This is a genomic window from Pseudomonas sp. F8002, from assembly GCF_013385495.1.
GTDB lineage: Bacteria > Pseudomonadota > Gammaproteobacteria > Pseudomonadales > Pseudomonadaceae > Aquipseudomonas.
This window is the reverse complement of record NZ_JACAPW010000046.1, coordinates 57,175-142,246: the sequence shown is the minus strand read 5'-3', so window position 1 is coordinate 142,246 and position 85,072 is coordinate 57,175. Positions and strand designations below refer to the sequence as shown.

The window sequence follows — 85,072 nt, the reverse complement described above, 5'->3', positions numbered from 1 at the left end:
ATACCAGTCGAAAGCGGTTTTGAGGGCTTCCCCCCAACCATAGAATCTCCCACAGTTGGAATGCATTTCTCTGCCCCAACTCGATCAAGTGTGGGAGCCGGGCTTGCCCGCGGTGGCGCCGGTCCAGGCGAAACCTTCCTCAAGCCCTACCCAAATCCACCAATACCACTATCGCCACGTTTTGCCTTTCTGCCACAAGAGGGACGCATTGCCTGCCTAGGATGACCTTCATCAGTTTGATGAGGTGCCTCCATGAACACAGCCATGACCAATCCCGGCGCGCCAATGAAGGTGCGCGGTGTACAGAAACGCTTCGGCGCCTTCACCGCGCTGGATAATGTGTCCCTGGACGTCGCCGCTGGCGAACTGGTGTGCCTGCTGGGCCCGTCGGGCTGCGGCAAGACCACCTTGCTACGCTGCATCGCCGGCCTGGAGCGCCAGGACAGCGGCGAGTTGTACCTCGGCGACCGCGATGTTTCCCTACTGGCACCCCAGGCTCGGGACTACGGCATTCTGTTCCAGTCCTATGCGCTGTTTCCCAATCTCACCGTGGAAGCGAACATCGGCTACGGCCTCACCGGCAGTGGCCGTGATGAAGTGCGCAAGCGTGTCGGGCAGATGCTCGAACTGGTGGGTTTGGTGGGCAGCGAAAAGAAATACCCCGGCCAACTTTCCGGCGGCCAACAACAGCGTGTGGCACTGGCTCGCGCCCTGGCGCCGGCGCCGTCCTTGCTGCTGCTGGACGAACCCATGTCGGCCCTCGACGCCCGGGTGCGCGAGCATCTGTGCACCGAGCTGCGCCAATTGCAGCGCCGCTTGGGCATCACCACCCTGATGGTCACCCACAACCAGGACGAGGCCATGCTGATGGCCGACCGCATCGCTGTGATGAACAACGGCAAGGTCGAGCAGTACGCCACGCCCCAGGAAATCTACGACCGCCCGGCCACGCCGTTTGTGGCCGAGTTTGTCGGCCAGGGCAACTGGCTGCCGTTCAGTCGCAACAGCGCCAGCCATGCACAGGTAGGCGGCATGAACATGCGCCTGGCGGACAACGCAGGCGTCGCGAAATCGGGCCGTCTGTTCTGCCGCCCGGAAGCCATCAGCGTCAACCCGCCGGTGCATGAAGAAAACCTGTTCCCGGCCAAGGTCCGCGAGATCACTTTCCTCGGCAACCGCTGCCGCATGAGCTTCGAGCTGGACCAACTGCCCGGCCATCCGCTGCTGGCCGAATTGGCCCCGGAAGCCATGCCGCGCCTCGGCGCCCAGGACATCTGGGTCGCGCTGCCCCCGCGCAGCCTGCAGGTGTTTGCCTGAGATGGCCCGCGATATGACTCTGCCGATACCCGATAACGTGGCTCGTCAGGTTTCCCGTGCCGAACTCGGCGACCGTATTTTTGTAGTCGGCGGCAAGCTGCTCTGGCTGTGCCTGCTGGGCGTCGCGGTGCTGATGCCGCTGCTGGCGATCTTCTGGCGCGGCTTCAGCAGTGAAGCCGGGCAGGGCGGTGGCCTGGTGGCGGCGCGGGAGTTGGTCACCAGCGATAACTTCCACTGGTTGCTCGGTAACAGCCTGAAGGTTTCCGGCAGCGTTGCCGCCATCGTCGTACCACTGGCTTATCTGTTTGCCTACGCTTTGCAACGCACGCTTATTCCGGGCAAGGCGATCTGGCGCGGCATGTCGCTGCTGCCGTTGATGGCGCCGTCGATGTTGCCCGGGATTGCGCTGGTCTACCTGTTCGGCAACCAGGGCATGTTGCGCGGGCTGCTGTCGGACAACATCTATGGCTTCTGGGGCATCGTCCTCGGCGAAGTGATCTACACCTTTCCCCATGCCTTGATGATCCTGTTGTCGGCGCTTTCCCTGGCGGATGCACGTTTGTTCGATGCCGCATCGAGCATGGGCGCGAGTCCCGCCCGGGCGTTTCGCAGCATCACCTGGCCGGCGACGCGCCAGGCCGTGTTTGCCGCGTTTTGCCTGGTGTTCACTCTGACCATCACTGACTTTGGCGTGCCCGTGGTAGTCGGTGGCGACTATCAAGTACTGGCGCTGGAAGCCTACAAAGCTGTGGTCGGCCAGCAGCAATTCGGCCGCGGTGCCTTGATCGGCATGGTCCTGCTGCTGCCGGCACTGTTCAGCTTCGGTGTCGACGCCTGGCTACGCCGTCGTCACGGCGACTCCATGAGCGGCCGCGCCAAGGTGTTCCAGCCGGCACCGTCGAAGCTGCGGGACGGCTGCTACCTGGCCATCGTCCTGCTGATCTGCGCGATCCTGCTGCTGGTGTTCGGCATGGCGGTCTACTCATCCCTGGTGAAATTCTGGCCCTACAACCTGTCGCTGTCCCTGGCCCACTACCAGTTCGAAGACACGGCCGGCGGCGGCTGGCTGGCCTACCGCAACAGCATCACCATGGCCCTGTGCACCGCGTTGATCGGCAGCGTGCTGATCTTCACCGGCGCCTACCTGATGGAAAAGACCAGGGGCCAGAAGGGCCTGAACCTGGCGCTGCGCATGCTCAGCTTCGTGCCGATGGCGGTGCCGGGGTTGGTGCTGGGCCTGGGCTACGTGTTCTTTTTCAACCTCAACGGCAACCCGCTGCATGTGCTCTACGGCACCATGACGTTGCTGGTGGTGTGCACCATTGCTCACTATTTGACCACCGCCCAAATGACCGCCACCACGGCCCTGCGCCAACTGGACGCGGAATTCGAAGCCGCCGCGCTGTCGCTGAAGGCGCCGCTGTACCGCCATTACCTGCGGGTCACCGTGCCGATCTGCCTGCCGGCGCTGCTGGACATCGTGCGCTACCTGTTCGTCTCGGCGATGACCACCGTTTCCGCCGCGATCTTCCTTTACAGCCCCGACACCATCCTCGCCGCCGTCGCCGTGCTGAACATGGACGACGCCGGCAACGTCGGCGGTGCGGCGGCCATGTCGACCCTGATCCTGTTCACCTCGGCGGGCGTGTCCTTGCTGCTGGCGTGGGCCTCACGCGGCTTGTTGCGCCGCTCCCAGGCCTGGCGCCAAACCGCGCCCGGTCAATAAATCATCCATAAAGGAACTGCACCATGTTCAAGCCCCTGGCGTTAGCCGCTGCTGTGCTCACTGCGTTCAGCCTGAATGCCTTCGCCGCCAAAACCGAGTTGACCGTGTACACGGCCCTCGAAGCCGAGCAATTGAAGACTTACAAACAAGCCTTCGAAAAGGCTAACCCGGACATCGATATCAAATGGGTGCGCGATTCCACTGGCATCATCACCGCCAAGCTGCTGGCCGAAAAAGCCCGCCCGCAGGCTGACGTGGTCTGGGGCCTGGCGGCTTCCAGCCTGGCGATCCTCGACCAGCAGGGCATGCTGCAAAACTACGCACCGGCAGATTTGAGCAAGATCGGTGCGAACTACCGCGACGCCGCCAATCCTCCGGCCTGGGTCGGCATGGACGTATGGGCTGCGACCATCTGCTTCAACACTGTCGAAGCCGAAAAGCAGGGCCTGAGCAAGCCGGTGAGCTGGCAGGACCTGACCAAGCCTGAGTACAAGGGCAAGATCGTGATGCCCAACCCGGCCTCGTCCGGCACCGGTTTCCTGGATGTGAGTGCCTGGTTGCAGACCTTCGGCGAGAAGCAGGGCTGGCAGTACATGGACGACCTGCACCAGAACATCGGCCAGTACGTTCACTCCGGTTCCAAACCCTGCAAGCTGGCGGCCTCGGGTGAATTCCCGATCGGCATTTCCTTCGAATACCCGGCCGTTCAGCTGAAGCGCCAGGGCGCACCGCTGGACATCATCCTGCCGAAAGAAGGCCTGGGCTGGGATATCGAAGCCACTGCCGTGATCAAGGGCACTGCCCACGCAGACGCGGCACAGAAACTCGCCGACTTCTCCGCCAGCCCCGCGGCGATGGAGCTGTACAAGGAAAACTTCGCGGTACTGGCCCAGCCGGGCATCGCCAAGCCGCAGACCGAATTGCCGGCTGACTACGAGCAGCGGTTGATCAAGAATGACTTTGCCTGGGCGTCGAAAAACCGCGACAGCATCCTGACCGAATGGCGCAAGCGCTATGACGGCAAGTCGGAAAAACAATAACCACCGATCGTTCCCACGCTCTGCGTGGGAACGCGGCTCTGGACGCTCTGCGTCCGCTTTTGTAGTCGTGACGCGGAGCGTCACAGGATGCATTCCCACGCGGAGCGTGGGAACGAGAGGTCTTCATGACACAACTGCTGATCATCGGCGCCGGCATCCTCGGCCTGTCCCATGCCTATGCCGCTGCCAAACGCGGCCTCAAGGTCAAGGTCTTCGAGCGCAGCGCCACACCGCTGGGTGCTTCCGTGCGCAACTTCGGCCAGGCACTGGTCACCGGCCAGCCGCCCGGGCCAATGCTCGACCTGGCGCGGGAAAGCCGCGAGATCTGGGGCCAGTGGGCGCAACTCGCCGGCATCCAGCTCAAGCGCAACGGCTCCTATCTGTTCGCCCGCACCGAAGCCGAAGAGCACTTGCTTGAAGCCTTCTGCGCCGGTCGCGCGCAAGAACACGGTTATCGCGTCAAGTTGCTGCAAGGCGCCGCCCTGCACGAGCTGTACGGTGGCCAGTTCGCCCATCACCGCGCTGCGCTTCACGGCCTGGATGATCAACAACTGTATTCCCGCGAAGCCATCCCGGCGCTGATCAACTACCTGAGCCGCGAACTGAACGTGGAGTTTCATTTCTCTACCCTGGTCCGCGACATCGAGCCCGGCCAGGTACACACCACGGCCGGTTCCTTTCACGGCGAGCAGATCATTGTCTGCTCCGGCCACGACTACCAGACGCTGCTGGCCGAGCAGATCGGCGAACTCAACCCGCAAATCTGCCGCCTGCAAATGCTGCGCGCCCGGCCAGTGGTGGAGTTGAACCTGCAACACGCGCTGCTGACCGGCCTCAGCTGCGTGCACTACGGCGCCTTCGCCGACTTGCCGGAAGCCGCGCCGGTACAGGCCGAAATTCTGCGGGATGTACCGCACCTGCATGAAAACGGTATTCACCTGCTGATCAGCCCGACACCCTATGGCGAACTGATCATCGGGGATTCCCACCATTACGGCAGCGATCCTTCCCCGTTCAACGCCGAACAGGTGGACAACTGGATGATCGAACTGGCCGAACATACCCTGGGCTGCAAGATCCAGGTCGTGGAGCGCTGGCAGGGCGTCTATGGTTCCCGTGGGCCGGGGCCGTTTTCGTTCCTGCGGGCGGCGCCGGGGGTGAGCGCGGCGTTGATGCACACCGGCGTGGGCATGAGCGTCGGGCCGGCGATGGCCGAGCGCAATATCAATGAGCTGTGGGGGAGTGCGTGATGAAAGCAGAGCAGGCAATCGCCGAGGTCTTCGGCCTGTACGAACAACACGGCACCGCCGATTACATTGGCGAGCCGGTCTCGCAGATCGAGCACATGTCCCAGGCTGCGCAGTTGGCCATGGCTGAAGGCTTCGATGATGAAGTGGTGCTGGCAGCGTTCTTCCACGATATCGGGCATATCTGCGGCCAAGGTGGCGAGAACATGGGCGGTTATGGTGTGGTCAGCCATGAACGGCTGGGCGCCGATTATCTGCGCCGCGCAGGCTTCAGCGAGCGCCTGGCAAAACTGGTGGAATACCACGTGCAGGCCAAGCGTTACCTGACCTTCAGCCAGCCGGACTACTACGCGCGGTTGAGCGAGGCCAGCCGCCGCACCCTGGGTTATCAGGGCGGCGTGATGACCGCCGAGGAAGCCCGGGCGTTTGAGCAGGACCCGTTGTGCGCCGTCAGCCTGCGCATGCGTCACTGGGATGAACAGGCCAAGGAAATGCACGTGCCGGTGCTGGACCTTGAAGTGCTGAAATCCAAGGCCCGGCAGTTGTTGGCGGCTTAGGTCTCGTCCAGGCGCTGGGCCAGGGCTTCGACCTGTTCCTGGCGTTCGGCCTGGCTCAATTTGGGGTGCGGGTTGAGGGACGACCATTGCGGATGAGCCCGGGCCTTGTTCAGGGCTTCGGGTAATTTGCCTTCGCGCCAGGTCTTGTCCTGTGGCGTGTCGACCTTGATGCTGTGGATCGCCGCATGGCCCCGCAGGTTCAGGGCCTTGAGCAGTTGCCGCTGGCGCAGGGCCAACAGGCGCAGCACGCTGTCGTCGACGGTCAGCTCGCGCTGGCCCTTGATCTTGCCCAGCAGGCGGCTGCCATAACTGCGGGCAGTTTGCAGCGCGCCTCCCGCGATGGCTCCGGCGAGGGCGGCGGCGCCGAGGGTCAGGCCGCCTACGAGTAGATCCACACCCGCACCGGCCGCCGCGCCGGCCGCGATACCGCCACCGACCCGCACGCCCAGTTGCTTGAGGGTCTCGGGGTTGAACAGGTCATCGCCCCAGCGCCCGTCCAGCAGCGGTAAATCGCTGGCGGCGGCGTCCTGCGGGCGGAAGCCGAACAGCTTGAGCAAGGCTTCCACGCAACGCTGTTCGCGCTGGCGCACGGCTTTGCGCAGTTCGCTGATGGCTTGCTGTTCTACCTCGGCTTCGCTGACCACGCTGCGGCGGCAGGCGGCGCAGTCGATCAGCAGTTCGGCGATCAGCCGCGCCGCACTTTGCTGGCGAGCCTGGCGCTGGGCTTCCTGATCAAGGATCAGCCGTTCCAGTTGCCCACGGGAGTTTTCCAGCAGCAGGGCGAGGCTTTCATAGAGTCGGCGCTCGCCGTCTTCCGGCGGCGCGACGCTGTCGAAACGCACCAGCGCGTGCAGGCCGAGGCGGGCGAGGGCTTCGCGCCAGTCCGGCTCGCGGTGGTCGGCGCTGCTGACAAAATTGAGCACTGGCAGCAACGGTTTGCCGCAACTGGCGAGCACTTGCAGCTCATCGCGGTACTTGGCCAGCACCGGCTCCCTTGCATCAATCACATACAAGCCCGCATCCGAGGCGAGCAGTTGGCGCAGCACCTTGGCTTCCTGTTCGAAGCGTTGCCGGGCCTCGCTGCCTTCCAGAAAACGCGCCAGCCGTGCCGGGCCGTCGAGGCGTTCGCCGGGGCGGTCCAGGCGTTCGAGGTAATCGAGCAGGGCGATGGCATCTTCCAGGCCCGGCGTGTCGTACAGCTCCAGCAAGGCTTCGCCGTCCACCGACAAGCGCGCACCTTCGACATGCCGGGTGGTGCTGGGCCGATGGGAGACTTCACCAAAGCCGACGTCTCGCGTGAGCGTGCGCAGCAACGAGGTCTTGCCGACGTTGGTGTGGCCGACCACCGCAAGTTTCAGGGGCTTAGTCATGACCGGTCTCCAGCCAGGTGAGCGGCGCGCAATCGGCGAACGGTATCTCCAGTTGTTGCAAGGCCGTGTGCCAATCACCCAGGCGCTCAGCATCCAGGGCGTGGCCGGCGGGCGCTTGCAGCAGCCAGACCCGAGTGGCGGTAGCGCTGCGGGCCAGTTCGGCAATCAGCGCAAGGCTGCCGCGATCCGGCGAGCGGCGTGGGTCGCAGGCGATGGCCAGGCGCGCGGGCGGGAAGCGGGTGAGTTGCTCCAGCAGCTTGTTGCGGGATTCACGGCTGTCGAGAATGCCGGCGTCCTTGACACTGGCCGGGAGCTTCGGCGGCCATGGGCGCTGGTCGTCCAGCTCGATGGCCACCAGCAGGGCGCCGTTGCTTTCCAGTTCACTGACGCCGCCGGTTACGTGGTGCAATTGTTCGGGCGCCGCATCGTTGACCCCAAGCCGTTCGCTGCTGGGCATCAACCGTTCACGCAGTTGGCTGTAGCCGGGCAGGTTAAGGTCGAGGCTCAAGGCGGCGCGCCCACGTTTCCAACGCCACAGGCACAGCAACGCAAGGATCAGCCGTGGCAGGATGCCGTACACCAGCAGCACGCCCACCAGCCAGGCGGCCCAGGCCTGGCGGGCGCTTTCGATATTCAAGGCGGCATCGCCACTGGCGCGGATCATTTCGACAGTGGGCACGTTGAAGCCGAGCAAGGCGGGCAGGGCGCCGAGGGTTTGGGTCACGGCGACAAAGGTGTCCGCCCGCAGGATAGTGGTTTCCCACACAAAGCCGTAGCGCCGGGTGGCCAACAGCGTCAGCAGGATCACCAGGGCGCTGAGCAGGGCCAGCAGCCACAGGCTGTTGACCAGCACACCGACGGCCCAGCGATTGAGCTTGCGCCGTTGCAGCAACAGCAGCAGGGCGGGCGCCAGTTGCGCGGCCTTGGCGTCGCGGGCGAGTTTTTCGCTGAGCCATAACCACAGGCGGCCAAGACTGGCGCCGTGTTCGCCGGCAAACAGCAGGCCCAGGGCCCAGCTCAACAACAGGATCAGGTTCAAGCCCAGCAAGCTGCCCAGGGCCCAGAACACATTGACCGGCACCAAGCCGTTGCCCAGCGCGGCAAACGCCAGGCCGGCGCCGCTGATAATGGCGACTGCCGCCAGCAGGATCAGCGCCAGGCGCGCGCCTTGCAGCCAGCGGGTCAGGGCGGCGGTCAGGCCATCGCGTTCGGCCAGCCACAGCGCGCGGTTTTGAATGCGCGTGGGCAAATCGCCGCCGGCGCTGCGGGCCAGGCGATTGGCTTCCTGGTCTTCCAGGGCGCCCGCGTGTTCCTCGCGCAGGCGCACGGTTTCGGTCAGCCAGAGTGTTTGCAGGGGGGTCAGAGCTGTCACGCGCCGTCCTGTTGAGCCAGTGAGTCTGGAGCATAACCGCTGGAACGCCGGTTGGGGTATGCCGCGCGCGGCTCTGGTATTCTCGTCGCCATGAAAAAAACTCTCCCTTTAAGCCTGATCGCAGCCCTCGGTGAAAACCGTGTGATCGGCGTCGACAACAGCATGCCCTGGCATTTGCCGGGGGATTTCAAATATTTCAAGGCCACCACTTTGGGCAAGCCGATCATCATGGGGCGCAAGACCTGGGATTCCCTGGGGCGACCGTTGCCGGGCCGGTTGAACATTGTGGTCAGCCGTCAGACCGACTTGGCGCTGGAAGGTGCGGAAGTTTTTCCGTCACTGGACGCGGCCGTGGAGCGGGCTGAGGAATGGGCCAAGGCGCAGGGCGTGGATGAGCTGATGCTGATCGGCGGCGCGCAGTTGTATGCCCAGGGGCTGGAGCAGGCGGATCGCCTGTATTTGACGCGGGTGGCGTTGAGCCCGGACGGCGATGCGTGGTTTCCCGAGTTTGATTTGAACCAGTGGAAGCTGGTGTCGAATGTCGAGAATCCGGCTGAGGGTGACAAGCCGGCGTACAACTTCGAAGTCTGGGAAAAAGCCTAAGAGCATCGCAGGCAAGCCAGCTCCCACAGTTGACCGAGTATTACTGAAAAAACCGGTTCAATGTGGGAGCTGGCTTGCCTGCGATAGCGGTCTGTCAGGCCTGCGCCAGCTCCGCATGCTCATCCGCATTCAACAGCTCTTTATCCGTCTGCTGCATGATCTGGCTGGTAATCGCCCCCGCCGTCATCGAACCGTTCACGTTCAATGCCGTACGGCCCATGTCGATCAGCGGCTCAACCGAAATCAGCAGCGCCACCAGTGATACCGGCAAGCCCATCGCCGGCAGCACGATCAGCGCGGCAAACGTCGCACCGCCGCCCACGCCCGCCACACCGGCCGAACTCAAGGTCACAATCGCCACCAGTGTTGCGATCCACAGCGGGTCCAGCGGGTTGATACCCACGGTCGGCGCAACCATCACCGCCAGCATCGCCGGATAAAGGCCGGCACAACCGTTCTGGCCAATTGTTGCGCCAAACGAGGCGGCAAAACCGGCGATGGACTGCGGAATCCCCAAGCGACGGGTCTGCGCTTCAATGCTCAGCGGGATGCTCGCGGCGCTGGAGCGGCTGGTGAAGGCAAACGTCAGTACCGGCCAGACCTTGCGGAAGAACCTCAGCGGGTTGATCCCGGCCAGGGACAGCAGCAGGCCGTGCACCACAAACATCAGGCCCAGGGCCAGGTACGACACCACCACAAAACTGCCGAGCTTGATGATGTCTTGCAGGTTGGAACTGGCGACCACTTTGGTCATCAGCGCCAATACGCCGTACGGGGTCAGCTTCATCACCAGGCGCACCAGACGCATCACCCAGGCTTGCAGGGTGTCGATGGCGTTGAGGACTTTCTGGCCTTTTTCCACGTCATCCTTGAGCAGTTGCAGCGCGGCAACCCCAAGGAATGCAGCGAAGATCACCACACTGATGATCGACGTCGGCTTGGCCCGGGCCAGGTCGGCGAACGGGTTCTGCGGGATGAACGACAGCAGCAGTTGCGGGATATTCAGGTCGGCGACCTTGCCCGCGTAATCACTCTGGATCACTTGCAGGCGGGCCATTTCCTGGGTGCCGGCCACCAGGCCTTCGGCGGTGAGGCCGAACAGGTTGGTCAGGCCGATACCGATCAGCGCCGCGATTGCCGTGGTGAACAGCAGCGTGCCGATGGTCAGGAAGCTGATCTTGCCCAGGGACGAGGCGTTATGCAGACGGGCCACGGCGCTGAGGATCGAGGCGAACACCAGTGGGATCACGATCATTTGCAGCAACTGCACGTAACCGTTGCCGACCAGGTCGAACCAGCCGATCGAGGCCTTGAGCACCGGGTTGCCGGCACCGTAGATCGCGTGCAGCACCACACCGAAGATCACGCCGAGTACCAACGCAAACAACACCTTCTTGGCGAGGCTCCAGTTGGTTCGGCGGGTTTGTGCCAGGCCCAGCAGCAAGGCCACGAACACCAGTAAGTTGAGAATCAGGGGCAGATTCATTGAAGCTCCGTTGAGAAGGCAGCCAATCGCAGGAGCCTGCGATTGCGAACCGGCAAGCCTAACAGCTTGAAATATATTGATTTAATAACGTTATCGCATGGTGACTGTCGTTTTTGGAATAAGCGAATGACGCGCAGGCGTATGGCATTGGCGCGATCACGACGAAAGCGGTCGCGCTCGGGCGATAACTGTCACACAGATTTGTTAGCGTCGATGTCTTTCACTCAGGGAGAAAACGCACATGAAGCTAGCGCCGAAACTGTTTGCCGCCGCGCTGTGCCTGGGCCTTGCGAGCCAGGCCTTTGCCGCCACCGAGTTGAAACACTGGCCGGCGGCTGCCGCCAAGCAACTGGACACGATGATTGCTGCCAATGCCAACAAGGGCAACTTCGCGGTGTTCGACATGGACAACACCAGTTACCGCTACGACCTTGAAGAGTCATTGCTGCCGTACCTGGAAAACAAGGGCCTGATCACCCGCGACACCATGGACCCTTCCCTGAAGCTGATCCCGTTCAAAGACACCGCCGACCACAAGGAAAGCCTCTTCAGCTACTACTACCGCCTCTGCGAAGTCGACGACATGGTCTGCTACCCGTGGGTCGCGCAGATTTTCTCCGGCTTCACCCTCAAGGAACTCAAGGGCTACGTCGACGAGATGATGGCGTCGGGCAAGCCGGTGCCGGTCACCTATTACGAAGGTGACGTGGTCAAGAACATGGAAGTGCAGCCGCCGAAGGTCTTCACCGGCCAGGCTGAGCTGTTCAACAAGCTGATGGAAAACGGCATTGAGGTCTACGTGATGACCGCCGCGTCGGAGGAACTGGTGCGCATGGTCGCGGCTGATCCGAAGTACGGCTACAACGTCAAACCCGAGAACGTCATCGGCGTGACCACCTTGCTCAAGGACCGCAAGACCGGCGAGCTGACCACCGCCCGCAAGCAGATTGCCGCCGGCAAGTATGACGAGAAGGCCAACCTCGGCCTGGAGCTGACCCCGTACCTGTGGACCCCTGCCACCTGGATGGCCGGCAAGCACGCGGCGATCCTGACCTACATCGACGAGTGGAAAAAACCGGTGATCGTCGGTGGCGACACGCCGACCAGTGACGGCTACATGCTGTTCCATGACGTGGACGTGGCCAAGGGCGGCATCCACCTGTGGATCAACCGTAAAGACAAATACATGACCCAGCTCAACGGCATGATGGCCAAGCACGCTGCGGCCCAGGCCAAGGAAGGGTTGCCGGTGACGGCGGATAAAAACTGGGTGATCGTCAAGCCGGACGAGATTCAGTAAGTACGGCTGGACTCGGTCAAAAATGTGGGAGCGGGCTTGCTCGCGAAGGCGGTGGATCAGCCAGCTTATTCAGTAACTGGCACACCGCAATTCGCGAGCAAGCCCGCTCCCACAGTTGATCTTCTTTGTTTGGGGAATTATCTCCAGGCAAAAAAATGCCCCGCACATGGCGGGGCATTTTTATGGGCGAGGTTTACAGACCGTCAAGCATCGCCTTGTTACGCACAGCACCCTTGTCGGCACTGGTGGCCAGCAGGGCGTAAGCCTTCAAGGCGGTGGTGACTTTGCGCGGACGCTTCTCCACCGGCTTCCAGCCTTTCTTGTCCTGCTCGACCCGGCGTGCCGCCAGTTCTTCATCGCTGATCAACAGGTTGATCGAGCGGTTCGGAATGTCGATCAGCACCTTGTCACCATCCTGCACCAGGCCGATGGCGCCGCCCGCAGCAGCTTCCGGCGAAGCGTGGCCGATGGACAGGCCCGAAGTACCGCCGGAGAAACGGCCGTCGGTGAGCAAGGCGCAGGCTTTGCCCAGGCCCTTGGATTTCAGGTACGACGTCGGGTACAGCATCTCTTGCATGCCCGGGCCGCCTTTCGGGCCTTCGTAACGGATGATGACGATGTCGCCTTCCTTCACTTCGTCAGCGAGGATGCCGCGTACCGAGCTGTCCTGGCTTTCGTAGATCTTGGCGCGGCCTTCGAACACGTGGATCGACTCGTCGACACCGGCAGTTTTCACCACGCAGCCATCCAGCGCGATGTTGCCGTACAGCACGGCCAGGCCGCCCTCTTTCGAATAGGCATGCTCGACACTGCGGATGCAGCCGTTTTCACGGTCGTCGTCGAGGGTTTCCCAACGGGTCGACTGGCTGAACGCGGTCTGCGTCGGGATGCCGGCCGGGCCGGCCTTGAAGAAGTGATGCACGGCTTCGTCAGTGGTCTGGGTGATGTCCCACTTGGCGATGCCTTCGGCGATGGATTTGCTGTGCACGGTCGGCAGGTCGGTGTGCAACAGGCCGCCACGGGCCAGGGAACCGAGGATCGAGAAGATCCCGCCGGCGCGGTGCACGTCTTCCATGTGGTACTTCTGGATGTTCGGCGCGACCTTGCACAGTTGCGGCACGTGGCGGGACAGACGGTCGATGTCCCGCAGGTCGAAGTCGATCTCGGCTTCCTGGGCGGCGGCCAGCAAGTGCAGGATGGTGTTGGTGGAACCGCCCATGGCGATGTCCAGGGTCATGGCGTTTTCGAACGCCTTGAAGTTGGCGATGTTGCGCGGCAACACCGACTCATCGTTCTCGGTGTAGTAACGCTTGCACAGCTCGACGATGGTGCGGCCGGCCTGCAGGAACAGCTGCTCGCGGTCGCTGTGGGTGGCCAGTGTGGAGCCGTTGCCCGGCAACGCCAGGCCCAGGGCTTCCACCAGGCAGTTCATCGAGTTGGCGGTGAACATGCCGGAGCACGAACCGCAGGTAGGGCAGGCGCTGCGCTCGTATTCCGCAACCTTCTCGTCAGAAGCGCTGGAATCGGCGGCGATGACCATGGCGTCCACCAGGTCGAGGCCGTGGGAGGCGAGCTTGGTCTTGCCGGCTTCCATCGGGCCGCCGGAGACGAAGATCACCGGGATGTTCAGGCGCAGGGCGGCCATCAGCATGCCGGGGGTGATCTTGTCGCAGTTGGAGATGCACACGATGGCGTCGGCGCAGTGGGCGTTGACCATGTATTCCACGGAGTCGGCGATGATCTCGCGGCTCGGCAGGGAATACAGCATGCCGTCATGGCCCATGGCGATGCCGTCATCCACGGCGATGGTGTTGAATTCTTTCGCTACACCGCCGGCGCGTTCGATCTCGCGGGCGACCAGTTGGCCCAGGTCCTTGAGGTGGACGTGGCCGGGTACGAACTGGGTGAACGAGTTGGCAATCGCGATGATCGGCTTCTTGAAGTCGTCATCTTTCATCCCCGTGGCGCGCCACAGTGCGCGGGCGCCGGCCATGTTGCGGCCGTGGGTGGATGTTTTCGAGCGGTAATCAGGCATTGGAGCACTCCGGGCGGCTAATCAAGTACTAAAGGGGAGTGAGCTTCTAATTGACGACTGGAACACCCGAAAAATGGCCGTGTGTCCGGAAGTTGCCACTCGCGTCGCGGGATCGCCGCTTGCTTGGGCCTCGAGCTCATAAACCCGCCGGGGGATGACTGGCGATGAATAGGTCCGATTCTACACCGCTGGCGGCCGGAGGGAATGGCCGCCAGCGTGTAGATAGCGCTTACGAGACGTGTGGGTGTGCAAGTTTCATGGTCAGCGACCGACCCGGGCGTTCGTCACCACGCCCCAAACGCTGAACACGATGAAGCTGATGGCGATGGTCATCAGCAGGTTGGCCCCCGCTTGGGCGAGGGCGGCGCTGCTGACGGCGGCGGTGATGAACATGATGCTGTTGCCGGCCGACGCGGCGGTGCCGGCGCTGCTGGAGAACAGCAACATGGCCGCGGAAATCGCGGCGGGGCGTACCAGGGTCACGGCCAGGGCGCTGATCAGCATCGGGATCAGCAGGGTGATGGTGGTGATAGCTCCAAGACCGACGATCAGCATCAGAAGCACGCCTGCGACAAGCAGCAATCCAAGGCCGATGTTGATTTGCCGGGACAGCGAGATGCGTTTTTGAAGATACGACGCCGCCAAGCCACCGAGCAGATAGGCCACGCCATACACCATGAGTACCAGTGCGTACTGGTATTCGGAGAGTTTCAGCGAGTCCATGAAAATCAACGGTGTCACGCTGATCAAGGCGAAGTAGCAGGCGAACACCAACGCGGCGATCCACCAGTAACGCAGGAAGTCGCGATTGGTTGCGACATCTTTCAGCGTGCCGATGATCGACACCTGCGTGCGGTGCGGGCTGGCGGACTTGGAGGGCAGTATGCAGAACGCATGGATCAACATGCCCGACGCCATCAGTGCGAACCCATAGAAACTGCCTTGCCAGTCGAAGGTGGTTTGCAACCAGGAGCCGATCAGCGGTGACAAGGCGACGAACGACCCGCTCAGGGTCATGTAGTAGAGGCGCACACGGGCGCGATCCTGTTCTTCGAACAGGTCCTCCACTAACGCGTGGCCCAGTACGAAGAAGCCGCAACCCATGGCCTGGACCGAGCGAAACAGCAGGAAGCTCAGGTAGTCCGTCGATAATGCGCAACCTATCGCACCCAGGATCGACAGCGTGATGCAACCGAGCAGGACTTCCTTGCGGCCCCATTTATCCGACAGCGGTCCGGCGACCAGTTGGGAAATCGAAAAAACCAACGTGAACAGGCTGATGGACAGCGCCACATCGGCGGTGGGTGTATCGAACCTTTCAGCCAAGGCGGGGAAGGAGGGCAGCAGGATGTTGATCGGGAAGAAGCTGATAAGTGAGATGCAAGTGATGAGGATGAAGCGTGAGAATTGGTGGCGTTTTATCTCGCTGCCGAGTAAGGGCGAGCAGGAAGACTCAGACATTGTTTTTATTTCCGGTGGGGTGCCAAAAACCGATATTAGCCTTGGGTGGCGAGAATTCAATCAATAAAGGTGGAGCCATTCTCTTCCAAAGGCATGCTGTAAAAGGCTGCATCGCCAAGGCCTCAATCAGTCGTCAAAAGCTTTTCGAATTCATCGCTGAAAACCTGACCGTCGCTGTAACCGGCGCCTACGAAAAGTACCAACTGCTCTTTAAGGTCCTGTATGCCAAGGGCTTTCTCGATCTTGGTGTCGTTGAGAGCGGAGGAAATCCAAGTATTAAGCCCCATGGCGGTTGAAATGAGCTGAGCTGTTTGTGAGATGTGTCCGGCCTCTATCAGGGCAACTCGGTAGGCTCTGGAGTGTGGGTACTTCCACCACAGTTTGTCGAATCGTGATGTAATGAAAATACCAAACGGAAGATTGTCGATGAAGTGCTGGCCGTTAAGGTAGTTTCCAAGAGGCTCTTGTAGTCGACGAATCAGCCTGAGTGCGTGTAACTCCGGGTGGTAATAATAAAGTCCGGGATTTACGCCTCTTATGTTGTACGCATACACATAACCTTCGCTGGAGCTTAATCCACCACCTGACGGGCTGCTTCGTCTAGCGCGGAAAGAGGGGGGCGTTAAATGCGAGGTGTCTTGCAGGCGTTCTTTCAAGTGCCCTAGAGACAGGTAGAGCAGCGTACTCAGGTCTTCTAAAGAAATGCTTTTGTTTAAATAGGTGCGGCAGGTTTTTCGCTTAATTAACGTGTGTTGCAGTAACGGGTATGTTCTGAGAGATTCGTTTGGTGAGGGTTGCGGCAGACTGATAAAGTCTTCTGATTGGAGATGGGCGAACCGATTCGAGTCAGGAGGACTCTTGCGCATTACGCCCTGGCAGTGGGCCAAATAATGAGCTGCCCAACTGACGCTGTCTGTAGGTTGATCAGCGTCTGATAAGTCTTTTGTACCGATGTGGAATATCCTCGACAAGTCATCCCACCCCCACTGGTTATCTAACGTTGGCGCACCTTGTTGAATAATTGCATGGTGAGTGAACGTCGAGTCGATCTCAAACTCAGGGTTATAAAGCGAAAGGTCGTATATTAGTTCTAGCAGTCGCTGCGAGTGCGCGCGATCTAATTCAAATTGCTCATGAGTTTTGTAGTTCCAGATGATCAGATGTTGTGATTTGGTTAAGAAAAATAAGTTGGGATTTATGTGCATTGTTTTCTTCCCGTTCTTAGGGCTGGGTTGGCGTACAACCCAGCTTGTCATCAACGACTTATTTAGGCATTCCAATCAATGCGAATGCTGCCAGTGCTTTTGACTCAAGAACGATTGCCTTCATATCAGCTCTCCATTTCATTAAGTTAAATGGCTGTCACACAAAATGATTGTGACAGAAACTAGGCTAGGCGCTGGTTTTAGATTTATCTAGTCAGGAGGCGTAGGAGGATTCTGCTGGCGTTGTAGTATGTTTTTGCTGTAACGATGAAGCTATATGTGGTTTTTGACGTTGTACAAGAAATTAAAAAGTTTGCTTTTATTTGAAGGCGCGGCTTTGTGAATTGATGCTGCCCGGAGCCAGTCGGGCAGCATCGCGGGAATAACTTAGCTATTCGGCAACAACCGGCAAGTAATGCTCTTGATATACCGGGTCTCGGCAATCGCCGGGTGCACCGGGTGGTCCGGGCCCTGGCCGCCGCGTTCCAGCATCTGGATGTTGCGATCCAGGTGACGGGCGCTGGTCAGCAGGATGTTTTGCAGGTCGTCTTCCGGCAAGTGCATCGAGCACGAAGCGCTGACCAGGATGCCGTCCTTGCTGAGCAGGCGCATGGCTTGCTCGTTCAGGCGGCGGTAGGCGCCTTCGCCGTTCTTCATGTCTTTCTTGCGCTTGATGAAGGCAGGCGGGTCGGCGACGATCACGTCGAAACGCTCTTCGCTGGCTTTCAGCTCTTTGAGGGCTTCGAACACGTCGCCTTCGATGCAGGTCATTTTCTCGGCAACGCCGTTCAGTGCCGCGTTGCGCTCCACGCCGTCGAGGGCGAAGGCGGAGGCGTCGACGCAGAACACTTCACTGGCACCGAAGGCGGCCGCTTGCACGCCCCAGCCGCCGATGTAGCTGTACAGGTCGAGTACGCGTTTGCCTTTGGCATACGGGGCCAGGCGGGCGCGGTTCATGCGGTGGTCGTAGAACCAGCCGGTCTTCTGGCCCTGGATCACCGGCGCTTCGAACTTCACGCCGTTTTCTTCCAGTGCCACCCACTCCGGCACCAGGCCGAACACGGTTTCGACGTAGCGGTTGAGGCCTTCGGCATCACGCGCGGCGGAGTCGTTCTTGAACAGGATGCCGCTTGGCTTGAGCACTTGGGTCAGTGCGGCAATCACGTCTTCCTTGTGGGCTTCCATGGTCGCCGAAGCGATCTGCACCACCAGGATGTCGCCGAAACGGTCGACCACCAGGCCTGGCAACAAGTCGGAATCGCCGTACACCAGGCGGTAGAACGGCTTGTCGAACAGGCGGTCACGCAGGGACAGGGCGACGTTGATGCGGTGCACCAGCAGCGACTTGTCCAGCGGCAACTTGATGTCGCGGGACAGCAGGCGGGCGCAGATCAGGTTGTTCGGGCTCATGGCCACGATGCCGAGGGTCTTGCCGCCGGCTGCTTCCAGGATCGCCTGGTCGCCTGCCTGGAAGCCGTGAAGAGGTGTGGCGGCCACATCGATTTCGTTGCTGTAGACCCACAGGTGGCCGTTGCGCAAACGACGATCGGCGTTGGCTTTGAGACGCAGGCTTGGCAGGGACATGACGTCGCTCCGGAAAAAAGAGCGGGAGTATACCGTGTTGTGCAGTACTTGGCGGTGCCGCCGGACATGTGGGTTGTGATGTCCCTGTGGGAGCTGGCTTGCCTGCGATAGCATCACCTCGGTTATCTGAAAGACCGAGCCGTCTGCATCGCAGGCAAGCCAGCTCCCACATTCGGTCCGGTTTCAGTTCGGGTTTTTGAGGTGTCAGCCCGGTTGCCATAAAGGTTAGAATCGCCGCCTAGTCCAGAGTGTGCCCCCTATGTCCCAAGAGCTATCCGCCGAACAGATCCAACAGAGCCTCCAAGGCATCAGTGTGCCGCCTCAACCGCAAATCATGGTGGATTTGCAGATGGAGCAGTACATGCCCGATCCGGACCTGGAAGTGATCGCCCGGTTGATCGCCCAGGACCCGGGCCTCTCCGGCTCGCTGCTGAAGATCGTCAATTCGCCGTATTACGGTCTGAGCAACAAGATCGTCTCGATCCAGCGCGCGGTGAACCTGCTGGGCAGCCGCTCCATCGTCAACCTGATCAACGCGCAGTCGATCAAGGGCGAGATGAGCGACGACACCATCGTCACCCTCAACCGTTTCTGGGACACCGCCCAGGACGTGGCCATGACCTGCCTGGCCCTGGCCAAGCGCACCGGCAGCCAGGCGGTCGATGAAGCCTACGCATTGGGGCTGTTCCACGATTGTGGCGTGCCGTTGATGCTCAAGCGTTTCCCGAACTACATGAGTGTGCTGGAAGAGGCCTATGCCAACGCCGGCCCGGAGTGCCGTGTGGTCGACACCGAGAACCAGGCGTTCAACACCAACCATGCCGTGGTGGGTTACTACACCGCCAAATCCTGGCGCCTGCCGGAACATGTGACCGATGCCATCGCCAATCACCACAATGCCCTGGCGATTTTCAGCGACGAGTCCAACCAGAAGCCGCAGCTGAAAAACCTGCTGGCGATCCTGAAAATGGCCGAGCACATTTGTGCGTCGTACCGCGTGCTGGGCAACCAGGTGGATGACCATGAGTGGAACGCCATCGGCCCGCTGGTGCTGGACCATATCGGCCTGTCGGACTACGACTTCGAGAGTTTGAAGTTGTCGATCCGCGAGCTGGGCGCGCACTAACCCTTTTTCCAAGAGGTACACATGCCCGAGTTACCGGAAGTCGAAACCACCCGGCGCGGAATTGCGCCGCACCTGGAAGGCCAGCGGGTCAGCCGTGTGGTGGTGCGTGAGCGGCGCCTGCGCTGGCCGATCCCGGAAGACCTGGATGTGCGGCTGTCCGGGCAACGCATCGTGCTGGTGGAGCGGCGGGCCAAGTATTTGTTGATCAATGCCGAGGTCGGCACGCTGATCAGCCACTTGGGCATGTCGGGCAATTTGCGCCTGGTGGAAGCCGGCAGCCCGGCGGCCAAGCATGAGCATGTGGATATAGAACTGGAGTCGGGCCTGGCCCTGCGCTACACCGACCCGCGACGCTTTGGCGCGATGCTCTGGAGCCTCGACCCGCTGAACCACGAGCTGCTGATCCGCCTGGGGCCGGAGCCGTTGACCGACCTGTTCGACGGCGAGCGGCTATTCCAGCTGTCCCGTGGACGCTCGATGGCGGTGAAGCCGTTCATCATGGACAACGCGGTGGTGGTGGGCGTGGGCAATATCTATGCGACGGAAGCGCTGTTTGCCGCCGGGATTGATCCGCGTCGGGAAGCCAAGGGCATTTCCCGTGGGCGTTACCTGAAGCTGGCGATCGAGATCAAGCGCATCCTGGCGGCGGCCATCGAGCGCGGCGGCACCACGCTGCGGGACTTTATCGGCGGCGACGGGCAGCCGGGGTATTTCCAGCAGGAATTGTTCGTCTATGGCCGTGGTGGCGAGGCGTGCAAGGTCTGTGGGACCGAATTGCGCAACGTGATGCTGGGGCAGCGGGCGAGTGTGTTTTGCCCGAAGTGTCAGAGCTGACAATTTGTGGTGCTGCTGATGGCCTATTCGCGAGCAAGCCCGCTCCCACATTCGACTGCATTCCAAAGGTGGAACTCGGTCGAATGTGGGAGCGGGCTTGCTCGCGAAGGGGCTTAATGAAGCGCCAAGGGACTTAGGCCTTCCCGGTAATCAACCGGTACTTCTCCATCAGTTGCTCTTCCGTTTCCGGATGAGCCTCGTCCAGCGGAATGCAATCCACCGGGCAAACCTGCTGGCACTGGGGTTCGTCGTAGTGGCCGACACACTGGGTGCACAGGTTGGGGTCGATCACATAGATCTCTTCACCCTGGGAAATGGCAGCGTTCGGGCACTCGGGTTCGCAGACGTCGCAGTTGATGCAATCGTCGGTGATGATCAGGGACATGGAAACTCCTGCCAGGGCTGTCAGCCAAGGCATCTGAAAACTAATGCGCGCAATTGTGCCGCATTGGCGCCCGCAGTGCGAGTCACAGCGATGGACAGTAGGAGCCGGCTTGCCGGCGATGGCGATGGGGCAGTTGCACCGTGGCGCCTGGATCGCTGGCAAGCCAGCTCCTACTGTCCGGGATTATTTCTTGAATCGCAGGGTGAGAGCATCCGCCACAGCCGGGTGCACGAACTTGGTGATATCCCCGCCCAACGCCGCGATTTCCCGGACCAACGTCGAGGAAATGAACGAATAACGTTCCGAAGGCGTAAGAAACAGGCTTTCCACGTCCGGCGCCAGTTGGCGGTTCATGTTGGCCAGCTGGAATTCGTATTCGAAGTCCGACACCGCCCGCAGGCCGCGCAGGAACACATTGGCGTTCTGTTCCTTGGCGAAGTGCGCCAGCAGCGTCGAGAAGCCGACCACTTCAACGTTGGGCAGATGCTTGGTGACCTCACGGGCCAGCTCCACGCGCTGTTCCAGGGGAAACAGCGGGTTTTTCTTGGGGCTGGCAGCGACCGCGATAATCACATGGTCGAACAAGCGCGAGGCGCGTTCGACCAGATCGCCATGGCCCTTGGTGATTGGGTCGAAGGTACCTGGGTACAACACTCGGTTCATCGCGTCGTCCTGGCGGAGTCCGTTGGGGAACCGGATGGTATCGCAGCCATCCCGGTCGGCCAAGTCAACTTATTCAGAAGAAAGCACTATAGACACCGCGAATACCCGGTTTTTTCAGGCCGTTTTCAGACGTTCGGCCAATGCCGTCGCCAGTTGCGCCGTCAATCCATACACCGATAACTGCGGGTTAGCGCCAATGCTGGTGGGGAATAGCGAGCCATCGTGGATCGACAAGTTGCGCAGTTGATGATGGCGCCCCAGGCTGTCGGCCACGGCGTTTTTCGGTTCTTCCCCCATCGCGCAACCGCCCATTACATGAGCGCTGCCGAGCCGGGTTCGGTGTAATTCGAGGTTCAACCCGTCGATCATGCTGCGGGCTTCAGCCAAGGTGTTCACGTAGCGCGCATCGCCGTGCAGCGGCATCACCGACTTGGCGCCGCCGGCAAACTGAATCTCCGCCATGCTGTGGAATGCCCGGCGCAGGCCGTCCCAGGCGTAGGGCGAAACCTGATAATCGAGCACCGGTGTGCCATCGCCGCGTAATTCGACTGTGCCACCCGGGCTGTCGGGGTGGAAGCCGTCCCGCAGCAGCGCAAGCATGGCGTGGGTTTTCGGCAGTTGACCCATGTCCAGCGCGTTCTGCGTGCCGTACCCGCCGAGCAAGGTGCTGGCCAGGCCCGGATGCAGTGGCGGTACTTCGAGCTTGTAGGACATTTTGCCGGTAGTGCCGTCCTGCCATTGGAAGTGATCGGAATAAATCGACTGCGGCGCGCCGTAGAACGGGTTGATCACCTCGTCGAACAACCCGGCGGAAAAATTCACCAGGTGTAAAAAGGTTCGCTTGCCCAGGCGCGAGTGGGGATCGGGCGCGTCCGAGCGCAGCAGCAGCGCCGGGCTGTTGATGCCGCCGCCGGCCAGTACGTAATGCTTGGCTTTGACTGTGATCTTGCGGCCGGTGGGTGCCACGCAATACTGATCCATGGCCACGCATTCGAGGCTGGTGATGGTGTCGCCGCTGAACTTCAGGCGTTCGGCACGGGCCAGGTACAGCAACTCGCCGCCTTTCTCCAGGGTGGACGGAATGGTGGTCACCAGCATTGATTGCTTGGCGTTGACCGGGCAACCCATGCCGCAATACCCCAGGTTGAAACAGCCGCGCACATTGCGCGGGATCACGTGCCAGCTGTAGCCAAGCTTTTCGCAGCCCTTGCGGATCACGTCATTGTTGGCATTCGGTGGCATGGCCCAAGGCGCGATGCCCAGGCGTTGTTCCATTTTTTCGAACCAGGGCGCCATTTCGGCGCTGCTGTGGCCCTTGACCGCGTACTCGCTGGCCCAGTGGGCGAGGGTCGGGTCCGGGGTGCGGAAGCTTGAGGTCCAGTTGATCAGCGTGGTGCCGCCGACCGCGCGGCCCTGCAGGATGGTGATAGCGCCGTCCTTGCTCATGCGGCCGATGCCTTCCTGGTAGAGGCTGGCGTAGGCCTCGTCTTCCAGCAGCTTGAAGTCGTTGCTGGTTTTCAGCGGGCCTTCTTCGATCAGCAGCACCTTGTAGCCGGCGGCGCTGAGGATTTCAGCGGTGGTGCCGCCGCCGGCGCCGCTGCCGATGATCGCGACGTCGGCTTCCAGGGTCAGGTCCTGGTCGAGGGCGGCGCCATTGTGGGTCTTCCAGCCGCGGGCCATGCCATCGCGGAACAGATCAGGTACGGGCATCAGGGTCGTCTCTTGTTTTTATCGGGATGCAGATCAGATTTTCGGTGGGCCGGGGTAGCCGCAATGCGCCCAGGACTCGGGGCGGAAATACCAGGCCATGATCACCAGCTTGAGCAACGAGCCCTGGCCCATGCGCAGCAGGTTCAGGTAGCTGTTTTCCCAACGGTGCAGGAAGTTGCGGATCTGTTCGCCGCTGGCGTTTTCCCAGCTGCCCCACACGCCGGTCAGGGGCCCACGGGTGATGGCCATGCCCAAGACGTCGAACAGTTGCTGGGTCAGCTTGAACATCTCGGGCGACAGGTGTTGCAGGCTGAAGTCGAGCTTTTTCAGGGTGTCGTCGATGCCGGCCACCACTATCTCGGCGCTGGCCACGCCCTCCAGCAGCACCGGAATCACTGCCCGCAAAAACGGCAGGTCACTGCTGCGCAACATCGCAAAGCCGCTGGCCGGGGTGCTGCTGGAGCAGCCGCTGAGGCTGGCGCCCAGCCCGGCGGTGGCCAGGAAAGCACTGGCGCACAGGCCGAGTTTCAAGACGCCGCGCCGTGACAGCGCGGGTGATTCAGTCAGGCTAGGGTTCATTCTTATTGTTATCCCGGTGATGGGTTTGTTAGCGGACGAACAGCTTCTGGATCAACTTCTGGATGGATTTGCCGTAGGGCGGGTAAATCAGCTTGGCCGCGTTCAGGCGTTGCTTGATCAGCACGCCCTTGGCCTTGCTGAAGGTCAGGAAACCTTCATGACCGTGGTAATGGCCCATGCCCGACGGGCCGATGCCGCCGAAGGGCATGTCGTCCTGGGCTACGTGCAGCAACGTGTCGTTCAGGCACACGCCGCCGGAATGGGTTTCGTGCAGTACGCGGTTCTGTTCCGCCTTGTCGTAGCCGAAGTAATACAGCGCCAGTGGGCGAGGGCGCTGATTGATGTAGGCGAAGGCTTGGTCGAGGCCGCGATACGGCACGATCGGCAGCACCGGGCCGAAGATTTCGTCCTGCATCACGGTCATCTCGTCGCTGACATTCAGCAGCAGGCTGTGGGCCATGCGGCGGTCCTGGCCCTGGTCGTACAGTGGGACCAGGGTGGCACCCTTGTCGGTGGCGTCTTTCACGTAGCCGTTGAGCCGGGCCAACTGTCGTTCGTTGATGATGGCGGTGTAGTCCGGGTTGTCGGCCAGGGTCGGATAGAACCCGCGGACCGCCTTGCTGTAGGCCTCGACGAAGCCGTCTACACGGTCTTCCGGCACCAGCACATAGTCCGGCGCCACGCAGGTTTGCCCGGCATTCAGCGCCTTGCCGAAGGCGATGCGTTCGGCGGCGTCCTTGAGCGGCACGTCGGCGGAAACAATCGCCGGTGATTTGCCGCCCAGTTCCAGGGTGACCGGCGTCAGGTGTTCGGCCGCCGCGCGCATCACGTGCTTGCCGATGCTGGTGGCGCCGGTGAACAGCAGGTGGTCAAAGCGCAGCTTGGAAAACGCCATGCCCACTTCAGCCTCGCCGAGCACCACGCACACCAGGTCCTCGGGGAAGATCTTCGCCAGCAGCGCCTTGAGCAACTGGCCGGTGGCGGGGGTGGATTCGCTGAGCTTGAGCATCACCCGGTTGCCGGCCGCCAATGCACCCACCAGCGGGCCGATGGCCAGGTACAACGGGTAGTTCCAGGGCACGATCACCCCGACCACACCCAGGGGTTGATAGATGACCTTGGCGGACGCGGGCTGGAAGGCAATGCCTACAGCGCGGCGGGAAGGTTTCATCCAGCCCTTGAGGTGTTTGCTGGCGTAGTGAATGCCATGCAGGCTGGGCATCAGTTCGGCGAACAGGGTTTCGTCGGCGCTGCGGTGGCTGAAATCACTGCTGATGGCGTTGATCAGCGCCTGGCGCTCGTCACTCAACAGCTCGCGCAAGGCCTTGAGCCATTGCTGGCGCTGGGCGGCCGGCGGCATCGGGTTGGCGGCGTAGGCTTGGCGCTGGGCGTCGAACAGTTCCTGGAGCTGGTCCAGCGCCTGGGAATCTTGCAGGTAGGCAACGTTGGCAGACATGGCGAAGTTCCCGATTGTTATTGGAATGCTTCAGTTTTTAGAGTCATTGCTCTAAATTGTCAAATAACATTGCACAACGTGCCGATTTATCCGGACAAGGATAGTCCGTAAGATGCCGCCATCACGGGTCTAGAAGTTGATTTCCCATGGCACCACGAGTAAAGACCAGCGAGCGTATTGTGCAAACCAGCCTGGAGCTGTTTAACCAGCAGGGCGAGCGCAGTGTCAGCACCAACCATATCGCCGCCCATATGGAAATTTCCCCGGGCAACCTGTACTACCACTTCCCCAACAAGCAGGCGATTATCGCAGTGCTGTTTCGTGAGTACGAAGCGTTGGTGGACAGCTTCCTGCGCCCGCCCCAGGGCCGTGCGGTGACCGTGGAAGACAAGCGCTTCTACCTGCAGGCGGTGCTGGCCGGCATGTGGCGCTACCGCTTCCTGCACCGTGACCTCGAACACCTGCTGGAAAGCGACCCGGAGCTGGCCACCGGCTATCGGCGGTTCTCCCAGCGTTGCCTGATCCAGGGCGCAGCCATCTACCAGGGGTTTGTCGATGCCGGCATCCTGAACATGGACCCGGTGCAAACCGAAGCCCTGACCCTCAACGCCTGGATCATCCTCACCTCGTGGGTGCGTTTCCTGTGCACCACCAATGAAAAGTCCACGCACCTGAGCGCTGAGGCCATCAAGCGCGGTGTGTACCAGGTGCTGGTGCTGGAAGCCGGGTTTATCACCCCCAAGGCCAAGGACGCGGTGGATGCACTGTTCAAAGAGTTTTACGTGCCGTTGAATCAGGCGCTGGAAGAAGTGAAGTAGGATGTTTCCCGAACGCTAACCTAGCCACAGGAGTCAGTCATGCCGCTTGCCCAACTGATCAGCCCCCAGCAACTGGCCGAGCGCCAGAAGTCCGGCGGGCTGGTGATCCTCGATTGCCGCTTTGCCCTGGAAGACCCGGACTACGGCCTGTGCAGCTACGCCGAAGGGCATATCGAAGGGGCGCAGTATGCCGACCTGGAGCGCCACCTCAGCGGGCCGATAATCAAGGGCGTGACCGGTCGCCATCCGTTGCCGGCGCCGGATGCGTTTATCCGGCAACTGCGGGCATGGGGCGTTAACGCCGACAGCGATATCGTTTTGTATGACGACGGCCCGGGTGCCTATGCCGCCCGTGCCTGGTGGCTGCTGGCCTGGCTGGGCAAGCGCGACGGCGTGTTCATCCTCGATGGCGGCCTGAAAGCCTGGCACGCGGCGGGCTTCCCGCTGAGCCTGGATGCGCCGGTGATCGAGCCCGGCACCTTCAGCGGCACGCCGGACAACCACTTGCAACTGGACGCCGAACACCTGCAGAAACGCCTTGGCCAGCCCGGCCTGACCCTGATCGACGCCCGCGCCCAGCCGCGTTTTCGTGGTGAAGTAGAGCCGATCGACCCGGTTGCCGGGCATATCCCCGGCGCGCAATGTGCCGCATTCAATGAAAACCTGGGCAGCGACGGCCGTTTCCTGCCGGCGGACCAGCTCAAGCAACGCTTCGCCGCCAAGCTGCAAGACCGCTCGCCGGATGACCTGGTGGCCTACTGCGGCTCGGGCGTGACTGCCTGCCACAACCTGTTTGCGCTGTGCCTGGCGGGTTACCCGTTGGGCAAGTTGTACGCGGGGTCGTGGAGCGAGTGGATCACTGATCCAAAGCGGGAAGTTGCAACAGGCGACTGAGGTCTGCCTGACCCGGTCTGAGCCAAAATGTGGGAGCTCCCACATTTTTATCGGCGTTGTGTCAGTAGCCACTCCGGGATTCTTCGTTCCAGGTAGTAAGTTGGCTGTTTCAGCGAGCCATCCACAAACCCGACATGCCCGCCCTTGGCCAGCAGTTCGAACTCGGTGCAATCCGACAGTTCGCTGGCCTCGGGCAGGCTGTGGGCGAACACGAAGGGATCGTCTGCTGCCTGGATGATCAGCGTCGGCGTGCGAATCGACCCGAGGTAGTAGCGGCTGGAGGCGCGGCGGTAGTAGTCCTCGGCACTGAGGAACCCGTGCAGCGGCGCGGTGACGCGGCCGTCAAAGTCCCAGAACGTGCGCATCTTCTCCAGCGAGCCCAGGTCGGCGAGGGTTTTCAGGCCTGCCTCGCGGCCATCCTTGAGAAACCGGCTTTGTTTGACGCGGATATAGGCCAGCATTTCGCGCATGAAATGCTTCTGATAAACCCGAGAAAAGCCCAGGCCAATGCGATCGGCGCACTGATCCAGGCGAAACGGTACCGACACGGCTGCCGCACCTTGCAGCCCGCAGGCTTCGCCGGTTTCGCCCAAGTACTTGAGCAGCACATTCCCGCCCAGTGAATACCCCACCGCATACAGCGGCGCCAACGGGCGCTTGGCCCGCAGGTGAGCGATGGTTTCGGCCAGGTCTTCACTGGCGCCGGAATGGTAGCTGCGGGCAAGCAGGTTGGGTTCGCCGGAGCAGCCACGCCAGTTCAGCGCGACGCTGGCCCAGCCTTGGGTTGCGAGGGCTTTTTGCAGGCCGGCTACATAGGGCGAGTTGGACGAGCCGGTCAGCCCGTGCAGTACCAGCACCAGCGGGGTGGTTGCGTCATGCGGCCCATGCCAGTCGAGGTCGAGAAAGTCGCCGTCTGCCAGCCACAGCCGTTCGCGCTGGCGTTCGATGTGCGTGGTTTTGCGCCACAGCGGTCCCCACAACGTTTGCAGGTGCGGGTTGCCGAGGCCGAAGGCGGGGGTAAAGCGGTCGGGCGTTTTTGACACGATGGTTCTCGCGGCAGGTGGCAGAGCGGATGAGCAACCTGTGGAGAGGGAGCTTGCTGTGGCGAGGGAGCTTGCTCCCGCTGGGCCGCGAAGCGGCCCTAAAACCGCCCCCTCAATCTCTCAGAAAACTCGGTCGCCTGCTTTGGGGCTGCTGCGCAGCCCAGCGGGAGCAAGCTCCCTCGCCACAGCAAGCTCCCTCGCCACAGGGTTAGCTTTGTGTCGTACGTTGCCACAACGCGTAATACACCCGCCCGGATTTCTGCTCGCGGTGCAGGCGCCACGTGCCCGGCAGGCCGAGTGTGGACGGTGCGGTTTCGCTTTCCGTGTAGATCCAGGCATCCGGCGCCAACCACTGACGCTCTTCCAGCAGCGCACATACAGTCGGCAGCAGGTTCTGGTTGAACGGCGGATCAAGAAACACCACATCAAACTCACGGGCTTCCTGGGTTTCCAGGTAGCGCAACGCATCAGCCGTCTGCACTTGCCCGGTGGTGCAACGCAGCGTGCCCAGGTGTTCCTTGAGGCTGGCGACCGCCACATTGCTGGCATCCAGCGCCTGGCCCAGCGCCGCGCCACGGGACAGCGACTCCAGGAACAACGCGCCGCTACCCGCGAACGGGTCCAGCACCTTGGCCCCGGCGATGTACGGCGCGAGCCAGTTGAACAGGGTTTCACGCACGCGGTCTGGCGTCGGGCGCAGGCCCACGACATCAGGGAAGCTCAGCTTACGGCTGCCCCACTCTCCGCCGATGATGCGCAGTTGGCCCACACCGTTGTGAACGTTGTGGACAGGTTTTTTGGGACGGGATGGACGGGCCATTAATGCTCCGGAACCCCGAGCGGTTGCTCGGCGGGTTTATCAGTGGGGGGCGGTAGTGGCTTTTGCGCAATCGTCGGGCCGGCGGTCACGATGACCATCTTGTCGGCACTCAAATGTTTGTTCAAAGCAGCTTTGACCTGGTCAACGGTCAGCGCCTGGGATTGTTTCATGAAATCTTCCAGGTAGCTCAGCGGCAGGTTGTAGAAACCCATGGCGCCCAGCTGCCCGACGATATCGGCGTTGCTCGCGGTGGACAGCGGGAAGCTGCCGGCCAGTTCGCGCTTGGCGTCATCGAGTTCTTTCTGTGTCGGGCCGGTCTTGAGGTAGTCGGCGAGTACGTCCTGCACCAATCGCAGCGTGCCGGCGCTCATTTCGGCGCGGGTTTGCAGGTTGATCATGAACGGGCCGCGTACCTGCATCGGCGAGAAGCCGGAGTATACGCCGTAGGTCAGGCCGCGTTTCTCGCGCACTTCGCTCATCAAACGGGTGCCGAAGCCACCGCCGCCGAGAATCTGGTTACCCAGGGACAGCGCGGCGTAATCCGGGTCGGCACGGTCGATACCCAGTTGCGCCAGCAGCAGGGTTGTCTGCTTGGACGGGAACTCGATGTGCGTGGTGCCAGCCTTGGGCTCGACCGGTTGGGCGATTTTCGCCAGCGCCGGGCCTTTTGGCAGGGACGCGGAAACCTTGGCGGTCATGGCTTCGGCTTCGGCGCGGGTCAGATCGCCGACTACGGAAATCACTGCGTTGCCGGCGGCGTAGGCCTTGGCGTGGAAGTCCTTCAATTGCGCAAGAGTCACCTTCGGCACACTCTCGGCGTTGCCTTCGCTCGGGTGCGCGTAAGGGTGGTCGCCATAGAGCTGCTTGAACAGCTCGATGCTCGCCAGTTTGCCGGGATTCTGTTTCTGGTACTCGAAGCCCGCCAGCAGCTGGTTCTTGATCCGCGCCAGGGAGTCTGCCGGGAAGGTCGGCTTGCCGATCACGTCGTCAAACAGTGACAGGGCGGCGTCACGCTTGTCGCTGGCGCTCAGGCTGCGCAGGGAAACCAGCGCCATGTCGCGGTAGGCGCCATTGCTGAAATCAGCCCCCAGGCCGTCGAAACCGGCGGCAATCTGGCTGACGTCCTTGCCCGGCACGCCTTCGTTGAGCATTGCGTTGGTCAACAGCGCCAGGCCTGGTGTTGCGCCGTCCTGGCTGCTGCCGGCGGCGAACAGGATGCGCATGTCGAACATCGGCAGTTCATGGGCTTCGACGAACAGCACCTTGGCGCCTTCGGCGGTGGTCCAGGTTTGCACGTCGAGCTTGCGGTTGGTCGGCGCCTTGTCGTCCAGCTCGGCCAGGGATTGCAGCTTGTTGGCGGACTTGGCCTGCTCCAGCGCCTGGCTGGCGACGGATTCGCTGGGGCGCAGCAAGTACACCGCGCAGGCCGCAGCCAAAGTCACCACGATCAGGCCGGGCAGCACCAGGCGGTTGTTTTTACGTTCACTCATGAGCGGTCTCCTCAGGCAAGACATGGGCGACGCTGAGACGTTCGCGGGTGAAATAGGTGCGTGCAGCTTTCTGGATATCTTCGGCGGTGACGCTTTGCAGCTCGGCCAGCTCGGTGTCCATGAGTTTCCAGGACAGGCCCACCGTCTCCAGGGAGCCGATGGCAGTGGCCTGGCTGGTGATCGAGTCGCGCTGGTAAACCACGCCGGCGATGACCTGGGCGCGGATACGCTCCAGTTCTTCAGCGCTCGGTGGCTTGGCCTTCAGCTCATCCAGCAGGCGCCACAGGCCGGCTTCAGCCTGGGCCACGGTCTTTTTCTTTTGCAGGTTCGGTGTGGCAGTCAGGGTGAACAGGCTGTCACCGCGGGTGTAGGCGTCGTAGCTCGACGAGCCGCCGGACACCAGCTCTTCGCCGCGCTCCAGTTGTGTCGAGATGCGCGCGCTGTAGCCGCCGTCCAGCAGGGCCGAGATCAGGCGCAGGGCGTTGACCGAGCGTTTGTCTTCAGCGGTGGCCAGGCTCGGCACGTTGAAACCAAGGATCACGCTCGGCAGTTTGGTCTGTACATGCATAGTCAGCAGGCGTTCACCGGGCTCGGCCAGTTCCAGCGGGATTTTCGCCGGGGGGACGTCGCGCTTGGGGATCGGGCCGAAATAGCGCTGGGCCAGGGTTTTGACTTCATCCGGGGTTACGTCGCCCACCACTACCAGGGTGGCGTTGTTCGGCACGTACCAGGATTGGTACCAGTGGCGCAGCTCTTCAACCTTCATGCGGTCCAGGTCGGCCATCCAGCCGATGGTCGGCGTGTGGTAGCCGCTGGCCGGGTAGGCCATGGCCTTGAAGCGCTCATAGGCCTTGGACATCGGGTTGTCGTCGGTGCGCATCCGGCGCTCTTCCTTGATCACCTCGATCTCGCGGCTGAACTCGTCGGCCGGCAAGCGCAGGCTGGCCATGCGGTCGGCTTCCAGCTCGAAGGCGACGCCCAGGCGGTCACGGGCCAGCACTTGGTAGTAGGCGGTGTAGTCGTCGCTGGTGAAGGCGTTTTCTTCGGCGCCCAGGTCACGCAGGATCAACGAAGCCTCGCCGGGGCCGACCTTGGCGCTGCCCTTGAACATCATGTGTTCCAGGGCGTGGGACAAACCGGTCTGGCCCGGGGTTTCGTAGCTGGAGCCAACCTTGTACCAGACCTGGGAAACCACCACCGGGGCGCGATGGTCTTCGCGCACGACGACCTTGAGGCCGTTGTCCAGGGTGAATTCATGGGTGGGTTGTGGGTCGGCAGCCAAAGCTGAAAGGGGCAGACAAACTGTGCTGAGCAGCAGGCCTGCGGCGCGGCGGGCTAGAGCATTCATTCGTTTTTAAACCTGTTGGGCTGCCCGCTTGGTCTTAGCGTCGGCGGGCGAGGAGGTGCTAGGATACTGGTCCGACCTAGGGACGGCCACTATGGCTGTCTTGTTAAGGCTCTATTTAGGCCTTACAAAATGTTGCGCATGAACGAGCTGGCTAAAAAACAGTCTGTTACGCATCGAATTTTATTTACCGGCACGCCCCCTGGCGCGTCGCTACCTTGAGATAGCCGTCTCCATGTTTGGTTCCAACGACGACAAGAAGACCCCAGCTGCGGCTGGCGAGAAAAAAGGCCTGTTCGGATGGCTGCGCAAAAAGCCGCAGGAAACCGTCGTCGAACAGCCGCAGGTTCAAGCTGAACCGATCCCCGAATCCATAGTAGAAGCCGAACCGGTTGCCGAAACACCGGCCCCGGTGGTGTTGCCGATGGCCGAGCCGGTGTTGCAGCCGGTGGTTGAGCCAGAACCTGCGCCAGAGCCAGAGCCAGAGCCAGTGCACAAGCCATGGCTGGTGTTGCCGGTGGCAGAAGAGCCTGTAGCACTGGTTGAAGACGAGCTGGCCGCGCATGTGACGCCGCCGATTCCGGCCCTCGTGGAGCCTGCGCCCGTTGTGGTCCAGGCGCCGCCAGTGGTTGAGGTGCCTGCACCGATGGTTGCCGAACCTGTTCCGGTCTCCGTCGCCGCGCCAGCAGTCATCGAAGAGCCTGCTGTTCCTGCCGAAACCGGCAAGACCGGTTTCTTTGCCCGCCTCAAGCAAGGCCTGAGCAAGACCAGCGCCAGCATCGGCGAAGGCATGGCCAGCCTGTTCCTCGGCAAAAAGACCATCGATGACGAGCTGCTGGAGGACATCGAAACCCGCCTGCTGACCGCCGACGTGGGCGTCGAAGCCACCGCCGTGATCATCCAGAGCCTGACCCAGAAGGTCGCGCGCAAGCAGCTGACCGACGCCGATGCGCTCTACAAGTCGCTGCAGGCCGAGCTGGCCAACATGCTCAAGCCGGTGGAAGCGCCGCTGATCATCGACACGCAGAAAAAGCCGTTTGTGATCCTGGTGGTTGGCGTCAACGGCGCCGGCAAGACCACCACCATCGGCAAGTTGGCGAAGAAGCTGCAACTGGAAGGCAAGAAAGTCATGCTCGCCGCCGGTGACACCTTCCGTGCCGCCGCCGTGGAGCAATTGCAGGTCTGGGGCGAGCGCAACAAGATCCCGGTCATCGCCCAGCACACCGGCGCCGATTCGGCCTCGGTGATCTTCGATGCGGTGCAGGCCGCCAAGGCGCGCAACATTGATGTGCTGATCGCCGATACCGCCGGTCGCCTGCACACCAAAGACAACCTGATGGAAGAGCTGAAGAAAGTTCGCCGCGTCATCGGCAAGCTCGATGCCGACGCGCCCCACGAGGTATTGCTGGTGCTGGACGCCGGTACCGGCCAGAACGCCATCAGCCAGGCCAAACAATTCCACCAGACGGTCCAGCTGACCGGCCTGGCATTGACTAAGCTCGACGGCACGGCCAAGGGCGGTGTGATCTTCGCCCTGGCCAAGCAGTTCGGGTTGCCGATTCGTTACATCGGCGTCGGTGAAGGCATCGACGACCTGCGCACTTTTGAAGCCGAACCCTTTGTACAGGCACTGTTTGCCGAGCGGGAGCGTTCATGATTCGTTTCGAACAGGTCGGTAAACGCTACGCCAACGGGCATGTCGGCTTGCATGAGCTGAGTTTCCGGGTGCGTCGCGGCGAATTCTTGTTTGTGACCGGCCATTCGGGTGCCGGTAAAAGTACCTTGTTGCGTCTGCTGCTGGCCATGGAGCGCCCAACCACCGGCAAACTGCTGCTGGCGGGCCAGGACCTGGCAACCATCAGCAACGCACAGATTCCATTCCTGCGTCGCCAGATCGGCGTGGTGTTCCAGAACCACCAGTTGCTGTTCGATCGCACGGTGTTCAACAACATCGCCTTGCCGTTGCAGATTCTCGGTCTGTCCAAGGCCGAAATCGTCAAGCGCGTGGATTCGGCCCTGGAGCGCGTGGCGCTGTCGGACAAGACCGACCTGTACCCAGGCGACCTGTCCACCGGCCAGCAACAGCGCGTCGGCATCGCCCGCGCCATCGTCCATCGCCCGGCCTTGCTGCTGGCGGACGAACCCACCGGTAACCTCGACCCGCGCCTGGCCGCAGAAATCATGGGCGTGTTCGAAGACATCAACCGCCTGGGCACCAGCGTGCTGATCGCCAGTCACGACCTGGCGCTGATCGCCCGCATGCGCCACCGCATGCTGACCCTGCAACGCGGCCGCCTGATCGGTGACGGGGAGGCTGGGGTATGAGTGCAACACGCAGCCCGAAGGTTTCCGAGCGCGTCGCGCCAAAGGCGGCCGACCCGCAGCCACAGAAGAAAAAACGCGACGAAGACGATGGCCCGGATTTCGGCACCCTGGTGCATGCCTGGATCGAAAGCCACCGTGCCAGCCTGGTAGACAGCCTGCGCCGCCTCGGCAAGCAGCCGATCGGCAGCTTTTTTACCTGCCTGGTCATGGCCGTGGCCTTGAGCCTGCCCATGGGCTTGTCATTGCTGCTGAACAATGTCGAGCGCCTTGGCGGTTCGTGGCAGCGGGCGGCGCAGATTTCCCTGTACCTGAACCTGGATGCCAGCGCCCAGGACGGTGAGTCCCTGCGCGACCAGATCAAGGGCATTCCGGGTGTGGCCGAGGCTGAGTACATCAGCCGCGATCAAGCCCTGGAAGAGTTCCAGCAACAGTCCGGCCTGGGCGAGGCGCTCAAGGAGTTGCCGCAAAACCCGCTGCCGGGCGTGGTGCTGGTCACCCCGAACGAGGTCGACAAGACCACCCTGGAAGCCCTGCGACAAAAACTCGCAGAGCTGCCGAAGGTCCAACAGGCACAACTTGATCTAGTCTGGGTAGAGCGGTTGGCCGCGATTCTCAAGCTGGGCGACCGGTTTGTGTTCGGCCTGACGGTGTTGCTGGTGTCTGCATTACTTTTGGTGATAGGCAATACCATTCGTCTTCATATTGAAAACCGCCGCACCGAGATAGAAGTGATTAAACTCGTCGGCGGTACGGACAGCTATGTGCGTCGGCCTTTTCTGTACATGGGTGCGCTTTATGGCTTCGGTGCGGGAATTTTGTCCTGGGGCGTACTGGCTTTTGGCCTGAACTGGCTGAACGATGCGGTGGTGGGGCTTGCCGGTTTGTACGGCAGCGATTTTGCCCTGGCCGGCGTGCCGGCAGCCGATGGTCTGTCATTGTTGCTTGGGGCAGTGCTCTTGGGGTATATCGGTGCTTGGATTGCGGTCGCACGGCATTTACGTGAGCTGGCACCGAAGTAGTTAATGTCAGGGTAATGTGGTTTCGTTTGTATTGACCGTATCAGTGGTTTAGGGAACTTGTCCTACGGTTCCCGGTCAATTTTCGCAGTGCTGAACTGCACGAGTTATGTGAGTCGGAGGTTTTTTCGTATGACCACTTCTTTGCAACCTGCTTATGCTCTGGTCCCGGGTGCGAACCTGGAGGCCTATGTGCACACGGTCAACAGCATTCCATTGCTGACGCCCGAGCAGGAGCGTGAACTGGCCGAGAGTCTCTACTATGAGCAGGATTTGGGGGCGGCTCGGCAGATGGTGCTCGCCCACCTGCGTTTTGTCGTACATATCGCCCGTAGCTATAGCGGCTACGGCCTGGCCCAGGCTGACCTGATTCAGGAAGGCAACGTTGGCCTGATGAAAGCTGTGAAGCGCTTCAACCCGGAAATGGGTGTGCGCCTGGTGTCGTTTGCTGTGCACTGGATCAAGGCGGAAATTCACGAATTCATCCTGCGCAACTGGCGCATCGTGAAAGTCGCGACCACCAAGGCCCAGCGCAAACTGTTCTTCAACCTGCGCAGCCAGAAGAAACGCCTGGCGTGGCTGAACAACGAAGAAGTGCATCGCGTGGCCGAAAGCCTCGGCGTAGAGCCACGTGAAGTGCGCGAGATGGAAAGTCGCCTGACCGGCCATGACATGGCCTTCGACCCGGCCGCCGAAGCGGACGACGACAGCGCCTTCCAATCGCCGGCCAACTACCTGGAAGACCACCGGTACGACCCGGCGCGTCAGCTGGAAGATGCCGACTGGAGCGACAACTCCAATCACAACCTGCACGAAGCGCTGGAAGTGCTGGACGACCGCAGCCGTGACATTCTCTACCAGCGCTGGTTGGCAGAAGAAAAAGCCACGCTGCACGACCTGGCGCAGAAGTACAACGTGTCGGCCGAGCGGATTCGTCAGCTCGAGAAGAGTGCGATGAACAAGCTGAAACTGTCGATCGCCGCCTGACACAGGTAGCTAGGACAGCGCGATCGAAATGTGGGAGCGGGCTTGCTCGCGAAAGCGGTGGATCAGTCACCTAAGGTATTGACTGGCACACCGCTTTCGCGAGCAAGCCCGCTCCCACTTTTGTTTTGTGGTGGGTCAGTCAGCCCAGAGCGCCTTGCGCGAGTTGTTCAGCTCATTCAAATAGCTGTCGCCACCCAACTGACTCATCTGCTGCCGAATCCACGCCGCCCGTCGCGCGACATACGACGTTGGATGGCTGGCACTCCACACCCGCGGATTAGGCAACACCGCCGCCAGGTAGCTGGCCTGCTGGCGGGTCAGCGCCTTGGCGCTCACGCCAAAGTGATGCCGCGCCGCCGCTTCGGCGCCGAACACGCCTTCATCCCATTCCACGCTGTTGAGGTACACCTCAAGAATTCGCTGCTTGGGCCAGAGAATTTCGATCAGCCCGGTAAACCAGGCTTCCAGCCCCTTGCGGAAATAGCTGCGGCCGGTCCACAGGAACAGATTCTTCGACACCTGCTGGCTCAAGGTGCTGGCGCCACGAATCGAACCGCCGCGCTCGTTATGCTGCAATGCCGCCTGGATCGCGCCGAAATCAAAACCCCAATGTTGCGGGAAGCGCTGGTCTTCGCCCGCCATCACCGCCACTTTCAGTTCGTCGGAGATCTGATCCCACGGCACCCACGTGCGCTGTACGTCAATCGGCTCGCCGTCGACCCAGGACTCGACCTTGCGCTCAACCATCAACGCAGTGCCCGGTGGCGGCACGAAACGGAACAGCAGCACCAGCAGCACGCTGCCGATGGCAAACCACTTGAGGGCTTTGAGAAAACGCTTGAAGAGGAGACGCAGCATAGAGATGGCTTGGCCGAACCCGTTGAGCGGGCCATTATACAGACCCTGCCCCCTGAGTCTGACTGGAGTTCCTCATGTTGCGTGGCTTTCTGATGCTGGCTGCCTTTTTCGGTTTCACCGGCGTCGCCCTGGGCGCGTTTGCCGCCCACGGCCTGAAAAACCGCCTGAGCGCCGAGTACCTGGCGATTTTCCACACCGGCGTGACCTACCAGTTGGTGCACACCCTGGCGCTGTTCGGCGTGGCACTGTTGGCGGCGCACATCCCGGGCAGGCTGGTGACGTGGGCGGGTGTGTCTTTTGCCGTGGGCATCCTGCTGTTCTCCGGCAGCCTGTATGTGCTGACCATGACCGGCATCAGCAAGCTCGGCATCATCACCCCGTTTGGTGGCCTGGCGTTCCTGCTGGGCTGGTTCTTCCTCGGTTTGGCGGCGTGGCGTCTACAGGCTGCCTGACCAAGGGGCTTGGGCCAGCAACGTCAATCACGCTAGAATGCTGGCCCCTAAAAACGATGGCGGCCCGTGGCATGCGCATTCAGTTGAACGGCGAACCCTTTGAACTGCCCGACGGTGAAACCGTTGCGGCCCTGCTGACCCGTCTGGACTTGACCGGACGCCGCGTCGCAGTGGAGCTCAACCAGGATATCGTCCCGCGTAGCCAGCACGTCGAGACCGCGCTCACCGAGGGTGACCAGGTCGAAGTGGTCCACGCCATCGGCGGCGGCTAGCCGTCCGGCGCTCCAGGGCGCCAACCCGCATTCTGCAGAACCTCACCCCAACTCGAGGATTTCCCATGAGCATCGTTCGTAGCGACAAGCCTTTCGTCCTGGCCGGTCGTACCTTCCAGTCGCGTCTGCTGGTCGGCACCGGCAAGTACCGCGACATGGAAGAAACCCGCCTGGCCATCGAAGCCTCGGGCGCCGAGATCGTTACTTTCGCCGTGCGCCGCACCAACCTCGGCCAGATCGAGGGCGAGCCGAACCTGCTCGAAGTGCTGTCGCCGGATCGCTACACCTTCCTGCCGAACACCGCCGGTTGCTACGACGCCATCGAAGCCGTGCGCACCTGCCGCCTGGCCCGTGAGCTGCTCGACGGCCACAACCTGGTGAAGCTGGAAGTGCTGGCCGACCAGAAAACCCTGTTCCCCAACGTGATCGAAACCCTCAAGGCCGCCGAAACCCTGGTCAAGGAAGGCTTCGACGTGATGGTCTACACCAGTGATGACCCGATCATTGCCCGTCAATTGGCGGAAATCGGCTGCATCGCGGTGATGCCGCTGGCCGGCCTGATCGGTTCCGGCCTGGGCATCTGCAATCCGTACAACCTGCAGATCATCCTCGAGGAAGCCAGGATCCCGGTATTGGTGGATGCGGGCGTGGGCACTGCCTCCGACGCCACCATCGCCATGGAACTGGGTTGCGATGCGGTGCTGATGAACTCGGCGATCGCCCATGCGCAGCAGCCGGTCCTGATGGCTGAAGCCATGAACCACGCAATTGTCGCCGGCCGCCTGGCGTATCTCGCCGGGCGCATGCCGAAAAAACTTTACGCCAGCGCCTCCTCGCCGCTGGATGGTCTGATCAAGTAAGAGCCATTGATGACTGAATCAAACGAAACGCCGAACACCCTGGAAGAGGGCGACGAGTCCAAGCACCGCCGCATCAAGAGTTTTGTGATGCGCGCCGGTCGCATGACCGAGGGCCAGCAAAAGGGCCTGGAGCAGGGCACGCCGCTGTTCGTCCTGCCGCTGGCAGACGCGCCGGTGGATTACGACCAGGTGTTTGGCCGCTCGGCACCACGCTCCCTGGAGATCGGCTTCGGCATGGGCCATTCCCTGCTGGAAATGGCCGCGGCTTCGCCGGAGCAGGATTTTATCGGGGTTGAAGTACACCGTCCGGGTGTTGGTGCGCTGCTGAACGGCGTGCTGACTCAGGGCCTGACCAACCTGCGGGTCTACGACTGCGACGCGATCGAAGTGCTCAACCGCTGCATCGCCGACAACAGCCTCGACCGCCTGATGCTGTTCTTCCCGGACCCCTGGCACAAGAGCCGCCACCACAAGCGCCGCATCGTCCAGGCTTCCTTCGCGGAACTGGTGCGCAGCAAGCTGAAAGTGGGCGGCATCCTGCACATGGCCACCGACTGGGAACCGTATGCCGAGTACATGCTGGAAGTGATGAACGTCGCCCCTGGCTACCGCAACCTGGCGGAAGACGGCAAATGCGTCCCGCGCCCGGCCGAGCGGCCGATCACCAAGTTCGAACGTCGTGGCGAGCGACTCGGGCATGGGGTTTGGGATTTGAAGTTCGAGAAGCAGGCGTAGTTAGCTCGAAAGCTGAAATGCAATCAACTGTGGGAGCTGGCTTGCCTGCGATCGCATCACCTCGGTATCACTGATACACCGAGGTGTCTGCATCGCAGGCAAGCCAGCTCCCACATTTTGTTTTGTGTGGGGCTTGAGTCAGCGGCGATCCGCCACCACCCCAATCAACACCAGCACCACCAACAACACCGGCGCCAGGCTGTAGTTGTTGAACTGGCTCAACCCGCGAACAATCCACGGTGTGGCATAAATCAGCGCAGCACCGCTGCCGATCATGCACACCAGCGCCATCAGCGGCACGCGCAGCGCTCCCGCGATGCTGCCCAGCCGTGCTTCGACCCAGCCCTTGATGTCGGCGCCAAACAGCACCAGCAGGCAACCTACCAACGCCAGGGAGATTTCCGACAGGTTGCTACGGCTCCAGCGGGATACGGTGGCGAGCAGGTCGAGTACCAGATCCATTTGATTTCCTTAAGAGCAATCAGCTCAAAAACTTCTGCAGCAGGTCATTGAGAAAGAGTTGCCCGCGGTCGGTGGCCGCCAGGCGTGACGGTTCGACCTGCATCAGGCCACTTTGTTCTGCCTCGCGGCGAGCTTCATCGAGGCTGGCCAGTTCGAGGCCGGTACGCTCGGCGTAAAGCCTGGCTTCGACGCCGTCAGTGAGGCGCAGGGCGTTCATCAGGAACTCGAACGGTAACTCTTCGTTGGTCAGTTCTTTCGCGCCGGCCTGGTAGTTTTTCGCCGGGTTGAGGTAGTCCTTCGGTGCCCGGGTTTTCCAGGTGCGCACGATGCGCCCATCCGGATGGCTGAGCTTGCCGTGGGCACCGGCGCCGATACCGATAAAATCGCCAAAGCTCCAGTAGTTCAGGTTATGCCGCGCCGGCCGGCCCGGTTGGGCGTAGGCCGAGACTTCGTACTGGGCGTAACCGTGTTCGGCGAGCAACGCCTGGCCGGCTTCCTGGATGTCCCACAGGGTGTCGTCTTCCGGCAGCACGGGCGGCTGGTTCCAGAACACGGTGTTGGGTTCCAGGGTCAGTTGATACCAGGACAGATGCGTGGGCTTTAGGGCAATGGCCTGGCGCAGGTCGCCCAGGGCGTCCTCCAGGGACTGATCGGGCAAACCGTGCATCAAGTCCAGGTTGAAGTTGTCGAACCCGGCCTGGCGCGCCATGCCGGCGGCACGCACGGCTTCGTCACCGTTGTGGATGCGGCCCAGGGCTTCGAGTTTTTCCTGCTGGAAACTCTGGATGCCAATCGACAGCCGATTGATCCCCAGCTTGCGGTACGCCACGAACTTCTCTTGCTCGAAGGTACCGGGGTTGGCTTCCAGGGTGATCTCGATATCGCCGGCAAACGGGATGCGCGCTTCCACGCCCTTGAGCAACCGGCCCAGGGCAACGGCGCTGAACAGGCTTGGGGTGCCGCCGCCGAAAAAGATCGAACTCAGCTCACGGCCGTACACCGCGTGCAGGTCCTGATCGAGGTCGGCCAGCAACGCGTCGACGTACTCTTCCTCCGGCAGCACCTTGCTGGCGGTGTGGGAGTTGAAGTCGCAATAGGGGCATTTGCGCACGCACCACGGGATGTGGATATACAGCGCCAGGGGCGGCAGGTGAGGCAGGGCCGCCCGAGGTGTTTGCGCGCCACCGAGAATCAGTGGCTGCGCGGAGGTGTTCTGAGTCATTTCAGGCCCAGACGCTGGCGCAGCAAATCCATTGCGCGGGCGCGGTGGCTGATCTGGTTCTTGTCGGCCGGGCTCAGTTCGGCACTGGAGACATTGCGCTCCGGCACCCAGAACAACGGGTCATAACCGAAACCGTGCTCGCCGCTGGCCGCATGCAGGATGCGACCGTGCCACAAGCCTTCGCAGAGGATCGGCAATGGATCATCGGCGTGACGCACCAGGGCCAGCACGCAGACGAACTGCGCGCCGCGCATCGCGTCGGGCACGTCCTTGAGGGCGTCCAGCAGCTTGGCGTTGTTGGCCGCGTCGCCTTTACCGTCGGCGTAACGTGCCGAGTAGATGCCAGGCGCGCCGCCCAGGAAGTCCACGGCCAGGCCCGAATCGTCAGCCAGTGCCGGCAGGCCGGAAATACGCGCGGCGTTGCGGGCTTTGAGGATGGCGTTCTCGACAAACGACAGGCCGGTCTCTTCCGGCTCTACCTGGCTGAACTCGCCAATCGAGCGCAATTGCACCGAGTCGCCGAGCATGGCCTGGAGTTCTTTGAGCTTGCCGGCGTTATGGCTGGCCAGTACGAGTTGAGTAAGGTTCATCATTGCGCCGGAAACAGTTCCTGGTTGAATTGGAAGCTATGGGCTTTGCCGCCGGTTTCAACATTGATGGTAAACGTCTTGTATTCCCGCTGTGTCACAGAGTATGGCGCGAGGTAATTAATCCCGCCTTTCTCGTCGATTTGCTTGAACGTCAGGATCTCGCTCTTGCCGCCCAGGTCCTTGATAGTGCCTGTCACTTGCGCGGCCACCGGGGTTACGCCCTTGATCACGGTCACGTTGATCAAGCCCTTCTCCTTGCTGCGCACCACGCCAACTTTCTGGGCGGTTTCCGGCTGCAGGAAGCTGGAGGTGAAGGTGTTGTAATGAACGGTGATATCGCCGAATTCTTTCTGGCGATTACCGTCGATAACATCCGCCGCCATAGCGCTGACGCTCAGGCACGCGGTGAGTAGAAAAACAGCCAGGCGACTCATGATCGTCCTCCTTGAAAATGGTTAGACGGCAATCTGGTGGTCCGTCAGGCCCGGGCTGCTGACCCGGTAGATCCCGATCTCACCCAGCAGGTTGGGCCATAGCTTACTCGCCCAGCCGTGACGATGCTGTTGATCGACGGCAAGGCGGTTGATGACTTTGGCTTCGCGCTCGCCGCACAGCGCTTCGAAGTCTTCAAAGGTGCAGAAGTGGATGTTGGGCGTGTTGTACCAGGTGTACGGCAGGAAGTCCGACACCGGCATGCGGCCCTTGGTGGCCAGGTACCAGCGGCAGCGCCAGTGGCCGAAGTTGGGGAACGTGATGATGCACTGGCGGCCGACGCGCAACATTTCGTCGAGGATCCGGTCCGGGTAGTGCACAGCTTGCAGCGCCTGGGTCATGACCACGATGTCGAAGCTGTTGCTGGCAAAGTTGCCGAGGCCCTTGTCCAGGTCCTGCTCGATCACGTTGATGCCCTTGGCCACGCACTGGGCGATGTTGTCCGGGTCGTTTTCCAGGCCATAGCCGGTGACTTGCTTGTTGTCGCGCAGCCAGCTCAGCAGTTCGCCATCGCCGCAACCGAGGTCGAGCACGCGGCTGCCGGCGGGGATCCAGTCTTGGATGATTTCCAGGTCGGCTCTCATGGCGTTCTCACAGTGCTATTCGGTTCATGTAGTTGCCAAAGGCCTGCAGGTAGCGCGGGATCGGGATCAGGAAGGCGTCGTGGCCTTGCGGTGCGTCGATCTCCAGGTAGCAGACGTCTTTCTTGGCGGCCATCAGCGCATCCACCAATTCCCGCGAGCGGGCCGGGGAGAAGCGCCAGTCGGTGGTGAACGACATCACGCAGAACTTGGCGGTGGCCGCCTCGAAGGTGCGCGCCAGGTCATCGTCGAAATTCGCCGCCGGGTCGAAGTAGTCCAGGGCCTTGGTCATCAGCAGGTAGGTGTTGGCGTCGAAACGCCCGGAAAACTCCTCGCCCTGATAACGCAGGTAGCTCTCGACCTGGAATTCGACGCTGTGGAAGTCGTAGTTGAGCTTCTCGCTCTTGAGGCCACGGCCGAATTTCTCGCCCATGGAGTCATCCGACAGGTAGGTGATGTGCCCGACCATGCGCGCGAGCATCAGCCCGCGCTTGGGGATCACGCCCGCTTCCTGGAACGAACCGCCGTGGAACTCGGGGTCGGTCAGGATCGCCTGGCGCGCCACTTCGTTGAAGGCGATGTTCTGCGCCGACAGCTTGGGGGCCGAGGCGATGGCCAGGCAATGGCGCACGCGGTCCGGGTAGGTGATGGTCCATTGCAGGGCCTGCATGCCGCCCAGGCTGCCGCCGATCACGGCAGCCCATTGGGCGATGCCCAGTACGTCGGCCAGGCGCGCCTGGCTGTGCACCCAGTCTTCCACGGTCAGCACCGGGAAATCGGCGCCAAACGGCTTGCCGGTTTCCGGGTTGAGGCTGCTGGGGCCGGTGGAGCCGTTGCAGCCGCCGAGGTTGTTCAGGCTGACCACGAAGAACTTGTTGGTGTCGATGGGCTTGCCGGGGCCGATGCAGCTGTCCCACCAGCCGGGCTTGCGCTCGTCCATGCTGTGGAAACCCGCAGCGTGGTGGTGGCCGGACAGGGCGTGGCAGATCAGCACGGCATTGCTGGCCTTGGCGTTCAGTTGGCCGTAGGTTTCATAGATCAGGTCGTAGGCGGGCAGCGAACGGCCGCAGGCCAGGGCCAGCGGTTCGCTGAAGTGCGCCACTTGGGGCACGACCAGTCCAACAGAATCGGGGGGGAAGGCAGTTGGCATCGACCCTGCTCTCGTTTAAATGAGGCGTAAGTCTAAAGACCGCTGCACCCAGCGGCAAGCAAAGGCCTGCGGCTGGTGTTTTTAAGGCTTTTTGTGGCGAGGAAGCTTGCTCCCGCTGGAGCGCGAAGCGGTCCCGGTCCGGTTGCCGCGATTTTGCATATGCAACGCGGTCGGCCGTTTTGGGGCTGCTGCGCAGCCCAGCGGGAGCAAGCTCCCTCGCCACATTGTCGTCAGATCAGACCGAACAGTTCTTTGGGCATGAATGCATAGAACGCCAAACGTGGAATCACCCAGCTTTGCAGCAACTGGATCGCGATAAACGCGAAGATCGGCGAGATGTCCAGGCCACCCAGGTTAGGTACCAGGCGACGGAACGGTGCCAGCACCGGCTCAGTGATCTGTGCCACCAGTTCGGCACCCGGGCTGCGGCTGCCCGGAGCGACCCAGGACAGGATCACGCTGATGATCATCGACCAGAAAATGATCTTCAGGAACAGCGAGAAGATCCCGATCAAGGCCCACGGCAGCAACAGCAGCGTGGTGGCCTGATAGCCATTGAGCAGCAGGATGACCGCGAACAGCAGGATCTGCAGCAGCAGCGCCAATACCAGCGACGACATGTCCAGGCCGAACAGGCTCGGGATCACCCGGCGCAGAGGCTTGAGCAGCGGCTGCGTGGCCTTTACCACGAACTGGCACAGCGGGTTGTAGAAGTTCGCCCGCACCAGTTGCAGGATAAAACGCATCAGCACGATCAGCAGGTACAGGCTGCCCAGGGTCTGGATGATGAAAATGGCAGCGTCATTGATTCCGAGCATGTTTGATTCCTATGTGGGGGACGACTATTTGCCCAGCTGCTCGGCCATTTCGGCCGAACGATGTGCTGCGGCACCCAGTGCTTTTTCCACCAGGGCTTCAAAGCCCCCGGCCTGGAACGATTCGATTGCCGCCTGGGTCGTGCCGCCGGGCGAGGTCACGCGACGGCGCAACTCGGCCGCGTCGACATCGCTGGTCACGGCCATCTGCGCGGCGCCCAGTGCGGTCTGCTCGGCCAGTTGCTCGGCGACTTCCTGCGGCAGGCCGAGTTTCACGCCAGCGGCGGTCATGGCCTCGATCAGCAGGAAGAAATACGCCGGGCCACTGCCGGAGACGGCGGTGACGGCGTCCAGTTGCTGCTCTTGTTCCAGCCACACGGCGAGACCTACGGCGGACAACAGCTCTTGTGCCTGGTCGCGCTGTTGGGCAGTGACTTCGGATGTGGCGTACAAGCCGCTCACGCCCTTGCGCAGCAGCGCCGGGGTGTTGGGCATGCAACGCACAATCGGCTGGGCGCCGAGCCAGTGGTTCATGCTGGCGCAAGTGATGCCGGCGGCGATGGACACCACCAGTTGATGGGGCTTGAGGCTAGGCCGCAGGCTTTCGCACACGGCTTTCATGGCCTGCGGCTTGACCGCCAGCACTACCACGTCCACGCCTTCGATCGCTTGTGCGTTGTCGGCGAAGGTGTCGATGCCGTGCTCGGCGCTGACGCGGGAGCGGGTGTCGGCGCCCGGGTCGCTGGCGCGAATCTGTTGTGCTTCCAGGCCCTTGGCCCGCAGGCCGCCGATCAGGCTGGCCGCCATGTTGCCGGCGCCGATAAAGGCAATACGCGTGTTGCTCATGACAGGTCCTTACTCAGATGGAAGTCAGCCATTTCAAGGCTGGCCATAGTCGCGGGCACCAAACAGGGCGGTACCGATCCGCACCCAGGTGGCCCCTTGGGCGATGGCCGACTCAAGGTCATGGCTCATGCCCATGGAAAGTGTGTCGAGCCCCAGGTCGAGGCTCGCTTGCAGGTCGCGCACGGTGGCGAAGGCTGCGTCTTGCTCTGCACGGTCGTCGGTCGGCTCGGGAATCGCCATCAGGCCGCGCAGCTTCAGGCGCGGCAGGGCGCTGATGGCTTCGGCCAGGGCGGGCAGGTCGGCGGGTGTACAGCCGGACTTGCTGGCTTCGCCACTGACGTTGACCTGGATGCAGATATTCAGCGGCGGCAGGTCAGCCGGGCGTTGTTCGGACAGGCGTTGTGCGATTTTCAGGCGGTCCACGGAATGCACCCAGGCGAAGTTCTCGGCGATCGCACGAGTCTTGTTCGATTGAATGGGGCCGATGAAGTGCCAACTCAAGGGCAGGTCGGTTAATTCGGCCTGTTTGCCCAGGGCTTCCTGCAGATAGTTCTCGCCAAAGTCACGCATCCCGGCGGCATAGGCTTCGCGCACGGCCTGTGCGGGTTTGGTCTTGCTCACGGCCAGCAGGTGCACGCTGCCTGCGTCGCGCTGCGCGGCCTCGGCGGCTGCCCGGATCCGCTCGGAAACCAGGCCGATGTTGTCTGCTATGGTCGACATTCAAGTTGCGCCCGTGGATATGGAGTCCGCGGCATTCTACTGGAAATGGAAAGCCCTATGGATATCACTGAACTGCTGGCCGCCGGCGTACGCCTGCGGGCCTCGGACCTGCATCTGTCGGCCGGGTTGGCGCCGATGCTGCGAGTGGATGGCGAGGTCTGGCCACTCGATTGGCCTGTACTTGCGCCGGTGCAAGTGGCGTCGTTACTCAGCCCTTTGCTGAACAATCACCAGCAAAAGGATTTCGAAACATCTCTTGAAACGGATTTTGCCTTCGAGTTGCCCGAGGTGGCGCGGTTTCGGGTGAATGTGTTCCAGCAGCACCGGGGCATGGGCGCGGTGTTTCGTACCATCCCCTCAACGGTGCAGAGCCTGGAACACCTGGGGTTGGGCGAGGTGTTCCGGCGCATCGCAGACTTGCCCCGGGGGCTGGTGCTGGTCACCGGGCCGACCGGTTCCGGCAAGTCCACGACCCTGGCGGCGATGATTGATTACCTCAACACCCATCGCCGTCAGCACATCCTCACCCTTGAAGACCCGATCGAGTTTATCCACCACCCGAAAAATGCCCTGATCAACCAGCGACAGGTGCATCGCGATACCCACAGCTTCTCGGCTGCCCTGCGTTCGGCATTGCGGGAGGACCCGGATGTGATCCTGGTGGGCGAATTGCGGGACCTGGAAACCATTCGGCTCGCACTGACGGCGGCGGAAACCGGGCACCTGGTGTTTGGCACGTTGCACACCACGTCGGCGGCTAAAACCGTGGACCGGGTGGTGGATGTGTTTCCGGCGGGGGAAAAGACCATGGTCCGCTCGATGCTCTCGGAGTCATTGCAGGCGGTGGTGTCCCAGGTGCTGGTGAAGAAGGTCGGCGGCGGGCGGGTGGCGGCTCACGAAATCATGCTCGGCACACCGGCGATTCGTAATTTGATCCGCGAGGACAAGGTGGCGCAGATGTATTCGGCGATTCAGACCGGCGGGGCGTTGGGGATGACGACGCTGGACATGAGTTTGAAGGCGTTGGTCAGCCAGGGGCTGATCAGCCGGGAGCATGCCCGGGAGAAGGCGAGGGCGCCTGGGGATATTTAAGATCATGATCGTTCCCACGCTCCGCGTGGGAACGCAGCCCGTGACGCTCTGCGTCACAAGAGCGGACGCGGAGCGTCCAGTGAGGCATTCCCACGCAGAGCGTGGGAACGATCAAGCGTGGGAACGATCAATCAGCGCTGCACAATCCGCAGGTTGTTCTGCTCTTTAGGCAGAACACGCTTGGCAATCACGTAGTTCTTGTCCCAGAACGGCTTCTTCAGCGTATCGATGCTCACGGACTTGCCACGACGCGGTGCGTGGATGAAACGGTCGTTGCCCAGGTAGATGGCAACGTGGTTCACCTGGCGGCTCTTCAGTTTGAAGAACAGCAGGTCACCCGGTTTCAAATCCTTGCGCTCAACCTTCAGCCCGTGGCCGGCGGCCATGGCGTTGGAAGTGCGCGGCAAATCCACGGCTTTTACGTCGTTAAACGCATATTTCACCAAGCCGCTGCAGTCGAACCCTTTACTTGGGCTGCTGCCGCCCCAACGATAAGGAGTACCGAGCACGTTGACGGCACGGCTGAGGACGTTGCTGCTTTGCTTGGTGTTGACGGCCATCAGCCCTGGCGCTGCATTACCGTGGGCCTTGCTCAGTTGAGTCGGGCGCTTCACGGTCAGCTTTACCGATTTGGCGGAGCTGGTGGTGGCGTGAACTTTAGGGGTGAAACCGTTAACGTTGGGAAGTCGTTGCTCACGATTGGTGGCGTGGGCGGCCAGTGGCATTAATAGGCAAATGGTTAGCCATGTCTTGAAAAATGGTCGCATTAGGCGTGGCTCTTTTTGGTTTGCGCGCAACTTTATAACAGCTTTTTGTGTCGTGCTAAGGCCGTTTGTCGACTGAACCCTGGGGTCAAATTCAGGAAAACCGTGACGAATTGCCGCGATTGTCCTACACAAGTCAGGCGGTATAAGGCTTTGAGGGAAGCGAAGATACCATTTGCCGCATGTCGGGCGCCCGTAAAAAAGTCACAAAGAAACCAGAAATATTTATCTATCGAGGCTAAAGAGGTACTCCATGAACACCTATCGACAGGATGTTTCGCAACAAGACACCCACAGCAAGGTGATCGGCTACCTGCTTTGGATTTTCGGTTTTACCGGTGCTCACCGCTTTTATTACGGCAAGCCGGTGACCGGGACGATCTGGTTTTTCACCTTCGGTTTGTTCGGGATTGGCTGGTTGATCGACTTGTTCCTGATTCCGGCAATGGACCGCGAAGCGGACCTGCGATTTACCGCCGGGCCGATCGAGTACAACGTGGCCTGGATTCTGTTGGCGTTCCTGGGTGTGTTCGGTTTGCACCGCATGTATCAGGGCAAATGGATCAGCGGGATCATTTACCTGCTGACCGGGGGCTTGTTCCTGATCGGGGTGCTGTATGACTTCTGGACGCTGAATACGCAGATTTCGATCCGCAATGCCGAGCGCAACGGCGGCCGTTAAGCACTCGAACCCAATGCGGGCACGGTCAAATGTGGGAGCCGGGCTTGCCCGCGATAGCATCGCCTCGGTGCATCAGATACACCGAGGTGCCCGCATCGCAGGCAAGCCAGCTCCCACACTGACTGTGCCCACTCCGGATTGGATTCAAGCCTGGTAGCTGATCCGCCCATCCACCAGCGTGTACCGCACAGTCGCCGGCAGGCTATGGCCGATGAATGGGCAGTTTTCACCCTTGGACAGCCAGTGTTCCCCGGCAATCGTGGAGCTGGCCGGATCAAACAGCACCAGGTCCGCCGCCGAGCCCACCGCCAGCTTGCCCGCCGGCAGGCGAAGCGCCTCGGCAGGGCCCGCACTGAGACGCGCCAGCAGGGTCGGCAGGTCCAGCAAACCATCTTCCACCAACGTCATTGCCAGCGGCAGCAACAGCTCGACGCTGCTGATGCCTGGCTCCGTCGCGCCGAACGGCGCCAGCTTGGCATCCCGCTCGTGGGGCTGGTGATGGCTGGAGATCGCCGAAACCACCCCGGACTTCACTGCCGCCCGCAAACCGTCACGGTCAGCGCGGGTACGCAGTGGCGGCTGCACGTGATACAGGCTGGAGAAGTCGATCAGCGCCTCATCCGTCAGAATCAGCTGATACAGCGCCACATCCGCCGTCACCGGCAATCCGCGGGCCTGGGCCTGAGCGATCAGGGCCACGCCGCGAGCGCTGGTCAGCTGGCTGAAGTGCGCGCGTACGCCGCTTTGTTCCACCAGCAGCAGGTCGCGGGCCAGGGCCACGGTCTCGGCGGTTTCCGGGATGCCCGGCAGGCCGAGGAAGCTCGCGGTGGCGCCTTCGTGGGCCAGGCCGCCTTCGGCCAGGTCACGGTCCTGGGAGTGGAAAATCACGGTCAGGTCGAAAGTCGCCGCATATTCCAGCGCACGGCACAGGGTGCGGGTGCTGCGAAAGCTCTCCAGGCCGTTGCCGAAGGCCACGCAGCCTGCGTCGCGCAGGGCGATCAGTTCGGCCAGTTGTTCGCCGTCCAGGCCTTTGCTCAGGGCGCCGATGGGGAACACTTTGCAGTTGCCGGCTTCGCGGGCGCGGTCGAGGATCAGTTCGGTCACCGCCGAGGTGTCCAGCACCGGTTTGGTGTGGGGCGGGCAGCACAGGCTGGTCACGCCACCGGCAGCGGCGGCGCGGGTTTCGCTGGTGATGTTGCCCTTGCGGCTGTAGCCCGGCTCACGCAGGGCGACGTTCAGGTCAACCAGGCCAGGCGCGGCGATCAGGCCTTTGGCGTCGATAGTTTCGCTGGCGCTGAAGCCTGCGGGTGCGGCGCCGATGGCAATGATCTTGCCGGCTTCCAGGTGTAGATCGGTGACTTGATCCAGGCCGCTGGCCGGATCGATGACTCGGGCGCCGAGAATGCTGAGCTTCACTGGGCGTTCTCCTGCTCGAATTGACGTTGCGCGGTTTGCCCGCTCATGGCCATGGATAACACCGCCATGCGGATGGCGATGCCGTACGTGACCTGGTTGAGAATCACCGACTGCGCGCCATCGGCCACCGCCGACTCAATCTCCACGCCACGGTTGATTGGCCCCGGGTGCATCACGATGGCGTCCGGCTTGGCGCCGGCCAGGCGTGCGGTGGTCAGGCCGAACAGGCGATAGAACTCGCCTTCGCTCGGCAGCAGGCCGCCCGCCATACGCTCGCGCTGCAGGCGCAGCATGATCACCACGTCCACATCCTTGAGGCCCTCGGCCATGTCGGTGTAGACCTTCACGCCGTACTGCTCGATGCCGATCGGCAGCAGGGTCTTGGGGGCGATCACGCGGATGTCCGGGCAACCCAGGGTTTTCAGGGCCAGCATGTTCGAGCGTGCAACCCGCGAGTGCAGGATGTCGCCGACGATGGCCACCGAGAGGTTTTCAAAGCTGCCCTTGTGCCGCCGGATGGTCAGCATGTCGAGCATGCCCTGGGTCGGGTGGGCGTGACGGCCGTCGCCGCCGTTGATGATCGCCACATTCGGGCACACGTGCTCGGCGATGAAGTGCGCAGCACCGGAATCGCCGTGGCGCACCACGAACATGTCGGCCGCCATGGCTTCCAGGTTGCGCAGGGTGTCGAGCAGGGTTTCGCCCTTGCTCGCCGACGAGGTGGACACGTTCAGCGTGATCACGTCAGCCGACAGGCGTTGGGCCGCCAGTTCAAAGGTGGTGCGGGTGCGGGTCGAGTTCTCGAAGAACACGTTGCAGATGGTCTTGCCGCGCAGCAACGGGACTTTCTTCACCGCCCGGCCGCCGACTTCGAGAAACGAGTCGGCCGTGTCGAGGATTTCGGTGAGCAGTTCGCGGGGCAAGCCGTCGAGGGACAGGAAGTGTTGCAGCTGGCCCTGAGCATTGAGCTGCAGCGGGCGCTTGGCATCTAGAGGCGTCATCGCGGGGACTCTTTACAAGGCGGTTTAAAGGGCAAGGTCTTGCAGTTCGAGTTCGAGCGGCGTGGGACCGGACAATTTTACCCGCTGGTGGGCTTCCAGGGACAGGGTGGCGCCGACCACGTCCGGGCTGATCGGCAATTCGCCGGCGTCCAGGTCCAGCAGGCAGACCAGGGTCACGCTGGCCGGGCGGCCGTAGTCGAACAGTTCGTTCATCGCGGCACGTATGGTGCGACCGCTCATCAGCACGTCATCGATCAGCACCAGGTGCTGGCCTTCGATCTCGAAGGGCAGGGCCGAGGGGCGCACTTGCGGGTGCAGGCCGTTCTGGCTGAAGTCGTCACGGTAGAAAGACACGTCCAGGGTGCCCAGGGGCGAGTCGCTGCCCAGTTCTTCCAGCAGCGCCTGGGCCACCCACACGCCACCGGTGCGGATGCCGATAAAGCGCGGCTCGCTGATGGCACGGTGTTCCAGGTGCGCCTTGAGGCGGATCGCCATCTGGCTGATCAGGTCGGCGGGATTGGGCAGGCTCATGGGTGCTCCTTCTAGGCCTCGCGCAGGCAAGGTCCGGGCTCAAACGTAAGAAGACGCGGCAAGCCGCGTCAGTCAGGATTCAAATAAAGCGGTGTTTTCATCCAGCCAGCCCTGCAACAGCAGGGCCGCGGCGATGGCATCCACCGGGTTGTCGCGGTAACTGCCTTTTTGCCCGCCACGGTCGCGACGCTCGCCCTTGGCTTCGAACGTGGTCAGGCGTTCGTCGTGGGTATAGAAGGGCAGGTTGTAGCGGCCGTTCAGGCGGCGGGCGAACTTTTCGGCCCGCAGGCACATCTCGCTCGGGGTGCCGTCCATGTTCAGCGGCAGGCCGACCACCACGGCGTCGGGCTTCCACTCCTTGATCAGGGCTTCGACCTGGTTCCAGTCCGGCACGCCGTTCTGGGCCTTCAGGGTGCACAGCTCGCGGGCCTGGCCGGTAATCACCTGGCCGACGGCGACGCCGATCTGTTTGGTGCCGTAGTCGAAACCGAGGATCAGACGCAAGGCCATCAGGCGTGCCCCGCCTGGCTGGTCAGCAGGCTGAGGTTGATCCGCAGCTTGGCGGCGGCCGCTTCCAGGCGCAGTTCGCTGGGGGTGTTGAACAGGATGTCGGCGTCGAACGGGCAGGTCAGCCAGGCATTGCTCGCCAGCTCCGCCTCCAGTTGCCCGGCTTCCCAGCCGGCGTAGCCGAGGGTGATCACACTTTGATCAGGCCCTACGCCGTCGGCAATCGCGAACAGGACGTCCTGGGACGTGGACAGGGACAACCCTTCAAGGTCCACGGTCGCCTGGAATTTCGGCCCGGTGGGGTGCAGCACAAAACCCCGGTCCGTCTGCACCGGCCCGCCGATGTAGATCGGTACGTGCTGGCAGCTGGCGGGTGGGTCGATGTCCGGGCGCAGTTGCTCGAGGATATCGGCCAGGTTCAGGTCTTGCGGGCGGTTGACCACCAACCCCATCGCACCATTGGCGGTGTGCTCGACGATGTAGGTCAAGGTCTGCGCAAAGTTCGGGTCGGCCATATGGGGCATGGCGATCAGGAATTGGTGCTTGAGGTAGGTCGGGCTGACATTTTTCATGTCCGCTAGTGTGGCGTTGGAGGGGCGAACTGACAAGCTGAGGATGCGCAGGAAATCACCGCCAGCATCAATTGCTCGACAGCCGATCACCCTTGGCAAAGCGCCAGGTGCGAATGATTTCCAGGCGATCGATGTCGTTCAGGTCTCCGGTAAACGGCGCAAAAGGCGCCGCCAGGCGCACGATGCGTTGCGCCGCCTGGTCCAGCAGCGGTTGGCCGGAGGACTCCAGCACCTGCACCTCGTACAAGGTGCCGTCGCGGTTGATCGACACCAGCAGTCGCAAATTGCCGTAGATCTGCTGGCGACGGGCTTCGTCCGGGTAGTTCAGGTTGCCGATGCGCTCGACCTTCTTGCGCCACTCATCCTTATACCAGGCGCCTTTGTCGCGCATGGTGGAGGCGGCGTTGAGGCGGTAGATCCGCGGGCGCTTGGCGTACAGCTGTTGTTCGTGGGCCAGTTCGGCTTCCAGGCTGGAGATCTCACTGGAGAGTTGCGAGCTGTCAAAAGTAGGGGCCGGCGGGGCAGGCGTGGGTTCGGTCTTGGCCTTTTCGCGCTGGGTCGGGGCTTTTTGCGGCTTGGGCGCCACGGTGGTGACCGCCGCCTTGGGTGCGGCCTGTTTCACCTCCGGCTTGGGCGCCGGCGGTGGCGTGACCTTATTGACCTTGTTGTCCTGGAATGGCGCGACTTCAGTGGTCTTGGGCACGGCCTTCTTGTCGAGGGTGCCGCTGCCTTGCTGATTGTCCTGGGCGAGAAAGTCGGCCTTTTCGGGCTTCTTTTCGCTTTTGAACGTGGCGAGGGTGATTTCCAGGGTCTTGGTGATCTGCTTGGGTTCGGCAAAGGTGAAGCCCAGGCCGAGGATCAGCGCCAGGTGAATCAACGCCGCCAGAAACAGGGTAAATCCGAGCCGATCAGCCGGGCGCACGCCGCTGTGGGAGAGTTCGGGGGGCAGATCGGACGGGAGCGTCATGACAAGAAAACCAACATCGCGCGTTTCACAGGTGGCGCATGATAACGCAATGTTGGTTTGTGTCCGGCTGTTCTATGTCACTTGGCTTGTAGCTTGGCGGCAATCGCAGCCATCAGCATTTCGCCGATGTTCGTGCCAAATGCGTTGTCGATCTCGCGAATACAGGTCGGGCTGGTGACGTTGATTTCGGTGAGGTTCTCGCCGATTACGTCCAGTCCTACGAACAGCAGGCCTTTTTCGCGCAGGGTCGGGCCGACTTGGGCTGCAATCCAGCGATCCTTGTCCGTCAGCGGGCGGGCTTCACCCCGGCCACCGGCGGCCAGGTTGCCGCGGGTCTCGCCGGCGGCCGGAATGCGCGCCAGGCAGTAAGGCACCGGCTCGCCGTCGATCATCAGGATGCGCTTGTCGCCGTCCTTGATCGCCGGAATGTAGGCCTGGCCCATGATCTGCTGGGTGCCCAGCGCAGTCAGGGTCTCCAGGATCACCGACAGGTTCGGGTCGCCGGCACGGTGGCGGAAGATCGAGGTACCGCCCATGCCGTCCAGCGGCTTGAGGATCACATCGCCGTGCTTGGCGGCGAATTCACGCAGCACATCGGCGCGGCGGCTGACCACGGTCGGCGGCGTGCACTGCGGGAACAGCGTGGCGAACAGCTTTTCATTGCAGTCGCGCAGGCTCTGGGGCTTGTTGACGATCAGCACGCCCGCGCGCTCGGCCTGCTCCAGCAGGTAGGTGGAGTAGACGAACTCCATGTCGAACGGCGGATCCTTGCGCATCAGGATCACGTCGAGGTCGCTCAGGGGGCTGTCGATTTCGTCTTGCAGCTCGAACCACTTCTCGGGGTTGGCAAACACCTGCAGGGGACGCATCCGCGCCCGCGCTTCACCGTCGCCCTGGTAAAGGTCCGGCTGCTCCATATAGAACAGGCTCCAGCCGCGGGCCTGGGCGGCCAGCAGCATGGCCAGCGAGCTGTCCTTTTTATAGGAAATGCTGGCGATAGGGTCCATGACAATGCCGACGCGAACGCTCATGGGGGATTTCCTCTAGCAAATAAGGGCGCATAAAAGTGGCGTCAGAGTGGCGCTGCGGCTGTTGTGGGTCAAGGAAAAACCACCACGCGGGTCGGCCGATAGATTGCGTTCTGAGACTGTGCTAAAAAGGCTGCCATGGCACATCAGCCCTTGAATTCCGAGGCTTTTGGCGCTCGTCCTGTGCAACATCAGGCAGTACACACCGAAAACCTATTCGCTGTGGCGATGGTAGAGCAGATATGGAACAGCATTCCAACGCCTTGAAAGTGATGGTGATCGACGATTCGAAAACGATTCGCCGCACGGCCGAAACACTGTTGAAGAACGTAGGGTGCGACGTCATCACGGCCATCGACGGTTTCGATGCCCTGGCCAAGATTGTTGACCATCACCCGCACATTATCTTTGTCGACATCATGATGCCGCGCCTGGATGGCTATCAGACCTGCGCGCTGGTGAAGAACAACCCGGCGTTCAAGTCGATCCCGGTAATCATGCTGTCCTCCAAGGATGGTCTGTTCGACAAGGCCAAGGGGCGCATCGTCGGCTCTGATCAGTTTTTGACCAAGCCTTTCAGCAAGGAAGAACTGCTGAGCGCGATCAAGGCCTATGTACCGGGCTTCGCCGCAGTAGAACAAGCACACTGACGGGGGCCCCACGAGGGCTTGCGTCTACTAGATAAGTGGGGAAAACCATGGCACGTGTTCTGATCGTCGACGATTCGCCGACTGAAATGTACAAACTGACCGAAATGCTCGAAAAGCACGGTCACACCGTCCTCAAGGCCCAGAACGGCGGCGATGGCGTTGCGCTGGCCCGTCAGGAAAAGCCGGATGCGGTGCTGATGGATATCGTGATGCCGGGCCTCAATGGCTTCCAGGCCACCCGTCAGTTGACCAAAGATGCCGAGACCAGCCACATCCCGGTGATCATCATCACCACCAAGGATCAGGAAACCGACAAGATCTGGGGCGAGCGCCAGGGCGCCAAGGATTACCTGACCAAGCCGGTGGACGAAGAAACCCTGATCGCCACCCTGAACAAGGTGCTGGCCGGCTGACGGCACGTTCCCATGACCGAGTCGCAAACCGCCTTCGAGCTGCTGCTGGACATCGACCGCCGCTGCCGCTTGCTGGCTGCCGACCTGCCGTCCCAGGAAACCCGGTTGCTCAGCTGGAGCGGGATCGGGTTTCGCCTGGGCGAACGCTGGTACGTGGCGCCCATGGGTGAGGTGGCGGAAGTGCTGCACGAACCGCGCTGTACCTTGATGCCCGGGGTCAAGCCGTGGATCAAGGGCGTGGCCAACCTGCGGGGGCGCTTGCTGCCGGTGATGGACCTGGGCGGTTTCCTTGGCCTTGAGCTGTCGGTGGCGCGCAAACAACGGCGGGTGCTGGTGGTGGAGTATCAGGACGTGTTTGTCGGCCTGTTGGTGGACGAGGTGGTGGGCATGCAGCATTTCGCACAAGACGCGTTGTCGACGAGCACCGCAGGCGGCGCGCCGTTTATCCAGGGCCAGTTCGACGGCGACCAGCTGTGGCAGGTCTTCAGCCCCTTCGCCCTGGCCCAGGCTCCAGGTTTCATGGATGTCGCCGCATGAGTACCGTCACCCCGGTCAAACCCCAGGAAGCCTCCCGCAGCCGCTCGCAGATCATCGTGCTGTTTATCGCGCTGATCGTGTTCATCATGCTGCTGTTCGCCAACTTCGCGTACCTCAACACCCAGTCTACCTACGACAAACAGTACATCGGCCACGCCGGTGAGCTGCGGGTGCTGTCCCAGCGCATCGCCAAGAACGCCACCGAGGCTGCCGCCGGCAAGGCGGCGGCGTTCAAGCTGCTGGGGGATGCACGCAACGATTTTGCCCAGCGCTGGGGTTACCTGAAAAAAGGCGACCCGGCCACCGGCCTGCCCGCTGCACCCACCGCCGTGCGTGCAGAAATGCGCGCCGTGCAGACCGACTGGGAAGCGCTGCTGAAAAACGCCGATGCGATTCTGGCCAGCGAGCAAACGGTGCTGTCGCTGCATCAAGTGGCCGCGACCCTGGCGGAAACCGTTCCGCAGTTGCAGATGGAGTCGGAAAAGGTTGTCGATATTCTGCTGCAACGCGGCGCACCGGCCAGCCAGGTAGCGTTGGCCCAGCGCCAGTCATTGCTGGCCGAACGCATCCTGGGGGCGGTAAACACCGTGCTGGCGGGGGACGAGACTGCCGTGCAGGCCGCCGATGCCTTTGGCCGCGATGCCAGCCGTTTCGGCGTGGTGCTCAGTGGCATGCTCAACGGCAATCCCGGGCTGCGCATCACCCAGGTTGAAGACCACGACGCCCGCGCCCGGTTGGCGGAGATTTCCGAGCTGTTCGAATTCGTCTCCGGTTCCGTGGACGAAATCCTCGAGACCTCGCCGCAGCTGTTCCAGGTGCGCGCCTCGGCGAGCAATATCTTCAACCTGTCGCAAACCCTGCTGGACGAAGCCTCGCACCTGGCCACCGGCTTTGAAAACCTGGCGGACGGGCGCACTTTCGACACCATCGGCGGCTACGTGCTGGGCTTGCTGGCGCTGGCCTCGATCATCCTGATCGGCCTGGTGATGGTCCGCGAGACCAACCGCCAGTTGCGGGAAACCGCCGAGAAGAACGAGCGCAACCAGAACGCGATCATGCGCCTGCTGGATGAGATTGAAGACCTGGCCGACGGCGACCTGACCGTCACCGCCTCGGTCACCGAAGACTTCACCGGCACCATTGCCGACTCCATCAACTATTCCGTGGACCAACTGCGCGACCTGGTGGCCACCATCAACCTCACTGCCGGCCAGGTGGCTGGTGCGGTGCAGGACACCCAGGCCACCGCCATGCACCTGGCCCAAGCGTCGGAGCATCAGGCACAGCAGATTGCCGAAGCGTCCACGGCGATCAACCAGATGGCCCAGTCCATCGACCAGGTGTCGGCCAACGCCGCCGAATCTTCGGCAGTGGCCGAGCGTTCGGTAGAGATTGCCAACAAGGGCAACGAGGTGGTGCACAACACCATCCACGGCATGGACAACATCCGCGAACAGATCCAGGACACCGCCAAGCGCATCAAGCGCCTGGGGGAATCGTCCCAGGAAATTGGCGACATCGTCAGCCTGATTGATGACATCGCCGAGCAGACCAACATCCTCGCGCTCAACGCCGCGATCCAGGCGAGCATGGCCGGTGATGCCGGGCGTGGTTTTGCGGTGGTGGCCGATGAGGTACAGCGCCTGGCTGAGCGCTCTTCGGCGGCGACCCGACAGATCGAAACCCTGGTGCGGGCGATCCAGACGGACACCAACGAAGCCGTGATTTCCATGGAGCAGACCACCACCGAAGTGGTGCGCGGTGCGCGGCTGGCCCAGGACGCCGGGGTGGCGCTGGAAGAGATCGAAGGCGTGTCGAAAACCCTGGCGGCGCTGATCCAGAGTATCTCCAACGCGGCGCAGCAGCAGACGTCGTCGGCGGGGCAGATTTCCCTGACGATGAACGTGATCCAGCAGATCACCACTCAGACTTCGTCAGGCTCTACGGCCACTGCCGAGAGCATCGGCAACCTGGCAAAAATGGCCAGTCAGTTGCGGCGGTCGGTGTCGGGGTTCACCTTGCCGGCGGCGAAGCGGGTGGATGAGTGAAATGCGCCCTCGAAAACACCGAAAAGCAAATGTGGGAGCGGGCTTGCTCGCGAATGCGGTGTGTCAGTCGCCGACGCTTTGTCTGACCCACCGCATTCGCGAGCAAGCCCGCTCCCACAGTTGATCTCCTTTGTTTTGAGATCGGTGTACGCATGACCCAGCACTACCAGCAACTCATGAATTCAGACGGGAGCGGTTATGGTTGATCGGCACGACTACGTGGCCCTCGAATGGGTCAAGGGCGAAATTGCCGAAACCCTGAAACAGGCCCGTTCGGCGCTGGACGCCTATGTTGAAGAAAGCAGCAGCGAGGCCATCGGCCAGTGCCTGGAATGCATCCATCAGGTGCATGGCAGCCTGTTGATGGTCGAGTTCTACGGCGCGGCCCTGTTCGCTGAAGAAATGGAACAACTGGCCCTCGCCCTGCAAGGCGCGCGCGTCAGCCAGCGCGACGAAGGCATTCGCCTGCTGCAACAGGGCCTTGGCCAACTGCCGCTGTACCTCGACCGCGTACACAGCGCCCGGCGCGACCTGCCCCTGGTGGTGCTGCCGCTGCTCAACGACCTGCGCAGCGTGCGCGGCGAAAGCCTGCTCTCGGAAACCAGCCTGTTCAGCCCGCAACTGCTGGTGATCCCGCCGCTGCCCGAAGACGCCCTGGCCCAGCGCACGCCAGAGGATTTCCCCGAACTGCTGCGCCAGTGGCGGCAGATGCTGCAACAGGCGCTGGTCGGTTTGCTGCGCGAAGACCACGGCCCCAGCAACCTGGAAGACATGGCGCGGGTCTTCGCCCGCCTCGAAGCCCTGTGCCATGGTGCGCCGCTGTTACCGTTGTGGCAGGTCACCTCGGCGCTGGTGGAAGGCATGCTCATTGGCGTGGTTGCCAACAGCCCGGCGTTGCGCAGTTTGCTCAAGGCCTGCGACAAGCAACTCAAGCGCCTGCTGATCCAGGGCATCAACGGCATCAACACCCCGGCCCCGGATGAGCTGCTCAAGAGCCTGTTGTTCTACGTCGCCAAAGTCACCCGACCGACTCCACGGATGCAAAGTTTGAAAGAACGATATGGCCTCGATGAAGCTTTGCCCGACAGCGCCGTGGTGGACGCCGAACGCGCCCGCCTGGCCGGCCCGGACCGCGACGCGATGGGCTCGGTGCTCGGCGCGTTGTGCGAGGAGCTGGTGCGGGTCAAGGAACGCCTGGACCTGTTCGTACGCAGCGACCGTCAGCACGCCTCGGACCTTGAGGCGTTGCTGGCGCCGCTGCGGCAGATCGCCGATACCCTCGCCGTATTGGGCTTCGGCCAGCCGCGCAAAGTGATCATCGACCAACTGGCGGTGGTACTCGGCCTGGCCCAGGGGCAGCGCGAACCCAACGATGCGGTATTGATGGACGTTGCCGGTGCGTTGCTCTACGTCGAGGCCACGCTGGCCGGGATGGTCGGCACTGTCGAGCCGGAGCGCCGCGAAGAAAGCCGCCTGCCTACCACCGACCTGACGCAGATCCACCGCCTGGTGATCCGCGAATCCTGCCAGTGCCTGACACAGGCCAAAGAGCTGGTGATCGACTGCATCGAGGCTCACTGGGACCGCCAGCGCCTGGAGTCGCTGCCCGAGTTGCTGACCCAGGTGCGCGGCGCGCTGGCGATGATTCCGCTGCCCCGTGCGGCGAGCCTGATGCGTGGCTGCAATGACTACGTCAACGAGCAACTGATGGTCGGCGACGCCGCGCCTTCCGAGGCGCAGCTTGAGCATTTTGCCGATGTGCTCACCAGCCTTGAGTACTACCTGGAACGCATGCTCCAGGACCACGACGCCCCGGGCGAACGGGTGCTGGAAGTCGCCGCTGAAGGCCTGGCCGCGCTGGGCTATTTGCCGGCCGAAAAACCCTGGCGCCAGGCACTGCTTGAGCAGGGTGATACGCCCACGGAGCAAACCCCGTTCCTCGCCGATGCGTTGGCCAGCCCCACCTCGCGCCTCAACCCGCCGGCACTCCAGCGTCCCGGCAGCCTGCTGCCGCCGCCCGCCGGTGAAGAAGCCATCGATGATGAACTGCGGGAAGTCTTCCTCGAAGAAACCGCCGAAGTTCTCGACGTGCTGCATCGCTATGTGCCTGCCGGCACCGCCAGCCTGGAAGACAAGGCCACCCTGAGCGAAATGCGCCGCGCCTTCCACACCTTGAAAGGCAGTGGCCGCATGGTGCGCGCCCTGGTGTTGGCAGAGCTGGCCTGGGCCGTGGAAAACCTGCTCAACCGCGTGCTGGAGCGCAGCGTCGCGCCGGGCCCGGATGTGCAAGCAGTGCTGGATGACGTGTTGGAATTGCTGCCGGAACTGATCACCGATTTTGCCGACGATGCCCAGCGCCAGCGCGATGACGTAGACGAACTGGCGGCGCGGGCGCACGCCCTGGCCAGCCGTGTCGAACCGTCGTCCACAGACCCGGCCGCCCTGGACCCGCAGTTGCTGGAAATCTTCCGCAACGAAGCCCAGAGCCACCTCGACAGCCTCAACCACTTCCTGCAACAGGCCACCGAGCACCTGCCGCTGCAAGTCAGTGATGAACTGCAACGCGCACTGCACACCCTCAAAGGCAGCGCCTATATGGCCGGTGTGTTGCCCATCGCCGAACTGGCGCGCCCGCTGGATCACCTGACCCGCGAATACAAGGCCCACCGCCTGCCGCTGGACCTGGATGAAATCGAATTGCTGCTGGAGGCCGAGGCGTTGTTCCAGCGCGGCGTGCGCCAGCTGGACAGTGACCCTCACGCGGCCATCAATGGTGCAGCAGGGCTGATCGAGCGCACGCAAAACCTGCTGAACAGCCAGCTTGAAGCCTTGCTGAATGCGCCCAACACCGGCCTGCGGATCAAGCGCGACCCGCAGTTGATCGCCAACTTCCTGGCCCAGGGCATGGACATCCTGCTGGACGCCGAAAGCCTGCTGCGCCGCTGGCAACAGCACCCCGGCGAACGCCAGGAACTGAGCGCGCTGCTGGACGAACTGACCACCCTCGGCGAAGGCGCGAACCTCGCCGACCTGCACCCGATGGACGAATTGTGCGAAGCCTTGCTCGACCTCTACGGCGCAGTGGAAGAAAGCAGCCTGGCGGTCAGCGAGCGCTTCTTCCACGAGGCCGAACAGGCCCACGAAGCCCTGATCAACATGCTCGACCAACTGGCCGCCGGCCAGGAAATCAGCGCGGCGCCGGCCCGGGTACGCGCCCTGCGCGAGCTGCTGGATGAAGGCCTCGACCCGTCCGCCACCGGCTTGATCAAGACCGATGGCAGCCGCGCGCTGAGCATCTCCGAGCTGGGCGCCGCTACGGCGAAGCTCGACCAGAGCTTCGCGGTGGATGACGAGATCGTCGAGATCTTCCTTGAGGAAGCGGTGGACATCCTCGACAGCGCCGGCCAGTCCTTGAAGCGTTGGCTGCTGGACCCGGATAACGCAGCGCCGCTGTCATCGTTGCAGCGGGATTTGCACACCCTCAAGGGTGGCGCGCGCATGGCTGAAATCGGCGCGGTGGGCGACCTGGCCCTTGAGCTGGAAAACCTTTACGAAGGTTTGGTGGACCGTCGCTACAGCTATTCCAGCGAGCTGGCCAATGTGTTGATGGCCAGTCATGAGCGGCTGGCGCTGTTGCTTGAGCAACTGCAACACCAGCAACCGTTGAGCGACTCCTCCGACCTGATCAGCCACTTGCGTGAGTTGCGCCAAGGCACCGGACAAGCGGCGCCCGCAGCGGCCGCCGAAGTCGAGACGCCGGGCAGTGATCCCGAGCTGCTGGATATCTTTCTCGAAGAGGCCGCCGACATCCTCGACAGCTCCGGCGCCGCGCTGTTGCGCTGGCAGGCCGAGCCGAAAAATCGCCAGGAAGTCGAGACACTGCTGCGCGACCTGCACACCCTCAAGGGCGGCGCTCGCATGGTCGAGATCGGCCCGATTGGCGACCTGGCCCATGAGCTGGAGTTTCTCTATGAGGGCTTGTCGGCAGGTTTGCTGGCGCCCTCGGCGGAGCTGTTCGCCTTGCTGCAAGGCTGCCACGACCGCCTGGCGCAGATGATCGATGCGGTGGCGGCGGGAATGCCGGTGGGCTCGGTGGACCTGCTGATCGAGCGCATCAAGAGCCTGGTGCGTCCGGCTGAAGTGACGGACGCACCGCTGGCGTTGACGGCAACCAAAACCGAGGCGGTGCCGGCCAGCGACCCGGCCGCCGACATGGTGAAGATCTCTGCCGACTTGCTGGATGACCTGGTCAACCTGGCGGGTGAAACTTCGATCTTCCGTGGGCGTATCGAGCAGCAGGTCAACGATGCGAGCATCGCCCTCAACGAGGTGGAAACCACCATCGAGCGTATGCGCGATCAACTGCGCCGCCTCGACACCGAGACCCAGGGCCGCATCCTCAGCCGCCAGCAGGCCGAGGCCGAACGCCTGGGCTACGAAGAATTCGACCCGCTGGAAATGGACCGCCATTCCCAGTTGCAACAACTGTCCCGGGCCCTGTTCGAATCGGCTTCCGACCTGCTCGACCTCAAGGAAACCCTCGACCGCCGCAACCAGGATGCCCACAACCTGCTGCAGCAACAGGCGCGCATCAACACCGAGTTGCAGGAAGGCCTGATGCGCACGCGCATGGTGCCCTTCGAACGCATGCTGCCACGGCTTAAACGCATCGTGCGGCAGGTGGCGGGCGAGCTGGGCAAGGACGTGGAATTTATCGTCGGCAATGCCGAAGGCGAGATGGACCGCAACGTGCTGGAGCGCATGGTCGCGCCGCTGGAACACATGCTGCGCAACGCCGTCGACCACGGCCTGGAATCCCGCGATGCACGATTGCTGGCCGGTAAACCCGAGAAAGGCCGCATCACCCTGGACCTGACCCACGAAGGCGGCGACATCGTTTTCGACATGCGCGACGACGGCGCCGGCGTGCCGCTTGAAGCCGTGCGGCGCAAGGCGATCAAGCGTGGCTTGCTCGACCCCAACCTGGAAATCAGCGACCGCGACGTGTTGCAGTTCATCCTGCAACCGGGGTTTTCCACTGCCGAAAAAATCACCCAGATTTCCGGGCGTGGCGTGGGCATGGACGTGGTGCATGAAGAAGTGCGCCAGCTGGGCGGCTCGATGGTCATCGACTCGACGCCGGGAGAGGGCGTGCACTTTCGCATTCGCCTGCCGTTCACCGTGTCGGTCAACCGGGCGATGATGGTGCAGTGTGCCGACGATCAATACGCGATCCCGCTGAACACCATCGAAGGGCTGGTGCGGGTCATGCCCCATGAGCTGGAAGGGCACTATCAGCAGGACCCGCCGCGCTACGAATACGCCGGCCAACGCTATGAACTGTTCTACCTCGGCGACCTGCTGCACACCGTCGGCCGCCCGAACCTGCTGGGCCAGTACCAGCCGCTGCCGGTGCTGCTGGTGCAATGCAACGAACGGCGCGTGGCGGTGCAAGTGGACGCCATGGCCGGCACCCGGGAGATCGTGGTCAAGGGCCTGGGGCCGCAGTTTGCCGGGGTGAAGGGGGTGTCTGGCGCAACCATCCTTGGCGATGGCCGCGTGGTGCTGATCATCGACCTGATGGCGCATATCCGCGCCCGGCCACCGGCGTTGCCGGCCCAGGCGGCGGACGCTCCGTTGATCCTCAACGACCCGCTGAAAAAGCGCCCGCTGCTGGTGCTGGTGGTGGACGACTCGGTCACCGTGCGCAAAGTCACCAGCCGCCTGCTGGAGCGCAACGGCATGAACGTGCTCACCGCCAAGGACGGCATCGACGCCATGGCCGTGCTGGAAGAGCACACCCCGGACCTGATGCTGCTCGACATCGAAATGCCGCGCATGGACGGCTTCGAAGTGGCCATCCAGGTGCGCGACGACCCGCGGCTGATGCGCATGCCCATCATCATGATCACCTCCCGCACCGGGCAAAAACACCGTGATCGTGCGATGGCGATTGGCGTCAACGACTACCTCGGCAAGCCTTATCAAGAGTCGGTGCTGCTGGAAAGCATCGCTTACTGGAGCAAGTCCCGTGCTTGATCACCGCGCAACTCAACTCACCGGCTTGCTGCTGCCATTGGCCGACCGTCACCTGTTGTTGCCCAACGTCGCCGTGGCCGAGCTGATCGACTTCCAGCGCGGCGAACCGGCCAGTGATGCGCCGCCGTGGTATTTGCGGCAGGTTACCTGGCGGGATCGGCAGTTGCCGTTGATCAGCTTTGAGGCCGCGTGTGGCGAGTCGGGCGTGGTGGGAGAGCGGGCGCGGATTGTGGTGTTGAACACCCTCGGAGGACGGCCGACGTTGAAGTTTATTGCGTTGGTGATCCAGGGGATTCCGCGTTCGTACAAGCTCGATAGCCAGTTGAGTTATGTGGACGTGCCGTTGTGCCCGCTGGAGTTGGCGGCGGTGCAGGTGGGGGAGCATGTGGCCAGGGTGCCGGACTTGATGGGATTGGAGGCGTTGTTGGTGGAGGCCGGATTGGCCTGAGCTACACATGTTGATGATCGTTCCCACGCTCCGCGTGGGAATGCAGCCTCGGACGCTCTGCGTCCAACTGGCGATGCAAGGCTCAAGTCTCGCGCTGTGGTGACGCGGAGCGTCACGGGATGCGTTCCCACGCAGAGCGTGGGAACGATCGTGCTGAGTTATGTGGACGTGCCGTTGTGCCCGCTGGAACTGGCGGCGTTGCTGGTGGGGGAGCATGTGGCGAAGGTGCCGGATTTGATGGGGTTGGAGGCGTTGCTGGTGGAGGCGGGGTTGGCCTGAGCTACCCATTTCCATAAGCAATAACATACGCTCAACTACGCACGAAAGCCTGATGGGGGCCGTAGTCATTTATGTCGGCGGCACGCAGTGCATGGATATATAACGTGCGTACTTCACTGGCTGCTATCAGGTTCGCGCTTCCCCAAGAGAACGGAGCGAGCCCTTGCTGCCTCAGGAGGCAGTCGGCCATCAGGCGTGAGTGTCGTCCGTTTCCATTGGGGAATGGGTGCAACGACACGAGTTGATGGTGGAAGCGCACAGCCACCTCTTCGGCAGGGAACACGTCGTGCTCCAGCCAGTAGCTCGTGTTATCGAGTAACTGGCGCAGGTTGACTGAGATTTTTGTCCAGTCGCAGCCAATATTTTTGTCGGACTTGCGAAACGTCCCGGCCCAGATCCAGGTATCGCTGAACATTTTGATGTGAAGTTGACGGCAGAAGTGTTCGTCCAGGACGTCCAACTTTTTTTGCCGCCCAAGCCAGCGCATGGCCTTGATGATGTTTGCCGCTTCCCATTCATCAAGTTCACCTTGAGTACCGATGTGCTTTGGCTTCAGGCCTGCGGCTTCATCAAGGTCTAACGGTGTTTGCCCAGGTTTGAGTTCAAGTTCTATCGCCATAGTCGAGCCCACGATCCGGAGAGCAGTTCTTTGCGTCGATCGTCTACCTGGCTTTCGATGAACGTATCTGAAGGCCGCTGATCTTCAAGGCTCATTGTGTGGGTGACACCCATAATCTCTTGCCTGGCCAGCCACTCGGCGCGGGCTTCAACCGTCTGGTGCAGTGGTTTTCGCGGCACCAGGGCGTAAACGAGTTCGCAGTCCAAACCCGCCGCCAACTTGCGTAATTGCGCGAGTGTGATCCGATCTTCGGCTTCGGCCCGTTCCGACTGTTGCAAGGTTGCGAAGGCTACGCCAACCAAGGCTGCTTGAGCCCGTAACGATCGGCCCAGTGCTTCCCTTATGGAGCGTAGCCAGCCGCCCGGCGGCGTGGGCTTGCCTCGTAGTGCTTCAAAGGGTTCGAGTGCCCGCTCCACTTGGGCAAGGCGCAATTTGGAGAGATCGGATGAGGCCATGGGATGCCACCTTTTTTAGCTTGGAAGTATTCGTATCCTGCCTATTGTATGCCCTTAAGCATACGTTTAAATATTTATTGATAGGCTATGAGCATACATAATTATATATTATGTATGTCCAAATGCGATCAATAGTGGATATATAGTATGGTTATAGGCAATCGGTGTGGATGAGTTCCTGTGATCCTTGTCGTGAGCGGGGTAAGCCCGCTCACGACAACTGCGCTTGGTCATTGGCGCTTTGCATTCGGCCGCTTTCAGCGGCTATACGATTTGGAAATGAAGGCTAGATGGGACGATTCCGAGCAACAACCCGAAAAGTTCGTAGGAACAATCGGTGCGTATTTGCCTTCGGATTTTTCCTGCAACCTCTCGCGCTATGCATGAACTTGTTGTGCCCTGCGATCGCGCCTAGTCTTCGTGCGTCGTCGCAAAAAACGGTGACACGGACGTGCAAGTCCGACGAAACTGTTTAGGCGTACAAACGCCCAGCCATCCAACGGGCGTTTTTTGTGCTCGCTGCTTTATGGCGGCTGCGCGCAGGAGGTCTTCGGACCTGCTGGGTGTCCTAAACAGGCCCGGTCTTGCACACCTGCGCACGGTCGCCACCCTCATTCGCGTGCAAGCGAACGGTGGCGCTCCTTACTCATCTGTTTAGGAGTTTCATCATGTTCAAACCTACCCCCAATCCGCCCCACAACGCCGAAATCGAACGCCGTAAACTCCAGGCCGCCGCCGAGCGTGCCATGGATCATTACTTTCCGACTTCCGCTTCATCGTCACTCTTTACCGTCACGCCCTCTCAATCCACCGAAGCCCTGCTGGCCAACGCTTCTGAAACCTTTGCCTCACTCAACGCCCTGACTTCCAACCTGGCCTTTGAATTGGAAGGTTCCCAGCGCGGCGTGGTGCTGGCCATTCAGCAGATGAGTGAGCTGGGGCAGTTACTGGTTGATCAAGCGTTGGAGCAGGTGAGCCCAACGGCGATGTGACGAAGTGGGAGCAGTCCCAAAAAGGGACTGATGATGATCGTTCCCATGCTCCGCGTGGGAATGCAGCCTCGGACGCTCTGCGTCCAACTGGCGATGCAAGGCTCAAGTCTCGCGCTGTGGTGACGCGGAGCGTCACGGGATGCATTCCCACGCAGAGCGTGGGAACGATCGCATCGGCGTGTGCTTTTTACAGTCGGATTTTTCCTGCAACCTCTCGCGCTGTGCATGAACTTGTTGTGCGCTGCGATCGCGCCTAGTCTTCGTGCGTCATCGCAAAAAACGGTGACACGGACGTGCAAGTCCGGTTACATGTCGGCGCACCAACGCCCATAGCCATTCAACGGGCGTTTTTTATGCCTGCTGTATTTCTTATGGCGGCTGTGCGTGGGAGATCCCTTGGGGTCTGCCGGGGTCCGATATGCCCGGTCTTGCACACCTGCGCACAGCTGCCACCTTATTCGCGTGCAAGCGGACGGTGTCAGCTTCCCTAATACATATCGGAGCTGCACATCATGTTCAAACCTACCCCCAATCCGCCCCACAACACCGAAATCGAACACCGCAAACTCCAGGCCGCCGCCGAGCGTGCCATGGATCATTACTTTCCGACTTCCGCTTCATCGTCACTCTTTACCGTCACGCCCTCTCAATCCACCGAAGCCCTGCTGGCCAACGCTTCTGAAACCTTTGCCTCACTCAACGCGCTGACCTCCAACCTGGCCTTTGAATTGGAAGGTTCCCAGCGCGGTGTGGTGCTGGCCATTCAGCAGATGAGTGAGCTGGGGCAGTTACTGGTTGATCAGGCGTTGGAGCAGGTGAGCCCAGCGGCGATGTGAAGAAGTGGGATCAGTCCAATTTTGGGACTCATGTGTACATTCTTAAGAACACAGCCGATCAAAATGTGGGAGCTGGCTTGCCTGCGATGCGGGCGACTCGGTGAGTCAGGCTCACCGCAGCGATGCCATCGCAGGCAAGCCAGCTCCCACATTTGATCTCTATCGGTTCCAACCCCGCGTTCATTGGAAAACCATTACTCCAATCGTAACGGTTCACCGCGCAGCTTGATTGATGCCCCCCCAATACCCTCCTAAGGTACAGCCCACGACAGCAAATCCCGTGGAGCGACCATGACAACAACAACTTCCCCCGACTCGCGCTGGACGCGGCGGCGCGATGAGAAGCAGCGCCGCCTCGCATTGGTGCGATCCTTCGCCGATGGCGCCGTGCTCCCCAGCGAGCGCATTGTCGAAGCCCTGGAAGCCCTGATCCTCCCCGGCGACCGCGTGGTGCTGGAAGGCAACAACCAGAAGCAGGCCGATTTCCTCTCGCGCTCCCTGGCCAAGGCCGACCCCGCCAAGCTCCACGACCTGCACATGATCATGCCCAGCGTCGGCCGTTCCGAGCACCTGGACCTGTTTGAAAAGGGCATCGCCCGCAAGCTGGATTTCTCCTTCGCCGGCACCCAGTCCCTGCGCATCAGCCAGTTGCTGGAAGACGGCCTGCTGGAAATTGGCGCGATTCATACCTACATCGAACTCTACGCGCGGCTGGTGGTGGACCTGATCCCCAACGTGGTCCTGTCGGCCGGCTTCATGGCCGACCGCGCCGGCAATATCTACACCGGCCCGAGCACCGAAGACACACCCGCGCTGATCGAGCCGGCCGCCTTCAGCGATGGCATCGTCATCGTCCAGGTCAACCAACTGGTGGATGACGTCACCGACCTGCCGCGCGTCGACATCCCCGCGAGCTGGGTCGATTTCGTGGTGGTCGCTGACAAGCCCTTCTACATCGAACCGCTGTTCACCCGCGACCCACGCCACATCAAGCCCGTGCATGTGTTGATGGCGATGATGGCGATCCGCGGCATCTATGAAAAACACAACGTTCAATCGCTGAACCACGGCATCGGTTTCAACACCGCCGCCATCGAATTGATCCTGCCGACCTACGGTGAATCCCTGGGCCTGAAGGGCAAGATCTGTCGCAACTGGACCCTCAACCCGCACCCAACCCTGATCCCGGCCATCGAAAGCGGCTGGGTCGAAAGCGTGCATTGCTTCGGCACCGAACTGGGCATGGAGAACTACATCGCCGCCCGGCCGGATGTGTTCTTCACGGGTCGCGACGGCTCGCTGCGCTCCAACCGAATGTTCTGCCAGCTGGCCGGCCAGTACGCGGTGGACCTGTTTATCGGCGCCACCTTGCAGGTCGATGGCGACGGGCATTCCTCCACCGTTACCCGTGGCCGCCTCGCCGGTTTTGGTGGTGCGCCGAACATGGGCCACGACCCGCGCGGTCGCCGCCATGGCACACCCGCCTGGCTCGACATGCGCCACGACGACGCTCCCGAGGCCTTGCTCGAACGCGGCAAAAAGCTCGTGGTGCAGATGGTCGAGACCTTCCAGGAAGGCGGCAAACCCACCTTTGTCGAAACCCTCGACGCGGTGGAAGTCGCCCGCAAAAGCGGCATGCCCCTGGCGCCGATCATGATCTACGGCGATGACGTCACGCACCTGCTCACCGAAGAAGGCATCGCCTACCTGTACAAGGCCCGTTCCCTGGAAGAGCGCCAGGCGATGATCGCTGCCGTCGCCGGGGTGACCGCCATCGGCATGCGCCACAACCCCAAGGACACCGCACGCATGCGTCGCGAAGGCCTGATCGCGCTGCCCGAAGACCTCGGCATCCGCCGCACCGACGCTACCCGCGAGTTGCTGGCCGCCAAGAGCGTGGCCGATCTGGTGGAGTGGTCCGGTGGCTTGTACAACCCGCCCGCCAAGTTCAGGAGCTGGTAAATGCACGCACTCAAACTGCACGACCTGACGCTGGCCGAACGCCTGGCCGACATGGCCGTCGACGCCTTGATCGATGAGGCGGACCTGTCGCCGAAACCCGCCCTGGTAGACCGTCGCGGCAACGGCGCCCATACCGATTTGCACCTCGGCTTGATGCACGCCTCGGCGCTGTCGCTGTGGCCGGCGTTCAAGGAAATGGCCGAGGCCGCGGTCGAATTTGGCGAAGTCGGTTTGCCCCTGCGTGAAGCCCTCGGGCGCATCGGTCGCGAAGGTGAGCAGGCGATGCTCGTCACCACCAGCGGCGTTAATACCCATCGTGGCGCGATCTGGGCGCTCGGCCTGTTAGTCGCCGCCGCCGCACTGCAACCGGAATCCTGCACTGCCAGCGCGGTGACGTTGCGCGCCGCCCGCCTGGCCTTGCTCAACGACCGTTACGCACCGCAACCGCTGAGCCACGGCGCCCAGGTCGCACAACGCTACGGCGCACGCGGTGCTCGCGAAGAAGCGCAACTGGGCTTCCCGTCGGTGCTGCAACGCGGCCTGCCCCAACTGAAGAAAAGCCGCCTGCAGCAATACGGCGAACAGAACGCGCGCCTCGACGCCTTGCTGGCGATCATGACCGACCTGGCCGACACCTGCGTGCTCTACCGCGCCGGCCCTGAAGGCTTGCAGGCCATGCAGCAGGGCGCCCAAGCGGTACTGGACGCCGGCGGCAGCGCAAGCCTCGCCGGCCGCCGCCAACTTCATGAGCTGGACCAGCAACTGCTGGCGCTGAATGCCTCCCCCGGTGGCGCCGCCGACCTGTTGGCCGCCTGCCTGTTTATCGACCGCCTCGACGGAGCGCTGTGATGGAAACCTTATCCTTTGAATTCCCCGCCGGGCAGCCCGCCAAGGGCCGCGCGCTGGTAGGCTGCGTCGGCTCCGGCGACCTCGAAGTGCTGCTGGAACCGGGCACCGCCGGCACCCTGACGATCCAGGTGCAGACCTCGGTGAACGGTGCGCAGCTGCGTTGGCAGCATCTGTTCGAACGGATCTTCCAGGAACAGACACCCCCCGCATTGAACATCGATATCCACGACTTCGGCGCCACACCCGGCGTGGTGCGCTTGCGCCTGGAGCAAGGCTTCGAGGAGATCGGTCATGACTGACTTGCTGAACAAACACAGCTTCGTCGAACTCGGCGCCCGGCAGCGGGCCAAGGCCTTGCTCGATGCGGGCAGCTATCGCGAATTGATCGATCCGTTCCAGCGCGTCATGTCGCCGTGGCTGAGCCGCCAGGGCGTGGTGCCGCAGGCAGATGACGGCGTGGTGATCGCCAAGGGCAGCATCGCCGGCTTGCCGGTGGTCATCGCGGCCATCGAAGGCAATTTCCAGGGCGGCAGTCTCGGTGAAGTCGGCGGCGCAAAGATGGCCGGTGCACTGGAGTTGGCTGCTGAAGACAACCGCAACGGCATCCCGACCCGCGCCATCCTGCTGCTGGAAACCGGCGGCGTGCGCTTGCAGGAAGCCAACCTGGGCCTGGCCGCGATTGCCGATATCCACGCGGCGATTGTCGACCTGCGCCAGTACCAGCCGGTAATCGGCGTGGTGGCCGGCAGCGTCGGTTGCTTTGGTGGCATGTCCATCGCGGCGGGCCTGTGCAGTTATCTGCTGGTGACCCGCGAGGCGCGCCTTGGCCTGAACGGCCCGCAGGTGATCGAACAGGAAGCCGGGCTTGAGGAATACGACTCCCGCGACCGGCCCTTCATCTGGAGCCTGACCGGCGGTGAGCAACGCTTTAACAGCGGCTTGGCCGACCGGTATGTGGCCGACGACGTGGCGCAGATTCAGCAGCAAATCACTGAGCTGCTGCAACAAGGCTTGCCGGAAAAACAGCGCAGCCGTCAGGTTGATCACTATCTGGAACGCCTGGCCGCACTGAACGCCGAACCGCAAATCGACCCGGCGACGGTTCGCGATCTGTATCAGGGAGAACGCTCATGAGAGGTTTGCAGTGGTTCAACGCATTGAGCGGCGACGCAGCGCCAGTGAGCGGTTTGCCGAACTCGCTGAAAGTTGCCGACGGTGTGCTCGGTGATCAGTCAGTGCGCTTTATCGCGGTGGTCACCGACCCACAAAACCGCTTCCCTCGCGCTCGCAACGGTGAAGTTGGTTTGCTGGAAGGCTGGGGCTTGGCCAAGGCGGTTGATGAAGCGATCGATACCGGCGACAAGCGTCCGCTGATTGCCATCGTGGATGTGCCGAGCCAGGCCTACGGTCGTCGCGAAGAGGCCTTGGGCATTCACCAGGCATTGGCCGCCGCTGCCGACAGCTACGCCCGTGCCCGCCTGGCCGGTCACCCGGTGATCGCGCTGCTGGTGGGCAAGGCGATGTCCGGCGCCTTCCTCGCCCATGGTTACCAGGCCAACCGCCTGATTGCCCTGCGCGACCCCGGCGTGATGGTGCATGCCATGGGCAAGGCTTCGGCGGCGCGGGTAACCCTGCGCAGTGTTGAAGAGCTGGAAACCCTGGCCGCCAGCGTGCCGCCGATGGCCTATGACATCGACAGTTATGCCAGCCTTGGCTTGCTCTGGGAGACCTTGTCGGTCAGCCAGATCGAGCAGCCCACCACCGAAGATGTGGCGCGTGTCAGCGAGTGCCTGGTGCAGGCGATCAAGGATGTGCAGGCCGGCGGTCGTGACCTGAGCGGTCGCCTGGGCGCCACTAACCGCGCGGCCTCCAGCCACGTGCGCCAACTGCTGCGGGAGCAATGGTGAACGCTCACGACTTGCTCTGGGGCATGACCCCGGCGCATGCGCCCGCTGATGCGCCGGCCTGGGTGCTGGAAGCATTGGCCGCTGGGCATCCGGTGGTGGTGCGCCGGGCGAACGCGTCGCCGGGCCAGGTAGCGGTGGGGGTACGCGGGCGCTTGCGCGAGCAGCGCTTCGCCGCCGTGATGCCGATGGCGGCGGTGCAGCGGCGCGTGGTGCCGGAAGACCTGCGCGGTGTGATCTCGCCAAGGGATTTGCCGGCGTTGCAGGCCCTCGCTCAGTTGCGACCGGTGCTGGCGGGAGAGAGTTGGGGCGTCACCGGCAGTGCGGGTTTCGAGTTGGCCAGCGGCGTCGAAGCGTTGCATGCCAAGAGCGATCTGGATTTGATTCTGCGCACGCCCGAGCGCCTTGAACGCAGCGATGCAGAGGACCTGCTGGCGATACTGGATACGGCGGTGTGCGCCGTGGACCTGCAACTGCAAACGCCTTTTGGCGCGGTCGCGTTGCGTGAATGGGCCGGTGGTTCGCGTCGCGTGCTGCTGAAAAATGCCGGTGGCGCGCAGTTGGTGCTCGACCCGTGGCAGGCCTTGGCATGAGCAGCCTCCTGGCATTCCCGGGGCAGGGCGCCCAGCGTCCCGGCATGCTCCAGCAACTGCCGCGTGCGGTGCTGGACGAAGCCAGTGCTGCCCTCAATGAGGATGTGCTTACCCTGGATTCTGCCGAAGCGCTGGCCTCGACCCGTGCCGTGCAGCTCTGCCTGTTGATTGCCGGTGTGGCCAGTGCGCGTTTGCTGGAACACACCCCCGATTACGTCGCCGGCCTGTCCATTGGTGCCTATCCGGCCGCCGTGATCGCCGGCTCGCTGGACTTTGCCGACGCGTTGAAACTCGTCAGCCTGCGCGGCGAATTGATGCAACACGCGTATCCCCACGGCTACGGCATGACCGCCTTTATCGGCCCGGACCTGTCCACCGTCGAAGCCTTGCTTGCTCAGGTCCACAGCCCGCAAGCCCCGGTTTACCTGGCCAATATCAATGCCGACAACCAGACGGTCATCGCCGGCAGCGATGAGGCCATGAAGGCGGTCGCCAATCTGGTGCGCGGCAACGGCGTCGCCAAACGCCTGGCCGTCAGCGTGCCGTCTCATTGCGTACTGCTGGAAAAACCCGCCGAGGCCCTGGCCGAAGCATTCGCCCAAGTGACACTGAAACCGCCGAGCATCACCTACCTGAGCAGCACCCGCGCCCGGCCGATCCACAACACCGAACACCTGCGCGACGACCTCGCCTTCAACATGTGCCGCATCGTCGACTGGCGCGGCACCGTGCAAAGCGCCTTCGAGCGCGGTGTGCGCCTGCATATCGAACTGCCTCCCGGTGCCGTGCTTACGGGCCTCGCGCGCCGGGTGTTCGAGCAAGGCACCGTCATCGCCTTCGAAGGCGCCCGCCTGGACACCTTGCAGGCCTTGCTGCGAGAGGAGGGAAACCATCACCGATAGAGCTCCACCAAGGCTGATGCTGGTCGGTCAAGAGATAGAGCGGGTCACCAATGACCTGTGGCGAGGGAGCGTGCTCCCGTTGGAGTGCGCAGCGCTCCGAGGATTTCAGGGCCGCTACGCAGCCCAACGGGAGCACGCTCCCTCGCCACAGGTACGGTATTCATCTTTATCGGATCGGCATTGCCGCCCAAGGCTTTCGAAGCACAAAAACAACAATTTCGATGAAGCACTTTGAGGACAACCATCATGATTATTTACGGTGTGGCGTTGCTGGCGATCTGCATGTTGGCCGGCGTGATTCTGGGCGACATGCTCGGCGTGTTGCTGGGAGTCAAATCCAACGTGGGCGGGGTGGGGATCGCGATGATCCTGCTGATCTGCGCACGGTTGTGGATGCACAAACACGGCGGCATGACCAAGGAATGCGAGATGGGTGTCGGCTTCTGGGGGGCCATGTACATCCCGGTAGTGGTGGCGATGGCGGCGCAACAGAACGTGGTCACCGCGCTGCACGGCGGCCCGGTGGCGGTGCTGGCGGCGATTGGTTCGGTGGTGGTGTGCGGTTGCACGATTGCCTTGATCAGCCGCACGCACAAGGGCGAACCGTTGCCCGATGAAGAGCCGCTGATTGCGGCTGCACCTGTCGCGGGAGGTCGCTGATATGTGGGAACTCATCGAGAAAGGCCTGGCAAATAACGGCTTGGTCACCGCCTTTGCATTTGTCGGCGTGGTGATGTGGATTTCGGTGGTGCTGTCCAAGCGCCTGACCTTCGGACGCATCCACGGCTCAGCCATCGCGATTGTGATCGGGCTGGTGCTGGCCTGGGTGGGCGGCACCTTGACCGGCGGGCAGAAAGGCCTGGCGGATGTGGCGCTGTTTTCCGGGATCGGCTTGATGGGCGGCGCCATGCTGCGGGACTTTGCCATCGTGGCCACGGCGTTTGAAGTACAGGCCACCGAGGCGCGCAAGGCCGGCTTGATTGGTGCGATTGCCTTGCTGCTGGGCACGGTGCTGCCGTTTATTGTGGGCGCGAGTATCGCCTGGGCGTTTGGTTATCGCGATGCGATCAGCATGACCACCATCGGCGCGGGCGCGGTGACGTACATCGTCGGGCCGGTGACCGGGGCGGCGTTGGGTGCAAGCTCGGATGTGGTGGCGCTGTCCATTGCGACTGGGTTGATCAAGGCGATCCTGGTGATGGTGGGCACGCCCATGGCGGCACGCTGGATGGGCCTGGATAACCCGCGCTCGGCGATGGTGTTTGGCGGCCTGGCCGGTACGGTGAGCGGCGTGACGGCAGGCCTGGCGGCGACGGACCGGCGGTTGGTGCCGTATGGCGCGTTGACCGCCACCTTTCACACCGGGCTTGGGTGCTTGCTGGGGCCGTCGGTGCTCTACTTCATCGTGCGCGGGATTGTTGGCTAACCTGAGATGTGTCGACCGCTTTTGTGGCGAGGGAGCTTGCTCCCGCTGGAGCGCGAAGCGGTCCCAATGCATTCTTCCTGAAACAACGCGGGCGCTGATTTTACGACTGCTGCGCAGCCGAGCGGGAGCAAGCTCCCTCGCCACAGGGGATCATTGTCAGGTTTGGCGGTTCGCATACATCCGGCACTCCGCCAACAGCGCGAGCAGGTTCGGGTCGCGCTCCTTGGCTTTCAGAAACACCACGCCAATGTGCTGCTGCAAACGGTAGCGCGGTTGCAGGGGAATCAGCTTCACCCGGTTCTCGTACACCGCCGCAATCCGTCCCGGCAGCAGCGCATAACCCACGCCCGAACTGACCATGCTCAGCAGGGTGAAGATGTCGTTGACCTGCATCGCCACCTTCGGCTCGAACCCCGCCTGCTTGAATACGCGGTTGCCGTCCTGGTGGGTGGCGAAGCCTTGGGTGAGGGTAATGAAGGTGGCGTCGCGCACATCCGCCAGGTCGATTTGCTGCTCGCGGTCCAAGGGTGAATCGGCCGGGGTGGCGAGGAAGATATCGTCGGAGAACAGGGCGATCTGCTCGCAGTCGGGATCGTTGGCGTGCTCGTCGAGGGAGATCAGGATCGCGTCGACTTCCATGTTCTTCAGCTTGTACAGCAGGTCGAAATTCGAGCCGAGGATCAGGTCGATATTCAGCTCGCTGCGACGAATCTTCAGCCCCATGATCAACTGCGGCACGGTCTTCACCGTCAGCGAATACAACGAGCCCAGCTTGAAACGCTCGGCGGAAAAGCCGGCGGCCTCGCGGGTCAGCCGCACACTGTCCACCACATCCTGCACCAGCTTCTGCGCGCGCTCTTCCAGCACATAGGCGCTTTCCAGCGGCGTGAGGTTGCGCCCTTCGTGCTTGAACAGCGGGCAGCGCAGGGCGTTTTCCAGGGAGTGGATCGCCCGGTGCACGCTGACGTTGCTGGTCTGCAATTCAGCCGCCGCCCGCGCCAGGTTGCCGGTGCGCATGAACGCCAGGAAGATTTCCAGCTTCTTGAGGGTGAACTCTTCGTCGATCAGCATGGGCGTGACTCTTGTTCGAATGCCGTCGATTGTGCCCCTAAAACCAGTTCACTCCCAGCCATGCACTGCACAGGCCCAACACTACGCCGAGGATGATCAGCCAGATCGCGTTGAGTCTTGTGTAATACACCACGGCAGCGCTGGCCAGGGTCAGTACCAGGCTGGTGGCGTTGTTTTCCAGGCTGTTCATCAGGATGTAGCTGGCGGCCAGGATCAGCCCGATGGAGATCGGCAGCAGGCTGCCTTTGACCCGCTGCACCCACGGGGTTTTGGTGTGTTTTTCCAGCCAGCCGGCGCCGAGGTAGGTGAGTACCGAGCAGGGCACCAGCTTGGCGGTCAGGGCCACCAGGGCGCCGGGCAACCCGGCGGCTTGCTGGCCGATAAATACCAGGAACATGCCATTGGGCCCCGGCAAGGCCTGGGACAAGGCGAAGAAGGCGACGAACTGGGCGTCGGTGATCCAGTTCATGTCGGTGACGGTGTAGCGGTGGATATCGCTCAGGGCCACGGTGTTACCGCCAATCGCCATCAGCGACCACAGCGCGCATTGGATCATCAGGTGAAACAGCACGCTCTGCATCAGCCAGCCACCTTCTGCTTGCCCATGAAACTCAAGGCCAACGAGCTGGGAATGCAGATCAGCAGGACCATCCACAACGGCAGCACCAGCACCGCCATCAACACGAAGGTCAGGACGAACGCGCTGTAATTCGCCAGGGTTCGCGGCATGGCCTTGAGCAGGCGCAGAGTGGTGCCGAGCATCAGCCCGGTGGCGATCGGCATCACCGCGCCGAAGATCTGCTGCACCACGTCATGGCTCCACCATTTGGCATAGGCGAAGCCGGCCAGCACGGTGATCAGCGAGGGGAACAGATACAAGCCGACCACGGTCACAACCGCACCCGGCAAACCGTGCAGGCGCCGACCGTAGATGATGCCGACGTTGGCGATATTCGGCCCGGGGAAAAATTGGCCGGTGGTCAGCAACTCGTTGAAGCCTTGTTCGCTGACCCACTGCCTGCGGTCGACCATCATCTGCCGCGCCCAGGGCATCACGCCGCCAAAGCCGAACAGGCCGACCATGGCGAAGTTGTAAAACAATTGCCACAGACTCGGGTGGGGCTGGGCAGGTTCGAGGTCGGGCATGGGCGTTACCGATGAGGGGCTTTTATGTAGGAGCTGGCTTGCCTGCGATAGCGGTGGGTCAGACATGCATCTGCTGCTGATAAACCGCTATCGCAGGCAAGCCAGCTCCCACAGGATGAAGCGAATCATCCATCGGCATGTGTATTTGGGCAAATGAAGAAAGGTTGTTACCTGATATTGGGTGGGTGACGTCAGAATGGTCGAGGTGATAACCGTTATTCGAGGTGAGTGACACATGTATCACGGGGAACGATTCAACGCCTGGAGCCACTTGCTCGGGGCGGTTGCGGCTTTTGTGGGTGCGGTATGGATGTTGGTGGTGGCCGGTATGGACGGCAGCCCCTGGAAGATTGTCAGCGTAGCGATCTACGGTTTCACATTGCTGGTGTTGTACAGCGCGTCCACCGTTTACCACAGCGTGCGCGGGCGCAAGAAAGCGATCATGCAGAAGGTCGATCACTTTTCGATCTACCTGCTGATTGCCGGCAGCTACACGCCGTTTTGCCTGGTGACGCTGCGCGGGCCGTGGGGCTGGACGCTGTTCGGGATTGTGTGGGGGCTGGCGGTGATCGGCATCCTGCAGGAGATCAAGCCACGTTCCGAGGCGCGGATCCTGTCGATCGTGATCTATGCGGTAATGGGCTGGATCGTGCTGGTGGCGGTCAAGCCGCTGATTGCTGCGCTGGGGCCTACCGGGTTTGCCTGGCTGGCGTCGGGCGGGGTGCTGTACACCGTGGGCATTATTTTCTTTGCCCTGGAGGACCGCTTGCGGCACTCCCACGGGATCTGGCATTTGTTCGTGATCGGCGGCAGCCTGCTGCATTTCGTAGCGATCATGGGGTACGTGTTATAGCCGGTCCAATTGCTCCTGGGCCCGGCTGCCGAAGATCTCCAACAGGCTCGCCAGCATATGCGGCGGCGGTTCGTCGGCGCGGGTCAGGGCGTACAAGGTGATTGGCAGCGGCGGTGCCAGCGGGCGAATGCAGGTGGTGGCCGGTGATGCGCCGAGGGCGGTGAACGGATCAATCACCGCCAGCCCGGCGCCGGATTCGACCATGGCCCTGGCCAGGGAATAGGTCTGCACTGCGATGCTGACCCGTGGCGGTGGATCGACCGCTTCCAGGTAGCTGTCCAGCTTCGCCGACAACGGGTCGGCGCTGGACAGGCCAATCAACGGCGCGCCCGCCAGGGCCATCAGCGGCAACGGTTTGCCCAGCTCGTTTTCCTTCCAGTAACCCTGCGGCGCCAGTGCCACCAGCACGCCGTGGGCCAACGGCTGGGCGTTCAGCCCTGGGTGATCGGGCGGTTGCAGGGTCAGCGCCACGTCGACCTCACGCATCAACAGGTTTTGCACCAGCTCGCGGCTGTGGGCGCTGGACAGCTCGCAGGCGATGTCCGGGTAGCGTTGGGTCCATTCGCGGATGGCCGGCGGCAGCAACGACAGGGCCAGCGCGGGTGTTGCGCCGATACGCAGGCTCTGGCCCGGCTCGCGGCGCAGGTTCTGCGCCAGGCGCCGCACGCCTTGCAGGCTTTCGGTGACCTTGTCGACTTCGCGCTCCAGCGCCAGCGCTTCCGGGGTTGGCTGCAGCTTGCCGCGTATACGCAGGAACAGCGGGAACCCCAACTGCAACTCGGCGTGCTGCAGCACCTTGCTCACCGCCGGCTGCGAGACATGCAGCAACTGGGCGGCGGCGCTGATGGAACCGGTCTGGCGGATGGCCTGGAAGATTTCGATATGACGCAAGCGCATGGGCAGTCCATAACCTTTGTTTATGGGTGACCCATCTTTATTCATTGTCCCGCCGCTGTCACCTGCCTCTAACCTTCAAGCCTGACATCGCACGGTTAAGGGACGCACATGGCTCAGCAGGTTTGCATCATCGGTGGCGGGGTTATCGGCCTGGCGAGTGCCTACGCGCTGGTGCGTGCCGGCATGCAGGTGACGGTGGTCGAAGCTCGGGAAACCCTGGGCAGCGAGACCAGCTTCGCCAACGGCGGGCAGTTGTCCTACCGCTATGTCGCACCGCTGGCCGACAAGGGCGTACCCCTGCAAGCCATCGGCTGGATGCTGCGCGGTGACTCGCCGCTGAAGCTGCGCCCGCGCATGGACCCGGCGCAGTGGCGCTGGATGGCCTCGTTCCTGGGCGCCTGCCGTGGCTCGGTGAACCAGCGCAATGCGGCCCACCTGCTGCGCCTGGCGTCCTTGAGCCAGGGCACCCTGCAACGCTGGCGTGAAGAAGACCAACTGGGCGGTTTCCACTGGCGGCGCAACGGCAAGCTGGTGACCTTTCGCAGCCTCGACAGCTATGAACGCGCCTTGAATAAAGTGACCGACCCGCTGCAACAGCAAGTGCTCTCGGCGGCGGACTGCGCACGGCTGGAACCGACCCTGGACAGCGCCAGTTTTGCCGGCGGCATCTATACGCCCAATGAAGAGGTCGGCGACTGCCATGGGTTCTGCCAGCAACTGGCGGCGCGCCTTGAAGCGTCGGGGCGTTGCACGTTCCTGTTGGGGCGCAAGGTGACGGCGATTCGTCACAGCGCAGGCGCCGTGCAGGCTATCGAAATGGGCAGTGAAGTCTTGCCGGTGCAGCACCTGGTGCTGGCCGCCGGGCACCGTAGCCCCGAGCTGGCCTTGCCGGGTATGTCACTGCCGCTGTATCCCCTCAAGGGTTACAGCCTGAGCGTGCCGATTGGCGCGCAGCATCAGGCGCCGAACATCAGCATCACCGATTACGACCGCAAGATCGTCTACGCGCGCATCGGTGAGCAACTGCGGGTGGCGGCGATGGTGGATATTGTCGGCTTCGACACCCGCCTGGAACCCAAGCGCCTGGCGCTGATTAAGCGCCAGGCACTTGAGACGTTCCCGCTGGCCGGTGACTACCAGCACGCGGTCGAATGGGCCGGTATGCGCCCGGCCACGCCGACCGGCGTGCCGTTGATTGGTGCCAGCGCCTACAGCAACCTGTGGCTTAACCTCGGCCACGGCGCCCTCGGGTTTACCCTGGCTTGCGGCAGCGGCCAGGTACTGGCCGAGTTGATTGGCCGGCACACCACTTCCATTGATATGCAGGGCTTCGCGCCCCGTGCCGCTTGAGGATATTTCGATGACCATCACCCGAATCAACAGCAACAGCCGCTTGTCTGGCGCCGTGGTTTTTCAGAATTTGGTGTTCCTGTCCGGCCAGGTGCCGGGCGAAGGCCGTGATGTGAAGACCCAGACCGAACAGGTGCTGGCCAGGATTGATGCGCTGCTGGCCGAGGCCGGCAGCGACAAGGATCATCTGCTGAATGCGACCATCTACCTGAACAATATCCAGGAGGGTTTTGCGCCGATGAATGAAGTCTGGTCCGCCTGGCTATCGCCGGGGCAGGCACCGACGCGTACCACGTTGCAGGCGCAGTTGGCGCGACCGGACGTGCTGGTCGAGATCAGTGTCATTGCAGTGCGCCGTACCTGAACCTTTAACCACCAACGGAGAATAACAATGCAAAAAATCACGTTGATCGGCTGCACCCTGGGACTGTTGTTGGGGGCTCAGGCCCATGCCACCGAGGCCCCCTTGGACGGCACGCTGAGCAAGATCGCCAACGCCAGGAGCATCACCCTCGGCTACCGCGATGCCTCGGTGCCGTTTTCCTATGTGGGGGATCACAGCGGCAAGCCCATGGGCTATTCGGTGGAGCTGGCGAACAAGATCGTCGAGCGTATCCAGCAGAAAACCGGTGTGCCGAAGCTCAACGTGAAGTACAACCTGGTGACTTCCCAGACCCGCATAGCCCTGGTGCAAAACGGCACCGTGGACCTGGAATGCGGTTCCACCGGCGTGACCGCCGAGCGGCAGAAGCAGGTAGCGTTTTCCTACGGGTTTATCTACGTGAAGGGCCAGTTGCTGACCGCCAACGACAGCGGCATCAAAAGCTTCGCCGACCTGCAAGGCAAGAACGTGGTAACCACCGCCGGTACCACCAACGAGCGGTTCCTCAAGAGCTACAACGTCGATCACAAACTGAACATGTCGGTGATCAGCGCCAAGGACCACGGCGAAGCCTTCCAGATGCTGCAATCCGGCCGGGCGGCGGCGTTCTACATGGATGACGCGTTGCTCTACGGGGAGCGCGCCAAGGCCAGGGACCCGCACAAGTGGGTGGTGGTCGGGGAAGAACAGTCGCGGGAAATCTACAGCTGCATGGTGCGCAAGGACGACCCGCAGTTTCTCGCGGTGGTCAACGAGACCCTGGCCGGGCTGTACAGCTCGGGGGAGATCAACGGGATTTACCAGCGCTGGTTTGAGCAGCCGATTCCGCCCAAGGGCCTGAACCTGGAATTCCCGATGACCAGTGAGCTGAAGGCGATTATTGCGACGCCTGTGAGTGACCCGGTGGAGTAACGGAGTGCAAACCCGATCCAAATGTGAGAGCTGGCTTGCCTGCGATAGCGGTGTATCAGCAACAGATGTGTAGCTGACCCACCGCTATCGCAGGCAAGCCAGCTCCCACATTTGATGGGATTTGCAAAGCGGGTTTAGAAGTCGCCCCAGAGTTGTTGAGCCACCGCCAGCGCCACGACTGGCGCAGTTTCGGTACGCAGCACCCGTGGGCCCAACCGTGCGGCATGAAACCCCGCACCTTGTGCCGTCTCGACTTCGCCATCAGTCAATCCACCCTCCGGCCCGATCAGGAAGGCCAGGCTCCCAGGCTTGGCGTGGCTCACCAGGGGCTCGGCCACCGGGTGCAGCACCAGCTTCAAATCCGCTTCGGCCTGTTTCAACCAATCCGCCAGCAACAGCGGTGGGTGAATCACCGGCACTCGCGAGCGACCGCACTGCTCGCACGCGCTGATCGCCACCTGGCGCCAGTGCTGCAGGCGTTTGTCGGCGCGTTCGTCCTTGAGGCGCACTTCGCAGCGGTCGCTGAAGATCGGGGTGATTTCATTCACCCCAAGCTCGGTGGCTTTCTGGATCGCCCAGTCCATTCGCTCGCCACGGGACAGGCCCTGGCCGAGGTGAATCTGCAGCGGCGACTCGACCTGCCCGGCGAAGGTTTCGGTGACTTGCACCACCACGCGTTTTTTGCCGACTTCCAGCAAGCTGGCGCGAAACTCCTGGCCGGAACCGTCGAACAACTGCACGGGGTCGCCTTCGCTCATGCGCAATACGCGGCTGATGTAGTGCGCCTGGGCTTCCGGCAACTCGTGGTCGCCAAGGCTCAGGGGGGCGTCGACAAAAAAGCGGGACAGTCTCATTTCTGTTCTCTGGAAATAGTGTGCAGGGCGGACGCGGAGCGTCCATGGCTGCATTCCCACGCGGAGCGTGGGAACGATCAACTCAATCAGCCCGGATCACGAAACCCCGGGTGGAAATCCTTGGGCACCGCCACGCTGACCTTGCTGTTGGTGGCAATGTCGATCCCTTCGCTGGCCACTTCAGCCAGGAAGTCGATCTGCTCCGGGGTGATCACATACGGCGGCAGGAAGTACACCACGCTGCCCAACGGCCGCAGCAACGCGCCTCGCTCCAGCGCATGTTCGAACACCTTCAGGCCACGGCGTTCCTGCCACGGGTAGGCGGTCTTGGTGGCCTTGCCCTGCACCATCTCGATGGCCAGCACCATGCCGGTCTGGCGCACTTCCGAGACGTGCGGATGGTCCACCAGGTGCGCGGTGGCGGTGGCCATGCGCTGGGCCAGGGCCTTGTTGTTTTCGATGACGTTGTCTTCTTCGAAGATATCCAGGGTCGCCAGGGCCGCCGCACAGGCCAGCGGGTTGCCGGTGTAGCTGTGGGAGTGCAGGAAGGCGCGCAGGGTCGGGTAGTCGTCGTAGAAGGCGTCGTACACATCGTCGGTGGTGACCACCGCGGCGAGCGGCAGGTAGCCGCCGGTCAGGGCCTTGGACAGGCACAGGAAGTCCGGGCGGATGCCGGCCTGTTCACAGGCGAACATCGTACCGGTGCGGCCAAAGCCCACGGCGATTTCGTCGTGGATCAGGTGCACGCCATAACGGTCGCAGGCTTCGCGCAGCAGCTTGAGGTACACCGGGTGGTACATGCGCATGCCGCCGGCGCCCTGGATCAGCGGCTCGACGATCACGGCGGCCACGGTGTCGTGGTTTTCGACCAGGGTCTGCTCCATGGCCAGGAACATGTTCCGGGAATGTTCTTCCCAGCTCATGCCGTCGGGGCGCAGGTAGCAGTCGGGGCTCGGCACCTTGATGGTGTCCAGCAGCAGGGCTTTATAGGTCTCGGTGAACAGCGGCACATCGCCAACCGACATCGCGGCGATGGTTTCGCCGTGGTAGCTGTTGGTCAGGGTGACAAAGCGCTTCTTGTTCGGCAGGCCGCGGTTGAGCCAATAGTGAAAGCTCATCTTCAGCGCGACTTCGATGCACGACGAACCGTTGTCGGCGTAGAAGCAGCGGGTCAGGCCTTCGGGGGTCATCTTCACCAGGCGCTCGGACAGCTCGATTACCGGCTGGTGACTGAAACCGGCGAGGATCACGTGTTCCAGCTGGTCGACCTGGTCCTTGATGCGCTGGTTGATGCGCGGGTTGGCGTGGCCAAACACGTTGACCCACCAGGAACTGACGGCGTCGAGGTAGCGTTTGCCTTCGAAGTCTTCCAGCCAGATGCCTTCACCGCGCTTGATCGGGATCAGCGGCAGTTGCTGGTGGTCTTTCATCTGGGTGCAGGGATGCCACAGCACCGCAAGGTCGCGTTGCATCCACTGGTTGTTCAAACCCATGTTTATTCTCCTCGAAGCGGCTCGCGACGTGCGCGGGCGAAACAATCGCGCAAGCCTATGCAATGCAGGCCTGTGTCACAACCCATTGCGAGTCTGAAGCGTAAATTGGTGGTAAACGCAGGACAGTCCGTCACGTTTCTTCTGGATAGTCCTTAATCTCTTGTTAACTTACTCTGCATACGCTCTTGATCGTATTTCTCGATATTTCAAAGCGAAATTTTCCGCTTTAATTCGATAGGTAAATCGATAGTCTTGCCACAGCTCTTACGGGATTTGGGACATGCAACTACGTAATTCACCGGCCCGCTATGGCTGGGTCAGCATCGTTTTGCACTGGGGCGTGGCCCTGGTGGTGTTCGGTCTGTTCGCATTGGGCCTGTGGATGGTCGGTCTCGACTACTACAGTGCCTGGCGCAAAGACGCCCCGGACCTGCACAAGAGCATCGGCATTACGCTGTTCGCCATCATGCTCGTGCGGATCGTCTGGCGCCTGGTCAGCCCGCCGCCGCCACCGCTTGCCAGCTATAGCCGCATGACGCGTCTGGGGGCTGCGTTTGGCCACGCGTTCCTGTATCTCGGGCTGTTTGCCGTGATGATTGCCGGTTACCTGATTTCCACCGCAGACGGTGTCGGGATCCCGGTGTTTGGCTTGTTTGAGATTCCTGCGCTGGTTTCCGGGCTACCGGACCAGGCAGACACTGCAGGCGTGGTGCATTTGTACCTGGCCTGGGTATTGGTGGTGTTCGCCGGCCT

Annotated in this window: 86 protein-coding genes (1 of these 86 cut by a window edge); 44 read left to right on the top strand and 42 right to left on the bottom strand. The window is 62.1% G+C overall.

Annotated elements, in window-relative coordinates; translation table 11 throughout:
• Positions 1-252: 252 nt before the first annotated feature.
• The 5 genes from HX811_RS29945 to HX811_RS29925 all read left to right on the top strand — a co-directional run bounded on the left by HX811_RS29945 (position 253) and on the right by HX811_RS29925 (position 5,887).
• Complete coding sequence (locus HX811_RS29945) at positions 253-1,317, top strand: putative 2-aminoethylphosphonate ABC transporter ATP-binding protein (RefSeq protein WP_023659299.1); 1,065 nt, start codon at positions 253-255, stop codon at positions 1,315-1,317.
• 1 nt (position 1,318) lies between these two features.
• Complete coding sequence (locus HX811_RS29940) at positions 1,319-3,043, top strand: putative 2-aminoethylphosphonate ABC transporter permease subunit (protein WP_177048562.1); 1,725 nt, start codon at positions 1,319-1,321, stop codon at positions 3,041-3,043.
• Positions 3,044-3,066: 23 nt separating this feature from the next.
• Positions 3,067-4,083 carry a putative 2-aminoethylphosphonate ABC transporter substrate-binding protein gene (locus tag HX811_RS29935; protein ID WP_177022343.1) on the top strand — a complete coding sequence of 339 codons (1,017 nt, stop codon included), beginning with the start codon at positions 3,067-3,069 and terminating at the stop codon, positions 4,081-4,083.
• 125 nt (positions 4,084-4,208) lie between these two features.
• Positions 4,209-5,333: a TIGR03364 family FAD-dependent oxidoreductase gene (locus HX811_RS29930; protein ID WP_177048560.1), complete on the top strand. Its 1,125-nt coding sequence runs from the start codon at positions 4,209-4,211 to the stop codon at positions 5,331-5,333.
• A complete protein-coding gene (locus tag HX811_RS29925; RefSeq protein ID WP_102604113.1) occupies positions 5,333-5,887 on the top strand; it encodes a phosphonate degradation HD-domain oxygenase in 555 nt (184 codons plus the stop codon). Before HX811_RS29930 ends, HX811_RS29925 begins: the two co-directional genes overlap by 1 nt.
• Here the strand turns inward: HX811_RS29925 and HX811_RS29920 are convergent.
• Positions 5,884-7,257 carry a DUF3482 domain-containing protein gene (locus HX811_RS29920; RefSeq protein WP_102604114.1) on the bottom strand — a complete coding sequence of 458 codons (1,374 nt, stop codon included), beginning with the start codon at positions 7,255-7,257 and terminating at the stop codon, positions 5,884-5,886. The genes HX811_RS29925 and HX811_RS29920 overlap by 4 nt on opposite strands.
• The gene (locus HX811_RS29915) at positions 7,250-8,629 is read right to left on the bottom strand and encodes a DUF2868 domain-containing protein (protein ID WP_177048558.1); all 1,380 of its coding nucleotides are present in this window, start codon (positions 8,627-8,629) and stop codon (positions 7,250-7,252) included. The genes HX811_RS29920 and HX811_RS29915 overlap by 8 nt, the downstream gene beginning before the upstream one ends.
• 90 nt (positions 8,630-8,719) lie before the next feature.
• Between HX811_RS29915 and HX811_RS29910 the strand changes: the two genes are divergently transcribed.
• Positions 8,720-9,232: a dihydrofolate reductase gene (locus HX811_RS29910; RefSeq protein ID WP_003213805.1), complete on the top strand. Its 513-nt coding sequence runs from the start codon at positions 8,720-8,722 to the stop codon at positions 9,230-9,232.
• Positions 9,233-9,326: 94 nt separating this feature from the next.
• Here HX811_RS29910 and HX811_RS29905 read toward each other — a convergent pair whose 3' ends face one another.
• Entirely contained in the window at positions 9,327-10,718 is a 1,392-nt protein-coding gene (locus tag HX811_RS29905) for an L-cystine transporter (RefSeq protein ID WP_003213804.1), read from the bottom strand.
• A gap of 241 nt (positions 10,719-10,959) precedes the next feature.
• On the opposite strand from HX811_RS29905, the gene HX811_RS29900 reads away from it, so the two are divergent.
• Positions 10,960-12,018, top strand: a complete 1,059-nt coding sequence (locus HX811_RS29900; RefSeq protein ID WP_256344485.1) for a haloacid dehalogenase-like hydrolase — start codon at positions 10,960-10,962, stop codon at positions 12,016-12,018.
• Between the two features lie 193 nt (positions 12,019-12,211).
• Here HX811_RS29900 and ilvD read toward each other — a convergent pair whose 3' ends face one another.
• The 4 genes from ilvD to HX811_RS29880 all read right to left on the bottom strand — a co-directional run bounded on the left by ilvD (position 12,212) and on the right by HX811_RS29880 (position 18,303).
• Positions 12,212-14,053, bottom strand: coding sequence for a dihydroxy-acid dehydratase (ilvD, locus tag HX811_RS29895; protein WP_003213802.1), 1,842 nt, complete (start codon positions 14,051-14,053; stop codon positions 12,212-12,214).
• Positions 14,054-14,314: 261 nt separating this feature from the next.
• Entirely contained in the window at positions 14,315-15,514 is a 1,200-nt protein-coding gene (locus tag HX811_RS29890) for an MFS transporter (RefSeq protein WP_177022339.1), read from the bottom strand.
• Positions 15,515-15,636: 122 nt separating this feature from the next.
• Positions 15,637-16,719, bottom strand: coding sequence for a SagB/ThcOx family dehydrogenase (locus tag HX811_RS29885; RefSeq protein ID WP_177048556.1), 1,083 nt, complete (start codon positions 16,717-16,719; stop codon positions 15,637-15,639).
• A 387-nt stretch (positions 16,720-17,106) separates the two neighbouring features.
• On the bottom strand, positions 17,107-18,303 hold the full coding sequence (locus HX811_RS29880; RefSeq protein WP_003213799.1) for a class I SAM-dependent rRNA methyltransferase: 1,197 nt from the start codon (positions 18,301-18,303) through the stop codon (positions 17,107-17,109).
• Between the two features lie 313 nt (positions 18,304-18,616).
• On the opposite strand from HX811_RS29880, the gene HX811_RS29875 reads away from it, so the two are divergent.
• Positions 18,617-19,429 carry an HDOD domain-containing protein gene (locus tag HX811_RS29875; protein WP_174717803.1) on the top strand — a complete coding sequence of 271 codons (813 nt, stop codon included), beginning with the start codon at positions 18,617-18,619 and terminating at the stop codon, positions 19,427-19,429.
• Positions 19,430-19,450: 21 nt separating this feature from the next.
• The gene (gene mutM, locus HX811_RS29870; RefSeq protein WP_008438968.1) at positions 19,451-20,263 is read left to right on the top strand and encodes a bifunctional DNA-formamidopyrimidine glycosylase/DNA-(apurinic or apyrimidinic site) lyase; all 813 of its coding nucleotides are present in this window, start codon (positions 19,451-19,453) and stop codon (positions 20,261-20,263) included.
• 133 nt (positions 20,264-20,396) lie between these two features.
• On the opposite strand, the gene HX811_RS29865 is transcribed toward mutM, so the two are convergent.
• The 5 genes from HX811_RS29865 to HX811_RS29845 form a co-directional block, all read right to left on the bottom strand.
• Positions 20,397-20,648, bottom strand: a complete 252-nt coding sequence (locus tag HX811_RS29865; protein ID WP_003213796.1) for a YfhL family 4Fe-4S dicluster ferredoxin — start codon at positions 20,646-20,648, stop codon at positions 20,397-20,399.
• A gap of 183 nt (positions 20,649-20,831) precedes the next feature.
• Positions 20,832-21,311, bottom strand: a complete 480-nt coding sequence (coaD, locus tag HX811_RS29860; RefSeq protein ID WP_003176711.1) for a pantetheine-phosphate adenylyltransferase — start codon at positions 21,309-21,311, stop codon at positions 20,832-20,834.
• 114 nt (positions 21,312-21,425) lie between these two features.
• Positions 21,426-23,021, bottom strand: coding sequence for a GMC family oxidoreductase (locus HX811_RS29855; RefSeq protein WP_003213795.1), 1,596 nt, complete (start codon positions 23,019-23,021; stop codon positions 21,426-21,428).
• 33 nt (positions 23,022-23,054) lie between these two features.
• The gene (locus tag HX811_RS29850) at positions 23,055-23,600 is read right to left on the bottom strand and encodes a twin-arginine translocation pathway signal protein (RefSeq protein WP_102370105.1); all 546 of its coding nucleotides are present in this window, start codon (positions 23,598-23,600) and stop codon (positions 23,055-23,057) included.
• Between the two features lie 28 nt (positions 23,601-23,628).
• Positions 23,629-25,056, bottom strand: coding sequence for a coniferyl aldehyde dehydrogenase (locus HX811_RS29845; RefSeq protein WP_134327473.1), 1,428 nt, complete (start codon positions 25,054-25,056; stop codon positions 23,629-23,631).
• A 146-nt stretch (positions 25,057-25,202) separates the two neighbouring features.
• Here HX811_RS29845 and HX811_RS29840 point away from each other — a divergent pair, with 146 nt between their 5' ends.
• Both HX811_RS29840 and HX811_RS29835 read left to right on the top strand, forming a co-directional pair.
• Complete coding sequence (locus HX811_RS29840; protein WP_003213791.1) at positions 25,203-25,874, top strand: TetR/AcrR family transcriptional regulator; 672 nt, start codon at positions 25,203-25,205, stop codon at positions 25,872-25,874.
• A gap of 39 nt (positions 25,875-25,913) precedes the next feature.
• Complete coding sequence (locus HX811_RS29835) at positions 25,914-26,768, top strand: sulfurtransferase (RefSeq protein WP_087693253.1); 855 nt, start codon at positions 25,914-25,916, stop codon at positions 26,766-26,768.
• A gap of 47 nt (positions 26,769-26,815) precedes the next feature.
• Here HX811_RS29835 and HX811_RS29830 read toward each other — a convergent pair whose 3' ends face one another.
• The 4 genes from HX811_RS29830 to HX811_RS29815 form a co-directional block, all read right to left on the bottom strand.
• Entirely contained in the window at positions 26,816-27,811 is a 996-nt protein-coding gene (locus tag HX811_RS29830; RefSeq protein WP_177048554.1) for a hydrolase, read from the bottom strand.
• Positions 27,812-28,019: 208 nt separating this feature from the next.
• Positions 28,020-28,631, bottom strand: coding sequence for a 16S rRNA (guanine(966)-N(2))-methyltransferase RsmD (rsmD, locus tag HX811_RS29825; RefSeq protein ID WP_063026488.1), 612 nt, complete (start codon positions 28,629-28,631; stop codon positions 28,020-28,022).
• Entirely contained in the window at positions 28,631-30,121 is a 1,491-nt protein-coding gene (locus HX811_RS29820; RefSeq protein WP_003213787.1) for a pitrilysin family protein, read from the bottom strand. The genes rsmD and HX811_RS29820 overlap by 1 nt, the downstream gene beginning before the upstream one ends.
• Positions 30,114-31,469 carry a pitrilysin family protein gene (locus HX811_RS29815; protein WP_003213786.1) on the bottom strand — a complete coding sequence of 452 codons (1,356 nt, stop codon included), beginning with the start codon at positions 31,467-31,469 and terminating at the stop codon, positions 30,114-30,116. The genes HX811_RS29820 and HX811_RS29815 overlap by 8 nt, the downstream gene beginning before the upstream one ends.
• A gap of 232 nt (positions 31,470-31,701) precedes the next feature.
• Between HX811_RS29815 and ftsY the strand changes: the two genes are divergently transcribed.
• The 4 genes from ftsY to rpoH all read left to right on the top strand — a co-directional run bounded on the left by ftsY (position 31,702) and on the right by rpoH (position 35,794).
• The gene (gene ftsY / locus HX811_RS29810) at positions 31,702-33,123 is read left to right on the top strand and encodes a signal recognition particle-docking protein FtsY (RefSeq protein ID WP_177048552.1); all 1,422 of its coding nucleotides are present in this window, start codon (positions 31,702-31,704) and stop codon (positions 33,121-33,123) included.
• Entirely contained in the window at positions 33,120-33,791 is a 672-nt protein-coding gene (gene ftsE / locus HX811_RS29805) for a cell division ATP-binding protein FtsE (protein ID WP_003213784.1), read from the top strand. The genes ftsY and ftsE overlap by 4 nt, the downstream gene beginning before the upstream one ends.
• Positions 33,788-34,810, top strand: coding sequence for a permease-like cell division protein FtsX (gene ftsX, locus HX811_RS29800; RefSeq protein WP_003213783.1), 1,023 nt, complete (start codon positions 33,788-33,790; stop codon positions 34,808-34,810). The genes ftsE and ftsX overlap by 4 nt, the downstream gene beginning before the upstream one ends.
• Before the next feature lie 129 nt (positions 34,811-34,939).
• Positions 34,940-35,794 carry an RNA polymerase sigma factor RpoH gene (gene rpoH, locus HX811_RS29795; RefSeq protein ID WP_003176698.1) on the top strand — a complete coding sequence of 285 codons (855 nt, stop codon included), beginning with the start codon at positions 34,940-34,942 and terminating at the stop codon, positions 35,792-35,794.
• 135 nt (positions 35,795-35,929) lie between these two features.
• On the opposite strand, the gene mtgA is transcribed toward rpoH, so the two are convergent.
• Positions 35,930-36,652, bottom strand: a complete 723-nt coding sequence (gene mtgA, locus HX811_RS29790) for a monofunctional biosynthetic peptidoglycan transglycosylase (RefSeq protein ID WP_003213782.1) — start codon at positions 36,650-36,652, stop codon at positions 35,930-35,932.
• 74 nt (positions 36,653-36,726) lie between these two features.
• On the opposite strand from mtgA, the gene HX811_RS29785 reads away from it, so the two are divergent.
• From HX811_RS29785 to trmB, 4 genes are all read left to right on the top strand, one after another.
• Positions 36,727-37,104 (top strand): DUF423 domain-containing protein, encoded by a 378-nt coding sequence (locus tag HX811_RS29785; protein ID WP_003213781.1) that lies wholly within the window; start codon positions 36,727-36,729, stop codon positions 37,102-37,104.
• Positions 37,105-37,175: 71 nt separating this feature from the next.
• Positions 37,176-37,376: a sulfur carrier protein ThiS gene (thiS, locus tag HX811_RS29780; protein WP_008434168.1), complete on the top strand. Its 201-nt coding sequence runs from the start codon at positions 37,176-37,178 to the stop codon at positions 37,374-37,376.
• Positions 37,377-37,441: 65 nt separating this feature from the next.
• Positions 37,442-38,236: a thiazole synthase gene (locus tag HX811_RS29775; RefSeq protein ID WP_008434166.1), complete on the top strand. Its 795-nt coding sequence runs from the start codon at positions 37,442-37,444 to the stop codon at positions 38,234-38,236.
• Positions 38,237-38,245: 9 nt separating this feature from the next.
• Complete coding sequence (trmB, locus tag HX811_RS29770; protein ID WP_177048550.1) at positions 38,246-38,971, top strand: tRNA (guanosine(46)-N7)-methyltransferase TrmB; 726 nt, start codon at positions 38,246-38,248, stop codon at positions 38,969-38,971.
• Between the two features lie 138 nt (positions 38,972-39,109).
• Here trmB and HX811_RS29765 read toward each other — a convergent pair whose 3' ends face one another.
• The 9 genes from HX811_RS29765 to HX811_RS29725 form a co-directional block, all read right to left on the bottom strand.
• The gene (locus HX811_RS29765) at positions 39,110-39,433 is read right to left on the bottom strand and encodes a DUF3392 domain-containing protein (protein ID WP_003213776.1); all 324 of its coding nucleotides are present in this window, start codon (positions 39,431-39,433) and stop codon (positions 39,110-39,112) included.
• Positions 39,434-39,452: 19 nt separating this feature from the next.
• Positions 39,453-40,655 carry a radical SAM family heme chaperone HemW gene (gene hemW / locus HX811_RS29760; protein ID WP_256343980.1) on the bottom strand — a complete coding sequence of 401 codons (1,203 nt, stop codon included), beginning with the start codon at positions 40,653-40,655 and terminating at the stop codon, positions 39,453-39,455.
• Positions 40,652-41,248, bottom strand: coding sequence for an RdgB/HAM1 family non-canonical purine NTP pyrophosphatase (gene rdgB, locus HX811_RS29755; RefSeq protein ID WP_008434161.1), 597 nt, complete (start codon positions 41,246-41,248; stop codon positions 40,652-40,654). Before rdgB ends, hemW begins: the two co-directional genes overlap by 4 nt.
• Positions 41,245-41,679 carry a DUF4426 domain-containing protein gene (locus tag HX811_RS29750; RefSeq protein WP_177020246.1) on the bottom strand — a complete coding sequence of 145 codons (435 nt, stop codon included), beginning with the start codon at positions 41,677-41,679 and terminating at the stop codon, positions 41,245-41,247. Before HX811_RS29750 ends, rdgB begins: the two co-directional genes overlap by 4 nt.
• Positions 41,680-41,700: 21 nt before the next feature.
• Positions 41,701-42,321 (bottom strand): methionine biosynthesis protein MetW, encoded by a 621-nt coding sequence (gene metW / locus HX811_RS29745; protein WP_003213768.1) that lies wholly within the window; start codon positions 42,319-42,321, stop codon positions 41,701-41,703.
• Positions 42,322-42,328: 7 nt separating this feature from the next.
• Entirely contained in the window at positions 42,329-43,468 is a 1,140-nt protein-coding gene (locus HX811_RS29740) for a homoserine O-acetyltransferase (RefSeq protein ID WP_177048548.1), read from the bottom strand.
• Between the two features lie 230 nt (positions 43,469-43,698).
• Positions 43,699-44,286 carry a YggT family protein gene (locus tag HX811_RS29735; protein ID WP_003213764.1) on the bottom strand — a complete coding sequence of 196 codons (588 nt, stop codon included), beginning with the start codon at positions 44,284-44,286 and terminating at the stop codon, positions 43,699-43,701.
• A gap of 24 nt (positions 44,287-44,310) precedes the next feature.
• Entirely contained in the window at positions 44,311-45,129 is an 819-nt protein-coding gene (gene proC / locus HX811_RS29730; protein ID WP_177048547.1) for a pyrroline-5-carboxylate reductase, read from the bottom strand.
• 33 nt (positions 45,130-45,162) lie between these two features.
• Positions 45,163-45,849 (bottom strand): YggS family pyridoxal phosphate-dependent enzyme, encoded by a 687-nt coding sequence (locus HX811_RS29725; protein ID WP_008434154.1) that lies wholly within the window; start codon positions 45,847-45,849, stop codon positions 45,163-45,165.
• A gap of 57 nt (positions 45,850-45,906) precedes the next feature.
• On the opposite strand from HX811_RS29725, the gene HX811_RS29720 reads away from it, so the two are divergent.
• Complete coding sequence (locus HX811_RS29720; RefSeq protein WP_177048545.1) at positions 45,907-46,941, top strand: type IV pilus twitching motility protein PilT; 1,035 nt, start codon at positions 45,907-45,909, stop codon at positions 46,939-46,941.
• Positions 46,942-47,072: 131 nt separating this feature from the next.
• Here the strand turns inward: HX811_RS29720 and HX811_RS29715 are convergent, their stop codons facing one another.
• Positions 47,073-47,708, bottom strand: a complete 636-nt coding sequence (locus tag HX811_RS29715) for a C40 family peptidase (RefSeq protein ID WP_023659314.1) — start codon at positions 47,706-47,708, stop codon at positions 47,073-47,075.
• A 250-nt stretch (positions 47,709-47,958) separates the two neighbouring features.
• Here HX811_RS29715 and HX811_RS29710 point away from each other — a divergent pair, with 250 nt between their 5' ends.
• Complete coding sequence (locus HX811_RS29710) at positions 47,959-48,387, top strand: TM2 domain-containing protein (protein WP_003213752.1); 429 nt, start codon at positions 47,959-47,961, stop codon at positions 48,385-48,387.
• Between the two features lie 144 nt (positions 48,388-48,531).
• On the opposite strand, the gene HX811_RS29705 is transcribed toward HX811_RS29710, so the two are convergent.
• The 7 genes from HX811_RS29705 to gshB form a co-directional block, all read right to left on the bottom strand.
• Positions 48,532-49,803, bottom strand: coding sequence for a dihydroorotase (locus HX811_RS29705; protein ID WP_003213750.1), 1,272 nt, complete (start codon positions 49,801-49,803; stop codon positions 48,532-48,534).
• Positions 49,800-50,804 carry an aspartate carbamoyltransferase catalytic subunit gene (locus tag HX811_RS29700; RefSeq protein WP_003213748.1) on the bottom strand — a complete coding sequence of 335 codons (1,005 nt, stop codon included), beginning with the start codon at positions 50,802-50,804 and terminating at the stop codon, positions 49,800-49,802. The genes HX811_RS29705 and HX811_RS29700 overlap by 4 nt, the downstream gene beginning before the upstream one ends.
• Before the next feature lie 24 nt (positions 50,805-50,828).
• On the bottom strand, positions 50,829-51,335 hold the full coding sequence (pyrR, locus tag HX811_RS29695) for a bifunctional pyr operon transcriptional regulator/uracil phosphoribosyltransferase PyrR (protein WP_003213746.1): 507 nt from the start codon (positions 51,333-51,335) through the stop codon (positions 50,829-50,831).
• 72 nt (positions 51,336-51,407) lie between these two features.
• The gene (ruvX, locus tag HX811_RS29690) at positions 51,408-51,845 is read right to left on the bottom strand and encodes a Holliday junction resolvase RuvX (protein ID WP_003213744.1); all 438 of its coding nucleotides are present in this window, start codon (positions 51,843-51,845) and stop codon (positions 51,408-51,410) included.
• Positions 51,845-52,414 (bottom strand): YqgE/AlgH family protein, encoded by a 570-nt coding sequence (locus HX811_RS29685; RefSeq protein WP_003213742.1) that lies wholly within the window; start codon positions 52,412-52,414, stop codon positions 51,845-51,847. Before HX811_RS29685 ends, ruvX begins: the two co-directional genes overlap by 1 nt.
• Positions 52,415-52,481: 67 nt before the next feature.
• Positions 52,482-53,381 (bottom strand): energy transducer TonB, encoded by a 900-nt coding sequence (locus tag HX811_RS29680; RefSeq protein WP_003213740.1) that lies wholly within the window; start codon positions 53,379-53,381, stop codon positions 52,482-52,484.
• A 77-nt stretch (positions 53,382-53,458) separates the two neighbouring features.
• Positions 53,459-54,412, bottom strand: coding sequence for a glutathione synthase (gene gshB / locus HX811_RS29675; protein ID WP_003213738.1), 954 nt, complete (start codon positions 54,410-54,412; stop codon positions 53,459-53,461).
• 239 nt (positions 54,413-54,651) lie between these two features.
• On the opposite strand from gshB, the gene pilG reads away from it, so the two are divergent.
• From pilG to HX811_RS29640, 7 genes are all read left to right on the top strand, one after another.
• Positions 54,652-55,059, top strand: a complete 408-nt coding sequence (pilG, locus tag HX811_RS29670) for a twitching motility response regulator PilG (protein ID WP_003213736.1) — start codon at positions 54,652-54,654, stop codon at positions 55,057-55,059.
• 47 nt (positions 55,060-55,106) lie between these two features.
• Positions 55,107-55,472, top strand: coding sequence for a twitching motility response regulator PilH (gene pilH, locus HX811_RS29665; protein ID WP_003213734.1), 366 nt, complete (start codon positions 55,107-55,109; stop codon positions 55,470-55,472).
• 12 nt (positions 55,473-55,484) lie between these two features.
• Entirely contained in the window at positions 55,485-56,009 is a 525-nt protein-coding gene (locus HX811_RS29660) for a chemotaxis protein CheW (protein WP_177048542.1), read from the top strand.
• Positions 56,006-58,057, top strand: a complete 2,052-nt coding sequence (locus tag HX811_RS29655; RefSeq protein WP_003213729.1) for a methyl-accepting chemotaxis protein — start codon at positions 56,006-56,008, stop codon at positions 58,055-58,057. The genes HX811_RS29660 and HX811_RS29655 overlap by 4 nt, the downstream gene beginning before the upstream one ends.
• A 198-nt stretch (positions 58,058-58,255) precedes the next feature.
• The gene (locus tag HX811_RS29650; protein ID WP_177048540.1) at positions 58,256-64,096 is read left to right on the top strand and encodes an Hpt domain-containing protein; all 5,841 of its coding nucleotides are present in this window, start codon (positions 58,256-58,258) and stop codon (positions 64,094-64,096) included.
• Complete coding sequence (locus HX811_RS29645; protein ID WP_003213725.1) at positions 64,089-64,544, top strand: chemotaxis protein CheW; 456 nt, start codon at positions 64,089-64,091, stop codon at positions 64,542-64,544. The genes HX811_RS29650 and HX811_RS29645 overlap by 8 nt, the downstream gene beginning before the upstream one ends.
• 150 nt (positions 64,545-64,694) lie before the next feature.
• A complete protein-coding gene (locus HX811_RS29640) occupies positions 64,695-64,823 on the top strand; it encodes a hypothetical protein (RefSeq protein ID WP_371132471.1) in 129 nt (42 codons plus the stop codon).
• A gap of 31 nt (positions 64,824-64,854) precedes the next feature.
• Here the strand turns inward: HX811_RS29640 and HX811_RS29635 are convergent, their stop codons facing one another.
• Complete coding sequence (locus HX811_RS29635) at positions 64,855-65,442, bottom strand: mobile mystery protein B (protein WP_177048538.1); 588 nt, start codon at positions 65,440-65,442, stop codon at positions 64,855-64,857.
• Entirely contained in the window at positions 65,433-65,897 is a 465-nt protein-coding gene (locus HX811_RS29630) for a mobile mystery protein A (protein WP_177048536.1), read from the bottom strand. Before HX811_RS29630 ends, HX811_RS29635 begins: the two co-directional genes overlap by 10 nt.
• A gap of 668 nt (positions 65,898-66,565) precedes the next feature.
• On the opposite strand from HX811_RS29630, the gene HX811_RS29625 reads away from it, so the two are divergent.
• The 11 genes from HX811_RS29625 (at position 66,566) to madM (ending at position 75,361) form a co-directional block, all read left to right on the top strand.
• Complete coding sequence (locus tag HX811_RS29625; RefSeq protein WP_177048534.1) at positions 66,566-66,889, top strand: DUF6124 family protein; 324 nt, start codon at positions 66,566-66,568, stop codon at positions 66,887-66,889.
• A gap of 512 nt (positions 66,890-67,401) precedes the next feature.
• Complete coding sequence (locus HX811_RS29620) at positions 67,402-67,725, top strand: DUF6124 family protein (RefSeq protein ID WP_008434138.1); 324 nt, start codon at positions 67,402-67,404, stop codon at positions 67,723-67,725.
• 291 nt (positions 67,726-68,016) lie between these two features.
• A complete protein-coding gene (gene mdcA, locus HX811_RS29615; RefSeq protein ID WP_026077844.1) occupies positions 68,017-69,687 on the top strand; it encodes a malonate decarboxylase subunit alpha in 1,671 nt (556 codons plus the stop codon).
• Complete coding sequence (locus tag HX811_RS29610; RefSeq protein ID WP_087693241.1) at positions 69,688-70,536, top strand: triphosphoribosyl-dephospho-CoA synthase; 849 nt, start codon at positions 69,688-69,690, stop codon at positions 70,534-70,536. It abuts the gene before it with no gap.
• Entirely contained in the window at positions 70,536-70,835 is a 300-nt protein-coding gene (locus HX811_RS29605; protein ID WP_003216806.1) for a malonate decarboxylase subunit delta, read from the top strand. Before HX811_RS29610 ends, HX811_RS29605 begins: the two co-directional genes overlap by 1 nt.
• A complete protein-coding gene (locus HX811_RS29600; RefSeq protein WP_177041208.1) occupies positions 70,828-71,670 on the top strand; it encodes a biotin-independent malonate decarboxylase subunit beta in 843 nt (280 codons plus the stop codon). Before HX811_RS29605 ends, HX811_RS29600 begins: the two co-directional genes overlap by 8 nt.
• The gene (gene mdcE / locus HX811_RS29595) at positions 71,667-72,443 is read left to right on the top strand and encodes a biotin-independent malonate decarboxylase subunit gamma (RefSeq protein ID WP_177048532.1); all 777 of its coding nucleotides are present in this window, start codon (positions 71,667-71,669) and stop codon (positions 72,441-72,443) included. Before HX811_RS29600 ends, mdcE begins: the two co-directional genes overlap by 4 nt.
• Positions 72,437-73,033, top strand: coding sequence for a malonate decarboxylase holo-ACP synthase (locus HX811_RS29590; RefSeq protein WP_177048530.1), 597 nt, complete (start codon positions 72,437-72,439; stop codon positions 73,031-73,033). The genes mdcE and HX811_RS29590 overlap by 7 nt, the downstream gene beginning before the upstream one ends.
• Entirely contained in the window at positions 73,030-73,935 is a 906-nt protein-coding gene (gene mdcH / locus HX811_RS29585; protein WP_177048528.1) for a malonate decarboxylase subunit epsilon, read from the top strand. Before HX811_RS29590 ends, mdcH begins: the two co-directional genes overlap by 4 nt.
• Before the next feature lie 246 nt (positions 73,936-74,181).
• A complete protein-coding gene (gene madL / locus HX811_RS29580; protein WP_003216818.1) occupies positions 74,182-74,595 on the top strand; it encodes a malonate transporter subunit MadL in 414 nt (137 codons plus the stop codon).
• Position 74,596: 1 nt separating this feature from the next.
• Complete coding sequence (gene madM, locus HX811_RS29575) at positions 74,597-75,361, top strand: malonate transporter subunit MadM (RefSeq protein ID WP_003216820.1); 765 nt, start codon at positions 74,597-74,599, stop codon at positions 75,359-75,361.
• A gap of 156 nt (positions 75,362-75,517) precedes the next feature.
• Here the strand turns inward: madM and HX811_RS29570 are convergent, their stop codons facing one another.
• The 3 genes from HX811_RS29570 to HX811_RS29560 are packed head-to-tail and all read right to left on the bottom strand — an operon-like array spanning position 75,518 to position 77,578.
• On the bottom strand, positions 75,518-76,432 hold the full coding sequence (locus HX811_RS29570; protein WP_177048526.1) for a LysR substrate-binding domain-containing protein: 915 nt from the start codon (positions 76,430-76,432) through the stop codon (positions 75,518-75,520).
• A 37-nt stretch (positions 76,433-76,469) separates the two neighbouring features.
• Positions 76,470-77,012, bottom strand: coding sequence for a chromate transporter (locus HX811_RS29565; RefSeq protein ID WP_177009103.1), 543 nt, complete (start codon positions 77,010-77,012; stop codon positions 76,470-76,472).
• Positions 77,012-77,578, bottom strand: coding sequence for a chromate transporter (locus HX811_RS29560; protein WP_003216826.1), 567 nt, complete (start codon positions 77,576-77,578; stop codon positions 77,012-77,014). Before HX811_RS29560 ends, HX811_RS29565 begins: the two co-directional genes overlap by 1 nt.
• A gap of 235 nt (positions 77,579-77,813) precedes the next feature.
• Here HX811_RS29560 and HX811_RS29555 point away from each other — a divergent pair, with 235 nt between their 5' ends.
• Positions 77,814-78,431 carry a hemolysin III family protein gene (locus HX811_RS29555; RefSeq protein WP_008434116.1) on the top strand — a complete coding sequence of 206 codons (618 nt, stop codon included), beginning with the start codon at positions 77,814-77,816 and terminating at the stop codon, positions 78,429-78,431.
• Here the strand turns inward: HX811_RS29555 and HX811_RS29550 are convergent.
• On the bottom strand, positions 78,426-79,328 hold the full coding sequence (locus HX811_RS29550; protein ID WP_177020237.1) for a LysR family transcriptional regulator: 903 nt from the start codon (positions 79,326-79,328) through the stop codon (positions 78,426-78,428). The two genes, HX811_RS29555 and HX811_RS29550, sit on opposite strands and share 6 nt — an antisense overlap.
• Positions 79,329-79,436: 108 nt before the next feature.
• Here HX811_RS29550 and HX811_RS29545 point away from each other — a divergent pair, with 108 nt between their 5' ends.
• Genes HX811_RS29545 through HX811_RS29535 form a run of 3 tightly spaced genes read left to right on the top strand, consistent with a single transcriptional unit; the run spans position 79,437 to position 81,972 of the window.
• The gene (locus HX811_RS29545) at positions 79,437-80,678 is read left to right on the top strand and encodes a D-amino acid dehydrogenase (protein ID WP_177022321.1); all 1,242 of its coding nucleotides are present in this window, start codon (positions 79,437-79,439) and stop codon (positions 80,676-80,678) included.
• Between the two features lie 10 nt (positions 80,679-80,688).
• A complete protein-coding gene (locus HX811_RS29540; protein WP_177009105.1) occupies positions 80,689-81,042 on the top strand; it encodes a RidA family protein in 354 nt (117 codons plus the stop codon).
• A 27-nt stretch (positions 81,043-81,069) separates the two neighbouring features.
• The gene (locus HX811_RS29535) at positions 81,070-81,972 is read left to right on the top strand and encodes a transporter substrate-binding domain-containing protein (protein ID WP_087693232.1); all 903 of its coding nucleotides are present in this window, start codon (positions 81,070-81,072) and stop codon (positions 81,970-81,972) included.
• Positions 81,973-82,106: 134 nt separating this feature from the next.
• On the opposite strand, the gene HX811_RS29530 is transcribed toward HX811_RS29535, so the two are convergent.
• Together HX811_RS29530 and HX811_RS29525 are read right to left on the bottom strand one after the other, a co-directional pair.
• On the bottom strand, positions 82,107-82,826 hold the full coding sequence (locus HX811_RS29530; protein ID WP_087693231.1) for a 16S rRNA (uracil(1498)-N(3))-methyltransferase: 720 nt from the start codon (positions 82,824-82,826) through the stop codon (positions 82,107-82,109).
• A gap of 86 nt (positions 82,827-82,912) precedes the next feature.
• Entirely contained in the window at positions 82,913-84,319 is a 1,407-nt protein-coding gene (locus tag HX811_RS29525; RefSeq protein WP_177048524.1) for an adenosylmethionine--8-amino-7-oxononanoate transaminase, read from the bottom strand.
• 280 nt (positions 84,320-84,599) lie between these two features.
• Here HX811_RS29525 and HX811_RS29520 point away from each other — a divergent pair, with 280 nt between their 5' ends.
• Positions 84,600-85,072, top strand: partial view of a cytochrome b gene (locus HX811_RS29520; RefSeq protein WP_003216842.1) — the 5' portion only. The gene runs 79 nt beyond the window's last position; the window shows 473 of its 552 coding nt (coding positions 1-473); it begins with the start codon at positions 84,600-84,602; the stop codon falls past the right edge of the window.

What these genes read in the sequence shown, in the direction of transcription:
- mdcH (WP_177048528.1), top strand. Translation starts at nt 73,030, where the DNA reads ATGAGCAGCCTCCTGGCATTCCCGGGGCAGGGCGCCCAGCGTCCCGGC.
- pyrR (WP_003213746.1), bottom strand. Translation starts at nt 51,335, where the DNA reads ATGAGCCTGCCCAATCCCGCCGACCTGATCAGCCAGATGGCGATCCGC.
- HX811_RS29735 (WP_003213764.1), bottom strand. Translation starts at nt 44,286, where the DNA reads ATGCTCGGAATCAATGACGCTGCCATTTTCATCATCCAGACCCTGGGC.
- hemW (WP_256343980.1), bottom strand. Translation starts at nt 40,655, where the DNA reads ATGACTCAGAACACCTCCGCGCAGCCACTGATTCTCGGTGGCGCGCAA.
- HX811_RS29685 (WP_003213742.1), bottom strand. Translation starts at nt 52,414, where the DNA reads ATGAAAAATGTCAGCCCGACCTACCTCAAGCACCAATTCCTGATCGCC.
- HX811_RS29765 (WP_003213776.1), bottom strand. Translation starts at nt 39,433, where the DNA reads ATGGATCTGGTACTCGACCTGCTCGCCACCGTATCCCGCTGGAGCCGT.
- HX811_RS29555 (WP_008434116.1), top strand. Translation starts at nt 77,814, where the DNA reads ATGTATCACGGGGAACGATTCAACGCCTGGAGCCACTTGCTCGGGGCG.
- HX811_RS29605 (WP_003216806.1), top strand. Translation starts at nt 70,536, where the DNA reads ATGGAAACCTTATCCTTTGAATTCCCCGCCGGGCAGCCCGCCAAGGGC.
- HX811_RS29725 (WP_008434154.1), bottom strand. Translation starts at nt 45,849, where the DNA reads ATGTCGACCATAGCAGACAACATCGGCCTGGTTTCCGAGCGGATCCGG.
- rdgB (WP_008434161.1), bottom strand. Translation starts at nt 41,248, where the DNA reads ATGATGAACCTTACTCAACTCGTACTGGCCAGCCATAACGCCGGCAAG.
- HX811_RS29835 (WP_087693253.1), top strand. Translation starts at nt 25,914, where the DNA reads ATGCCGCTTGCCCAACTGATCAGCCCCCAGCAACTGGCCGAGCGCCAG.
- HX811_RS29865 (WP_003213796.1), bottom strand. Translation starts at nt 20,648, where the DNA reads ATGTCCCTGATCATCACCGACGATTGCATCAACTGCGACGTCTGCGAA.
- HX811_RS29650 (WP_177048540.1), top strand. Translation starts at nt 58,256, where the DNA reads ATGGTTGATCGGCACGACTACGTGGCCCTCGAATGGGTCAAGGGCGAA.
- HX811_RS29540 (WP_177009105.1), top strand. Translation starts at nt 80,689, where the DNA reads ATGACCATCACCCGAATCAACAGCAACAGCCGCTTGTCTGGCGCCGTG.
- HX811_RS29820 (WP_003213787.1), bottom strand. Translation starts at nt 30,121, where the DNA reads ATGAGTGAACGTAAAAACAACCGCCTGGTGCTGCCCGGCCTGATCGTG.
- HX811_RS29850 (WP_102370105.1), bottom strand. Translation starts at nt 23,600, where the DNA reads ATGAACCCTAGCCTGACTGAATCACCCGCGCTGTCACGGCGCGGCGTC.
- HX811_RS29545 (WP_177022321.1), top strand. Translation starts at nt 79,437, where the DNA reads ATGGCTCAGCAGGTTTGCATCATCGGTGGCGGGGTTATCGGCCTGGCG.
- HX811_RS29525 (WP_177048524.1), bottom strand. Translation starts at nt 84,319, where the DNA reads ATGGGTTTGAACAACCAGTGGATGCAACGCGACCTTGCGGTGCTGTGG.
- HX811_RS29940 (WP_177048562.1), top strand. Translation starts at nt 1,319, where the DNA reads ATGGCCCGCGATATGACTCTGCCGATACCCGATAACGTGGCTCGTCAG.
- HX811_RS29900 (WP_256344485.1), top strand. Translation starts at nt 10,960, where the DNA reads ATGAAGCTAGCGCCGAAACTGTTTGCCGCCGCGCTGTGCCTGGGCCTT.
- HX811_RS29740 (WP_177048548.1), bottom strand. Translation starts at nt 43,468, where the DNA reads ATGCCAACTGCCTTCCCCCCCGATTCTGTTGGACTGGTCGTGCCCCAA.
- HX811_RS29530 (WP_087693231.1), bottom strand. Translation starts at nt 82,826, where the DNA reads ATGAGACTGTCCCGCTTTTTTGTCGACGCCCCCCTGAGCCTTGGCGAC.
- ilvD (WP_003213802.1), bottom strand. Translation starts at nt 14,053, where the DNA reads ATGCCTGATTACCGCTCGAAAACATCCACCCACGGCCGCAACATGGCC.
- metW (WP_003213768.1), bottom strand. Translation starts at nt 42,321, where the DNA reads ATGAGAGCCGACCTGGAAATCATCCAAGACTGGATCCCCGCCGGCAGC.
- HX811_RS29710 (WP_003213752.1), top strand. Translation starts at nt 47,959, where the DNA reads ATGAACACCTATCGACAGGATGTTTCGCAACAAGACACCCACAGCAAG.
- mdcE (WP_177048532.1), top strand. Translation starts at nt 71,667, where the DNA reads ATGAGAGGTTTGCAGTGGTTCAACGCATTGAGCGGCGACGCAGCGCCA.
- rsmD (WP_063026488.1), bottom strand. Translation starts at nt 28,631, where the DNA reads ATGGCCCGTCCATCCCGTCCCAAAAAACCTGTCCACAACGTTCACAAC.
- HX811_RS29945 (WP_023659299.1), top strand. Translation starts at nt 253, where the DNA reads ATGAACACAGCCATGACCAATCCCGGCGCGCCAATGAAGGTGCGCGGT.
- ftsE (WP_003213784.1), top strand. Translation starts at nt 33,120, where the DNA reads ATGATTCGTTTCGAACAGGTCGGTAAACGCTACGCCAACGGGCATGTC.
- proC (WP_177048547.1), bottom strand. Translation starts at nt 45,129, where the DNA reads ATGAGCAACACGCGTATTGCCTTTATCGGCGCCGGCAACATGGCGGCC.
- ftsX (WP_003213783.1), top strand. Translation starts at nt 33,788, where the DNA reads ATGAGTGCAACACGCAGCCCGAAGGTTTCCGAGCGCGTCGCGCCAAAG.
- HX811_RS29635 (WP_177048538.1), bottom strand. Translation starts at nt 65,442, where the DNA reads ATGGCGATAGAACTTGAACTCAAACCTGGGCAAACACCGTTAGACCTT.
- coaD (WP_003176711.1), bottom strand. Translation starts at nt 21,311, where the DNA reads ATGAACCGAGTGTTGTACCCAGGTACCTTCGACCCAATCACCAAGGGC.
- HX811_RS29550 (WP_177020237.1), bottom strand. Translation starts at nt 79,328, where the DNA reads ATGCGCTTGCGTCATATCGAAATCTTCCAGGCCATCCGCCAGACCGGT.
- HX811_RS29560 (WP_003216826.1), bottom strand. Translation starts at nt 77,578, where the DNA reads ATGCCCGACCTCGAACCTGCCCAGCCCCACCCGAGTCTGTGGCAATTG.
- HX811_RS29885 (WP_177048556.1), bottom strand. Translation starts at nt 16,719, where the DNA reads ATGCACATAAATCCCAACTTATTTTTCTTAACCAAATCACAACATCTG.
- madM (WP_003216820.1), top strand. Translation starts at nt 74,597, where the DNA reads ATGTGGGAACTCATCGAGAAAGGCCTGGCAAATAACGGCTTGGTCACC.
- mtgA (WP_003213782.1), bottom strand. Translation starts at nt 36,652, where the DNA reads ATGCTGCGTCTCCTCTTCAAGCGTTTTCTCAAAGCCCTCAAGTGGTTT.
- HX811_RS29620 (WP_008434138.1), top strand. Translation starts at nt 67,402, where the DNA reads ATGTTCAAACCTACCCCCAATCCGCCCCACAACACCGAAATCGAACAC.
- HX811_RS29630 (WP_177048536.1), bottom strand. Translation starts at nt 65,897, where the DNA reads ATGGCCTCATCCGATCTCTCCAAATTGCGCCTTGCCCAAGTGGAGCGG.
- HX811_RS29890 (WP_177022339.1), bottom strand. Translation starts at nt 15,514, where the DNA reads ATGTCTGAGTCTTCCTGCTCGCCCTTACTCGGCAGCGAGATAAAACGC.
- HX811_RS29610 (WP_087693241.1), top strand. Translation starts at nt 69,688, where the DNA reads ATGCACGCACTCAAACTGCACGACCTGACGCTGGCCGAACGCCTGGCC.
- HX811_RS29680 (WP_003213740.1), bottom strand. Translation starts at nt 53,381, where the DNA reads ATGACGCTCCCGTCCGATCTGCCCCCCGAACTCTCCCACAGCGGCGTG.
- HX811_RS29840 (WP_003213791.1), top strand. Translation starts at nt 25,203, where the DNA reads ATGGCACCACGAGTAAAGACCAGCGAGCGTATTGTGCAAACCAGCCTG.
- pilH (WP_003213734.1), top strand. Translation starts at nt 55,107, where the DNA reads ATGGCACGTGTTCTGATCGTCGACGATTCGCCGACTGAAATGTACAAA.
- HX811_RS29565 (WP_177009103.1), bottom strand. Translation starts at nt 77,012, where the DNA reads ATGCAGAGCGTGCTGTTTCACCTGATGATCCAATGCGCGCTGTGGTCG.
- HX811_RS29590 (WP_177048530.1), top strand. Translation starts at nt 72,437, where the DNA reads ATGGTGAACGCTCACGACTTGCTCTGGGGCATGACCCCGGCGCATGCG.
- HX811_RS29660 (WP_177048542.1), top strand. Translation starts at nt 55,485, where the DNA reads ATGACCGAGTCGCAAACCGCCTTCGAGCTGCTGCTGGACATCGACCGC.
- trmB (WP_177048550.1), top strand. Translation starts at nt 38,246, where the DNA reads ATGACTGAATCAAACGAAACGCCGAACACCCTGGAAGAGGGCGACGAG.
- gshB (WP_003213738.1), bottom strand. Translation starts at nt 54,412, where the DNA reads ATGAGCGTTCGCGTCGGCATTGTCATGGACCCTATCGCCAGCATTTCC.
- HX811_RS29910 (WP_003213805.1), top strand. Translation starts at nt 8,720, where the DNA reads ATGAAAAAAACTCTCCCTTTAAGCCTGATCGCAGCCCTCGGTGAAAAC.
- ftsY (WP_177048552.1), top strand. Translation starts at nt 31,702, where the DNA reads ATGTTTGGTTCCAACGACGACAAGAAGACCCCAGCTGCGGCTGGCGAG.
- mutM (WP_008438968.1), top strand. Translation starts at nt 19,451, where the DNA reads ATGCCCGAGTTACCGGAAGTCGAAACCACCCGGCGCGGAATTGCGCCG.
- HX811_RS29920 (WP_102604114.1), bottom strand. Translation starts at nt 7,257, where the DNA reads ATGACTAAGCCCCTGAAACTTGCGGTGGTCGGCCACACCAACGTCGGC.
- HX811_RS29625 (WP_177048534.1), top strand. Translation starts at nt 66,566, where the DNA reads ATGTTCAAACCTACCCCCAATCCGCCCCACAACGCCGAAATCGAACGC.
- HX811_RS29535 (WP_087693232.1), top strand. Translation starts at nt 81,070, where the DNA reads ATGCAAAAAATCACGTTGATCGGCTGCACCCTGGGACTGTTGTTGGGG.
- HX811_RS29925 (WP_102604113.1), top strand. Translation starts at nt 5,333, where the DNA reads ATGAAAGCAGAGCAGGCAATCGCCGAGGTCTTCGGCCTGTACGAACAA.
- HX811_RS29815 (WP_003213786.1), bottom strand. Translation starts at nt 31,469, where the DNA reads ATGAATGCTCTAGCCCGCCGCGCCGCAGGCCTGCTGCTCAGCACAGTT.
- ruvX (WP_003213744.1), bottom strand. Translation starts at nt 51,845, where the DNA reads ATGGCCTTGCGTCTGATCCTCGGTTTCGACTACGGCACCAAACAGATC.
- HX811_RS29905 (WP_003213804.1), bottom strand. Translation starts at nt 10,718, where the DNA reads ATGAATCTGCCCCTGATTCTCAACTTACTGGTGTTCGTGGCCTTGCTG.
- HX811_RS29700 (WP_003213748.1), bottom strand. Translation starts at nt 50,804, where the DNA reads ATGACGCCTCTAGATGCCAAGCGCCCGCTGCAGCTCAATGCTCAGGGC.
- HX811_RS29655 (WP_003213729.1), top strand. Translation starts at nt 56,006, where the DNA reads ATGAGTACCGTCACCCCGGTCAAACCCCAGGAAGCCTCCCGCAGCCGC.
- HX811_RS29775 (WP_008434166.1), top strand. Translation starts at nt 37,442, where the DNA reads ATGAGCATCGTTCGTAGCGACAAGCCTTTCGTCCTGGCCGGTCGTACC.
- HX811_RS29570 (WP_177048526.1), bottom strand. Translation starts at nt 76,432, where the DNA reads ATGCTGATCGACGAAGAGTTCACCCTCAAGAAGCTGGAAATCTTCCTG.
- rpoH (WP_003176698.1), top strand. Translation starts at nt 34,940, where the DNA reads ATGACCACTTCTTTGCAACCTGCTTATGCTCTGGTCCCGGGTGCGAAC.
- mdcA (WP_026077844.1), top strand. Translation starts at nt 68,017, where the DNA reads ATGACAACAACAACTTCCCCCGACTCGCGCTGGACGCGGCGGCGCGAT.
- HX811_RS29845 (WP_134327473.1), bottom strand. Translation starts at nt 25,056, where the DNA reads ATGTCTGCCAACGTTGCCTACCTGCAAGATTCCCAGGCGCTGGACCAG.
- HX811_RS29715 (WP_023659314.1), bottom strand. Translation starts at nt 47,708, where the DNA reads ATGCGACCATTTTTCAAGACATGGCTAACCATTTGCCTATTAATGCCA.
- HX811_RS29855 (WP_003213795.1), bottom strand. Translation starts at nt 23,021, where the DNA reads ATGCCCGTACCTGATCTGTTCCGCGATGGCATGGCCCGCGGCTGGAAG.
- HX811_RS29600 (WP_177041208.1), top strand. Translation starts at nt 70,828, where the DNA reads ATGACTGACTTGCTGAACAAACACAGCTTCGTCGAACTCGGCGCCCGG.
- HX811_RS29880 (WP_003213799.1), bottom strand. Translation starts at nt 18,303, where the DNA reads ATGTCCCTGCCAAGCCTGCGTCTCAAAGCCAACGCCGATCGTCGTTTG.
- madL (WP_003216818.1), top strand. Translation starts at nt 74,182, where the DNA reads ATGATTATTTACGGTGTGGCGTTGCTGGCGATCTGCATGTTGGCCGGC.
- HX811_RS29720 (WP_177048545.1), top strand. Translation starts at nt 45,907, where the DNA reads ATGGATATCACTGAACTGCTGGCCGCCGGCGTACGCCTGCGGGCCTCG.
- pilG (WP_003213736.1), top strand. Translation starts at nt 54,652, where the DNA reads ATGGAACAGCATTCCAACGCCTTGAAAGTGATGGTGATCGACGATTCG.
- HX811_RS29935 (WP_177022343.1), top strand. Translation starts at nt 3,067, where the DNA reads ATGTTCAAGCCCCTGGCGTTAGCCGCTGCTGTGCTCACTGCGTTCAGC.
- HX811_RS29785 (WP_003213781.1), top strand. Translation starts at nt 36,727, where the DNA reads ATGTTGCGTGGCTTTCTGATGCTGGCTGCCTTTTTCGGTTTCACCGGC.
- HX811_RS29930 (WP_177048560.1), top strand. Translation starts at nt 4,209, where the DNA reads ATGACACAACTGCTGATCATCGGCGCCGGCATCCTCGGCCTGTCCCAT.
- HX811_RS29750 (WP_177020246.1), bottom strand. Translation starts at nt 41,679, where the DNA reads ATGAGTCGCCTGGCTGTTTTTCTACTCACCGCGTGCCTGAGCGTCAGC.
- thiS (WP_008434168.1), top strand. Translation starts at nt 37,176, where the DNA reads ATGCGCATTCAGTTGAACGGCGAACCCTTTGAACTGCCCGACGGTGAA.